The organism is Aeromonas sp. s2, from assembly GCF_040907935.1.
GTDB classification, from domain to species: Bacteria; Pseudomonadota; Gammaproteobacteria; order Enterobacterales; family Aeromonadaceae; genus Aeromonas; species Aeromonas dhakensis.
Window position 1 is genome coordinate 288,056 of sequence record NZ_JBFOCR010000005.1, and the last position, 110,859, is coordinate 398,914.

The following is a 110,859-nucleotide window of genomic DNA, read 5'->3' on the forward strand; positions in this document are numbered from 1 at the left end:
GGACTCCACCCGTTACTCTCTGGGCGGTACCTGGTACGTCAACCCGTCCTGGGAAGCGCGTATCGGCTTTGCCTACGACAACACCCCGATCGAGCCGGAATACCGCAGCCTGAGCATCCCGGACTCCGACCGCGTATGGTATAGCGCCGGTGCCACCTACCACATCGACAAGGACATGAGCGTCGATTTCGGCATGGCCTATCTGGACGGCAAGAAAGTGGACGTCAACGAGAAGCTGGTTGAAAGCAACGAAGCCCTGCGCTGGAAAGGCACCTCCCACGGCAACGCCTTCCTCGCTTCCGCTCAGTTCAACATGAAATTCTGATCATCAGCGAATTGACCAGAGCGCCTACGGGCGCTCTTTTTTTATGCTCAATGCCTGTTTCAGCGTACATCTGTAGTAAACAACTGTACGCTTTTCTTTTTTTATCAAGCTATTAGCTGCACATCCTCCAGCATTTAATCCCGTTTTCGTCCGCCAGCTTCCGCGCCCGTTGCCTTACTGGTCGTACCATATAAAATCCTGCATCCAATCAGAAAAACGTTCGAACCCAAGGTTCACTTTCAAGGACAATGCAATGCACTCCATCATGAAGCCGTCTCTCATCGCCCTGCTGGTGCTGTCGAGCCAGGCCCAGGCGGCAGGTTTCCAGCTGGCCGAGCAATCCGCCACCGGCATGGGCCGCGCCTTCGCGGGCGAAGCCGCCATCGCCGACAATGCCAGCGTGCTCTCCCGCAATGCCGCCGCCATGACCCGTTTCGATACCATGGCCTTCTCCGGTGGCTTCATCTATGTGCACCCCGATGTCAACATCGAGGGCACCACCCGGGTGCCGACCGCCAGAGGGCCGGTCGACCTGGATGCGGCGGCCCACGACATCGCCGATGATGCCTGGGTGCCCAACGCCTACCTGATAGTGCCGCTCAACGATCAGTGGCGCCTGGGGCTGGCCGCCACCTCCTATTACGGGCTCGGCGTCAAGATGCCGGACAACTACAATGCCGGCCACTTCGGCAACGTCTCCGACATCAAGACCGTGGATCTGGGCGCCTCGCTGGCCTATCGCGTCAACCGCGTCTGGTCCGTCGGGGCCGGCCTCTCCGCCATTCGGGGCGAAGGGGAAGTGGGCGGCACCTTCCCCTCCAACAACCAGATTGCCAAGCACCTCAAAGGTGATGGCTGGGCCATGGGCTGGAACCTGGGCACCCTGCTGGAGCTGTCGGACGCGACCCGCATCGGCCTCTCCTATCGCCACGACGTGACCCTGAAGCTCTCGGGCGATGCCATCGGCATCGATCAGAACGGTCAGCCCTTCACCGATACCGGCAGCCTGGATCTGCCGCTGCCCGCCACCGCCGAGCTGGCCCTGTTCCATCAGCTGACGCCGGCGCTGGCACTGCACTCGAGCATCAACTGGACCAACTGGAGCAAGTTCGTACAGCTGGAGTCCGAGCTCGACCACCACGGCGTCATGCACATCAAGGACGAACACTGGAATGACAGCTGGCGCTATGCGCTGGGTCTGACCTACCAGCTGGCGCCGCAATGGACACTGCGCTCGGGCCTTGCCTACGACCGCAGCCCGGTGCCGGCAGATCGCCGCACCATCTCCATCCCCGACTCGGATCGGGTCTGGTACAGCGCCGGGGTGGGTTATCAGTTCGATCGCAACCTCTCGCTGGATCTGGGGGTCACCCTGATCGACGGCAAGAAGGTGGACGTGAGCGAAACCATGCTGCTCAAACCCGGCATCCCGCAGACTACCTCCACTTTCCAGGGCACCTCGGAAGGGGACGCCTGGCTGGCCGGCCTGCAGCTCAACTACCTGTTCTGATCCGGCGGGCCTCCTGGGCCCGTCTATTCAAGCACTATGCCAGTTATTGACCGTTTCTGGCCTTCACGCGCTGGCATAGTGCTCTGCTTCACAATAAAATCAATCCAGTACACCCGCTGGAGAGATGCATGTATTCCTACGTAGCAAGGCAGCCCATCCTGGATCGGGAGTTGAAGACCCACGCCTATGAGCTGCTGTTTCGCGACAGTCTGGATAACGTGTTTCCTCCCATCTCCTCCCAGCAGGCCACGGCCAGGCTGGTGGCCGAACAGTTCCTGCAACAGAACATCGATCAGCTGCTCGGCGGCCGCCCCTGCTTCATCAACTTCCCCCACTCCCTGTTGCTGGAAGGGCTGGCCGAATGCCTGCCGCCGGAGAAGGTGGTGATCGAGATCCTGGAAGACGCCGCACCCGACGACGCCCTGCTGGCCAAGGTTAAGCAGCTGCACGAGCTGGGCTATCAGCTGGCACTCGATGACTTCACCCTGTCGCCGGACTGGGAGCGCTTCCTCCCCTATATCCACATCATCAAGTTCGATCTGCGCACCACCTCCCTGTTGCGGATCAAGGTGTTCATCCAGCAGCATCAGCAGCTCAAACTCACCTATCTGGCCGAAAAGGTGGAAGACAAGGCGGAGTTCGAACGGGCCAAGCGGCTCGGTATCGACCTGTTCCAGGGCTTCTTCTTCAGCCGCCCCGAAATGGTCAAGCAGGCCACCATGGAGCCGGCCCAGGTGGTGGTGATGCAGTTGCTCAACGTGGTCAACCAGGCCGAGCCGGATCTCAACCGCATCGAGCAGTTGCTGAGTCAGGACATCTCCCTGTCACTCAAGCTGCTGCGTTATGTCAACCACCTCAAGAGCCACGCCAACCCCATCTCCTCCTTTCGCCAGGCGGCGGTCTATCTCGGCCACACCCAGCTCAAGCGTTTCGTGACCCTGGTGGCCGCCACCAGCGCCGGCCAGGGCAAGAGCGCCGAGCTCTATCAGATGTCGATGATCCGGGCCCGTTTCTGCGAGCTGTTGGCCCATACCCATGCGCCGACCCAGGAGGCCCAGCAGGCCTTCATCACCGGCCTCTTCTCCCTGCTCGACGTCTTGATGGAGCAGCCGATGGACAAGCTGCTCGGCACCATTCCGCTGATCGAGGAGATCCGGGTCGCCCTGCTCGAGCGCAAGGGCAACCTGGGGTTCTACCTGTCGTTTTGCGAAGATTACGAGAATGCGAACTGGCAGCGGATCACCGCCAGAACGGCCCGGCTCGGGCTCAATGAAGAGAAGGTCAGCCAGCTCTATCTGACCGCCACCGCCTGGGTCAACCAGCAACTCCAGGCGATGGCGGAGACAGATTAACCCAGCTCGATGGCGACTGCGGTCGCCTCCCCGCCCCCGATGCACAGACTGGCGATCCCGCGCTTGAGGCCACGTTCGCGCAAGGCATGGATCAGGGTCACCAGGATCCTGGCGCCGCTCGCCCCCAGCGGATGACCGAGGGCACAGGCGCCGCCGTTCACGTTCACCTTGTCATGGGACAGCTTGCAACCCGCCATGGCCAGCATGCTCACCATGGCGAATGCCTCGTTGACCTCGAACAGGTCCACCTCGCCCACCTGCCAGCCCACCTTGGCCAACAAGCCCTCGATGGCCCCGATGGGCGCGCTGGTGAACTCGGCAGGCAGGGCCGCGTGGCTCTGATAGCCCACCAGCCGAGCCAGCACGGGCACGCCGAGCTGCGCGGCGGTGTCGGCCCGCATCAGGATCAGCGCCGCCGCCCCGTCCGAGATGGAGCTGGCATTGGCCGCCGTGATGGTGCCCGTCTTGCTGAAAGCCGGCTTGAGCTGGGGGATCTTCTCGGGGCGTGCCTTGCCAGGCTGCTCATCCTCGGCCAGCAGCAGGGTCTCTCCGGCCTTCACCGGCGCCAGCTCCGCCGCAAAGGCGCCGCTGCGCTGGGCCGCCAGTGCCCGCTCCAGCGAGGTGATGGCAAAGGCATCCATGTCGGAGCGGGTCAGCCCGGCGCGATCGGCGCTCAACTGGGCATAATGGCCCATCAGCTGACCCTCGTAGGCATCCTGCAGCCCGTCGAGGAACATGTGATCGAGCACGCTCTGGTGCCCCATCCGAAAACCGCTGCGCGCCTTGTCGAGCAGATAAGGGGCACGGCTCATGCTCTCCATCCCGCCGGCGATCACCACGTTCGTGTCACCGAGTCGCAACCCATCGGCCGCCAGCATCACCGCCTTCATGCCGGAACCGCACACCTTGTTGACCGTGGTGCAGGGGATGCTGTCCGGCAGGCCCGCCTTCAACACCGCCTGACGGGCGGGCGCCTGGCCGACCCCGGCACTCAGCACGTTGCCAAGATAAGCCTCATCGATCTGCTCCCCCTTGAGCCCGGCCTGCGCCATGGCCGCGGCGATGGCACAGGCACCCAGTTCGGGGGCGCTCAGGTTGGCCAGGGCCCCTTGAAAGGCCCCCATGGGGGTACGTTTGGCCGCAACAATCACGATATCCATCAATTGCACTCTCCTTGTTACATTGAGCTAACATATGCCGCCGCCGTCGCGGGAACAAGACTTGCGGGGCAGTTGACGTTTGGGTAAGGTGCCAGCCAGGATTGACAGTCAAGATAGCGCCATGAACCGAACCAAGGATGACAAACGGACCTACAGCATCAGCGAACTGGCCCGTGAATTTGATGTTACGACCCGAAGTATTCGTTTTTATGAAGATCAGGGACTTTTGAATCCTGCTCGTCAGGGGCAGACCCGGATCTACAGCCGTCAGGACAGAGTGCGGCTCAAGCTCACCCTGCGCGGCAAGCGACTGGGGTTCAGCCTGGCGGACATCCGCGATCTGTTCGATCTCTACGATGCGGACAAGAGCAGCCGTACCCAGCTGCAGACCATGCTGGGACTGGTGGCCGACAAGCGGGATACCCTGCAGCAGCAGCTGGAAGACATCAAGATGGTGCTGCTGGAGCTGGACGCCGCCGAGCAGCGCTGCCAGCAGGCGCTGGAGCAGCTCGGCTGAGGCAAACAGACAAACATAAAGAAAGGGGCCCGCGGGCCCCTTGTTCATTGCAACTGGATTATTTGTTCCAGCGGTCCGGATCGTAATCCGGGCTGTAGCGGTCGACGATGACGGCGCAGGCCGCATCACCGGTGATGTTGAGGGCGGTACGGATCATGTCGAACAGACGATCCAGCGCAAACAACAGCGGCAGTCCCTCGATGGGGATCCCGGCGGCCAGCAGCACGGCGACCACCAGGAAGCTCGGGCCAGGTACACCGGCCTGACCGATGGCCCCCAGGGTGGCGGTCACTATGATGGCAGCCCAGGCACCCATGGAGAGATCGATCTGATAGACCTGGGCGAAGAAGATGGCGACCAGACCGTAATAGATGGCGTTGCCGCTCATGTTGATGGTGGCACCCAGCGGCAGCACGAAGGAGGCCGTGGCATTGCTCACCTTCAGCTCTTTCTCGCAGGTCTCCATGTTGACCGGCAGGGTCGCCATGGAAGAGGCGGTGGAGAAGGCGACGATCTGCGGCTTCTTCATGGCAGACAGGTACTTGCGCACCGGGGTGTTGGAGAAGATCATGACCAGCAGCGGATAGACCACGAAGCCGAAGATCAGGATGGCGGCCAGATAGACCACGAACAGCTTGATCACCAGGGTCAGCACGTCGAAGCCGTAGGTGCCGATGGCGTCAGCCATCAGGCCGAACACGCCGAGCGGCGCAATCAGCATCACCTTGTTGATCATCCAGACGAAGGCATCCACCAGGGTGTTCAAACCATCGACCAGCGGCTTGGCCCGCTCGCGGGGCTGCTTGGCCAGCGCGATGCCGAGGAACATGCAGAACACCAGGATCTGCAGGATGTTGGCTTCGTTGAGCGATTGGAAGACGTTGGTCGGGATCATCCCGAGCAGGGTGGCAACCGCATCGGGCAGGGCACCCTTGTCGGAATAGTCACCGGAGAACATGGAGGCCATGGAGCCGAACTCGACCCCGATCCCGGGTTTGAAGATCTGCCCCATCACCAGTGCCAGCAGCACCGCCAGCGCCGAGGTGCCGAGGAAGAAGGCCAGCGTGGTGACACCAATCTTGCCTGCCGCCGGGCTGGCTCCCAGGTTGGCTGCCCCCGACAGGATGGCCACCGCCACCAGCGGGATCACCAGCATCTTGATGAGCTGGATAAAGAGCGTACCGAGCGGTGCGAACACGGTGGCTTGTTCACCCATGAACGCCCCCACCAGTGCCCCCAGCACCATGGCAACCACGACCTGGAAGCCAACGTTCTTAATGAGTCCTTTTGTTAACACAGAATGTTCCTTTATGTAGCAATTATTTACACTTTCCCAGTGCAATCAACCAAACAGGGGAAGAACAGCTGTCCATTCTCCTGAGCGCGCGCTTTATCTCATATTTATTGGCTGTTTGAAATCGCCAAATCGTTAACGGGAGTTATTGATAAGTTTGCAATAAAGTTAAGATTCAAAAGGAACACGGCGATTTTTCCCGCTTTCATCATGACAACTAACAAAACATTGTGCTATTTTGGCTTGGCAAACGTGCATACAGGGATGAAAACATGCTGAAAGTTAACGAATATTTTGACGGAAATGTAAAATCTATCGGTTTCGAGCAAAAAGGGGACAAAGCGACCGTCGGTGTGATGGAAGCGGGTCACTACCAGTTCAATACCGCCGCCCCCGAGCGGATGACGGTGGTCAAGGGTGCCCTTACCATCCAGCTGGCCGATGAAGATGAGTGGCACACCTATGAGCAGGGCCAATCCTTCGACGTGGCCGGCCACTCCTCCTTCAAGCTGGAAGTGAAGACCCCCACCGCCTATCTGTGCGAGTTCCTCGACTAAGCCGCAGACAAGCTGCAGCCCAAGTGGATAAGAGAGCGGACCTGGGTCCGCTCTTTTTCATCTGCTCCCCTACCCGTCTCGGCAACCCTTCGCCGTAACCACCCCCATTTGCGTGCCGCCATCACACCCCTCGGTTTTCCCGCTTTCCATCGACTACAAAAAATTTACAATATTTAGACGAAACCCATAATCGGAGTGGTGTCATGATCAGTGTCTTCGACCTGTTTTCCATCGGGATCGGTCCCTCTTCTTCTCATACCGTGGGGCCGATGCGCGCCTCTTACGCCTTTGTCATCGCACTCAAGCAACAGGGGCTGCTGCCCCGGACCGAACGGGTAGAAGTGGAGTGCTACGGCTCCCTCGGCCAGACCGGCAAGGGCCATGGCACCGGCAAGGCCATCATCCTGGGGCTGGCCGGTTTTGAACCCGAGTCGGTGGACATCGAGGCCATTCCCGCCTTCCTGGCCGAGGTGGAGCGTAGCCAGTCGCTGCGGCTGGCGGGGGAGCAGCCCAGCCAGTTCGCCCGCAGCGGCGCCATCATCTTCAACCGGCGCAAGACCCTGCCCGCCCACTCCAACGGCATGACCCTGCGCGCCTTCGCCGGTGAACAGCTGCTGTTCGAGCAGACCTACTACTCCATCGGTGGCGGCTTCATCATCGAGGAGAGCCACTTCGCCAACGCCAAGGAGGAGGCCGCCCGCTTCGATGCGGCCCACCCCGTTCCCTACCCGTTCGAGAGCGGCGCCCAGCTGCTGGCTCACTGCCAGGAGAGTGGCCTCTCCATCTCAGGCCTGATGCTGGCCAACGAGAAGGTGTTTCGCACTGAGGCCGAGATCAAGGCGGGCCTGCGCAAGATCTGGCAGGCGATGCAGGGCTGCGTCGAGCGTGGCTGTCGCAGCGAGGGGGTGTTACCCGGCGGGCTCAAGGTGAAACGGCGGGCGCCGGCCCTCTATCGCCAGCTCAGCTGCGAGACCAACTTCAACAAGGATCCGCTGATGGTGATGGAGTGGGTGGATCTGTTCGCGCTGGCCGTCAACGAGGAGAATGCCGCCGGCGGCCGGGTGGTGACCGCCCCCACCAACGGTGCCGCCGGCATCATTCCCGCCGTGCTGCACTATTACGATCGCTTCGTGCGCAAGGTGGATGACGAGCTGCTGCTGAGTTACTTCCTCACCGCCGCCGCCATCGGCATCCTCTACAAGAAGAACGCCTCCCTCTCGGGTGCGGAAGTGGGCTGCCAAGGGGAAGTGGGGGTGGCCTGCTCCATGGCGGCGGGGGCGCTGACCGAGATCCTGGGGGGCAGCCCGGCAATTGTCGAAAACGCCGCCGAAATAGGCATGGAGCACAACCTGGGGCTCACCTGTGATCCGGTGGGTGGCCAGGTGCAGGTACCCTGCATCGAGCGCAATGCCATGGGGGCGGTCAAGGCGATCAACGCCGCCCGCCTCGCCCTTCGCGGCACCGGCGAGCACAAGGTGTCGCTGGACAAGGTGATCAAAACCATGTGGGAAACCGGCAACGACATGAAGACCAAATACAAGGAAACCGCCCGCGGCGGCCTGGCGGTTAACATCACCGAGTGTTAAAAATCGGTAACTTGCTCCATTTGGTTCCTAAATACCCGGCAGTGTCGGGTATTTTTATGGGCAAACGCTTAACAAAATGGATAAGCATCAAAATAAATTTTATACTCGCCGCTCTGATTCAACAAAAATAGATCTATTTCAACTTTTTTTGGGCTTTGAGCCGTTACACTGTGGTTATCTGGTTCATTGACCTCGGCGACGACGCCCTCGTCCCATGGATCACCCCGTTTCTGCGAGTGGGCATGGCGCCCCCTTCTATCCTGAGGTAATTGTTACATGATCAGCGTTTTTGATATCTTCAAAATCGGTGTTGGCCCCTCCTCTTCCCACACTGTCGGCCCGATGAAGGCAGCCAAACAGTTCGTGGATGAACTGCGTGCAGGCGGCAAGATCCGTGACATCACCCGGATCCAGGTCGATGTCTACGGCTCACTCTCCTGGACCGGTAAAGGTCACCACACCGATACCGCTATCATCATGGGTCTGGCGGGCAACCTGCCGGAAAATGTCGATATCGACGGCATCCCCGAGTTCATCTCCCGCGTCGAACAGACCGGTCGTCTGCCCATCGGCCTGCACTGCCACACCGTCAGCTTCCCGCGCGACGCCATGGTGTTCCATGACGAAGCCCTGCCGCTGCACGAAAACGGCATGAAGCTGACCGCCTTCATCGAAGACGAAGCCGTCTACAGCAAGACCTACTACTCCATCGGCGGTGGTTTCATCGTTGACGAAGAGAACTTCGGCAAGGGCGACAGCGGCGACATGTCCGTCAGCTACCCGTTCAAGAGCGCGGCCGAGCTCATCGCCCACTGCAGCCAGACCGGCCTCTCCATCTCCGCCCTGATGATGGAGAACGAGAAGTGCTTCAACACCCCGGAAGAGATCTACAAGAAGCTCGGCAAGATCTGGACCACCATGCGTGAAGGGATCGAGCGCGGCTGCCGCACCGAGGGCGTCCTCTCCGGCCCGCTGCGCGTACCGCGCCGCGCTGCGCCGCTCTATCGCCAGCTGACCACCAACGAGAACCTCTCCAACGATCCGATGAACATCGTCGACTGGGTCAACATGTTTGCCCTGGCGGTCAGTGAAGAGAACGCGGCCGGTGGCCGTGTGGTGACCGCGCCGACCAACGGCGCCGCCGGCATCATCCCGGCCGTGCTGGCCTACTACGACAAGTTCATCCAGCCGGTTGGCCGTGACGACTACACCCGCTTCTATCTGGCTGCGGCTGCCGTCGGCATGCTCTACAAGATGAACGCCTCCATCTCCGGCGCCGAAGTGGGCTGCCAGGGTGAGGTGGGCGTCTCCTGCTCCATGGCCGCCGCCGGCCTGACCGAGCTGATGGGCGGCAGCCCGGAGCACGTCTGTGAAGCTGCCGAGATCGGCATGGAGCACAACCTGGGTCTGACCTGTGACCCGGTCGCCGGTCAGGTGCAGGTACCCTGCATCGAGCGCAACGCCATCGCCGCCATGAAGGCGGTCAACGCCTCCCGCATGGCGCTGCGTCGTACCTCCAAGCCGCGCGTCTCCCTGGACAAGGTGATCGAGACCATGTACATCACCGGCAAGGACATGGACTCCAAGTACCGTGAAACCTCCCGCGGTGGCCTGGCCATCAAGGTGATGCAGGTTGCCTGCGACTAAGCAGATAACGGCAAATGCAAAAGGCGGGAATTCCCGCCTTTTTTATTGCCCATTATTTCCCGCTCATCACCTTCTTCATGGCACCATTTCCCTGGGGCTGGCTCGTTAATTTCCGGGACCATCCTACTGCCCTGCCGAGATTGGTGGCCAGAGCGCCTCGGCCTTATTCCACCAGGCGATCGGCCAGGGTCCCCACCGCCACCACGAAATAGTGGGAGCGATTCCAGTCGCGCAGCACCCGATAATTGGGATAGGCGAGATAGGCAGCGCCCCCTGCCCCGTCGGGCTGCACCAGCGAGGCCTGCATCTTCACCGCGGGCAAGGCGCCGCCATCCGCTTTGCGTACCCCGAGGGCCTGCCAGGCCGACAGCGTTCGGGTATCTTCAAGCCCGACCAGCGCAGGATCCAGACCGGCGGGCACCCTCACCCGGCGCCCCCAGGTTTCATCCCCGTGCCAGCCGTTCTGGCGCAGATAATTGGCTGCCGAACCAAACACATCCGCCGGCGTCCCCCACAGATCCTTCTTGCTGTCACCGTCCTGGTCGACCGCGTATTGACGGTAGGAAGAGGGCATGAACTGCACCTGTCCCATGGCGCCGGCTCAGGAGCCCTTGAGCTCGGCCGGGGTGATCGGCTCCTCTTCCAGCATGCGCAGGGTATCGAACAGCTGCCCCTTGAAGAAGGCCTCACGGCGCCCCTCCCAGGCCAGGGTCGCCAGCGACGAGACCAGCGGATATTTGCCGGTCAATTTGCCGAAATTGGTTTCAATGCCCCACAGGGCGACAATAAAGCGGGGTTGCACATCATATTCCGCCCCTATTTTTGTGAGCAGCGGCAAATACTGACGATATAGCCGTTTGGCTTGATTGACTTTCCACTGCGGCACTGCGTTGGAAATATAAGTGGCGAGGGTCTGTTTAAATTCCGGCTGATTTTTATCGTGCCGAATGGCGACCTCGATCAGATGAATATCGGCGAAGGCGGCAGCAATGGTCGCGGGCTGGATCCCGGCGGCCAGGGCCTCCTGTTTGAGGCCCGTCACATAATGGTCAAAATCGGGGCTGGCCTGCAGCGGGTGGCTCGACAATCCCCCCATCAGCAGCAGTGCCAGCCGCCTCTTCATTTACGTTCGGCCTTCAATTGAGCCTTGTGCTGCTCCAGCAGGTTTTCCGGCGGCGGGGGCATCTGCAGATAGAAGCCCTGACTCTGCAGCGCCTCCATCACCCGGCTGGTGGAGGCGATCCCCAAGGGCTTGGCTGGGTCCAGTTTGGTCATCAATACCAGTTCGGGACGGCCGAATGTACTCATCAGCACCTCGGGTACGCGGGAAAAGTCCTCTCTTCTTTCAACAAAAAGATAGGTCTCGGCTTTTTTGCGACTTTTATAGACTGCACACAACATGGAAATTGATATAATCCAACCGGTTTATTGCCTCTGAGGATGGCAAACTATAACATCAGGAATTGAATAACAATAACGGATTACCGTCTCTGTCTCGGGGAAGATTCATGGTTGAGCGCGATAACGAATTGAAAGGGACCACCTTCACTATTTCTGTGTTGCATATCAGCGATGGCAAGCCTGAGCGGATCCGCCAGTTGCTGGCGGCCAAAGTGGCCCAGGCGCCCCAGTTCTTTAATTGTGCCCCCCTCGTCATCAATGTGGAACGGCTCACCGAGATCCCCGACTTCGAACAGCTCAAGGAGCTGGTGGAATCGGAAGACTTCGTGCTGGTCGGGATCACGGGGGCCCAGAACGAGGCGATGAAGACGGCCGCCAAGGCGGCAGGGCTGGCGGTGATGGCCTCCGGCAAGAGCCGCAAGGCCGAACCCCAGCCAGAACCGGCTCCGGCCCCCATCGTAGAAGCGAAACCCGTGCCGGCACCGGTGATAGCGAGCAAGGTGCATGTGGGCCCGGTTCGCTCCGGCCAGCAGCTCTATGCCGCCGGCACCTCGCTGGTGGTGCTGGGCTCGGTCAGCCCGGGCGCCGAAGTCATCGCCGACGACAGTATTCATATTTATGGCACTCTGCGCGGCAGGGCCATTGCCGGCGCCAAGGGCAACCCCCAGGCACGGATCTATTGCCAGCAACTGCAGGCCGAGCTGCTCTCCATCGCTGGCACCTTCCAGCTCAGCGATGCATTGCCGGCCGGCCTCATCCAGCAGCCGGTTCATGTCCGGCTGGATAACGAACAACTCCGTATAGACCGAATCAAATAGAGTTACAAGGAAGCGAGAATGGCGCGAATCATAGTCGTTACATCGGGTAAAGGTGGCGTTGGCAAGACCACAACCAGCGCGGCCCTGAGTACCGGTTTAGCCCAGCGTGGCCACAAGACAGTGGTCATCGATTTTGACATTGGCCTGCGAAACCTGGACCTCATCATGGGCTGCGAGCGGCGCGTGGTGTATGACTTCGTCAACGTCATCAATGGCGAGGCCAACCTCAACCAGGCCCTCATCAAGGACAAGCGCTGCGAGAACCTGTTCATCCTGCCCGCCTCCCAGACCCGGGACAAGGATGCCCTCACCCGCGAAGGGGTCGAGAAGATCCTGGATCAGCTGAGCGAGATGCAGTTCGACTACATCGTCTGCGACTCCCCGGCGGGGATCGAAGCCGGCGCCCTGATGGCGCTCTACTTCGCCGATGAAGCTATTGTCACCACCAACCCGGAAGTCTCCTCCGTGCGTGACTCGGATCGCATCCTCGGCATCCTGGCCTCCAAGTCCCGTCGCGCCGAGCGTGGCGAAGACCCGATCAAGGAGCACCTGCTGCTGACCCGCTACTGCCCGACCCGCGTCAACCGCGGCGACATGCTGAGCGTACAGGACGTACAGGAGATCCTGGCCATCAAACTGCTCGGGGTGATCCCGGAGTCCCAGGCGGTGCTGCGCGCATCCAACTCCGGCGAACCCGTCATCTTGGACAAGGAGTCCGATGCCGGTCAGGCCTATGAGGACGCCGTTGCCCGCCTGTTGGGTGACACCAAGGATTTTCGTTTTCTGGAAGAAGAGAAGAAGGGCTTCTTTAGCCGACTGTTCGGGAGTTAAGCATGTCATTATTGGATTATTTTCGTTCCAACAAGAAACAGAGCACCGCACAACTGGCCAAAGAGCGGTTGCAGATCATCGTGGCTCACGAGCGTTCATCCAGAGGGGGGCCGGATTACCTGCCCCAGCTCAAGCAGGATATCCTCGACGTGATCCGCAAATATGTGGAGATAGACCCTGACAAGATCACGGTCCAGCTCGACAAGAAGAGTGATGAGCTGTCGGTACTCGAGCTCAACATCACCTTCGCCGACGACAAGAAGGGATGAGCCTGACGCCCTATGCGTGACCCTTTCCCCCAATGAAGACCGGATCCTGCTGCCAGGATCCGGTTTTTTATTGCCGCAACCGGGTCAAGGGCGCTGCTGCACTCGCCAAGCCCGTAGGGGACGGCTAGAATACGGCGCGCCACCGTGCGGCCGAGCCGTCGGTGTTTTTCTTTATTTATCAGCTGGAACAGACCGCTTATGTCTTTGAATGACGAAATGCACAGCGTCGAGGAACTGCTCGACACCGCCCTCGAACTCTTCATGGAGCTGGCCTCCGACAACCTGCCGGAGCAGGAGATCGCCCGCTTCAATCAGGAGTTCAACGACCGCGGCCTGCTGGCGGAAACCGATCCGGCCGATGACTGGGAAGCGGACGTTGGCTTCGAGGTCAGCGACGCCGAGTACGCCGAGATCTGGATCGGCCTTGGCAACGAGCAGGAAGAGTACGAGCACCTGTTCGCCCGCATGCTGCTCTCCCGCCGTGTTGACGAGAAGTTCTGCCACATCGAATGGCTGCCCCAATAATTCCGGATCCCGATGATCCGAGTCACTACGTCTGGGAGTCGGAGCCAGAGCCCGTGCGGCCCAATCCGGCACGGCGCCTGCTGAACTGGCTCGGCAAGCTGCTGCTGGCGGCGCTGCTCAGCACCATCGTCTCGGTGGCGCTGCTGCGTTTCATCGATCCGCCCATGTGGACCTGGCGCATCGAGCGGGCGCTGTTTCCCCCTGCCAAGGTGGCCGAGGTGAAGCACGACTGGGTGCCGCTCGAGCAGATCTCCCGCGAGCTGCAGCTGGCGGTGATCGCCGCCGAAGATCAGCGCTTTGCCGAGCACAACGGCTTCGACATGGATGCCATCAGCTCGGCACTCAAGCACAATCAGCACAGTGAGCGGGTGCGCGGCGCCAGCACCCTCAGCCAGCAGACCGCCAAGAACCTCTTCATGTGGAGCGATCGCAGCTTCCTGCGCAAGGGGATCGAGGCCTGGTTCACCCTGCTGATGGAGCTGGGCTGGGACAAGTCCCGCATCCTCGAGGTGTACCTGAATATCGTGGAGTTCGGGCCCGGCATCTACGGCGCCGAGGCTGCTGCCAGACACTACTTTGGCAAGCCGGCGATACGTCTCACCCGCTACGAGGCGTCACTGCTGGCGGCGGCCCTGCCCAACCCCTGGCGCTACCGGGTCAAGCCCCCCTCGCCCTACGTCCAGCAGCGCTCGGCCTGGATCCGCCGCCAGATGGGCCAGCTGGGGCAGGTGACCCTCAACAAGGTGCATCAGGCAGACTGATGCCTGATGGGTGTCGGGCTTGTTCACGGTGCGAGCCCGATCTCGTCGGTGGAGGGCCCCAGGTGCCCGCCCACCGTGCCCCGATGCAGCGGCAGGTAGTGCCACCACCAGGTCTCCCGCCGCCGCTTGATCTGCTGCCGTCTCGTCCGCCGTTTCATGCCCGCTCTCCCTTGCCCTACCCCTCTTCAACCATACCCAACTCCGGCCTGCCTTGCCCGGCGCTGGCGCACCCTTCCCACTGGTCTGGCCGCCACCGCCAATAATTGTTACAGTAGCGAACCTCGATGTATCTGGAGTGATTTCATGGAACAGCGTACCCCGGATCAGCTGGTCGAATGGGCCTATGATCAGTTTCTTGAGCAGGCCGCAGACATGCTGGCCCCCGAACAAATCGTCGACATCACCCTGGAGTTCGAACAGCGTGGCGCCGTCGAGGCGACCCTGCCCAATGCCGACTGGTCAACCGAGCTCGGTGTGCCGGTGGACATGGAGCGCTGGGTCGAAGTGTGGGTGGGTCTGCTGGACCATCAGGAGGAGTTTGAGGTGATCTTTGCCACCTTCCTGCTGCCCCGTCATAGCAACGAGCACGATGTCTACGTGCGCTGGCACCGTCAGCAACAGGCATGAAAAAGGCGCCCTCGGCGCCTTTTTCTTTTGCGGTGATCATTGCTCAAGGTCGGGCCGCGATGGCCTTCGCCAGACAGCGCCGGCACCAGCAGCTATCGGCCTCCCCCATGGGCAGGGCCGGCAGCTGGCTACACCAGCACTCTGCGATGGTCGCGCCGGCCGACACGGCGCAAAAGGCCGGTTCACCGCAGCCGGGGCAGCGGTGGGTGCTGGTGGAACCATCCAGCTGCGCCATCACCGCCAGCTGGGCCTCGCTAGCCATGGCGGACCAGTGACCAATCTCGGTCAGGGTGCGGCCACAGCCAAGGCAGAGACCGTCTTTCGCCCGGCACGCACCGACGCAGGGGCTCGGCACTTACTCGCCGCCTTCGCGCTGATCGTCGCCCGTCAATGTGATGCTGTAGTCATCGATGACCAGCTTGCCCTGCTTGTAGAGGCCGCCGATGGCCTTCTTGAAGGTGCCCTTGCTCATGCCGAGCAGCTTGTAGATGAGCTCGGGTTCGCTCTTGTCGCCCACCGCCAGGCTGCCGCCCTGCTTCTTGAGGCGGACCAGGATCTGCTCGCCGGCATCGTCCAGCCGCGCCACACCCGGCTTTTGCAGGGTCAGATCCAGCTTGCCGTCATCACGCACCTGCTTGACCCAGGCGGTCAGCGGACGGCCCGTGGTCACCCGGCCGAACACCTCGTTCTTGAACAGCATGCCGGAGTACTCGCCATTGACGATGGCCTTGATGCCGAGCGGCGTGCGCTCGCCAGGCAGGGCAGTCACTTCGTCACCGGCCTTGAAGGGAGGTTTGTCGGTGCGCAGGAACCGCTCGAGGCGGCTGGTGCCTACCATGCGCCCCTCGTGATCGAGCATCAGCCGCACCAGATAGACATGGCCCACCTGCATCGGCTTGTTCTGCTCACGGCTTGGTACGAACAGATCCTTCTTCATGCCCCAGTCGAGGAAGGCGCCAATCTTGTTGGCATTGACCACCTTGAGGCCGACGATGTCGTCCACCATGGCAAACGGCTTGTCGGTGGTGATCACCGGCTCGCAGTCGGCATCCAGATAGAGGAAGACCTTGACGCCGTCCCCTTCCGCCACCCCTTCCGGCAGTTGACGCTTGGGCAGCAGCAGCTCGCCGTACTCTTCGCCAGCCGCCAGCCAGGCGCCCCGATCTTCGAGCTCGACTACGGTAAGGGTGTTCATCTTGCCAATCTGTAGCATGGTGTTCTCTTCTTTCATTGTCCGGATGGCCAATTTTTCATTGCCTGTATGGGCGCGCATGTTACCCCAAGAGCGGTAACAGGGCCTAGTCCCTTGCCCTGTTCGCGGGTGATTTTCAGGGCCTTTTGGCCGGGGCGTGTCCATATAATCGCCAGTCAGCCGCCCTTTTGCTGCAAATAACCCCACTTTTGGGTAGACTTCGCCGCTGTCAAAATCCAGAGGAACTGTCGATGAATCCATCCACTCGTACCCGTCATCTCAATCAATGGATCCAGACCCACAGTGGGCAGGACATGACCTACCCGGCGCTGCACGGCTTTTTGTGTGCTCGCCTGGTCGGGCCGGATGCCCCTGACTGGCAGGCCCCGCTGGCCGGTCTGTTGCCCCATGACGCCGAGCTGGATGAAAAAAGCGCCGAGGCGCTGCGCCACCTGATCGCCGAACTGGAAGCCCAGGCCGATGAGGCCCAGCTCGCCCTGCCGAGCCAGTGCCGCCTCTCCACCGAGAGCCCGGAGCAGGTGTTCGAGCAGAGCCACCCCCTCGGGCAATGGTGTTACGGCTTCAGCCAGGGCTTTGCCACCTGGCCCAAGCCCAGGGATCTGAACGACCCTACCACCCAGTACCGTTTCAGCCTGGCCGCCGAGCTGAGCCTGTTTCGCGACAAGCCCATGGCGCAGATGCTGCACGCGGCCGCCGGCAGTGACCTTCCCTTCATGGAGTTCTGCAAGCGTCAGCGCCAGAACATGAAGACCGCCCTCAACCAGCTGCTGCAATTAGATGAGTATCAGGCCGTGCCGAGCACGGAGCAGGCGCTGGACAGCCAGCAGGCCGAGCAGTGGCAGCAGTGGTTCGAACTGGCCGATGCCAGCCGCGATCCGCACAGCCGCCTCGGCTGGTTTGACAAGGTGATCGCCGACGCCGAACCGCTGTTTGACGCCGCCTTCTGGCAGCAGATTGCCGGCCATGGCTGGAGTGCCCACGAAGCGCGCCCTCTGCTGGCCGCCCGCGCCGGGCGGGCCGACTGCCTGCTGCGCCTCGGCCAGCTGGCACAGGCGCGCAGCGAATATCTGGCCCTGCTCGAGCTGTGCGTGGCCGATGAACTGGGTTGCCGTTATCCCCTCTCCAGCCTCTATACCCTGCAAGGGGACTGGTCGGCCCTGCAGGCTCTGCTGGTGCGCTTTGATGAAGCCTCCAGCTGGCTGCTCTACAACAAGGCGCTGATGACGTTCGTCTGCGCTGGCGCCGAGGCCGCGCAGCCGCTGCTGGCCGCCGCCATCAAGGCCAACGCCCATGTACCGGCCTGTCTGCTGGGCCAGCGCAAGCTGCCTAAACAGGAGCCCCACAGCTGGCAGGCGGGCAGCCGTGACGAAGCGGCGCTCTACACCCTGCAAAGCCGCGAGGCCTGGCTCAAGCACAACGCCCTTCTCTGGCTGCGCAAAGGCTGAGCCGGCGACAGTAAAACCAGCTTCGAATAGACCCGGTTGCGGCGGATGACGTGCGCAACCGCACATTTCTCTGGTACTTGTTCAGACAAACGGCCCTGTGTTACGTATCATCAAGGTCAAAGTATCAAGAGAAACTGCACCCGATGCAGCCGTCACAGCAGGATGTCATATGTCAAAGATCATAGAGCTGCTTGCCCACTATCCCCCCTATCAGCTGGTACACGCCGCCGAGATGGTGCGCGATACCTTCGAACAGTTTTACCAGCAACGCTATCAGCTGACGGTGCCTCAATGGCGCCTGATGATGGTGCTCGGCCCCCACTACCCCATCAGTCAGAAAGAGCTGGTGGAGGCGAGCGGGATGGACAAGGTGCGGATCTCCCGCGAAATTCACCGGCTGGTGGAAAAAGGGATCCTGTTCACCGAGAGCAGCGAGCACGACAAGCGGGTCAGCCTGGTCTCCTTCACCCAGGCGGGGCTCACCCTGTTCCAGCAGCTCAAGAGCGAAGCGGGCAGCTGGCAGCACACCCTCACCGACTACCTGCCGGCCGAGGCGCGCCAATCCATCCGTCTGCACCTGCAAAGCGTCAGCGATGCCATCGAACAACTTCACCTGCTGGATAACGAGCGACCCTCATGAACCTCAACAACTTTGCCACCATGGACGTCAACATGCTGCTGAGCCTGGTCAACATGCAGCTGCGTGATCGCTACGATGATCTCGATGATCTCTGCAAGGCGCAGGATCTCGACAAGCAGGCGCTGGTCGCCCGGCTCGCCAGCGGCGATTTCCACTATCAGGAAGATCAGAAGCAGTTCAGATAGGGATCCGGATCACAACCCGGCCCATGCCGCTGGCTCCGACGGCAAAAGCTGCTATGGTGATGGCTACCCCGGTCAACTGACCATCGGCAAGAGGTATGGATACATCTTGCTGTCACAGACCGCGGTTAGCCTTCTCTTCACCAGCCGTAGCCAAGGATGACCCATGATGTTTCTGACCCGTCCCGCCAGCCTGATCACCCTCTGTGCCTTGCTGATGATCAGCCTCCTCTCGCCCCGCCTGCCCGACAGCGCCGAGCAGTGGCTCACTACCCTGCTGCTGGGCTCCCTGGTGGTGGTCTGCCTGATGGTCGGCAGCGGCTGTCGCCGCTTTCTGCGGGATTGACCTGACGGGCCGCTTCATCAGGTCAGGCACCAAAAAAACAACGCAGCCCTCGGGCTGCGTTGTTGCTTTCTGGCGTATGGCTGGTTGCTCTCTTGATCAGAGGGCCAGGGTCTCCAGCTGGCCCTTGGCCTGCTCGATGCCCTTGGCCTGGGCATCCGGACCCATGCCCATGCCTTCGGCATAGATGAAGTCCACCTCCTTGATGCCGATGAAGCCCAGCACGGTGCGCATGTAGGGGGTCACCAGATCGGTGGCGCTGCCGACGTGCATACCGCCGCGGGGGCTGATCACCAGGGCGCGGGTGTTTTCCACCAGGCCGACCGGACCGGTTTCGGTGTAACGGAAGGTGACGCCGGCACGGGCCACCAGATCGATCCAGTTTTTCAGCTGGGTCGGGATGTTGAAGTTGTACATGGGGGCGGCAATCACCACCAGATCGCTCGCCTTGAGCTCTGCGATCAGCTCGTCGGACTGCGCCAGCACGGCCAGTTGACGCTCGTTGAGGTTTTCACCACCGCGCAGGCCAGACGCCAGCTCACCATCCAGTACCGGCAGGTTCAGGGCCGCCAGATCACGCACGGTGACGGTGTCGGACTGATGGTCGGCCAGAAAACCGTCGATCAGGGCGTTGGATTGGGAATATTGGCCCAGGATGCTGGACTTGAGTACGAGGATATTGGCCATGGTGAAACTCCATTAGGTTGTCGGTTGAACAGCAGTGCTGTCGATGGAGGTCACTCTAAACATTGGGCTTCTATACAGATAGCGAAAATAGATGCTCAACTTATTCAAAAATTTTGATGGTAGTGCATTCTCTCGCCAGCCGCCTCTCTCACGCCCCGCCAAGGCTTGGCAGAACAAACGATTGCCGTTATGATCCGCCGCACTTTTTTCAGCGACCCGGATCCCATGACACCCTCGCGCAGGCACTCCCCCTTTGCCGGTGCAGTCTGGATGATGGTAGCGGGCCTCTGCTTCGCCGCCGTCAACAGCCTGAGCCAATATGTCAGCTTCAAGCTCGGCCTCCCCTCGACCCAGGTCGCTTTCCATCAATATCTGATTGCCCTGGTCTGTCTGCTGCCCTGGCTCATTCGCCACGGCCTGCGCCAGTCGCTGATGACCAACCAGCTGCGGCTGCACCTGCTGCGGGTTGCCCTGGCGGTGGTCGGCATCCAGTTCTGGCTGTGGGCGCTGGCGGTCCCCGTTCCCATCTGGCAAGGGATAGCGCTGCTGATGACCTCGCCGCTGTTTGCCACTCTGGGGTCGGCCCTCTTTCTCAAGGAACAGGTGAGCCGAGCCCGCATTCTGGCAACCCTGGCCGGCTTTGTCGGCGCCATGCTGATCCTGGCCCCCTGGACCGACGATTTCAGCTGGGCTTCCCTGCTGCCGGTGGCGGCGGCCCTGTTCTGGGCCGGCTACTCCTTGCTGGTGCGCTATCAGGCGGCCAGCGAGTCGTCCCACACCATCGTCGTCTACCTGCTCATCTTCAGCACTCCGTTCAACGCCATGCTGGCGCTGCCGGAGTGGCAGTGGCCGAGCGAAGCCCAGTGGCTGCTGGTGGCCGCCTCCGGCGTGCTGTCGGCGCTGGCCCAGATGTCCATCGCCCGCGCCTACAGCGTGGCCGAGGCCTCGTTCGTGCAACCCTTTGATTTTGCCAAGCTGCCCATGAACGTGCTGGCCGGCTGGCTGGTGTTTGGCTGGGCGCCGCCTGGCCGACTGTGGCTCGGCGCCGCCATCATCATCGGCGCCATCACCCTGCTCACCCATCTGGAGCAGCGCGCCCACAAATCCGTTTCCTGAGGTACGCCATGCGTGCCTCTTTTTTTGCCCGCTATTCGTGCGATAGCGGCCCTCAATCACCACCCACGACATCAGGAGAGATCACATGTTTGGAACCGCTACCCGCCCCGGCGCCACCCGCGCCCTGCTGCTGGGCTCCGGCGAACTTGGCAAGGAGGTCGCCATCGAGCTGCAACGCTTCGGCATCGAGGTGATCGCCGCCGACCGCTATGCCGATGCCCCCGCCATGCAGGTGGCGCACAGAGCCCATGTGCTGGACATGCTGGACGGTGCCGCCCTGCGCGCCCTGGTCAACGAGGTCAAACCGGATCTGATCATCCCCGAGCTGGAAGCCATCGCCACCGATACCCTGGCCGCCCTGGAGCAGGAAGGGGTCAAGGTGGTGCCGAACGCCCGCGCCACCCAGCTCACCATGAACCGGGAGGGGATCCGCCGCCTCGCCGCCGAGACGCTGGGCTTGCCCACGTCCCCCTACCGCTTTGCCCAGAGCAAGGAGGAGTTCGTCGCCGCCGTAGAGACCATCGGCCTGCCCTGCGTGGTGAAGCCGGTGATGAGCTCATCCGGCAAGGGCCAAAGCCTGCTGCGCGATCTCGCCAAACTCGACGAGAGCTGGACCTATGCCCAGGAGGGCGGTCGCGCCGGTCGCGGCAAGGTGATCGTCGAGGGCTTCGTCCCCTTCGAGTACGAGATCACCCTGCTCACGGTACGCGCGGTAGACGGCATCCACTTCTGCGAGCCCATCGGCCATCGCCAGGAGGATGGCGACTACCGTGAATCCTGGCAGCCGCAAGCGATGAGCGAACTTGCTCTGGCCCGCTCCAAAGAGGTAGCGGCCAAGGTGGTCGAGGCGCTGGGCGGCTACGGCCTGTTCGGGGTCGAGCTCTTCATCAAGGGTGATGAGGTCTGGTTCAGCGAGGTCTCGCCGCGCCCCCACGACACCGGCATGGTGACCCTCATCTCCCAGGATCTCTCCGAGTTCGCCCTGCACGTGCGCGCCATTCTGGGGCTGCCCATCGGCACCATCACCCAGTACGGGCCGAGCGCCTCCGCCGTGGTGCTTCGCGAAGGTCACAGCCAGGACATCCGCTATCAGGGGATTGGCGAGGCGCTGGCTCTGGTGCCGGGTGCCCAGCTGCGGCTGTTTGGCAAGCCGGAGATCGCCGGTCGCCGCCGGCTCGGCGTGGCACTGACGCGAGCCAAGCAGTGCAGCGAAGCGGTAGAAAAAGCCAAAGCGGTTGCGGCCGGCGTCAAGGTGCTGTTCTAAGCCCACTTTTTGGCACACGAAATCAAACGTTTGCCAGCATGATCCAGCGCAAGGGGCATGGCAATGCCCCTTTTGCATTGAGGCACCTTGTTTATAATCCCCCCTTCACCTATGTCAGGAGTACAAGATGTTAACTGCTGTGATCTTCGATATGGATGGAGTTCTGATCGACTCGGAACCCTTTTGGCAACGGGCCCAGATGGCTGTCTTCTCCGAGCTGGGCCATCCCCACACGGTGGAAGACTGCGAATCGACCATAGGCGTGCGCATCGATCAGCTGGTCGCCCACTGGTATCGGTTGCGCCCCTGGAGCGGCCCCAGCCAGGAAGAGGTGGTGCAGCGCATCCTGGATCGGGTCAACGCCCTGATCCTCTCCGAAGGTCAGGCCAAGGCTGGCGTGCTGGAGGCACTCGACCTCATCGAGGCGCAAGGCCTTAAAATCGGTCTGGCCACCTCCTCCCCCTTTGCCATGGTGGAGGCCGTGCTCGGCAAGCTCGGCATTCGCGATCGCTTCCTGGCGGTGCACTCTGCCGAGGTGGAGCGCTTTGGCAAGCCGCACCCGGATGTCTATATCCACGCCGCCGAGAAGCTGGGAGTCGAGCCGGTGCATTGTCTCGCCATCGAGGACAGCTTTACCGGTCTGCTGGCGGCCAAGGCGGCCTCCATGACCGCGCTGATTGTGCCGGACCCGGCGCTGGTGGGTGACCCCCGTCTGGCCATCGCCAACCATCAGCTGCGCTCGCTCACCGAGCTGGATGCCCAGATGCTGACCAGCTGGGTCAAGTAAACGACAAGCAGGCGCTGATCGTTCCCATGTACCCGGCATTGGTGGGTGACCCACGCTTGGCCATTGCCAATCATCAGCTGCGCTCGCTCACCGAGCTGGATGCCCAGATGCTGGCCAGCTGGGTCAAATAAACCACGCTCTGGCGGACTGACCTCCTGCCTCCCTTGATCCCGGTCATGATCGTGCGCTTGCTCGCGGTCAGGCAGGTGCGATCCAGCTAGAATCTGGGGAGAGAGGCGGCCCACGGGCCCGAGGAGGTCATCATGATCGAGTACACCAGCAAGCGCATCGTCTGCCCCCATTGTGGCCATCATACCCGGGTCGAGCTGGATGCCAGCCAGGGGGATCAGGAGTTTTATGAGGATTGCATGGCCTGCTGCAACCCCATCCACCTGCGACTGCACCGGGATGAGGCGCGCGACTGCCTGCAACTCTTCGTGGATGCTGACGACGAACAGATGTTCTGAGTCGCCCTGACAGGGGATAGCGCAAAACAAAGCGGGGCCCACTGGGCCCCGCTTTCCTTTTCGCCTAAGCGGCCGCCTCTGCGCCTTATTGGCGGGCCGCCAGCACCCGCTCCACCGTGTCGACGATGGCCTGGGTCTGGGGGTCAATCTCGATGTTGGTCTGCCAGCCAGCCTTGACCCAGCCGAGGTTGGTGCGGGCCAACGTTTCGGGGATCAGGTTGACGCAAAATTCGCAGCCGCGCACCTCGCCCACGGTAAGGCTGATACCGTCGATGCCGATGTAGCCCTTGGTCAGCACGTATTTCATCAGCGTTGGGGCCAGGCGATACCACACCTGCCGGTTGTTGGGGGTATCGATGACCGAGATAACCTGCGCGGTGCCCATGATGTGGCCGGACATGGCGTGGCCGCCAATCTCGTCGCCAAAGCGGGCAGCACGCTCCACGTTGACCTTGTCCCCCAGCTGCAGCTGGCCGAGGTTGGTGAGGCGCAGGGTCTCCTGCATCAGATCGAAGCTGACCAGATCTCCTTCGACCCGGGTGACGGTCAGGCAGCAGCCGTTGTGGGCCACGGAGGCACCCAGCGCCAGCCCCTCGCCCCAGGCCGGGCTCGGCATGCGGATCACGTGGGTACGAAAGTTGGGCAGCTCCTCGATGGCCACCAGTTCGGCGGTCCCCTGCACTATGCCGGTGAACATGTCTCGTCTCCTGCTACGAAAAAAGGCAGGGTAACCTCGCCGCGCACCCCAGACAAGCGCAACCGCTGACAAGCAGGCGGCCGATCGCTATAGTGACGGCATTCAAACCAAGTGCTGACAAGGAAACAAAAATGCAGGTATATCAATGCTGTGAGGCCATTCGCATCGCCTACAACCAGATTGGCTCCGGTGAGCAGGGCTATGTGCCGCAGGCCATCGCCGCCACCATCAGGGCGCTCAACGCCGTGGCATCGGACGAGCGGGTGCCGGCGGATCTGCGCGAACAGGCCGCCTACGCCGCCGCCAACCTGCTGATCAGCGATCACGAAGACGCCTGATCCCGGGCTTGCACCAATCGTTTCGTCCCGGATGAATTTCAGGCTAGAATGACCCCCCCGCACTTTGCACTCCCGCTTCTGGAGTGCAAAGGCTCTTCCCGATACCCGCTCTTTTTACGCTTTATCTGATCCACTCGGAGGTGTCAGTGCAACGTTATTGGTCCGAGGCGAGGCAACTCGTTCGTCTAGCCAGCCCCATTCTGGTCGCCCAGGTGGCCCAGATCGCCATGAACTTTGTCGATACCGTGATGGCGGGACAGGTCAGCGCCGTCGATCTGGCCGCCGTGTCGGTGGCCTCCAGCTTCTGGTTGCCGGTGATCCTGCTGGTGCAGGGCATCATCATGGCGCTCACCCCCATCGTCTCCCAGCTCAATGGCGCCCGCAAACGGGACGAGGTGCGCCCGGCGGTGCACCAGGGCTTCTGGCTGGCGCTGATGGTCACCCCCATCGCCATGGTGGCGCTCTATTTCAGCCCGCTGGCGTTGCAGTTCATGGAGGTGGATCCCGTGATGGCCGCCAAGACCACCGGCTACCTGCACGCCATCCTGTGGGGCCTGCCCGCCTTCGTGCTGTTCCAGGTGCTGCGCAACTTCAGCGAGGGGCTCTCCCACACCATGCCGACCATGGTGATCGGCTTCGTGGGGCTGGCGGTCAACATCCCGGCCAACACCATCTTCATCCACGGCCTGTTCGGCATGCCGAAACTGGGTGGGGTCGGCTGCGGCGTGGCCACCGCCATCGTGCTGTGGGCCATGCTGCTGGCGATGATCGTCTATGTGAAGCTCTCCCGCCACTTCAAGGAGATCAACCTGTTCGCCCAGCTCGCGCGCCCCAATGGCAGCCGGATCTGGCGCCTGTTCCGGTTGGGTTTCCCCATCGCCATGGCCATCTTCTGCGAGGTGACCCTGTTTACCGTGGTGGCCCTGATGCTGGCCCCCTTTGGCGCGGAGACGGTGGCGAGCCACCAGATAGCGCTCAACTTCTCCAGCCTGGTGTTCATGCTGCCGCTCTCCATCGGGGTGGGCGTCACCATCCGGGTCGGTCACAGCATCGGCGAAGGACTGCCTGATCACGCCCGGGTCGCCGCCCGCACCGGCCTGATGCTGGGCATGACGGTGGCCGCCGCCACTGCCGCCCTCACCGTGCTGCTGCGCGAGCAGATCGCCACCATCTACACCGAAGACCTGCAGGTGATCACCCTCGCGGCCACCCTGCTCTTCTTCGCCGCCATCTACCAGATCTCCGACTCGGTACAGGTGGTGGCAGCCGCAGCCCTGCGCGGTTACAAGGATACCAAGGCGATCTTCTACGTCACCATCGTCGCCTACTGGGGACTGGGGCTGCCCACCGGCATGATCCTGGGCCTGACCGACTGGGTGGTACCGCAGATGGGACCCCAGGGCTTCTGGGTCGGCTTCATCGTCGGCCTCACCTCCGCCGCCCTGATGCTGGGTACCCGGCTGCGCTACATCTATGGTCGCTTTGCCAGCCCGGAGGCCTGCAGCGCCCTCTCCAAGGCGCAATAAGGGGAAACTCGCCTGCAAAATCAACAGGCTGCGCAAGAACTGGGCAAACAGTCTCCTTTGTGCGTGCGGCCTGTTGACAGCCTTGGGGGGCATGGGTAGTATGCCGACCACGCCAGCAGTGCTGGCGGGATAAAACGGGTTTTCAATCCGGTTTATGAAGTGGGTTTATAGCTCAGTTGGTTAGAGCACTACCTTGACATGGTAGGGGTCGTTGGTTCGAATCCAATTAAACCCACCACTTTTCCGCGATGCGTCCTTAGCTCAGCTGGTTAGAGCACCACCTTGACATGGTGGGGGTCGGTGGTTCGAATCCACTAGGACGCACCATCCGGAACACTGTTATGCGTCCTTAGCTCAGCTGGTTAGAGCATCACCTTGACATGGTGGGGGTCGGTGGTTCGAATCCACTAGGACGCACCATAACAGTTTGAATAAATTGCAGATATGAATTTGATGTGGGTTTATAGCTCAGTTGGTTAGAGCACTACCTTGACATGGTAGGGGTCGTTGGTTCGAATCCAATTAAACCCACCACTCCCCTGCAATCACACAAAGTCGCCTTGCGCACCCTGCGTCCTTAGCTCAGCTGGTTAGAGCATCACCTTGACATGGTGGGGGTCGGTGGTTCGAATCCACTAGGACGCACCAGATTTGAAAAGCCCGCTCCTCGAGCGGGCTTTTTGCATTTCTCTTCTCTGACGATCCATGCTTTCCCCTCTCATCAGCCCCTCTTGACCCGCTGCGGCCATTGTCGAGCCATGGCCGAAGCGTTCCCTTGCCCAATCAGAAGAGATCGAGCTGCTGGCCGCAGATCCGCTCGAACGACTCGCCGATAAAGGGGAGGATGGCATCGGCGATGGGTTTGAGCTGCTTGTCGATGTAGTGCTCGTAGTCGATGGCGCTGCGCCGGTATTCGAGCGGCTCGGGGCCATTCAGGGTCACCAGGTAGGCGATGGAGCCCCTGTGCTGGTAGCGCTGGGGCAGACCGCGGCGCAGGTTCTCCTCGTCCGCCAGGCGCGCCGCCCGCACGTGGGGCGGCACGTTCTTCTGGTACTCCTCGAGTTTCTGGCGCAGCCGTTTGCGATAGACCAGCAGCTCGTCGTGAAGGCCGGCGCGGGTCTCGTCCACCATGGTGCGCACATAGCCGCTGGGATCCTGGTCGTGAAACACCATCTCGTAGAGGCGGGTCTGGAACGCCTTGGCAAGGGGCGTCCAGTCGGTGCGCACCGACTCGAGCCCCTTGAACACCAGCTGCTCCTCTTCACCTGCCTGATGGCCTGCCACCAAGCCCGCATAACGCTTCTTGCTCCCCTTCTCCAGCCCGCGAATGGTGGGCATCAAGAAGCGGCGATAGTGGGTCTCGTACTGGATCTCCAGATAGCTCGGCAAATCGAACTCCCGCTTGATCAGCGCAGTCCAGTTGTCGTTGATCATACTGGCCAATCGCCGGCCGATCTCGTCCGCCTGGGCGGGGCTGGTCTCGCGCCCCAGGTGGACGAAGGTGGAGTCGGTGTCGCCATAGATCACCTCGAAACCCTCCCCTTCGATCCACTCCCGGGTCTGCTGCATGATGCCGTGACCGCGCAAGGTGATGGAGGAGGCAAGCCGCGGGTCGTAGAAGCGGCAGCCCCCCGAGCCCAGCACCCCGTAGAAGGAGTTCATGATGATCTTGATGGCCTGGGAGAGCGCCTTGTTGCTGGCCGCCTTGGCTCTATCCCGCGCCGCCCACAGGGTGGCGATGAGATCCGGCAGGAAGTGGCGCTCGCGGGAGAACAAGGCGCCGCGAAAACCCGGGATGGCATGGTCGGGATGCTGCAGCCCCTCGATGAGCCCCATGGGGTCGATGCAGAAGGTGCGGATGATGCTGGGATAGAGGCTCTTGAAATCGAGCACCAGCACGTGGCGATAGAGCCCAGGTTTGGAGTCCATCACATAGCCGCCTGGGCTCGCGAGCCCCCCATCGGCGGGCAGGTTGGGGGCCACGTAGCCGCCGCGGTGCAGCCGTGGCAGATAAAGATTGGTAAACGCTGCCACCGAGCCCCCTACCCGGTCGAGCTCCAAGCCAGTGAGGGAGGCGCGCTCGATGGCAAAGGGGATGAGGTGGCAGTAGTCGAAGATCTCCCACACCAGCTTGCAATCCTCCAGGTTGTAGCGGGCCAGCGCCTCCTTGTCGGAGTGGAACAGCTCGGTGATCTTCTCCCCCCGGTTGGCCACGTCCTCGATGTCCTTGCCGCGGCCGAGCAGCTCGCTCGCCACCGCATCCAGGCTGTAGCTGGGGAACTGCCAGGTGGCGCTTTTGAGGGTATCTATGCCGTCCAGCACCATGCGCCCGGGAATGATGACGCTGCCGCTCTGGGGGTCGTTGCGCGACGAGCGCCAGAAACAGAGCTCGTGACCACGGCCGAGTCGCAGCCGCCGCTTGTTGAGCTCGGCGCGGCGCAGCAGCAGGCGAAAGTCGAAGTTGACCACGTTCCAGCCGATCACCAGATCCGGGTCGTGCCGCACAAACCAGCGCTCCAGCGCACTCAGCAGGGCGCTCTCGTCCGCCACCCACTCGACCTGGGTACCCCAGCTGTCAGCATCGGCCTCAGGCGTACCGATCATGATGACCCGCGCATCCTCTTCGCTATAGAGCCCCACCGAGAAAAGCGCCCCGTCCATGGCGCACTCCACGTCCAGCGACACCCAGGAGAGGGTCGGCGTCACCGCCTGGGGCGCGCAGCGCGCCTCGTTCACCTCCCAGTAGCCCTGCTTGCCCCCCTTCTTGCGCGCCCGCCCCTCGAAGCGCACGCCGGCGGTGATGAAACGCTCCATCAGGAAGCGCTCCGGCAGCCGGATATCCGCCTCGAAGTGCTCCAGCCCGCGGATGAGCAACAGCTCGATGGCGCGGTGAAAGGCGCTCAGGGTGGCAAAATAGCAGCCCACCACGGCGCGACCGTCGAAGGTGTGCATGGGCAGGCGGCGAAACCGCCCGCTCACCCCGGCCCCCTTGAACAGCTCCGCCGCCTCCGCCATATGGCTCTGCGGCAGGAAGAAGACCGGCTCCTGCCCCGGCACCACCACCCGTACCGGCCCCTGCTCGCTCCAGAGCCACATCACGATCTCGGTGCGCTCCGGCTGTTCGCCGCGGCCGCGCACATCCCGCCCGTGACGGGTCAGGATAAAGCCGTCGCGCGGCGGGGTAACGGGAGGGATGGGGGGGTGGTCGGTCATGCCAGTCATCGGGATCAACATAGGTGTGGGACTATTGTACGTTCATACAGTGCTTTACTGCAATTGGCACGCCAGGCTGCCATTACCACGCAGGCTGCCAGGGGCGGCGCAAACTGGTATGCTCGGCCAGACGGACACGCGCTGCCGGTGGCAGTGGTGTTCGCCCATCGACTCACCCCGCTCGTCAGCCAACATCAGGAGGTCATGGTGGCGCTTTATTCTCTGCTGGATCAGCTGGCCATTCCCTATCAGCGCATCGATCACGCCCCCGTCTTCACCTGCGAGGAGGCCAGCCGGCTGCTGCCCAACCTGCCCGCCGCCAAGACCAAGAACCTCTTCCTGCGCGATCCCAAGAGCGAACGGCTGTTTCTGGTGGTGACCCCTGAGCAGAGCAGAGTCGATCTCAAGGCGCTGGCGAGTGCCCTTGGCGTCAAACGGCTGAGCTTCGGCTCGCCCGAGCGACTGGAGGCGGTGCTTGGCCTCACTCCGGGCTCGGTCACCCTGCTCGCCATGGTACGCGACAGAGAGAGCGCGGTGGAGCTGGTGGTGGATGAGACGATTTGGCAGGCCGAGCGGGTGCAGTGCCACCCGCTGGTCAATACCGCCACCCTGCTTATTCGCCTCGACGACGTGCGCCGTCTGCTGGCCCACCTCGGCCGGGAAGCCACCGTCATGCGGCTGCCGGTGGTGGTCGACTGAGGTCGACGTGTGCGGGGGATGGCCCTTCGTCACTCCCCGCCCCTGATTAATCGTGTCAGCCGCCGGCAACTGGTGGTGTTGGCACTATCCTGCCCAGACCATCCAAGCCATTGCTCAGCGGCACAATTCATGCTGTGATCCGCCCCAGTCACCCGGCCCTGAGACCACAGCGCCGTTACCGGCAGGAAGAGCCCACACCCTTGATGCAGAGTCTGTTTTCCTCGGCCCAGTTGCTGAGCCTGGTGCTGTTTGTCAGCCTGTCCCACGTCGGGGTCGCGGCCATTTTCGCCTACCTGTGGCATACCCAGCGACCGCTGCGCGCCCTGCTCTACTGGTCGGCCAGCGAGCTGGCCATCGCCGCCGCCTTTGGTTGCCTGCTGCTGCGCCCCCTCACGGGGGAGACATCCCTTGCCAATATCCTGCTCACCAACCTGCTGATCATCGCCACCCCGCTGCTCTATGAGCGGGGCCTGCGCCACTTTTTCCGGCGCGAGGCCGACCGCTTCGGCTGGCTCTGCCCGCTCCTCGCCCTCGCCGGCTTTCTGCTGTTTGCCCTGGTGGCCTCGCAGCAACCGCTGGCCGATGTGCACAGCCGGATCATAACCCTCTCCGGCGTGCTCTCGCTGCAGATTGGCCTGCTGCTGTGGCAGCTCTGGCGCTACCAGCGGCTGGCCCCCGCCTACCGGGTGCTGCGCTTCGCCATCCTGCTGCTCGCCTTGCAACTGGCCCTGCAGCTGCTCAGGATGGCCAAGCATCAGTGGTGGCCGGAGTCGGCCGCCTCCAGCCTGACCGACCCCCTGCTCGGCCCGGTGATCTTGCTCAGCCTGCTCTTTACCATTGCCCGCAGCTTCATCCTGCTGAGCCTGGTGCACACCCGCCAGCAGCAGGCCATGCTCGCCACCCAGCGCGAGCTGGAGCGGCGCGCCAACCAGGATGCCCTGACCGGACTGGACAGCCGCCACCATTTCGAACAGCAGCTGGCGGCGCGGGCCTGCCGCAGCGCTCGCCCCTGGCAGCTGCTGCTGATCGATCTGGACAACTTCAAGCAGATCAACGACAACCACGGCCATCCCGCCGGCGATGCCATGCTGCGGGCGGTGGGCCGGGTGATCCGGGAGAGCCTGCCGCCGGCGGCACTGGCCGGGCGCCTCGGTGGCGACGAGCTGGCGCTGCTGGTGATGGAGACGCCGCAGACGCTGCCTGGCTACTGCCACGCCCTGCAGCAGGGGGTCACCGAGGCCACCCGCCCGCTGGCGGGCGGCCCCATCGGCCTCAGCATGGGGCTGACCTCGCTGCAGACGGGAGAGAGCTTCGAGCAGGCCTATCTGCGGGCGGATCAGGCGCTCTATGCCGCCAAGCAGAGCGGGCGCATGCGCGCCTGCATCCGCGAGGCCCACCACAGCGAGCCACGCCTGCTGCAAGCGGCAGAGCTGCACCCGTGACAGCCGTCATCGAGTGTCGGGCCGCGCAACCTGCCGATGCCCCCGCCTACCGCCGCTACGTGGCCGAGTGTGGCGCCGCCGGCCTGCCCCTCTATCAGGTGGCGCAATTCGACCCGGATCAGTGGCTGCAGGACCTGCTCGCCCACGCCGCTGGCGAGCGCCTGCCGCCGGACTACCCGCCCACCACCACCTACTTTGCCCTCGAGGGGGAAGAGATCCTCGCCACCTTGCGCCTGCGCCACGGCGACAACCCGGCGACCCGCCAGTGGCTCGGCCACATCGGATACGAAACCCGCCCCTCCCGCCGCGGTGAAGGGGTGGCTCGCACCCTGCTCGGCTGGCTGCAACGCCATGTTCTGAGCGAACCCGTGCTCATCAGCTGTGACGAGGCAAATCCCGCCTCCCTCAAGGTCATTGCCGCCGCCGGCGGGCAATGGCTGGATCGTCGCTACCATGCCGGCGATCGCTGCTGGGTGAACTTTTACCAGATCCAGCCCCACCCCGCCCGCCAGCAAGGCGCCGCTGACTCGCAGCCATAAAAAGAGCGCCCGCAGGCGCTCAGTCGTCTCTTGGTTGCAAGGAGCCTGGGCGTCAGTAGCCCTCCTCCTGCTCAGCTCTCAGCCGCGCCTGGCGGGCCAGGGCCTCCTCCTCGGCGCTCTCGATTTCGTGCAGTACGGCGTCAAGATCCACCCGCTCGTTGCTCTCTTCGAACAACCCGGTCAGTTCGCTGTCGGGGGTGAGCTTGCCATCTTCATAGAGGGCCCACATCTCTTTGGCGTAACGGGTCTTGAGCAGCTCGGGGGCATACATGCCGTAGTAGTTGCGCATGTTGTCGACGTCCCGCTCCAGCATGGACTTCGCCTGGTTGTTGGCGGCGGCATCCACCACCTGGGGCAGGTCGATGATGACCGGGCCCTCTTCATCCACCAGCACGTTGAACTCCGACAGGTCGCCGTGAATGAGGCCGGCGCAGAGCATGCGCACCACGTAGCGGATCACCCTGGCGTGGTCGGCCAGCGCCTGTTCGCGGCTGAGGGCCACGTCGTTGAGGCGGGGCGCCACGTTGCCATCGGCATCGGTCACCAGCTCCATCAAGAGCACGCCGTCGAGGCAGACATAGGGCCGCGGCACCCGCACGCCGGCGGCGGCCAGCTTGAACAGGGCATCCACCTCGGTGTTCTGCCACACCTCTTCGTGCTGCTTGCGGCCGTACTTGGAGCCCTTCTCCATGGCGCGGGCATCGCGGCTGCTACGCACCCGGCGCCCTTCCTGATAGACCACCGCCTGCTTGAAGCTGCGCTTGGCGGCCTCCTTGTACACCTTGGCGCAGCGGATCTCGTCGCCGCAGCGCACCACGTAAACATCGGCCTCTTTGCCGCTCATCAGCCGGCTGATCACCTCGTCAACCAGGCCGTCGTCAACCAGAGGTTGGATTCGATTTGGAGTTTTCATGCCCGCCCTTTCACCCTGTGTGCGCCCCCGAAGATAGCCTCTTCCGGTGCGCTTGCCTATTCCAGATTGTGCCGTGTCACCGGCGCCCGGGCGCCGGTCCTTCCATTGCGTCAGTTTTCGGGGGGCAGGTCGCCGCGGATCCGCTTAATGCCCTCTTCGTAGAAGCCCTCGTGCCCCTGGGGATGCTCCATGGTCTCGAAGATCTTGAGGAACCACATGTACTGCTCCGGGTGCTGGCGCAGCTGCTGCTCCACCATGACGTTCATGGCGCGAACGTCGGCCTCCAGATCGGTGCCGGGATAGGGTTCGAAGGGGGCCTCGATCTCCAGCCGGTAGCAGCCCTCCTCCTCGTCATAGCAGGCGAGGATAGGCACCGCCTTGGCGCCGGTCAGCTTGACCAGCTTGGGCAGGGCCGGCAGGGTCGCCTTGGGGTGGCCGAAGAAGGGCACGAAAATGCTGGCCTCACGGCCGTGATCCTGATCCGGCAGGTAGAAGAAGCTGGCACCGCCGCGGATCGCCTTGATGGCCGGCTTGATGCCGGCACTGCGCTCATACACCTTGCCCCCCTTGGCCCGCTCGCGGTTGATGTACCAGTCGAAGACCTGATCCTTGGCGCTCTTCATCATGGTGCACATGGACATGCCCCGGATGGCGAAGTAGCGGCCTATCATGTCGACCGCCCAGGTGTGAGGCACCACCAGGATCACCGGCCTGCCGGCAGCCTGCTCTGCCTCGATGTGCTCCCAGCCGCGCACCTTGATGCGGCCGGCCAGGTGATCGGCGCTGCGCAGGGTCAGTTCGGCAAAGCCCATGAAGGTCTTGAGCCCCACCCGGATCGATTTCAGCAACAGGGCCTGGCGGCCCGCCTCGTCAAGTTCGGGAAAGCAGATCTTGAGGTTGGTGTCGGCGATATAGGCCTGCTTCCTGGACAGACGCAGCAGGGGGGGAGCCAGCCGGTCGGCCAGCCGGTCACGCAGGCCATGGGGCAGCAGCCCCAGCAGGCAGAGCAGGCCGAGCGCCAGCCAGCTGCCCCACCAGCGCGGATGGAGCAGACGGGGATGAAATGAGGTGTCGAAAACCGGATCGTGTGAGGACATGGCCGCCATCAAGTCATAGAAAATAAACGGTTATTTTAATTATCCTGACAAAATTTTCCACTTTGGGCTGGCGCGGGCCCGGTTGGGGCGGGCGCCGGCTCGACTGCTCGCCTTGCCAGCCGGCAGAGTGCCAATAAAAATGGCCCCGCAGGGCCATGGTACCAACAAGGAATTGCTCATCAGGAGAGCGGCTGCAACCCGCGGCGGATCCGCTGGATCCCCGCCTCGTAGCGGCCATCCAGCCCGACCTGATCCTCGCGGGTGTCGAAGATCTTGAGAAACCACATGTACTGGCCCGGATCCCGGCTGAGCTGCTGCTGCACCATGTCGTTCATCCGGCAGGTGTCGGCCATCACATCGTCGGTGGGATAGTTGTCAAAGGGGGCGTCTATCTCCAGCCGGTAGCAGTGATGCGCCTCGTCATAGCAGGCCAGCAGCGGCACCGCCTTGGCGCCGCTCACCTGTACCAGTCGCGGCAGGGCCGGCAGGGTTGCCTTGGGCTGACCGAAGAAGGGGGCGAAGATGCTCTTCTCGCGACCATGATCCTGATCCGGCAGATAGAAGAAGCTGTTCCCCTCCTTGATGGTGCGGATCACCGCCTTGATGCCGGCGCTGCGCTCATAGACGCGGCAGCCATTGCGGGCACGGGCACGGTTCAGATGCCAGTCGAACACAGGGTTGCGCGCCCGTTTCATCATGGTGCACATGGGCACCCCGCGTCGGGTGAAGTAGTAACCGGCCGCGTCCACCGGCCAGCTGTGGGGCACCACCAGGATCACCGGTCTGCCGGCCGCCTGCTCCGCCTCGATATGTTCCCAGCCAGTGACCCGCATCCGCTTCATCAGATAGGCGGGACTGCGCACCGAGAACTCGCCAAAGCCGAGCAGGCTCTTGAGGCCGACCCGGATAGAGGTCATCAGGATGGCGTCGCGCTCGGCCTCGCTCTTTTGCGGGAAACAGAGGGCCAGGTTGGTTCTGGCGATGTAGACCTGCTTTTTCGAGATGCGAAACACCAGCGGCGCCAGGGCGGCGGCCAGCCGATCGCGCAGCCTCACCGGCACGAAGGCCAGCAGCATCAGGACGCCAAGCGCCAGCCAGCTGAACCAGTAACGCGGATGCAGGAATCGGGTCTCGAAACGAGAGTCAAACACGGGATCATGGGAAGACATGGATGGGGTCAAGCATGGGAAAGGGAGCTGCATTGTATTCATCCTGACAGGTAATACCAGTTAAATTCATCATGGCTTTGGCGAAGGAGCCACCCCGGTCGGGACCAACAAAGCGGGCGGGTTTGCGCAGGCAAGCCCATAAAAAAAGCGCCCCACCCGAGGTGGAGCGCCTTGTCGTCATCTGTTCGGTGGCGTCCGTCTTGTGCGGACCTGCTCACCGGACCCTTTATCCCGGCCCTCTTGCGGCCATTTCCTAGCGACGAACCATGCCGGATGCCAGCTCGTCGCTGCCCAGCGGCAGGAAGAACATCAGGTAGCGCAGGGCCACGTAACCGACGATCAGGGTGGCGGCGCCCAGTTCGAAATGGGCCAGCAGCCGGATCTGCTCGACGTACTCGGCTGCCTGGGGCCACTGCTCGACCAGATGGCTCACCTTGAACAGGGCGGTGGCACCGATCACCAGCGGGAAGGTGAAGGCGGCGTAGCCCGGCGAGAACGGCAGACGCAGCAGCTTGATGAAGGCCAGATAGATGATGCCGGTCATCAGCACGGCGATCCCCAGCAGCACGGCTACCAGCAGCAGGGAAGGTTGCTCGCTCACGGTGAGGTAGCCGGCCAGTGACAGGCTGGCGGGCGCCGCGAGGATGGCGATGGTCGGTTTGGCGGCATCCGGCACTTCATGGCTGAAGATGAGGCGATAGAGCATCAGCGGCAGCATCAGGCCGTAGCAGAGCATGCCGAACCAGAGCAGGCCGTTGGCTAGCGCGGCGTATTGGCCGCCCGGAAAAGCGACGTCTGCGACTATGATCCCCACCGGCGGCACGAACCAGCTCGGCACCATGTGGTGGATTTCAAACTGTTTGGCCCGATGCCAGACGAAGGTGGCCAGGAACCCCAGGTGCAGCAGCACGGCAAACAGCCAGAGCCCCTCCCCCAGACCGGCGTTGAGCATGCCGACCGCCTTGGAGACCACCATGGTGCCCATGGCATAGGTGGGCACCACGCTGCCGACCACCGGGTGAGCCAGATCCTGCCACAGCAGGCGCGGGTGCAGCAGAAACTTGAAGGTCAGGATCACCAGCAGCACGGCGGCAACGGCGGCGCCCAGCAACTGCAGGCGGCCATCGAAGTGACCGGCATTTTCCCAGCACCAACCGAGACTGGCGATCCCGAGCGCCAGTCCTGCCATGGGGGTCGGAGCAGCGGCCAGGGATTGACGGGTTCTTGCGATCATGTCTGAAACCTCATGTGAGAGACGATGGGCATAGGATAATGAGCGGCCATCGTTTACGATATCTAAATGAATTAAATCAATCGTTCAGGATTTCCAAACATGAAGCTGACCCTGCAACAACTCAAGGTCTTTGCCACCATCGCCCGTTACGGCAATCTGGGGCTGGCCGCCAATGAACTGTGCCTGAGCAAGGGCGCCGTCTCCCAGTCGTTGCAGGAGCTGGAGCGTCAGCTCGCCACCCCGCTGTTCGATCGCATTCACCCCAGGCTGCAGCTCAACAACGAGGGACGCCTGCTGCAACCGGCGGCCGAAGAGCTGCTGACCCGGATGCAGGACATCGAAACCCTGTTCAGCCCGGATGCCGAACCGAGCGGCCAGCTGCGTCTGGGTGCCAGCCAGACCATAGGCAACTACCTGCTGCCGGCCCTGCTCGCCACCAGCAAGCAGGAGCTGGGACAGCCGCCCCGCGTCACCATCACCAACACCCATCAGCTCTGCCACCTGCTGGCCAACTTCGAGCTGGATCTGGCGCTGATCGAGGGGGAGAACCACCACCCGGATCTGGTCAGCGAGCCCTGGCTCCACGACGAGATGCTGATCGTGGCCCAGCCCGCTCACCCCCTCGCCGGCCGCCATCGCCTCTCCCTCGCCCAGCTGAGCGACGAGACCTGGGTGCTGCGCGAGCCCCAGTCCGGCAGCCGCGAGCAGTTCGAGCAGCAGATCCAGCCCGAACTGCCCCGCTGGCAGGCGGGGCTCGAGCTCAACACCCTGGAGGCGGTGATGCTGGCGGTCGAGAAGGGGCTCGGCATCTCCTTCATCTCCCACCTGGCGGTGACCGATCGGCTGCAGGCGGGCCGTCTGATGGCCCTGCCCCTCGCCCGCCGCTTTCCCCGCCAGCTCTCCCTCATCTGGCACCGGCAGAAGTATCACTCTGCCGCCCTGCGCCGCTTTCTGCAATTTTGCCGCGCCCAGGAGGATGTGTTGCCCAGCCAGATCAGCAGCACCTGAGCCAATGGGATGATCGGGCAGCCTATTGCCCGGCATGGCCCTTGCCGCCAGGTATCGGCAGCAATAGCAGCAATAGAAGAGGGAGAGCCCTGGCTCTCCCTCTTGGTCATTCGGCCTGGTGACTCAGCGTTTAGCGGGCTGCAATCCCCGCTCGACCCAGCCCAGCACCTGTCTGGTCAGTGCCTGCGGCACCCAGGGGGAGTCGGTCATGCCCGCCCTCACGCAGGCGGCAAAGTGATCCGCCTCGTGCTGCATGCCACCGCCCGCCACCGGCAGCGCGATGTCGTGGGGCCAGGCCGGCAGAGGGTCACCACCAAGCCAGACGATCTGCTGGGGGTTCCACCACTTGCCCACCAGCTCCAGCGCCCAGCCGGGCCCGGACAGCCAGGCCGACTTGTCGAGATCCTCGACGATGGAGGCCACCAGCTCGGCCTTGAGCGGGCCGGCAAAATCAAAGCGGGCGGCTTCATCCACCTCGCCCTCACGGCGAGACAGCGTGACCTCGGGCTCACCCGCCGCCAGCCCCAACTGGTGACAGAGGGCGGCATAGAGCCAGAGCGGGTAGACCCCCACATCCCAGGCGGCGCCGCCATCCAGCGCCGGATCGAACAGCTTGCCGTCCCGCGTCTGCACCGAGCCGAAGGCAGCCTTTAGCCTGTCGGGGGCTGGCAGGGCCGACAGGCGCCCCAGCAATGCGCGCATGGCGGGGAAGCACATCACCTTCATCGCCTCCATCAGCAGCAGGCCCCGCTCGGCGGCGAACCGCACCAGCCGGTCCCAATCTGCGACGCGAGTCACCGCCGGCTTTTCCACCAGCACGTGCTTGCCCGCCAGCAGCATGCGTTCGATCAGGGCGGCGTGCTCCGGGTGGATCACCGCCACGTAGACCGCCTCCACCAGGGGATCCGCCGCCAGCGCCTGATAGCTGCCATGGGCGTGGGGCAAGCCCTGCTCGTCGGCAAAGGCCTGCGCCCGCACCTGATCACGGGCGGCGATCGCCACCACCCGGCTGCCACTGGCGTGTCCGTTCACATCCTGACAAAAACGGCGGGCGATGGCCCCCGCGCCGGCAACGCCCCAGCGCAGCGGCTGTTCGCTTGTTCTCTCTTGCATCCCTGTCTCCTTATGCGCTCTGCCGGTCAATCATCATGCCTGCGCCAGGCTGCGCAACCAGCGGATCTCGTCGCCCCAGATGGACTCGTCGATGGTCTCCAGGATCAGCGGAATGTCGTCGAAACGCTGATCATTCATGATGTGATGGAACACCGCCTCCCCCAGGTTCCCCTCGCGCAGGCTGTGGTGGCGGTCGACCCGGCTGCCGAAGGTGCACTTGGCGCCGTTGATATGCATCCCCTTCAGATACTGGAAACCCACCGTCCGGTCGAACTCGGCAAAGACGGCGGCACAACTCTCCGCGGTGCGCAGATCGTAGCCGGCGGCAAAGGCGTGGCAGGTGTCAAAGCAGATGCCAACCCGGCTCTTGTCTTCCACCCCGTCGATGATGGTGGCCAGGTGCTCGAACGACCAGCCGAGGTTGGTGCCCTGACCGGCGGTGTTCTCGATCACCGCCGTCACTCCTTCGCTGCGCTCCAGCGCCCAGTTGATGGATTCGCTCACCAGCTTGAGGCTGGCCGCCTCCGGGATCTGCTTCAGGTGGCTGCCCGGATGAAAATTGAGGTAGCAAAGCCCCAATTGCTCGCAGCGCTTCATCTCGTCCAGAAAGGCATCGCGGGACTTGGCGAGGCCATCGGGGTCGGGATGACCCAGATTGATGAGGTAGCTGTCGTGGGGCAGGATCTGCTCGGGGCGAAAGCCCCCCTTCTCGCAGGCCAGCTTGAAGGCGCGAATGCTGGTCTCGGAGAGCGGCGCCGCCTGCCACTGGCGCTGGTTCTTGGTAAACAGGGCGAAGGCGTTGGCCCCGATGGCCTGGGCGCGGGCGATGGTGTTCTCCACCCCGCCGGCCGCACTGACGTGGGCTCCGATAAATTTCATCACATCTCCTCTGCACTGTTGCTGGGGCCGGCCACACCGCAAAGGGGCGGCCAACCCGTGTGGGGCGCCATTATGCCAAGCCACCCGGCCGGCGCCAAACCGGGATTGTCGATGGCAGCCATAGAGAGACCCGCCGCAGGTGGGGATTGGCGTCAAGCCATCAATCGGCTGCGTCCATCCCTGCCCGCGTCGCCAGGCCATCGCGCGGGCCGTCGGGGCCCAGCGCTGACGCCAGGATGCCGCTCAGCCACTGAATGAAGGCCTGCACCCTAGGGGCCAGCTGACGGCGATGGGCATAGAGGGCGTGAATGGGCAGCGGGGGCGCCTGCCACTTTGGCAGGATGGCCACCAGCTCGCCGCTGGCCAGCAGTGGCTCCACCCCGACTCGCGGCTGCTGGATGATGCCAAGCCCGGCCAGCGCCGCCGCCAGATAGGATTCGCTGTCGTTCACCGTGAGCGCCCCGCTCATCGCCAGCACGGCGCGCGAGCCATCCGCCTGCAGATACTCAAAACCGCTCTCTCTGGGCCCGCTGCTGCTGCCGTAGTGCACCAGCCGATGGCCGCTCAGCTCGCTCAGGCTGCGGGGCGTCCCATGGCGGGCCAGATAGGCGGCGCTGGCGCAATTGATCTGGCGGTAGTGGCCGAGGGGGCGCGCCACCAGGCTGGAGGGCTCAAGCGCCCCGACCCGGATCACGCAGTCAAACCCCTCCCGCACCAGGTCGACCCGCCGGTCCGTGCTGCTCAGCATCAACTGCAAGGCGGGATGCGCCGCCAGAAAAGTGGGTAGCGCCGGCATCACCAGATGGCGGGCCATCCGGCCCGGCATGTCCACCCGCAGCTGGCCGCTCAGCTGCCCCTGCTGGCGAAACAGCCCGTTGAACTCCTCCATGTCCGCCAGCAGATCCTGACAACGGGCATAACAGAGCCGGCCATCCGTGGTCAGCTGCACCCGCCGGGTGGTGCGCTGCAGCAAGCGGGTGCCCATCTGCTCCTCCAGCCGGCGGATGGCCGCCGAGAGCGTCGCCTTGGGGATCCCCAGCTGTTCGGCACTGCGGGTAAAGCTCTCCAGCTCCGCCACCCGTACAAACATCCTCATCGCATCCAGTTGATCCATGGCGCCATTGTCTCGCTAATCGGAACAGTGCATTCATTATCGCCTTATTTATCCAATCAACAACGGGCAATAGAGTGATCACACCGGCTCATCCCGAGCCCATGACCACAGACAGGAGTCCTCTCATGACCCATCCCATCGCACTCATCACCGGCGCCAGCCGCGGCCTTGGCAAACAGGCGGCGTTGGCCCTCGCCGCCCGCGGCGTCGACCTCATCATCACCTATCGCAGTCAGGCCGAAGAGGCGGCGGCCGTGGTGGCCGAGGCGACCGCCCTCGGCGTCAGAGCCCATGCCCTGCCCCTCGATGTGGCCGACAGCAGCAGCTTTGCCGCCTTCGCCAGCCAGGTGCGCGAGCAGCTGGGCGCGTGGCAGCGGGATCGGTTCGATTTTCTGGTCAACAACGCCGGCATCGGCATTCACGCCAGCATCGAGCAGACCAGCGAGCAGCAGTTCGACACCCTGTTCAACATTCACCTCAAGGGGGTCTTCTTTCTGACCCAGCAGCTGCTGCCGCTTCTGCGCGATGGCGGGCGCATCCTCAACCTGTCAAGCGGCTTGACCCGCTTCGCGCTGCCCGGTTATGCCGCCTATGCGGCCATGAAGGGAGGGGTCGAGGTGCTGACCCGCTATCTGGCCAAGGAGCTGGGGCCGCGCGGCATCGCCGTCAACGTGGTGGCGCCGGGAGCCATCGAGACCGATTTTGGCGGGGGTGTGGTACGGGACAATCAGGCGGTCAACGACTTCATCGCCAGCCAGACGGCGCTGGGTCGGGTGGGCCAGCCGGAGGACATCGGCGGCGTCATCGCCGCCCTGCTCTCCCCCGACAGCCGCTGGATCAATGCCCAGCGCATCGAGGCCTCCGGCGGCATGTTCCTCTAAGGCGTCCGCTCACCGACGCCGAGGACTCTCTGGGCCGCCTGCGTCTGACCGCTGGCGGCCTGGTGAGCCTCGGGCAGGTGCGCCGCCAGGGTAGCCACGGCGTCGACATCGACCCGCCCCTGGCTCGCCAGCTGTTGCAAGAAGCCGAGCGCCGCGTCGGCGCTCAGCCCCGCCCGATAGGGTCTGTGCTGCACCATGGCCTGGAAGATGTCGGCCACCCGCAGGATCCTCGCCTCCAGCGGCATCGCCTCGGCGGTCAGGTGGAAAGGATAGCCGCAGCCATTGGGCTCCTCGTGATGATAGGAGGCCCACAGGGCAATCTCCTCGAAGCCGTCGATGTGGCGCAAAATCTGATAGGTTTCAAAGCTGTGGGTGTTGATGATGGCCCGCTCCCGCTCATCGAGTTTTCCCGCCTTGTCGAGGATCTCGTCGGGTACCCGCAGCTTGCCGAGATCGTGCAGCAGCCCGGCGATCTCCAGCTGCTCGCAGCGTCCCTCCTCAATCCCCATCCATTGGGCCAGCCGCCGGGCCAGCCTGGCCACCCCGAGGGAGTGGGCCACGGTGAAGGGGCTCTTGGCATCGACGATGGCCGAAAAGATGCGCGCCAGCTGCTTGAGCTCGCCGTTGCTGGTGAGGCAGGGCTCCCGCTCGCTCAGCATGCCGCGCATGTAGTCGGTGATGGCGCGCCCCTCCAGCTGCAGCCAGAATGCCTCCGGCAGAGAGGCCCGCAAAAAGGCCGCCACCAGCTCGGGGTCGAAGAACTCGCCGGCGCACGCCTCGATCCGCTGCCGGATCTCCTGGGTGTGCATCAGCAGGGAGCCGTCCCCATAATGCGGGGCCGCCAGGGCATCGACCCGGTCGACCAGAAAGATGAGGTTGGCCTGGCGCCGCACCGTGGCTGTCACCCCCTGCTGCCGAACAAGTTGATGCCAGTGGGTGTGGTGATAGCGGATGGGCTCCGCCAGCGGGGCCAGCGGCGGGAAATCCTTGAGCAGATCGTAACCGACCTCGCAATGACGCTGGGAAGACTCCCAGTCGAATTCGCTGACCAGATGGCTGTGGATAAAGGTGGAGGAGACGCCGATGTCGTGCAGCACCCCCAGCTCGAACAGGCAGGCCTGCTCGCTCTCACCGGCCCCCAGAGCCTTGCCACACTCGGCGGCCATGATGCCGACCCGCTTGCCGTGTGCCACATCGCCGATGCCGACCAGATCCAGCGACGCCGACAGGGCATATACCAGCTGGCGCAGATCAACCTGCTGGGCAACCGGCCCGCCGCAGCGGGGATGAGAGCTGTTGTGGTGCATGATGCGCTTCCACCTCTGCCAAGGTGATAGATCCCTCTTCGGGGCCGCGTAAACATATTGAATCTAAACCAGATTGCCCCTCCCGCCGGTTTGCAGCCGCCATCCGCACACGCTAATTGACAAAAAGATGAGTTAGATCAATCCGGCAAGTGCCATGCCCGGATGCGGCGCGGGTCGGCCCGGCAGACGGACAAAAAAAACGGGCCCCGCCAGTTGGCGGGGCCCGTCGAGGGGATGGATTTGGTTACAGTGTCTTGCCGCCCGAGCTTATCACCGTCTGGTACCAGTAGAAGCTGTCCTTCTTGAGCCGGCGCAGGGAGCCCCCCTGCTCGTCCCGCTCAACATAGACGAAGCCGTAGCGCTTCTGGTAGCCGTTGAGCCAGCTCAGGATGTCGGTGAACGACCAGGCGCAATAGCCCAGGAGCTCCACCCCGTCCTGCAGCGCCTCCTGGCACGCCTTGACGTGGCTGCGCAGATAGTCGATGCGGTAGTCGTCGTGCACCCGATCTCCCTCTACCAGCTTGTCGAACTCGCCGAGGCCGTTCTCGGTGATCATCAGCGGCAGGCCGTAGCGGGAGGAGAGCCGGCGCAGGGCGATGCGCATCCCGGTCGGATCGATGGCCCAGTCCCAGTTGCTGGTCTCCAGGTGCGGGTTGGGCGCCGTCTTGTAGAGGCCGGGAATGCCGCTTGGCGGCGTAGTGCCCTTCTTGCCCGTGGTGTTGATGCGCTGCATCGTCTGGCCGCCGAGCGGGTTGTCGGTATAGGTCAGGGTGTAGTAGTAGTTGACGCCTATGTAGTCGGGGGTTCCTTCCCGCAACAGCTCGAGATCGCCCGGCAGGATCTGGGGCGCCTCGCCGTTCTCCCGCAAGTAGGCGAGCGCCGCCTGGGGGTAGCGGCCGAAGCAGTAGGCATCCAGCCACCAGAGGTTGGTGAACTCCTCGGCATTCTCGTAAGCCAGCATGTCTTTGGGATCGCACGAGGCCGGATAGGCGGGGGAGTACGCAAAGCTTGGGCCGATCAGTCCCCCCGGCACGTGCTGGCGAAACGCCTTGATGACCCGGGCGTTGGCCAGAAACGCGATGTGGTTGACGGCAAAGAAGCGCTTGCGGTCCTGCACTGCAGGCGGATGGGTGCCGAGCTGATAGGCGTTGGTCAGGTTGTAGTTCTGCTCGTTGAGCGACACCCAGTACTTCACCTTGCCGGCAAAGCGCTGATAGAGGGTCACGCAGTAGTGCTCGAAATCGGCGATGATCCGTCTGTCTTCCCAGCCGCCATATTCGTCCTGCAGCGCCTGGGGCAGGTCCCAGTGATAGAGGGTGAGCACCGGCTCAATCTGGTGGGCCAGCAGGGTGTCGATGAGTTTCTCATAGAAGGCGAGCCCCGCCTCGTTCACCTCGCCGCGACCGGTCGGGTAGATGCGCGGCCAGCTCACCGAGAAGCGGTAGGCCTTGAGCCCCATCTCGGCCATCAGCGCCACGTCCTCCTCCATGCGGTGGTAGTGATCCACCGCCACGTCGCCGTTGCTCCCCTCAAAGGTCTTGCCCGGCAGCTTGGTGAACAGATCCCACACCGAGGGCCCCTTGCCATCGGCGTCCCAGCCCCCTTCCACCTGATAGGCGGCGGAGGCGGCGCCCCACAGAAAATCTTTCGGGAAGTCATTGAACTTGTGGTGATGCATCTGGGGTTGCTCCTTCTGCGGCGGTGGGCTGGCCACCTTGATCGCACCGACTGGCGGTGCCCAATGGAATTGGCATTAGCATCGAACAGTTCTAAAATTCCGTCCAATGACAAATTTAACCATTCAACATTCCAAACAGGAATCAAAGGAGCCGACATGGAGCTGCGGGATCTGAAGGCCTTCGTCACCCTGGGGGAGGTACTGCACTTCGGTCAGGCGGCGGTGCGCCAGCACGTCACTCAGTCGGCGCTGAGCAAGCAGATCCGGCGGCTAGAAGAGGAGCTGGGCGGCGAGCTGTTCGAGCGCAATGCAAGCAGTACCCGTCTCACCGTGCTGGGGCGCGCCCTCTATGAGGATGCCCGCGCCCTGGTGGCGGCCAGCGAGCAGCTAGCACGCAGCGCCCGCGACGTGCTGGCCGGCAACAGCGGCACCCTGCGCATCGGCTTTGGCGTTGCCACCAAGCTGCTGGTGCCCGCCGCCATCGCGCAATTTCGGGCCGAACGCCCCCAGGTGACCATAGAGCTCAACGATCTCTCCACCCACCATCAGTTGCTGGCCCTGAGCGAGGGCAAGCTGGATCTCGGCTTCTGCCGCCTGCCCGCCCCCAAGGGGTGGCCGTGCCTGCCGGTGGTGCGGGCCCATTTTGTCGCCGTGCTGCCCGCCAGTTACGCCGGCGTGAGCAAGCTGGCTGATCTGGTGGACAAACCGCTGGCGATCCTGCGCCGGGACAAGGCCCCCTCGTTTTACGATCACCTGATGCACTACCTGGCCCAGAGCGGGCTGCGTTTTCGCGATATCCAGTACGTCAACGACTTCGCCGCCGGGGTCGCCACCGCCGCCGCTGATATCGCCTGGACCCTGGTGCCCTCCTCCACCACCATAGAGCACCCGGACGTGCTGACCCTGCCGCTGACCGAAGGAGAAGCCTGCTGGACCATAGGCCTTATTCGCCCGCCCCACAGCAAGGGGCCGCTGATCGAGGCCTTCTGGCAGACAGTCGCCAGCATGAGCGAGCCGGACCTGCCATAAGGTCAAAGCCCGGGCAAGGTCGCGATGCAGGGAGTGACGCGCCGCTACAGCGCCGGGCCAGGACGCTTCGCGGCGCACTCAGGCCCGGCCCGCTCTAGCAGTCGTGCCAGTCCCGCCACCATCTCTCTGCCTGTCTCGCTCGCCTTGTAATGTGCCGCCGCATGCAGCCTGGCATTGTCCCCTATGGCCATGGCCACCGCAGGGGCCTCCTGCAGCGCCGCCAGCACGCGCGCCAGTTCATCGGCGCTGTCCGGCTGATATTTGCGGCAGTTCACCCCGTCGGTCAGGTGGCGATCCCACCAGGCCCCATCGGCCGGAATGACCACGCACAGGCCGGCAGCCATGGCCTCCAGGATGGAGAGGCCGAAGGGCTCCTGATGGCTGGTGGAGACGAAGATGCCGCAGCCGGCCCTGATCTCGTCAAGGTTGCCGGGGTTTTCATGCCAGCGGGTATCGGGCAGATCTGGCCGGGGGTCGCTGCAAGGTTGCAGTATGTTGCGCGGTTGCAGATAGCAGACGGTCAGCGGTGCACGGGGCTCGGCAAGCTGCTGATGCGCCGCCAGCATGGTCTCCAGCCCTTTCCACTTGAGCAAGGAGGCGGCCCACAAGATGCCGGAGCCGCCGGTCGTGGCCGTGGGCCAGCTCGCCTCGCACAGCCCGTTGATGAAGGGCTGCCAGCGGGGCGGAAAGTCGCGCTCGCCAAGGCGGGCGATCAGGGCCGAGAGCGAAGGGCGGGCGGCCTCCAGATAGAAGACCTGGCTGGCGCGCCACAGGGCCCTTGCCGACATGCCGGAGCAGCCCACCGGGCCGTGAATAAGCTGCACCACCGGGATCCCCGCGATCCGGGCAGCCCAGTAGCAGCAGAGATCCACCCCGGGGCCGGAGGCCGCCAGCAGGCCGCGCACCTCCCCCAGCCGCCATATCAGCCAGAGGATCATCAGGCTCTGCCACCCCTGCTTGAGCAGATACCCCAGGCCCGACTCGCGCCCCCGCAGCAGGGCGGGCACCCAGAGCGAATGGTGCCGGCAACGGGGCCAGGAGTCCAAGTCCGGCGTCAAAACATGCAGTGCCAGGGCCGGCAGGCGGTCGGCCAGCCCCGCCAGGATCACCTCGGTGGCCACCTTGGAGCCGCCGCGAAAAGAGATGGGATCCACCACCAGCAGCGCCTCCCCCCGCCCGGCCTTGCCAACAGTCGACTCATGGTGCGGCTTCATGATGGTGCTCCTTCATCCGACCCGATCGCCGCCCTGCGCCCGCCAAGCAGCCCCCCTTCCCCCGCCAGACCCACCCTCGCCAGCAGCCGCTGGCCGAGCCAGCGCACCATGCGCCCGTAGGGGGGGAGCTCGGGATTGTCCCAGCGCCCCGAGAGTGCCGCCGACCAGAGCTCGCTCACCTTCTCCACATAGCGTTTGACCGTGAACAGCTGGCTGGCGCGCAGCTGCCCCGCCCGCCCCAGCCGATAGCGCAGTCCGGCATCGCCCAGCCGCTGCCAATGGGCAGCCATCTGGCGCCAATCACCAGGGTCGGCCAGAAGGCCCGTCACCGTGTGTTCCACCACCTCGGGGATCCCCCCCACCCGATAGGCGCTGACCGGCAGCCCCAGGGTGCCCGCCTCGGCCAGAGTCAGGCCGAACACCTCCTCGCGGGCGCCGGAGACCAGCAGATCCACCCCGCCGCGCAGGATGGCGGCGCTGTCAGGCCGCTCGCCGAGAAAGTGCACCCGCTCGGCCACTCCCAGTTCAGCGGCCAATGCCGTGAGCGCGGCCAGTTCGGGGCCGCTGCCAATCACCAGCAGCTGCGCCTTGCCCCCCTGAGCGCAGAGCTCGGCCAGGGAGCGGATCAGCAAGTCCACCCCCTTGCGCTTGATCAGCGACCCTATGGTGGCCAGGATCAGCTCTCCCTCAGGCAGCCCGGGCAGGCTGCTGACGGGCCAGGGTTCACCCCGATTGAGCCGCACCCCATCCACCCCGTTGGCGATGTGAACCAGCCGTCTGTGCTCGCAGCCATCCTCACGCCAGGGGGCCAGCACCGGCTGGCTCACCCCGATCAGCACGTTGGCCTGATGCACCCGCAGGGTAAACCTGTCTCTGGGCTGATAACGGGCGTGCAGATGGCACACCAGCGGCACCTTCATCTTGCGGCACACCCCGGCCAGCCACTGGCAGGGGGCGGCGCTGTTGGCATGCACCAGGGTGATGCCGTGCTCGCCTATCAGCGCCTGCGCCCGCTGGCACAGAGCCCGGTGGGCGGCCAGATCGAAGCGGGGAGCCTGCCAGCCCAGCAGCAGGGTAAAGGGCTCGACCACCGCCTTCACTCCGAGGCGCGCCGCCTCCTCCGCCAACAACTGACTGTTGCACCAGAGCAGGGGGGCAAAGCGGTTGCGATCCAGGTGGGCCAGCAGATCCAGCAGGCAGCGCTCGCTGCCACGGATCCAGTTCTCGCCGTAATGCACCAGCAAAATGGGGGTTGCGCTCATGATTCTGCTCCCTTTTCCTGTTTATCCCGCTCCGCCTCGGCCATGGCCATTTCCGTTTCTCTGGCCTGCCGGACATATTTGATGGCTGCCACCGTCAGCGACAGCTCCAGATAGATGGGCCAGGTAAAGCCCTGGGTCAGGAAGGACCCCGAGATAACGAACCCCACCATGCTCGCCATCACCCCCTGCATGGCTGTGACTACTGCAGGAGGCATGCCATCCAGGCGACAGTGCCACGCCCGGTAAAGGGTCACCGCCACCATGCCGACAAACAGGGTCAGCCCCACGAAGCCGGTCTCCGCCAGCACCCCGAACCAGGTGGAGTGCACCGCGTGGTTGAGGCCGTCCCAGTGGGGGCTGTAGAAGAAGTAGTTGTAGTAGAAGTTGGAGAGCCCCACCCCGATGAGCGGATGGGCCAGCGCCATGCCCCAGGCGGCCTGCCAGGCATAAAGCCGCCCCATGGCCGAGGCATCCACCCCGCTCTCCGCCGCCCCGCCGGAAGCCCTGTCGCTTATCCCGGCGGCGGCGAAGAGCACCAGCAGCGCCAGGGTGCCGCACAGGATCAGCACGGTTTTCGACTGCACCCGCTGCCAGGCAAAAATGCCGCTCACCGCGCAGATCCCGAGCAGGCCGCCGCGGCTCTGAGTGGCGATGATGGCGGCAGCCACCAGCACGAACCCCACCGCCCCCAGGATGCGCCCGGCCAGGCCGTTCTGGTTGAGCAGCAGGCTCAAGGAGAAGCCGGCGGGAAACAGCAGCACCAGCGCCAGATCGTTGGGATCCCCCAGCACAGAGCCAAGCTCGCGCCCTATGGTGACCCGGGTCCCCTCCACCAGCCCGATCCCGCTGCTCTTGTTGTAGAGCGCCACCAGCGCCACCATGCAGCCGGCCACCACGAAGGCCCGCACCGCCAGGGCGAAGTCCTCCGGCCTGCGCACCAGCCAGGCGGTGGCGAGCGTCATCAGGTAGATCTTGCTGTAGCTGCCGGTCCAGGTGGCGATCGCCTCCCCCCGGTTGCTGGCAAACAGCACCCCGATGGAGACGACGATGAAAAAGGCGGTCAACCAGCTGAGGGGCTGGCTCCAGTAGGGCCTGATGCGACCGGTGAGCAGGGTGTGCCAAACCAGGGCACCGATGGCCGCCAGCGAGAAGAGCAGCGGGATCTTGAGGGGATAGAGCTGGGGAAACACCTCGTGCAGCCGGAAAAACGAGAAGGTAACGAACCCCAGCACCATCAGAAACGGCCAGCGCAGGGCAAACCAGATGGCGGGGATGGCCAGCCCCAGCACCGGCAGCAGCAGCGGGTGCGGCAGCCGCCACCAGAGTCCGGCCACCAGCAGGGTGGCGGTCAGCCCCCAGAGGGCGTGGCTCAGGCGGCCCATTGCCCTGCCCACCACTGGCCGAGCCACATCATGGCAAGGGAACCGGCACCGCTCGCCCACAGCGCCGAGAGGCGATATGGCAAGGGCAGCAACCGCTGGCTCACCAGATAGAAGGCGAGCGCCCGCACCAGGTAGACCAGCAGCAGGGTCCAGATCACCCCGGCCACCCCGAAGTGCGGAATGGCGAGCAAAAAGCCAATGACGCCGAGCAAACTGCATCCCAGATTGATAACCATCTGGGCCTTGCTCTCCTCCCCGCTGAAGCAGCCGACGTTGAGCAGGTCAGAGACGTTGCGCACCGCCATCCCCAACACCAGCAGCGGGATATAGGCGATGGCCCCGTGGTAGCTCTCGGGGGTGAGCCAGCGAATGAGCAGGGGGGCGGTGAGCCCCACCACCCCGGCGGTGGCGAACCCCAGCACGGAGCCCAGCACGCTGTAGTGGGCGTTCAGGCGCAGGCCGTCCGGCTCCTTGAGCAGCATGAAGCGGCGCGGATACCACCAGAGGGCGAAGGGTTGCAGCAAGAGTCCCACCGCCAGCGCCAGCTTGCCCGCCACCGCGTAGTAGGCCAGCAGGGCCTCGCCGACGTGCTCGGCCAGCAGCCAGCGATCCAGCCCGCTCAGGGCAAAGCCCGCCAGCCCGCTCACCACCAGCGGCAGGCCGTAGCGCAGCAGGGGGCGATAGTGTTGCCAGTCAAAGCGAATGCCACCATCGCGCCACTGCCAGAGGCTCAGCAGCAGCGCCAGCGCGACACAGGTGAGGGTGCCGGAGGCGAGCACCCCGCTCACTCCCCAGCCGAGCCAGAGCCACCAGGCGGTCAGCAGGGACTGGATCACCGCCTTGCCAGCGGTTGCCACGAAGAAGAGGCGGGCCTGATTGCGCATCCGCAGCCAGGCCAGCGGCACCCCGATCACCCCCTCGAACGGCAGGGCGCTGAGCACCCAGCGCACATCGGCAAGGCGGGTTTCGGTTGGCAGCAGTCGCTGCACCAGGGGCGCCAGCCACCAGAGCAGCACCAGGCTGGCCAAGGCGATGATCCAGACCAGGCCGAACACCCGCGCCACCACCTGCTTGCGCTCGCCCTCATCTGCCGCCATCCCGGCGAAACGATAGAGGGCGTCCACCAGCCCGAACCCCAGGATGAGGGAGCCCAGGTTGATGATGGTCAAGAGCACCTCCAGTTGGCCATACTCCCGCGGCGCCAGCAGGTGGGTCAGCACCGGCAGCATCAGCAGGGAGATCCCCTTCATCAGCAAGAGGCCGGCGGCGTAATAGAGCATGGCTATCTGGTTTACTCCGAGTCTCATAGGGCCTCCCAGCCACCAGGCAACGGATCTTGGGTCATCTGTGATCAGCCAATGCAAGGGGCACGCCAGCCGGTGCAATTCCCCGCGAAGCCCTGCATGTCGCGCTCTCGACCCTCACAGCAACGCACATCAGGCCCAAAATGAATCTGATTTTTGCGTTTTGCAGCCCGGCCGGCGCAATTTGCACAGCGCCTTGCCATCCAACCCCCTGGCAGGCGGCCGGCGCGAGCCGGCAGCGTGCTGAGCGTCAGTTGGCCCGATCCCTGCTAGTGCCTGACTGGTCGGCCATGACGGCAACAGAGCCAAGGGAGAGCACACCATGAACAGCATCAGCCTGTACCGGATGAAAACCTGGGCCAAGCAGGGAGAGACGCCGCTGGCCCGCCTGTTGTGGCGCCTCGCCAAGGGGGCCCGTAGCTGGAGCTTCCCGCTCATCCCGCCCCTGCACGGCCTGCTCTATCGCCTCTATCGGCTGGCAAGCCAGACACTCGCCACCCTGGCCCGCACCCTCTGGTGGACGCCGCTGTTCCAGTCCCGCCTGCGCGCCCCCGCCCCCCGCCTCTATCTCTATGGCGGCATCCCCTTTATCAGCGGCCCCGTGTCGATCGAGGTGGGGGCGGATTGTCGCCTCAGCGCCGCCATGACCATCAGCGGGCGCCCCTCTAGCAAGGGGCCCGCTCTCAGGATTGGCAACAATGTCGGCATCGGCTGGCAGACCACCATAGCAGTGGGCAGCCAGGTGGTGCTCGGCGACAACGTGCGCATCGCCGGGCGCGCCTTTCTCGCGGGCTACCCTGGCCACCCGCTGGATGCGCAAGATCGGGCCCGGGGGCTGCCGGATCGGGACGAGCAGGTCGGCGACATCGTACTCGAACACGACGTCTGGCTCGGCACCGGTGCCATGGTGATGGCGGGGGTGACCATAGGCGCGGGGACCGTGGTCGCCGCCGGCAGTATCGTGACCCACAGCCTGCCCGCCGGGGTGCTGGCCGCCGGGGTGCCGGCCCGGGTGCTGCGCCCCCTGGATGCGCAAGATTGCCGCGACGCACTGGCAGAGAGTGCCGCCAGCCGCCTGAGTGAGGAGAAACAGCCATGAAACCGTCGAGCGCACAGCCCCAGCTGGTGGTGTTGGGGGAGGATTGGGGTCAGCACCCCTCCAGCACCCAGCATCTCATCAAGCGCCTGCTGCCGGACTATCGGGTGCTCTGGGTCAACTCCATCGGCCTGCGCCGCCCCCGCCTCAATGTGCGCGACCTCGGCCGCCTCGGCCGCAAGCTGGGGGCCGTGCTGCGCCGCCCAGCCAAGGGCCAGGCCCAGTCAGCCGCCATCCAGAGCGGGCCGACCCCCCAGGTGATGCCGCCGCTGGCGCTGCCCCTGCCCGGCAGCCCGCTGGCGGGGCGGATCAACGGCCACTGGCTGGCGGCCCAGATCCGCCGCCAGCAGCCCGAGCTCGACAAGCCGCTGCTCTGGATCTCCCTGCCAAGCGCCGTTGATCTGGTAGGCAAGCTCGGCGAACGGGCAGTGATCTACTATTGCGGCGATGACTTCTCGGCCCTGGCGGGGGTGGATCACGCCGCCATCGCCCGCTGCGAGGCCAGGCTGGTAGAAAAGGCAGACCTTATCCTGGCCGCCAGTCCGGCGCTGGCCAGCCGCTTTCCCCCCCACAAAACCCGGCTGCTGAGCCACGGGGTGGATCTCGGGCTCTTTATGCCACCCCAACCCAGGCCGGCTGATCTGCCGAGCGGACGCCCCATCGCCGGGTTTTACGGCAGCCTGAGCGACTGGATAGACGTCCCCCTGCTGGCGGAGACCGCCCGCGCCCTGCCCCACTGGGATCTGGTGCTGATAGGACCGCAGCAAACCGATTTGAGCCCGCTGGCAGGATTGCCGAACGTGTACCTGCTCGGCCCCAGACCACACCACACCCTGGCCGCCTACGCCCAGCACTGGCAGGTGAGCCTGCTGCCCTTTGTCGACAATGCCCAGATCAGGGCCTGCAATCCGCTTAAACTGCGCGAATACCTGGCGGTAGGGCGGCCCGTGGTCAGCACTGACTTTCCGGCGCTGGACGGCTATCGGGAGCTGGTGCATCTGCCCAGCCCGGGCGACAGCCTGGCCCAGGCCATCCAGCGCGCCGCCCTCGACGCCCCCGCCCAGGACTGGTTTCAGTACTACGAGTGGGAGGCGCTGACTCGCAGCGAAGGGCGCCAGAGTCGCCAGCAGGCGGTGGCACAGCAGAGCTGGGATCACAGGGCCGATGAGCTGAAAAACTGGCTGGCGGGGCTGCTCTGATGATCTGGCTGGCGGCGCGTTTACACAGAACATGCTGGCTACGGATACTCGGCCTGCTCACCCTCAGCCTGCCGGCCCTCTGTTTGACAATGGGAAGTTTGGCAATAGGAAGCACTGTTCTGGCGGCGAGCCGCCTTGATGGCCCCACCCCCTTGCCGCTGAGCGGCGAGCAGACGCCCCAGCGGCTCACCTTCGAGCGCCTGCCCTGGCCCGTCGAGGCGGATGACGAACTGGTGATCGAGGGTCACAATCCCGCGGCCGCCCCCCAGACCCTGATCCTGCGGGTCGACGACGCCGCCTCGGTCAACTACCGCAGCCGGGTCAATCTGGAGCGGATCATCCCCCCGGGTCCCTTCACCCTGCGCTTCTCCTTAAGCGACTGGCGCACCGCCCAGCCCAGGGCCCTGGCCTTCGACCAGCTCACCAGGCTCTATCTCTTTATGGCTGACGGGGCGACGCCGCTCACCCTGACACGCTGGTACTGGTCCCCCGGGCTGACCCTGCCCGCCGGCACCATAGCCCTCGATCTGGGGGCGAGCGATGCCCCCCGCTTCACCGGTTTCGAGTCCCTGGCGCCGGGGGATCCGCGTCTGCTTGGCCACCCCAGCCCCATCTTGCGCCCTTCCGGCGATGCGCTGATCCGCGACGGGCTGCGCAACCTCGACGGCGTCAGGCTGGAGGTTCCCAAGGGGCGCTACCAGCTCACCCTCTGGCTCGACGATCCGGGCGAGTGGGAGTACCTGCCCCACCCCCTCGAGCGCAGCGTGTTGATCGATGGCGAGCCGGTCTGGGCCGAGCGGTTGCAGCCGGGCGAGTGGCTGGCCCAGCGCTATCTCGCCGGCCAGCAGCAGGAGGCGTTGCCCAATCCCGATCCCTGGCTGCTGTTTGGTGCCCGCCAGGGGGGGCCGGTCAGCCTGGTGCTCGAGCACCCGGGCGGCCCGCTCACCCTCACCCTGGGGGGCAATTCGCCGGATGCGAAATTCCTCGCCGGCCTGCTGCTTGCCCCCTATCCGGCGGCGGACAAGCAGGCTGATACCAAGGCTAACCCTCACCCGCTGGCCGAAGCCACCCGGTTGGTGCTGGCCAAGCAGCGTCAGCTCTTTACGGAAAAGTGGGCCCTGGCCCCCTATTCGCTGCCAGAGCCCCTCGCTCGCCTCACCCTGACCCCCATCGCGCCGGGGCAACCGACCTTGAGTGCCAGGGCCAGCCCGGCAGCCCCAGCCACTCCCGTACTGGCCGCCCAAGGCAGCCAGCTGCTGCTGGAGTTTGTCATCGAGACGCCCGAGGATGACGCCGCCCCCCTGCTGGTGATCCAGCCGCCAGCGGCCAACGGCGTTACCCTGCCGCTGACCCCCTACCACAGCCAGTGGCATCTGGTGCGCCCCCAGGCGAGCGGCACCCTGCTGCTCCCCTCGGATCAGGAACTGGTGGAGGGGGTGACGGGGCTCACCCTCAAGCGCGGGGTGCCAAGGCGCCTGGTGCTGCATCTTCCCATCCCGAAGGATGCACCGGCTGGGCGCTATCAAGGCAATATCCAGCTGCTCAGCCACCAGCAGCTGGTGCAACTGCCATTGGACGTCGAGGTGCTGCCCCTGATCCTGCCCGCCGCCAGCAAGCCGGTCGGCATCTACCTCGACACGCCCCCCTACCTTGGCTGGTTCGGTCAGGGCCAGGAGCTGGCCAGCGCCCAGCTGGCCGCCAGTCGCTGCGATCTGGAGCGGCTCGCCGGGCTTGGGATAAGCGGCGTGGCCCCCGCCCTGCCCCAGGATGAAGCCGGGATGCGCACCACCCAGGAGGAGGCCATCGGCCTTGGTTTTCACACGCCGCTGCTGGCCTACGCTTCGCTTAAGCGCTGGGGCAGCGACACCAACAGCCGGCTCGATGCCTGGCAGCAGCGCCAGGCGGCCTTTCGCGCCCAGGGGCTGCCCCCCCTGGCCTGGAGCCTGTTTGACGAGCCCGATCTCGGCGCCCTGCCCGCCATTCAAGCCATGGCCCGCGAGATGAAACGGCGGGATCCCGCCGTGGTGCGAGCCGGTCACTTCAACCACCCCGCCCAGGCGCCTTTGCTTGCCGAGGTGGAGATAGCCCTGATCAACGCAGGCTTTGGCGCCGACAAGGCCGATGTGGAACGGGTCAGGGCCGCCGGGGCCACCCCCTGGTTTTACAACCTCGGCACCCCGCGCGCCGCCGGCTTCTACCTCTGGCAAAGCGGGGCCGAGGGCTATCTGCAGTGGCATGGGCGCATGCCCACCGCCCTGCCCTACAACCCCACCGACGGGCGCGAGAGCGACTTTCTGCTGCTGGGCCCGCAGGCCTGTGAGGCCCATCGCCTCTCCTACGATCTATTGCTGCTGCAACAGGGCATCGAAGATCTGCGCTGGCTCGCCTGGCTCGAGCAGGCGGCGCGCCAACAGGTGGAGGCGGCCCTGCTGCTGCAGCGGCTGCGCGATTCGGTGCCCACCCGCTGGCAGCAGGCCGAAGCACTCCCCGCCAGCCGCTGGGCCAGCTTTCGCGGCGAGATTGAACAACTGGCCAAGCGCTTGAAAACATTGCAAACTGGAGCCAATTCATCCCCCTGACTGGCCAGCTTATGCCGCATCAGAACGTCACCAACATAAAGGCTTTTGGGCGCCAGAGTGCCGGGCGTCGTCCCCACCACATCAAGCTTGCCGCAGGCTTGCTGCTCTCCTTGCTGCCCTCTTTGCTACCCTCTTTGCTACTCACTGGCTGTGCCCGCCAGACGCCCACCGAGGATCCCTTCCCCATGCTGGCGCAACTGCGCCAGCAGCAGCTGGCCGAGCAGGCCCAGCTGTCGCTGACTTATCAGGAGGAAGCGGTGATGTTGGCGGCGGATCAGGAGCAGCAGTTGCACCAGTTTCTCGGCCAGCGGGATCCGGCGAAGATAGCCCTTATCAGCGGTCCCGGGCCGCAGACCGACATGCTGGAGAGTGCGCGCCTTGCCAGCAGTCGCCTTGGCAAACTGGCCAGCCTGCTCAGTGCCCGCGCCATCGAGCTCGAACCGCGCTACGACCCCATGCTGGCCCCGAACAGCCTGCTGATCCGGGTGCTGCCGGCCGACGCGGCGAGCCCCCTCAGCGAGGCTGGTCAGGCGCAATAAGGGCAAGACAGGTCGCAGGCAGCGCCACCCGATAGAGGGGAGCCGGCGCGTCGCCCCACAGCTTGTGCCAACCCTGATTGAGCCGATAGACCAGCAGTGGCGGTTCCGGGTGCCACTGCCCCCGAAACATCACCCCCTGCAGCTGGCCAGCGCCTGCGAGTCTTACCGACATGGCCTCCCGATCCGGGGCCACCGCCATCGCCTGCAAGACCCCGTCACAATTTGGGTGGCGCAGCCGGTAGCCCACATAGGTGCCCCCCAGCAAGGGGCTGGCCCCCTGCCGCTGCCAGCCGAGCTGGCGGAGCTCCTGCAGCATCTGGCGCGCGCCCTCCACCGGCTGGCGGTGCTGGTAGCGCCACCCCATGGCGCCGGTAGAGGCCAGTGCCAGCAGCACCAGCCAGAGATAGCCCCTAATCGGTGGTGACATGGCGCCCCCTTCGAAACAGCAGTGTCATCAGCAACAACAGCACCAGCCACTGGTAGAGCTGGGCGAGCGTACCGGTATGCAGCCAGCCGTACCAGCGCAGATCCAGGCTCATCAGCACCAGCCGCAGCTGGTTGCTGCCGATGTAGAGCAGCAAGACCAGCCCCAGCAGGGGCAGCTGATGGTGCAGCGCCCGCCCCGGGGCGAGCCAGCAGGAGGAAACCAGCCAGGCCAGCGCCACCAGATAGAGTTGGGAAAACGAGGAGCAGCCCTTGAGCACGATCAAGGCATGGCCCCCCACCCGCTCAATGCGATTGCCGCTTTGTACCGTCTCCCACCCCAGCAGTTGCAACCACTGGCCCACTCCCCAGGCATCGAGCGCCAGCACGGGGCCGGAGCAGAGGGCAAAGAGCTGCTGCCCCCACAGCACGGCCAGGGTGAAGGCCACCACTATCTGCAGCGCGGCGCGCTCGTCCCAAGGCTGCTGGCGCCGCCACAGGCTCGCGGCCAGCAGCAGGCAGGCCAGCGCCTTGCAACTTGCGCTCGGGATCAACAGCAGCAGCGAGAAGAGCAGCAGAGCGGCGCGGCCAGGTTGCCACGTTGGCGCAACCCGCGATGCAATTTGCCACCAGATGGCAATCAGCAACACCACCAGCAGGTTGAAATGGCCCGTATTGAGCCACACCATGGCCCACTGATTGACCAGCCCCAACAGCAACCAGTTGGGCGCCCACTGCCAGGGACGGATCTCCATCGCCTCACCCCGCACTTGTTCGTTTTCATCCTGTGCAAAGACCGCAAATTTCATGCCTGCTGCTGACACCTGCAAAGTGGCACGCTTTATTCATTCTCCCCATCGGCACTGAGGATCAGGGCCAGGCCTCAAGGAGAAGGAGTGAGCAATGAGACTAAAACCGTTGGCAGGGCTGGTGGGGATGCTGCTGGTCAGCGCCCCCGCCTACGCCTTGACCGAAGTGGATACCGAGCTGCAACTGCTGATGGACGTGTCAGGCAGCGTCAGCGCATCCGAGTTCAACCTGCAGTTGCAGGGCTATGTGGACGCCTTTTACAGCCAGGCGGTGCAAGACGCCATCCTGGACACCAGCGACGGCAAGCTGGGCACCATCGCCGTGCAGATGGTGATGTGGAGCGGCTCGACCCAGCAGGCGGTGATGACCGACTGGTTCTACCTCTATGACATGACCTCCATCAACGAGTTTGCCGCCACCCTGGACGCCCTGACACGCCCCTACTCGGGGATGACGGCGCCGGGCTCGGCCATGCAATTCGGCGCCCTGCAGTTTGATACCAACGATTTCACCGCCACGCGCCAGGTGATGGATGTCTCAGGTGACGGGATCCAGAACGCAGGGCTGGATACCTCAACGGTACGGGATCAGCTGCTCGCCTCCGGCATCGACACCATCAACGGCATCACCATAGGCCAGGACTACCCCGATGGGGTGCTGCAGGATTGGTATCTGAACAATATCGCCGGCGGCGAGGATGCGTTCGTCATCAACGCCACCACCTTCGCCGATTTTGGCAGCGCCCTGGAGCTGAAACTCGCGGCCGAGATTGAGGGGGGGATCATTCCAGAGGGTGCGCTGGCGGCCCCCATCGAGGAGATCCCGCTGGCGGCCCAGCTGCTGCTGGGCATGCCCTTGCTGCTGGCCTGGCGTTATCAGCGTCGAACTCAAGGCCATAATCAGGGGAACCAGCAGCACGCCGGTTGGCAACCGATACCAGCCGTCGGCTAGTTTGTCACCCCTTGTGCAGCGATTAGGGAGCTATGGCTCCCTGATTTATTACCGCAACCATGACGCAGTGGATCATAGGTGCAGGGATCGAAGTCCCTTTTGAGGCGTTTTTTAGACCGGCGCTACCAGCGAAGCTGGTAGTCGGCATCATATGAAACCACCTTGAGTATAATTATAATTCCACATCGTAACTTCAATAGTTCTTCAGAGAATTTGACCCATACAGGGTCATTACAATTACAGCGTAAAGTTTTTAGATCTGTTTCAGGGCCGATTGTTCGCAGAAATTCGTCTATAGCCAATTGAATTTTGTTTAGTGCATAAAATAGGCTTGCATCTGGGTTTATTTTGGCTTTTGTTTGACTAACCCTCTCACGGATATTATTTAAAGATTCCAACACTCTTGGTGGAAACTCCATATCTAATCCCTCATGCAGGACTCTTCGACTTTCTATATATGACACAAGCTCTCTAGCTTCATCGTAGTATCGCTTGTGATTCCTCAAATTTAGTAAAGCAGACTCTAAATCTTTACCTACAATGCGGCGTAAAATATCTTCATGGTTTACTTTCCAAGCTCTGAGTCTTTTTTCATCATAATAGCATGCATCATTGTCAACTTTTGTATGACAGATGCTGCACAACCAAATTCCATTTTCAGCTTTCTTTAGCTCTTCTTCGTCCATTATTATTGCTCTAGGTCCCTGACCGCTAGCCGCATTAATATGAGCGGCTTCAGCAATGCTTCTTGTGTTTTCTTCTGTAGTTGAATAGACAGTAAATCTCAAACAGTCTGGATTTGAGCATATATGCATAGCTCTTCGAGCAATCTCTTTTTTAACTGAAGGTGTAAAGTTAATTCTCATGTTATTCCTAATTAATCGTATTGATAGTTTATTTATGGTAAGGAACCTAACGCTTCAATAACCGGCACGCGTTAGCGTCCGGTGCAGTAGGTTCGATTAGCGCATTGTAATCGGACGTTCTAGTCCTTTCTGTAAGATGTTTCCTGAACTCTCACATTGCCTCTTCTGCGCTCTGAGACTAACTCTCGAATAAGCTGTAAAAGTCACCGTTATGGATGTGCTTACAACATTATCGGAGAGTGTCACCGCGAGCGTCCGATTACGCCTACCGGATAATCGAACCTACGATCTATCCGAGACTTATAACATCTATGTGATGGGGTGATAATGACTCAATCTACTTGTTATTCGTTACTTACTTATTCAACATAGTTCTCTTCGGCTACCCCAATTGCCTCTAAATACAGCTCATATTTATCGCTATCATTTTCGAGCATAGTTTCGCACAATACTTATGAATAAAGTCAATGATTTCATTTGCTGGCACTTTATGTAAAACTTTACCTTCGTATAAGCCGTGATGTGCTTTAACTTAGCCCGCTCAATAAGTTCAACTTTATTTAAGTCGTTGTAATCAATCATAAGCGAGAAAAAAACAACCAATTCTACCACCATGCTCATATTCAGGCGAGACAAATATTTCTCTACTTCTGTTTCTTATACCGATTTAAATTAGGCCTACACCTATATTTTTAACTATTTTGCTGTGTTTAATAAAGCTAATACATAACGGCGCAAATAGGGACCCGCGTAGTGAGTCCCTGACTGCTTCGATTTGTTATAAAAGCGACATCAATTCTTGCATCCATTTTTATCGCAAGTAATACGTTCAGAGGATTGCACCCAGTGGTCAGAATTTTTCTTAGTATCGGTACCACACCCAGTAGTACCGCCCTTGTTCCCGGAATGTACAATGCCAGTTGGTGTATGCTTTACCGCCATGACTTTCTCCTTTTTTGATTAGGTAATAACGCCCTTTTCGCCAGAATTTCACCAGCTCATCAGCAGGCTAAGCCTGTAAGGTCAAACTTTACAATACTAATAAATTGCGCGCTTTATAACGCATCAAGAAGGGACGCCGTTTTTTAGCAACCATCTTACTTGAGTCATTATATTTAAATTCTTAGACTAGAGCGTCTAGGTGGCTCAGGTTCTTGCGGTAAAACCGTCTTGAGAAAATTTTGAGCCTCTTTCAACGAGTTGAACAGACCAATAACATACCCATCCGGATCTACGATCTCATAAGAAGTACGTATAATACTTCCATTTCCGTCTACCTCATCCACTTGAACCAAGCGAAATTCATATTTTGTTCCGAGTGTTTTTCTACTTTGCATTTCCTTTCCCTGTTGAAAACAAACTTTTAAATATAGCAACAGTTAGATGAAAGATACTACAAACATATTATTTTCGCTTTCCATCTAACCCCGCCTTTCCATTCGATAACGCAATCAATAAATCATTTTAAAATTATACATAACCAACCAGCTTCTGATTTATAAACGTATTATCAATAACCTAATGCGGTTCCAGTTGTATCACTGCGATAAATCACAGTCAAGAAACAGAATCAGAAACTGCCACCAGACTTGATCGCCGTAAACACATCCCAATTCGATGCAAACCATAGTCGTTGACCAAGGCGCTATTTGAACGACATAAAAAAGGCCTCATTACGAGGCCTTATCAGAAATATTCGGGTTCAGAGTGGTGGTCTGCCTTGACGGCGGCTGGCAAATATCAACCCGGCACCTCTACCAGTGACGGCTGGGCATGGGCTGCCTGGCCGCTGTGGGCATGCACAGGCTCGCAATAGGGAATGCGGCTTAGCACCGGCGCCTTGATAAGGGCTGCCAGCTGATCGGTGCGGCGCAGGCTGGTATCCGCCAGTTCAATCAGCAGCGCCAGCCCGCAGCCGAGCCCCAGGCCCCCCACCATGCCGGCAATAAGAAACAGCCAGAGCGGGTAGTTGCTGGGTTTGCTCGGGGCGAAGGGCCTGTCGATCACCTTGATCCGCTCGCCGGGCTCAAAACTGCCGAGCGCCCCGGTCACCTTGGCCTTCTCGTAGCGCAGCAGCAGATCCTGATAGAGGGAGCGCTTGACCTCGAGATCGCGCTCCAGCTCCGCCAGCTGGCTCTCCGTCTCGCCCTGGGAGGCCACCACCTTGTTCAGATCGTCGAGCTGGGCCTGCAGCGCGGCGGCATTCTGCTCGGCCTCGGCCAGCTGGGCCCTGGCCTGATCCCATTCTGGCCCGACCGCCACGCCGGGTTGGCTCTTCTGCTGTTCCAGCTCCTGCTGCAACTGTTCAATCTGGTAGCGCAGGCTCTGCACCTCGCTGTGCTGATCGCTGTAGCGCACCCGCAGCAGGGCCAGCTCGGTTTGCATCTGCTGCAACTTCTCCTCCAGGCTGCGGGTCGTGGCCCCCTCCTGGCCGTGGGAGAGCTGCTCGACCCGGGTCTTGGCCTGCTGCAACTGAAGCAGGCTCTCGGCGTGGCGATCTTTCAGGCCGTAGAGCCGGGCGGCGTTGGCATTTTGCTGATCCGGCAGGGCGCTGGCATGTTCGCGCTTGAAATCCGCCAGCAGCTGTTCGGCCCCCTGCAGCTCGCTGCGCCGGCTGTCGAGCTGGCTTTGCAGAAAGCGCTCGGAGGACTCGGCCGACTGGCGCCCCTTGTTCAAGAGGTTGAAGAAGAAGCGGCGCGAGACGGCCTCCAGCAGGCCGGCGCTGCTCTCTGCCGAGTCGGCTTTCACCTTCAGCTCGATCACCTCGTCCCCGATAAGACGGATGGAGACGGACGCCGAGAGCCAGTCCATGATGGCGTCGCGCTTGGCCGGCGGGGTGTTGTCATCCACCAGCTTGCGGTCCCGCGCCACCCCATCCATCACGTAGCGGCTGCGCAGCATGGCCTCCAGCACCGCGAAGCGATCCTTGAGGCTCTCCTGGGTGATCAGATCCTTGAGGGTCGGCGTCTGGTTGGAATCCTGCGGCACCATGAAGGTGGTGCGGCTCTCGTACACCTTGGGGCTGAGCACGCCTATCCCCACCCCCACCAGCGGCATGACCAGGGCCGGCATCAGGATGAGATAACGGCGCCGCCAAGCGGCGAAGAGGATGATGTAGAGGTTGTAGTAGAACTGGACCGGCATGGCGTCACTCCCCTCAAGGCAGGTATGGCATTCCACGAATGGAGGAGGAAATGCAAGGGTAATGCCAGCAAGCGGGCCAACATGGCAGACGTTGTGGTACAGGATTCGCATAGTCCCGCTCAGGGCCCGGGAAGGGCCGACAACTGTGAGGAGAGCGCCATGCCCACCACCACCCGGTCAGCCAGCACCGCCATCGTGCAAATCGTTCAGCACCTGCAGCCAGGGGGGCTGGAGACCATGGTGCTCAACCTCAGCCAGGCCAACGAGTGCCACCAACCCATGCACATCGTCTCGCTGGAGGGGAGCAAGGAGGCGCTGCTCGCCGCCTGGCCCGCCCTGGGGCCGTTCGCCTCGCGGATCCACTGTCTGGACAAGCCCGCCGGCTGGTCGCTGGCCACCCTCTATCGCCTCATCCGCCTGCTGCGCCAGCTGCGGCCGGCAGCGGTGCACACCCACCATCTGGGCCCGCTGATCTATGGCGGGCTGGCCGCCCGGCTGGCCCGGGTGGCGAGTCTTATCCACACCGAGCATGACGCCTGGTATCTCGACGATCCCCGCCAGCGCCAGCTGGCCGGGCTGGGGCTGCGCACCTTGCGGCCCACCCTGGTGGCAGACGCCACCCCGGTGGCGCACCAGCTGCAGGCGAGGCTCGGCGCCATCCAGGCCCAGGTGATCCCCAACGGCATCGACGAGGGGCGCTTCGTCCCGGGCCCCGCCGAGCTGGCGCGCCAGGCGCTGGGCTTGCCCCTCGGGGTCAGGCTCATCGGCTGCGCCGCCCGCCTTGAGACGGTCAAGGGTCACCACCTGCTGCTGGAGGCCGTGGCGCGGCTCTCCCCCGAGGTGCATCTTGCACTGGCCGGGGTGGGCAGTTTGCAAAATGCATTGCAGCAGCAGTGCCGACTGCTGGGGATTGCCCATCGGGTGCACTTTCTCGGTCTGGTGGAGCAGATGCCCCGCTTCTATCAGGGGCTGGATCTCTTCTGCCTGCCGTCGCTGGCGGAGGGGATGCCATTGTGCGTGCTGGAGGCCCAGGCCTGCGGCGTGCCAGTGGTGATGAGCGCGGTGGGGGCCGCCGCCGATATCGTCTGCCCGGCCAGCGGTCAGCTGCTGGAGGCGCGAGATCCGGCTCTGCTGGCGCAACTTCTGGCACAGGGGTTGCTCAACTCTCGTAGCCTGCGCACCGTCACCCGGGAATTTGTCTGTGAACAGGGCAGCCTGAGCCGGATGGCTCAAGCCTATCAGGCGCTGTACGCCCACTGAGGCGATGCCACCGACACGCGAAGAGACAGCAAAAGGAGCCTCCCATGGAATGGATCATGATCGTGTTCTGGCTGTGTGCAGCCCTGGTGGTGTACCACCATGTGGGTTACCCCCTGCTGCTCAAATGGGTCGGCAAACGGGCCTGCTCGCGCCAGCACCAACCGACCCCGCACCAACGGGGTTTTCGGGAAGAGGTCGGCGATGAGCAGCTCCCCGCCATCACCCTGGTAATGCCCATCTACAACGAGGCGACCACCCTGGCGGCCAAGCTGCAGAATCTGGCCAGCCTCGACTACCCGGCCGACAAGCTGGCGGTGCACCTGCATTTTGATGGCTGCACCGACGACAGCTATGCCATTGCCCTCTGCCAGCTCGGCGATCCCGCCTTGCTGCAGCTGCAGATCCGGCTGTTCGAGCACCCGCGCAATCGTGGCAAGGTGGCCGTGCTCAACGAGGCGATGACCCAGATTGACACCCCCCTGGTCGCCTTCAGCGATGTGTCGGCCCTGCTGCCCATCGACAGCCTGCTGCTGGCCGCCGCCCACTTTCAGGATCCCGCCGTCGGCGTGGTGGGCGAAGCCTATCGCTTCTGGCAGCCAGGCTCCCAGGGTGAGGCCAGCTACTGGCGCTATCAGAGCCAGATCAAGCTGTGCGAATCCGCCCTTGGCAGCATGCTGGGGGCCCACGGCGCCTTCTACGTGATGCGCAGTGACTGCCTGGCGCCGCTGGCGCCCGATACCATCAACGACGACTTCATCCTGCCGATGCAGGCCATCGCCAGGGGCTACAAGGCGGTCTATGACAATCGCTGCGCCGCCCTTGAGCTGGAGGTCTCCGATGCCCAACTGGAGTCCAAGCGCCGCAAGCGCATCGGTGCCGGCAACACCCAGCAGTTGCTGCGTCTGCTGCCGCTGCTGCACCCCAGATTCGGCTGGGTGGCGTTCAACTTCGCCAGCGGCAAGGGCTTGCGGGTGCTCATGCCCCTCTGCCTGACCCTGCTGTGGCTGTGCGCCATTCCGCTGGCCATTTACTCGCCCCTGTTCGTGGCGCTGCTGGCCGCTCAACTGCTGGGCTACGCCCTGGTGCTGCTGATCCAGCTCACCCCGCTGCACAACTGGCCCGGTCTGTTTCGCAAGATCCACTATCTGGTACTCGGACACTGGTACAACGGCATCGGCTCCCTGCGCTACGGCCTGCGGATGCTGACCCGCCCCACCACACAGGAGAGAGCAGCATGAAACACCCCATCCCCAAAGCGACCCAGGTGCTCAAGCGCATCATGGATCTGGCCGGTGCCAGCCTCGGCCTGCTGCTGACCCTGCCCCTGTGGCCACTCATCATGCTGGCCATACGGCTCGACAGCCCGGGCCCGGTGTTCTTTCGCCAGCTGCGCATTGGCCGCAGCCACGCCAGCCACACCGAGCTCTTCTTCATGATCAAGTTTCGCACCATGCGCGCCGATGCCGAGGCAGGCACCGGGCCGGTCTGGTGCGGCAAGGCCGACAGCCGGATCACCCGCAGCGGCAACTTCCTGCGCAAGACCCGGCTCGACGAGCTGCCCCAGTTCCTCAATGTGCTCAAGGGGGAGATGTCGCTCATCGGACCGCGGCCGGAGCGCCCCGGCATCGCCAACCGGCTGGAAGATGCGGTGCCCTTCTTCATCGAGCGCACCTATGAGATAGCGCCCGGCATCACAGGGCTGGCCCAGGTCAATCAGGGCTATGACGAGTCGCTTGACGATGTGCGCAGCAAGCTCGCCTTCGATCTCGCCTACTCGGTGACCCTGCTCCACCCCTGGCGCTGGCTGCTGCAGGACATGCAGATCATCGGCAAGACGGTCGCCATCATGTTGGGCAAGAAGGGGCGCTGAGCCTCACCCTGCTGCCGGATTTCGGGCCACTGCCTAGGCGGTGGCCCGATTCTTTTCACCTTCAACCACGCCAGCCTGTCGGGCCTGCATCCCCTTTTCATCTTCTTGCTGACAGCGAGCCGCGCCAACGCAGCCCTCACTCGCATCTCTTACCAGAACGACCCCCCTCGCCATCCCGGGGCGGTTTGCATCGCAACCTTCCCCCGGCGCCTGCTGTGGCTCCCAGCCAGGGGAGCCAGAGGTCGCGGCCTGCTTCTATAGCGAGGTGCTCGTGGGCAAGCGGCTTGGCAACGCCTGTGCTGTGCCACCTCGTCAGGCGTCTGACGGACTGAGGAGGCATCCAGCCGCACCATCTCCAGCGTCAGATAGGCAGAGCAGAGAGCGCGAGGCTGACAGGGAGAGGGGTTGACCGAAGGCGCAGCTCACAGCCATAAAAAAAGCGAGTGGCCTCACCACTCGCTGCACTTGCTGGCTGTGTGCCGGCGGCTCGGGATCAGCCGCCATAGACTGCCAGGATGTCGCTCACCCTGTGATTGACGCTGTAACCCCGGGCGATGGTCTGGCGGGCAGCCAGGCTCATGGCGCCCCGCGCCTGCTCGTCGCGACTCAGCCAGTAGTTGACGATGGCCGCCATGTCCTGCACCTGGCCCGGCTCCACCAGCCAGCCGTTGGACTTGTGGTCAATCAGCGACACCAGCCCCCCCACCGCAAAGGCGCAGACCGGAATGCCGTGGGCCATGGCCTCCAGCGCCACCAGCGGCAGCCCCTCGAAGCGGGAGGTGATGCAGAGCAGATCGATATGCTGCCACTCGTCGGCCATCCGGCGAAAACCGTGAAACTCGACGCGATCTCCATACTGCATGCTGAGATCCCCCATCAGCGGCCCCTCACCATAGAGGTGAAAGCTCCCCTCCGGGCAGAAGGCAGCCAGCTGGCAGAACGCCTGGGGCCCTTTCTCGGCGGAGAGGCGACCGACGAAGGCGATGCGATTGCCCGCCACCGCCACGGGCGCTGAGGGCATGGGGACAAAATTGCTGATGACGGTGCTCGGCACAGGCAATCTGCGGGCGATGGGCTCGCTCACTGCGATGCACTTCGCAAAGCGGGCCGTGAACCGGTCGAGCCAGCTGTAGAGTTTCAGCCAACCCTCCCCGTCATCCCCGCTGTGAAAGGTGGAGACCACCGGCTTGCCGCTGCACCAGGCGGTAAGGCGCCCCAGGATCCCGGCCTTGTAGCCGTGGGTGTGCAGCAGCACGAAGCCGGGCTGGCCTGCCAGCACCCGCACGAAGTCACGGCTGTTGCGACAGACCCGGTATGGCAGCCCCTGTTGCCTCAGCAGAGTGACAAAGGGGGTCATACCGTGATCCGCCACCAGCACTATGGTGGTGTTCAGACCCCGCGCCAGCAGATCGCGGGCAAGGTGGGTGATGTGGATCTCTATCCCGCCGACCTGGCGGGCATCGATGGCGAGCCAGACCTGATGTGTTGGCAACATGGGCAACCTCCTCTGGTGGCGTCGGGCCACCTGCAGCGGGGGTTTTGCATAGAGTGTGCCAGCGGTTTGGGGGCCTCAGTCGGCAGGAAATGCCACCAGCAGCAGGGTCATGTCATCCGGGGCCTTGTCGGCCCGTTCGTCAAACCAGGTGGCGATGGCCAGGGCCAGCTGCTCCAGGCCGGGTGCGGGGGTGAGACAGATCTGCTGCAGTTGCGCCTCCCACAACTGGCGCTCGGCGGGGTCCCGGCTCTCCAGCAGGCCATCGGTCCAGAACAGCAGGCGCTCGCCCGGCTGCAACTGATGCTCGCAGGTCTCGAAGTGGGGATCCGGCCGCAGACCGGGCAAGGGACCGGTCACGCCGAGCGGGTGCATTCCGTCCGCCCCGATGAGCCAGGGGGCCGGGTGCCCGGCACTGGCCCAGCGGACGCGGCCCACCTCCCCCAGCTCGATGCAGAGGGTGGTGAGCAGGGTCGCCCCCAGCAGGGGATCGCTGTGCACGGCGGTGGAGAGGGTGGTCAACAGGCTGGCAGGGGATCGCTGCTCGCTCTGGGCGGTCAGCAGACCGCGCAGATAGCCCGCGTAGGCATGGGCAAAGAACTTGGCCTCGGCATCGTGCCCCATCACGTCCCCGAGCCACAGCACCCGCTCCTTCACCAGCAGGAAATCCCCGCCCCCCACGGCGGCGGCACGGGTCTGCAGCGCCAGCTGATAGCCGTGCAGCTGGTTGGCCGGCAGCAGGGGGCGCAGGGCCGAGGTCATCCGCTGATCCAGCTGATCCCCCCACTGGGCCTTGAGCTGGGCCGACCGCTTGAGCACCCGGGCGACCGCCAGCTGCAGCGCCTGCTTGGTTATGGGCTTGATCAGGAAATCATCGATGCCAAGGGCGCCAGCCCGGCTCTGGGTCCATTGATCATGGTGGCCAGTCAGAAAGATGAAGGGGACCCCGCGCATCTTGGGATCCTTCATCAGCTGCTGGCGCAGGGCGAAGCCGTCGATCCCCTCCATCTCGATGTCGGAGAGCACCAGATCCGGCGGCTGGCGTCCCAGCGCCTGCAGGGCCGCCAGGGGATCGGCAAAGCTATCGACCTGATAGTTGTCGTGCAGATAGCCGGTGAGCAGGGTGCGCATCACCTTGTCATCGTCGATCACCGCCACCATGGGCATCCGCCGGGGAGCGTGCCGGGCCCGCAGGATCACCCGGTTGCGCCCCTGCTGGTGGCTGAAGCTCACTTCCTCAAACAGGCTGTGCACCAGCGCCAGACCATAGCCCCCCTCCTGCGGCTCTGCCGGCAGGGGGTTGGCCGCCAGCGCGGGCTGGGGCCCGCCGTCGTCATCCAGTTGCAGACTCAGGCCCGACTCATCCTGCAGCAGGCTGAGCCAGAGCTGGCTCGCCGGCGGCTCCCCATGACGCACGATATTGGTGGCGAGCTCGCTGAAGCAGAGCAGCCAGTTGGCCTGCTCCTCGGGGGCAACCTGAAACAGCGCCAACCCTTGCGCCAGACGGCCGCGCAGCTCGCGTACCGACTGCAGGGTGGCGGGGGCGGATCGCAACCACTCTTTCATATCGTCTCCCTCAGATCCGGAAGTTGAGCAGCATGCTGCGCCGGCACCAGCGTTTGAGCCACTCGGTCAGCCGGTTGCTCGGCAGCCGGTTGAGTTCACGCAGGATCTCGCTGGCCAGCCCCGGATTGACCCTGTCGTTGAACACGGCCCCCAGCAGATTGGCCTCGGCCCGGGTCAGCTTCTCCACCGCGCTCTGCACCATGGTAGTCGGCGTCACGCCGGCCAGCACCACCAGCAGGGCCCCCTCGCAGGCGGCGCACACCTGATCCGCCGGGATATTGCCCCGGTTGAGGGCATTGAGGGGGGAGGTATCGAACAGCACAACATCATAGTGCTCGAGCCAGCGCACCAGCAGGGCGCGCAGGGTCTCCTTGTTGCGAAAGGCCATCAGATCCTTGCCCGGCGCCGGCAGCACCGCCAGGGCGTGACCCTGGTGTTGGGGCTCGGGCACGTCGTTGGGCCCCCAGGCCTGGCCGGCGGGCCGGCCCGGGTGATAGAGGTTGAGATCCACCAGCAGGGTCTTGAGGCCGTCCGCCTCGGCGCGCCGGGCCAGCGCCTCGCAGATGGTGCTGACCCCCTCGCCCCCCTCGGCCGAGGTGACCGCCAGGGAACGGATCCCCCGCGCCAGGGTCGAGGCGTAGAGCGACTCCAGTTCCAGGTACTGGATCGGGATGCTCACGTTACAGGGTTCCCACCAGGGCGACCACCGAGATGGTGGTGAGAATGTCACGCATCCCGTCCATGAAGATGGCCCAGTTGCTGCTCTTGCTGTCGGGGATGAAGACAGTGTCCCCTGCCCTGAGCACCGGCAGCTGGCTGAAATCGGGCTCCTTGGCAAAGCCGTCCAGATCGAAGGTACGGGCCTGATCCCCCTGGCCGCTGACGGCCATGTTGATCACCACGATCTTCTTGATGTAGGCCGAGCTGGTGGGCCCGCCGGCTTCCGCCAGCAGATCCAGCAGGGTCATGGAGGAGTTGAAGCGATAGCGGCCCGGCCGGGCGATGGCCCCCAGCACCCTTATGGTGTTCTCCTTGGGCTCGTCGAGCCAGGGGCGATTCTTCTCCGGCAGGTAGATGGAATCCCCCGGCAACACCTTGGGCAACAGTGTTTCGTCGCCGGTCTCGAAGTAGAGGGAGAGATCCAGTTTGCTCACCCGCGCCGTGCTGCCGTTGCGATGGGCGATGCGCACGTTGCGCAGGTCTGCCGCCTGGGTCGGGCCGTCTGCCGCCGAGAGGATGTCGATAAAGCCCATCTCCTCGTTGAAGGCGTAGCGACCGGGGGCGCCGACCTGACCGAAGATGTAGATGGAGCTGTCCGGCGACTGGCGTACCCACTGGGATTTGTTGTCGCTGGGATCGGTGGGCAGCTCGGGGATCATGATGGTGAAGCCGGCGTGGATCCTGGGCAGGCTGCCAAGGGCCCCCCCCTGATGGAGAAACTTGTCGAGATCGAAGATGGTCGGGGTCGCCATCCCTCCCTCCGAGGTCAGGATCTGCACCTTGGCGATGTCGGCCCGCTCGTTGGGGCCGCCGGCATGGGCGATGAGATCGAGCAGCGACATCTCGTCAGACCATTCATAGCGGCCGGGAATGCGCACCGCCCCCATCACCATCACCGCCCGCCCCGGCGCCACTTTCAACCAGGACTTCTCGTTGATGTCGGTCTTTTCCGGCACGAAGATGGCGTCACCCGGCCTTATCTGCGGCAGGTTTTTCTGCATGCCCTCGGTATAGGCCTGCAGATCGATGGGTTCGACCGCGCCATTGGTGCGCAGCAAGCGGATCTGGCGGCTCTCGGCATAGCGGGTCGGCCCGCCGGCGTTGGCCAGGATGTCGAGGAAGGTATCCCCCTCCCGCCCCTCGTAGGCGCCGGGCTTGAACACCTCCCCCATAATGTAGATGGTGCGCGCCCCACGCTTGATCTGCTCCTCGTCCTTGGGCACGAAGATGGTGGCGCCGGGGGCCAGTGCCGGCAGCAGCTTGTTGTTGCCCGAATCGAGGTAGGCCTTGAGATCGAACAGCTCGGGAGCGTCCCCGTTGATCACCCGGATCCGCTCCACCCCGGCAAAGCGGGTCACCCCGCCGGCCCGCATCAGCAGATCGACGATGGAGTTGCCGCTCTTGAAGCTGAAGGCGCCCGGGCTGTTCACCTCGCCAAACACCTTGATCGCCTTGCCGGTGTCGCCATCCCCGCCGGCGGCCAGGGTGGCGGCATCGAAGTCAATCTGGACGTTGCCGATAAGGGGGGATGCGGGCACGAAGACCACGTCGAGGGATTGCAGCGGGGGCAAGAGACCGGCATCGCCGGTATCGAGATAGCGCTTGTAGTCGAAGCTGGAGACGGTGTCGCCGCGGCGCACCTGCATGTTGTTGAGCTGGGCCCCCGGCACCAGGCCGCCGGCCGCATCCAGCGCCATCTGCACATTGCCATCGGGCGCCAGATCATAGCTGCCGGGCTTTTTGACATAGCCCATGACGCTGATGAGCAACCGCTTTTCCAACAGGGTGATGGTCAGCTGGGAGAGGTTGTTGTAGACGGGCTTGAGGGCGGTGCGAATGATGGCGTCCGCCTCTGGGAGCGTCTTGCCGCCCACCACCACGGTCCCCACCTCGGGCAGTTTGATTTCACCCTGCTTGTCGATCTGGAAGGGCTTGTCGAAGGCGGCCTCCCCCGGCTGCACGATTGAGAGCCGATCCCCCGGCGCCAGCAGGGTGCTTGCCAGCAGCGGACAGGTAAACAACCACAAAACAACCGCGATAAATCCCTTGATAGCGCCCCGATCCATAGACATCCTTTTTATTGTTACGTTTGCCTCCACTGACGCAACGGAAGTCCAGACCAGCTCCGGCTACAACCCCCACTGGTGGTCTTTTCCAGCTGCAAACGCACCTGCTTCAACGACTCGGCCAGCATGGCCTGACGCCAGGCTACGTCGGCCCAGAGCCGGCCATGTACATCCCGTACTATATCAACTCGTTGAGATTGTAGCTGTTTTAGCCCAGCCGGCATGCAGTCGCGCAGACCCGCCTGCTGCAGGCTGACCAGTTGCTGATCGAGCTTCTGTTGACGCTCATCATAACCTGACAGCAGGCGTTGTTCATCCTCATTTAACGGTAACCAGGTGGGTCTCAGATCGGCCATTCCCCCCTTGCCCTCGGATGGCCATTGCGCGCAACCCGCCATCAGCAGCGAGATCCCGAGCACAAGCCAGCGCTTCATGATGCCACCACCATGCCGGATGACTGCATATAGGCTTTCACGTTCTCATGACAGGGAATGACCCGGTTGATGTGCAGCATGTCCAGCAGATCGCGGGGTTGCCCCGGACCACAGATGATCTCCAGATGATGCCCGTTCATCACCAGCCGCTTGTGGAGAAACACCAGGGCCCCGATCCCCGAGGAGTCGATGAAGTGCACGTCTCGCAGATCCGCCAGCACATCACCTGTGTACTCCGACAGCTTTTCAAATAAGGGGCGCAATTCACTGACGGCCATCGCATCAAACTCGCTTTCCAATGCCACAACCTGAGTGTCGTTAAGGGTGTAGGTCATGCTTTCCATGTTGAAGCTCCTTGTCTATGCCAGGACGGTTTAGTTCCATGCCATACCCAGTAAAGCAAGAGCCGTGCCTGGCAAGAAAAAGACCCAAAGAAACCCTGTTTTTCACCTTAACTAGAGAAGCACATCGGCCACGGCAAGGGGAGAATTCCTTGCCAATTTGCAACATGGCTCATCCTTCTCATTGCAAAATGCGATGAAAAGGCACTCTCACCCCCTCTTCACCCCCGTCTAAGCCACGCCAGTTGCCACTTTCCACTATCAGGCACGCTTATTGCCTTGCCTCTATGCCAGGCCCGCCGTTGCCCTGGCATCTGCTTCTCACGGTTCCATGGAGGAAGGTTATGAGACTCAATTTTTATGTTGCTCCCCTGCTGGCCATTCTTTGCGCTACCGCCCAGGCGACTCCCGATCCCGACAGCGCCCAGCTCAGGGTGGAAGGCGCCATTACCCAGCCCAATTACCAGCAGGACGCCCTGTGGGACACCGCCATGCTGGATCAACTGCCCGAATACGAGATCAAGACTCACACCCCCTGGTATGACGAAGAGAAGACCTTCCGCGGCCCCCGTCTGAGCGATCTGCTGGCCAAGGTGGGCGCCAGCGGCAAGCAGCTGACCATCACGGCGCTCAACGACTACTCGATCCAGGTGCCCACCAGCGATGCCGCCCAGTATCAGGTGATCCTGGCCCGCAGCATCGATGGCAAGCCGCTCTCGGTGCGTGACAAGGGGCCCCTGTTCCTGATCTACCCGTTTGATCAATACCCCGAGCTTCGCAACAAGCTCTATTACGGTCGTGCCATCTGGCAGATCAACAAGATCAAGGTGGAGTGAACCGCATCATGCAATCCATGGCAGCCAGTCAGCGCTCCCTGTTCGTCGTGCTCTGCGTGCTGTTGCTGGCGTTTGCCGGTATCGGTACCGTCCAGTACCGGCAGTTCGAAGAGCTGCAGCACAGCACCAGTCAGGGTGAAGACAACGTCATGTGGAACTATTTCCAGCTCTACAACGAGGCGCTGCGCTTTCAAAATGCCCTGAAAAATGAGCCGCAGGTCAAGTTCCAGCTCAGATACGACATTCTGGTCAGCCGGATTGAGCTGGTGCTGGAGAGCAAGGATCGCAACCTGCTGCAACATACCCAGATTTATCAGCAGGCCAGCAAGGAGATGCGCCGCTTCATCGCCCTGGCCGATCTCTGGCTCGGGCCGGTCCAGCACAAGCCGCTGGATCAGGCGGCCCATCAGCAACTTGATCAACAGCTGACCGCCCTGCTCCCCCAGCTCCACCAGCTGACCCTGGAGGTCAACGAGCAGGCGACCCTGCTTGACGTCGCCCGCCGCGAGGGGGTTCGCCAGCAGATCATCACCACCAGCCTGATCGCGGCCCTGCAGTTTGCCCTGCTGTTCGTGCTGGCCCTGCTCATCTGGCGGCAGATGAATATCTCGTTCCTGCAGCACAAGCTGATGCAGCAGCTCAACGAGAAGCTGGTGCGGGCCAACCGCGAGGCCGAAGCGGGTCAGCGGGCGAAAAGCAGTTTTCTGGCCAACATGAGCCACGAGATCCGCACCCCCATGAACGGCATACTCGGCATGTTGTCGCTGCTGGCGGATCGCACCATGGCCCCCAGAGAGCGGGAGTACCTGGAAACGGCCCGGGAGTCAGCCAACCATCTGCTGGGGCTGCTCAACGACATTCTGGATATCTCGAAACTGGAAGAGGGTCGCATCGAGCTGCAACTCGTGCCCCACCATCTGCCCAAGCTGCTGGAGGACATCCGGGCCCTGATGCAGAGCAATTGCGATGCGAAAGGGATCAAGCTCAGCCTGACCCTGGCCCCCAACACGCCGGAATGGCTGATGATGGATCCCCTGCGGGTGCGCCAGATCCTGTTCAACCTGCTGAGCAACGCCATCAAGTTTACCCACCAGGGCGAGGTGAACATCAGGGTGGACAGCCAGCCGCTGGACAAGGAGCGTCATTCGATTCGGATCGCGATTCAGGACACCGGCATCGGCATGAGCAAGTACCAGATGGGCAACCTGTTCCAGCGATTCTCCCAGGCCGACATCTCCATCACCCGCCAATATGGTGGCTCGGGGCTGGGCCTCGAGATCTCCCGCAACCTCGCCCGCCTGATGGGGGGCGACATCTCGGTCGAGAGCCACGAGGGGTTCGGCAGCACCTTTACCTATCTCTGGCCTGCCCAGGCGACCACCCCGTCGATGACCAGCCTGCCCAGCAAGCCGACCAGTCAGGAGAGCTATCGCATCTTGCTGGTGGACGACAACGCCACCAATCGCAAGGTCATCGGTACCATGCTCGCATCTGCCGGTCATCGGGTGACGCTGGCGCTGCAGGGGGAAGAGGCGCTGGCCAGACTGGCGCAAGAGACCTTCGACATCGTGCTGATGGATGTGCAGATGCCGGTGATGGACGGGCTGGCAGCCACCACCCATATCCGCGCCTCGCGCCAGAGCTGGGCCGACATTCCCATCATCGCCCTGACCGCGGATGCCATGCCCGAATCAAAGCAGTACTACCTGTCTCACGGCATGAACGGCTACATCACCAAGCCCATCAGCAAGGAGACGCTGCTGGGGGAGATCAACCGTCACCTGGTGCGTGAACAGCGCAAGCGCACCATGACCCTGGGCAATCAGGCTTGAAGCGGCGCCGCTGCGCCCGAACGCAGCGGCGTAAAGGTAGCAGGCGCTGGCTCGACGATGCGGGCGCCCGCCATGGGCGCCCGTTTTCACGCTTGAGCCAGACCCAGGTTCACTCCCGCCACCAGAGGCTGCCGCCATGGGGGGCCTGCAAGGTCAGTGACTCCCCCATCATGGGGGTGGTCAGCGGGATCTGCTGCTCGGCCGCCAGCCGGGTGATCTGCTCCAGCGGCTCATCCCATGGGTGCATGGCAAGATCGAAGGTGCCGTTGTGGATGGGATAGAGCCAGGTTGCGCGCAGATCATGAAACGCCTGTGCGGTCTGGGCCGGAAACATGTGCACATGGGCCCAGCGCTCGTTGTAGGCCCCCGTCTCGAGGAAGGCGATGTCAAACGGGCCATGGCGCTCACCTATCTCCTTGAAGCCGGCGAAATAGCCGCTGTCACCGCTGAAGAACAGCTTGCACTCATCGCTGCGAATGACCCAGGAGGCCCACAGAGTCTGGTTGCCATCGCTCAGGCCGCGGCCGGAGAAGTGCTGGGCCGGCGTGGCGATGAGTTCAATGCCATCGACCAGGGTCTGCTGCCACCAGTCCAGCTCCCTGATCTTGTGTGCCGGCACGCCCCAGGCGCGGAGCCTGGCCCCGACCCCGAGCGGGGTGATGAAGTGCGCCACCCTGCCCTGCAGCGCCACTATGGTGGCGTGATCCAGGTGGTCATAGTGATCGTGGGAGAGGATCACCCCGGCCAGGGGCGGCAGATCCTCAAGGGCCATGGGCGGGGCGTGCCAGCGCCTGGGGCCAAGCCATGAGAGCGGTGAGGCGCGCTCGCTGAAGACGGGATCGGTCAACCAGAACTGGCCGCGCAATTTGAGCAGCAGGCTGGAGTGACCCAGCCGCCAGACGCTGAAATCCGGAGCCGCCATGACATCCGCAAGGGTCATGGCCTGCACCGGGATGGCGCGATCCGGCAGGGTGCCGGCGGGCTTGCCAAACAGGAAGTCACGCCAGATCCCGACCTCTTTCCAGACACTGCGCGCGGGGGGCGCCACCAGATTGTGAAACCGGCCTGCCCGATACTGGGTTGAGTCCTGGTGTTCGGGCAGACCCGATTGCAATACAGACGAGATAATACCGGCCATCGCGGCTCCTGTGAGTCATAACAACATAAGGGCCCCGGCGAACCGGGGCGACGCGAGCGTTGCCAAGACACGCGGCAGTGGCCGGGTGCCTTGCACGACTCGCTTTCAAACAGGGCGCCTCAGCGCCCCACCAGTTTTCCCAGGTGCGCCGGGTAGCGCCCCCCTTCCAGCTCGATGCCTGCCACGGCGGCGTCAATGTCGGCCAGCTCGCGGCTGCCGAGCCTGATGGCGGCGGCCCCCAGGTTCTCTTCCAGCCGGTGCAGCTTGGTGGTGCCCGGAATGGGCACGATCCAGGGCCGCTGGGCCAGCAGCCAGGCAAGCGCAATCTGGGCCGGCGTCACCCCCTTGCTGGCGGCCAGATCCCCCAGCACCTCCACCAGGCGCAGGTTGGCGGCGCGGGCCTCCTCGGCAAAGCGCGGCACTATTCTGCGAAAATCGTTCGCCTCGAAGCGGGTATCGGCCTTGATGGCCCCGGTCAGAAAGCCCTTGCCGAGCGGGCTGAACGGCACGAAACCTATCCCCAGCTCGTCGAGCAGCGGCAGGATCGTCTGCTCGGGCTCACGCCACCAGAGGGAGTATTCGCTCTGCAGCGCCGCCACCGGCTGCACCTTGTGGGCACGGCGGATGGAATCGACGCCGGCCTCGGACAGACCGAAGTGGCGCACTTTCCCCTCGCGGATCAGATCCTGTACTGTGCCGGCCACCTCTTCCATCGGCACCTCGGGATCGACGCGGTGCTGATAGAAGAGATCGATGACATCGGTGTTGAGCCGGCGCAGGGATGCCTCGGCCACGGCGCGGATATTCTCCGGCCGGCTGTCCAGCCCATCGGGTACCTTGCCGTGCTTGAAGCCGAATTTGGTGGCGATCACCACCTTGTCGCGAAACGGGGCCAGCGCCTCCCCCAGCAGCAACTCGTTGTCGCTAGGGCCATAGGCTTCGGCGGTATCGAAGAAGGTGACCCCGAGCTCATGGGCGCGCCGGATCAGGGCGATCGCCTCCGCCTTGTCGGTGGCGGGGCCATAACCAAAGCTCAAGCCCATGCAGCCCAGACCGATGGCGGATACCGTCAGCCCGCTGTTACCCAATTGACGTGTTTGCATGCTTGCTCCTTTTCTCACAATGCAGCCGGAACTGCCCTGGTAACCATGGATGCACAGCCCCTTGTCTCAACCAACCCGAAGGGGAGTCAAGCGCTTAAGGCTGGCGCGGTCGATGGACGCACTATAGAGATGGGATAAACATCGAACTAGACGGTAAATGGCGGAATCAGTTACAACCAAATGATGTAAATCCATGAGCCAGACCATGATCAACGAATTGCGCTCCATCACCACCTTCGTACACACGGCCGAGCTGGGCAGCCTCAGCAAGGCGGCCGAGGCCCAGCAGATCTCTCCCCAGGCCGCCAGCAAGGCGCTCGGGCAGCTGGAAAGGTATCTGGGGGTGCGCCTGTTTCATCGCACCACCCGCAGCATGTCGCTGACCGAAGAGGGGCAACGATTTCTGGAGGCGGCGCAGCCTGCCCTGCTCGGCCTGCAGCAGGCCCTGACGGCGGCGCGCCAGACCCGTGAGGAGTTCGCCGGCCCGCTGCGAATAGTGGGCCCGCGCTCCGTGGTACAGACGGTCATAGGGCCGCTGCTGGAGGAGTACTGCCGCCGCTATCCCGATGTGCAGCCGGATATCCGGCTCGATGACAGGGTCGGCAACTGGGTGGAGGAGCGGGTCGATGTGGGGCTGCGCATCGGCATCTCGCCCCAGGAGGGGCTGATCGCGCGCCGCCTGTTCCCCATGCAGCTCATCATCTGCGCCGCCCCCGCGTATCTGCGCAAATTCGGCGTGCCCCTCACCCTGCACGACCTTGCCCTGCATCGCTGCAGTGCCTTTCGCCACGCCGGCAACGGGCGCCTGATCCCCTGGTACGTCAAGATGGGGGACGAACTGCAGGAGCATCCGGTGCGCCCGGCGCTCTCCACCAACGACGAGATGGTGGAGCTGGGGGCCGTGCTGGCTGGCGACGTCATCGGCCAGCTGGCCGGGCCTACGGCGGCGGCGCATATCCGCGCCGGCCGCCTGGTGCCCTTGCTGCTCGAGCACATGACCCAGAGGCTCGGCCTTTTTCTCTACTACGGCAGTCGCGCCGCCCAGCCCGCTCGGGTACGCCACTTCATCGATCTGGCGATAGCCAGCCTCGCGGACAACCGCGCCTATGTGCTCGACCTGGATGAGCTGGAGCAGGCCCATCGGGCCGGCATGGCGTCGCTGCAAGCAACATGACGCCAGCGCCCCCGTCCCGGCACCGCAGACCAGCGCCCTCGCCTCCCCTTACATGAAGTACGGCTTGTCACCCTCGCTGCCGGGTTGGTGGATGCCAAGGTTCTCCCTCACGTGCAGTTCGGGGGAGACCAGGATCCGGGTGATGAGATCCCCCACGCTCCTGCGCGACACCACAGTGCCCAAGAAGGGCTGACCCTTGGCGGTCAGCTCGTAATCCACGTCATCCTCATCGGTCAGCCAGGCCGGGCGCAAGATGGTGTAATCCAGACCCGATGCCTCGATGGCGTCTGCGGCACGTCGGTAGGGTTTAAGCTCCTCGCCGATGATGCCGCGATTCCACTGGCCGAACTTGCCGGGCACCTCGTCGTAGATCCCAAGGGACAGCACGAAGACCAGGCGCTTCACTCCGGCGGCCTGCATGGCGGTGATGATCGCCTGGGCCTGCTTGTCCAGGTTGTCGCCACTGAGGTTGGCGTAGACGATCTCTTGTCCTGCCATCGCCTCCTTGAGCAGCGGCTTGTCCAGCACGCTGCCGATCACCACCCTGGCGTTGGCCGGCTCACGGCCGCTCAACTTCTTTGGGTCGCGCAGCAGCAGGGTCTGGCGGATGTCGCCCTGCCCGGCGAGCCCCTTGACCACCCACCGAGCTATCTGGCCGCTGGCGCCGAGGATCAGTACGTTTCGCATATCGGTTGACCTTTCGTTTGTCTCATCAATGGGTGGGGGATGCCCCCACCGCGGGATCACAGGGTGCGCTGGAAGAAGGGCACGAGGCTTGCCATGGCGATGGCCACCGGCTCGGCTTTGTCGTAGAGGTCGTAATGGGACCAGCCTTCGGCCACGACAATGTGCTTGTCGGTGGAGGCGGCGCGGCCGTAGATCTCCCAGCCATCCCGATAGGCGCCAAAGCCCCCCGCCTTGTCGCCGATGACCACCATCAACGGCTGGGTCAGCAGCACCTCGGCATGGAGGAAGGCATCCCACCCCATGGCGGCGCCGGTGAAGGACATCAGCTGGCGGGTCGCGCCATGGGGCTGCTGGCCGCGCGCCGTCTTGTAGTACTCGGTGGCCTCCAGCACGTCGATGTCGGTGATGCCTGCCGCGGTGGCCGCCGCCACGGACGCTGGCAGCAGATCGGCGGGTTCCGTAGAGCTCCCTTGCGCCTGCGCCGTGCGCATCCGGGCGATGCCCTGGGCCAGCTCAAGAGGTTTGAACTGGGCGAAGCCTTCGCGGATCAGGCGGCCATAGTTGACCCCAGTGATGGAGGCCAGCGCCTTGAGGCGGTGATCCGTGATGCCCGCATGGATGGTGTAGGCGCCGCCGCCGCACACGCCGATGGCGCCGATGCGATCGCTGTCCACATAAGAGAGGGATTGCAGGTAGTCCACCGCAAAGCGGATGTCGGAGACCCGAATCGCCGGATCCTCGATAAAGCGCGGCTCACCGCCGCTGGCGCCCTGAAAGCTGGCGTCGGGCACCAGCACCACGAACCCTGCCGCGGCCAGCCCCTTGGCGTAGACATTGCCGGCGGTCTGCTCCTTGCAGCTGCCGATGGGGTGGGTGCTGACGATGGCCGGGTAGCGCTTTTGCTCGTCGAAATCGGGCGGCAGGTAGAGGTCGGCCGCCGTCTGCCAGCCCAGGTTCTGATAGGTCAGGTTCAATACATGGCTCATGATGATGCTCCTCGATAAGCGAGAGGGGTCTCCCCCTCTCGCGGGCCGATTAGTTCAGGGTTCGCAGGAAGAAGGGGGCCAGCTTGGCGACGGCCTCGTCGACATGGCGGGGCACATCGTAGAGGGACATGTGGTTGGCCCCCTCCACCACATGCAGGGTCTTGTCTGTGCTCGCGGCGCGCGCCAGCAGGTCATCGCTCATCCACTTGCTGCCGGCCACACTGCCAGCCACCGCCAGAATGGGCTGGGTCAGGAAGGCCTCCGCCTTGTGATAGGCGTCGTAGGTGATGATCTGGTTCAGGTTGCGGGTCAGGGCAAAGCCCGGCGCGTTGGGGTGCTCGCAGCGCGGGGTGTGGTAGTACTCCCAGGCTTCGCGCAGCTCCTCATTGGGGGCATCCTCTTCACGCAGGGGCGCCAAGGGGATGGTGGCGTAGGCGGTGCCGGTCGCATCTGCGGTGCGGGCCTGGGAGCCGAAGTCCAGATAGCCCATGGCATCGGCATCCTTGACGCTGTTGTCCCAGCCATTGCGGAACATCTGGCCGATGTTGACCGCGCTGACCATGCCGAGCGCCTTGATGCGGCGATCCTGGATGGCGGCATTGGCGCTGTAGCCGGCACCGGCGCAGATGCCCATGGCCCCGATCCGGTTCTCGTCGACATAGGGCAGCGTGGTCAGGTAGTCCACCACGGCGCTGACATCTTCGGTGCTGACGTGGGGATTCTCCAGCTGACGCGGCTCGCCCGAGCTCTCGCCCTGATAGGAGCGGTCAAAGGCGATGGCAACGAGGCCCTGCTCGGCCAGCTTGCTGGCGTACAGGCCCGCGGTCTGCTCCTTCACCCCGCCGCCGGGGTGGGAAACCACAACCGCCGGGTACTGCTTGCGCTCATCGAAGTGCGGCGGGAAGTGAACGATGGCGGCCATGGTGATGCCTTGGCCGTTGCGATTGGGGAAGGTGACATGGGACATGGTCGGGCTCTCCGTTAGGTTCAGGGGCGTCATGCTTGACGCGAGTTCGAGCTAATAGTAGTAAGTCTATTGAGCTAGATATACGCACCTATCCAGACATGACTGATTAGCCAGGCTAAACAAATGCCCATAGAACCTTCACTCGTCGCGTCACTGACGTGGTTTGCCCACATCGCCCGTCACCGCAGCTTCACCAAGGCCGCCACCGAGATGGGGGTGACCCGCGCCGCCCTCTCCCAGCACCTGAAGGGGCTGGAGCAGCAGCTGCAGGTGCGGCTGCTCAACCGTACCACCCGCGACATGTCGCTAACCGAGGAGGGGCAACGCCTGCTGGATGTGCTGCAACCCTCCCTCACGGCCATCGAGCGGGTGGTGAGCGAGCTCAATGACTCCCACCTTGAGCCCTCGGGCCTTATTCGCATCAACAGTTCGCGCATCGCCGCCAGGCTGCTGCTCGAGCCGCACATGGGGGAGTTTCTGGCGCGCCATCCCAAGCTGCGGCTGGAGCTGGTGATGGCGGACGGTTTTTCCAACATCATTGCCGACGGGATGGATGCCGGCATTCGCCTGGGGGAGAGCCTGGATGAACACGTGGTGGCGGTGCCCATCACCCCGCCTTTGACCATGGCCATCGTCGGCTCACCCGACTATTTCAGGCAGCATGGCACGCCACAGAGCCCGGGCGATCTCACCCGGCACAACTGCCTGGCCTACCGCTTCACCTCCAGCAACACCATAGACCGCTGGTCGTTTACCTCCCCCGATGAGGAGCAGCACACCCAGATCGTCGATCCCAAGGGCAACGCCGTATTCAACGACGACGACAGCATGCTGCAGGCGGCCCTGCAGGGGGTGGGGCTGGTCAAACACCTGGATCTGCGGGTGCGCCAGTACCTGAGTGATGGATCGCTGGTGCGGGTGCTCGCCCCCTGGTGCCCCCCCTTCCCTGGGTTTTATCTCTATGTGCCCTCGCGGGCCCAGATGCCGGCCAAGATCCGGGCGCTGATGGATTTCCTGATCGAGAAGCGAGCGCAGCTGGCCTGATGCCCCTGCGCCGGTCGTTGCCCGTCAGGTCAACAAGTGGTTCACGCGCCACCAGTCAAGTGCCCGGGATTGCCGACGGTCTGGCGCTTTCCAGCGCCTGGCCGTAGGCGCACGGTAGACCCTTTTCTTTCGAAAAGGGGTTGTAGCGTGGTGAGAACAAAGAGAATGCAAAGGCAATAGAGGCCACGGGCAGTGACTGAGGGAAACATGATCCCAAGGGAACTGCGTAGAAGATCAAGAGGACGTTTGCGCCAGACTCCAGAGCCACCTTGCGGTCGCACCTGAGAGCTTGCGGCAGAGAGCCGGAAATATGGGATGAAGACGCCAGACTCATCCACATCAAATGGATGACCAAGAGGCCTGAAGAGAGATTGATAGGTAACTTATTGAATGGCAGAAACAAGTGGTGGCCCTACCAGCCACATCCCGGCACTCGAGTCCCCCGCCTTGGCTGCTACCTTCCGGTCCTGACCAGGTCGACGGGTTATCAATGCGAGAGGACCAATAGGACCACCGGCGAGGAGAATAGGCAAACTGGTCCCTCAATGCAACGGCTTTCTGCCCTTGCTCGTGCCGTTCGCCTTATTTTTCAACAATCTGGCCAAGGGTTCAGCTAAACAGCATGAATTTGGCCCCCACCAGCAGCATCAACAGGGCGAACGCCTGCTTGAGCCGCTGGGGCGAGAGCCGGTGCGCCAGCTTGGCCCCCACCCGGGCAAACTGGGTACTGGTGAGCACTATGCCAAGCAGCGCCGGCAGATAGATATAACCCAGGCTCCACTCTGGCAGATCCGGGTTGCCCCAGCCGGCATAGAGGTAGCTGAGGCTGCCGGCCAGGGCGATGGGCATGCTGCAGGCGGCGGAGGCCGCCACGGCGTTGCGCATCGGCACGCTGTTCCAGCTCAGATAAGGCACGGTCAGCGAGCCGCCACCGATGCCAAACAGTGCAGACATCCAGCCGATGAGGGTGCCGGCGATGCCGGTGCCGAGCGCCCCCGGCAGATGACGCTCCGCCTTGGGCTTGAGATTGAGCCCCATCTGCAGCGCCATGGTCCAGGCGAAGCAACCAATGATGATGTTGAGGGTGCTGGCGCTGAGCAGATTGGCGGTCATGCCGCCGAGCCAGGCCCCGACCAGCATGCCGGCGCCAAGCCGGCGGATCATCACCCAGTCCACCGCCCCGGCCTCCTGGTGGGCACGCAGGGAGCTGAAGCCGGTGAAGATCATGGTGGGCAGCGAGGTGCCGAGCGCCAGATGGGTAATGATGTCGGGGGCGACCCCCTGGGCATGAAAACTCAATACCAGCACGGGCACTATGATGAGACCGCCGCCGATGCCGAACAATCCCGCCAGCATGCCGGCGAATGCCCCCAGCAGCAGATAACCCATAAACAGCATAAAAATTCCTTCCGAGGCTCTGCCGCGCACCGGAGCGTGTGCAGCACATAAAAAAAGAGATGGCCCTTGGGCCATCTCTTTATTGTGCCGGTTAACTCAAGGGAATGGTACCGTCCATCACCTTGTAGAAGGCCAGCACGGCGCAACCGAGCAGGGCCGCCGTCATCCCCTGCTCCAGCCGGTTGAGGCCGCGCAGCCCGTGATGCTGGCGCGCCTTCCAGTAGATGAAGATGCCGGGGCTGTAGAGCAGCGCCACCAGCAGCAGGTACTCGACCCCGGCGGCATAGACCAGCCAGCAGCCATAGACGGTCGCCACCAGCGCCAGGAAAAGGTCGCGCTTGCGCTGATGGGGCTGGCCTGCGTAGGTCTCCCCTTTCAGCGCCAGCTTCAGCCCGTAAGCACCCGAGAAGACGTAGGGCACCAGCGCCGCCGAGGTGGCGATGTTGACCAGCGCCAGATAGGTGCTGCTCTGAAAGTAGATGATGATGAGGAAGGTCTGTACCAGGCAGGTGGAGCACCAGAGCGACACCTGCGGCGAGCCGTTCTTGTTCTCTTTGGCGAACCAGCCGGGGAAGACGCCGGTCTTGCCCGCGATGTAGGGCACTTCCGCCGCCAGCACGGTCCAGCTCAGCAGGGCCCCCATCACCGAGATCACCAGGCCGATGTTGATGAGCCAGGCCCCCCAGGGGCCGACCACGGCTTCCAGGATCATGGCGGTGGAGGGGTTCTTGAGGGCCGCCAGTTGCGGCTGGTTCATGACCCCCAGCGAGAACAGGGTCACCATGACGTAGAGCGTCAGGGCCCCCAGCAGTGCCAGCACGGTGGCACGGCCTACGTCCTTGCGATGGCGGGCACGGGCGGAGACCACCACGGCCCCCTCGATGCCGATGAAGACCCAGAGCGTCACCTTCATGGTGGACTTGACCTGATCCATCACGGAGCCCAGCTCAGGGGTACCCTGACCCCAGATGTCCAGGGTGAAGGTATCCATGTTGAAGGCGAGCAGGATGGCCACGCAGAAGACGATGAGGGGCACCATCTTGGCGATGGTGGTGACTATGTTCACCAGCGCCGCCACCTGGATGCCGCGCAGCACCAGGGCGTGTACCGACCAGATGAGGATGGAGGCGAGCGTGATGGCCACCGGGGTGTTGCCGTCACCGAAGATGACGTTGTCAGGTGTATCGAAGAAGTAGCTCAGTGCGCTGAACACCACGATGGCGTAGGAGACGTTGGCCAGCAGCTGGCAGAGCCAGTAGCCCCAGGCGGCGTTGAAGCCGATGAAATCGCCGAAACCGGCCTTGGCATAGCTGAAGATGCCGCCATCGAGATCCGGGCGACGCATGGAGAGGTTCTGATACACAAGCGCGAGGCAGATCATGCCGATACCTGTGATGGCCCATCCCAAAGCGACGGCCCCGGCACTGGCATGAGCGGCGATGTTTTGCGGCAGACTGAAGACCCCGGCACCGACCATGGAGCCGATCACCAGCGAGATGAGGGCGCCAAGCCCCAGTTTCTTGTCCATCTCAATCCTGTTTAATTAGGCGGCGGCAGAGCGTCCGTATTCATACTGCGCGCAATATGGGAGGGGCTAGAAATCCGTACCCCGTGAAAAAGGCGGCAACTATATTGCATGACTATTCCGACCGCAATCCCTCGTACCGTCAATCATGCACCGCCTTGACCGCGCGCAATTTTACAGCACTGACCCCGGGGGCCTGTGAGCTGGTTCAAATTAAGAAAGACCCGTTGATATTTCACATTTTTCCATGACCTGAGCCCCCTTTTTGCGGATAAGACCTGCATGAGAATGCAGCTTGCAGCCGAGCTCGGCAAACCTGACTGCTGACAAACGTTTCAATAAAAATGCCCCTGCGCCGAGGGCCAGGGGCATCTGCAAAAGAGAGCCAGAATCTAGAGGCGCAAGCCGCCGTCCAGCTCGATCATCCGCCCCGACAGATAGTCATTGGCGAGAATAAAATGCACCGTCTGGGCCAGTTGCGCCGCCTGCCCTAGGCTCCCCACCGGGATGGCCTGCTGCATGCGGGCCATGGCTTCGGGCTTCATCGCCGCCGTCATGTCGGTGGCGAACACCCCGGGGGCGATGCCCATCACCCGGATGCCGTGGCGGGCCAGCTCCTTCCCCCAGGTGACCACCAGCGAGGCCACCCCCGCCTTGCTGGCGGCATAGTTGCTCTGACCCATGTTGCCGGCACGGGCGATGGAGGAGATGTTGATGATGACGCCCCCCTCCCCGCCGGTGGCCATCAGCGCCGCCCCCTCGCGCCCGCACAGGAAGGTGCCGGTGAGGTTGACGTCGATGACGCTCTGCCACTGGGCCAGGCTCATCTTCTCCGCAAGCAACCCCTCCTTCACCTTGATCAGCATGCCGTCGCGCAGTATGCCGGCGCAGTTGACGAGGCCGTGCAGGGCACCGAACTGATCCTTGATGGCGGCGAAGGTCGCCTCGACCTCCGGCTCGCTCGCCACGTTGCAGACGAACAGGGCGCAGCGGCCGTCACGGCTGCGCACCTCCGCCTCGGTCACCTCCAGATCGGTGCGGTTGACGTCGATGAGCGCAAGCTGCGCCCCCTGTTCCGCCAGACTCAGGGCGATGGCGCGGCCCAGCCCCCTGCCCGCCCCCGTGATGGCGATGACTTTCTGTGTGATATCCATAAATGCTCCTGGTGAGATGGCCGGTGACTATCGAGTCAAAGGCTATCGGGTAAAAAGGTAGATAGCGGCCCTTAACCCGGCTCTGTCTTGTCCAGATAGAGTTCGACGATGCTGGAAAAATCCCGGGCCCCCTGCCCCTTGGTGGCGTGCAGGTTGAACAGGTTGCGGGCCAGCGCCCCCATCGGCACGGCGCTGTGGGCATGCTCGGCCAGGGCCATGGCCAATCCTAAGTCTTTGACCATCAACCGGGTCATGAAGCCCCCTTGATAGTTGCGCGACGCCGGCACGTTCTCCATCACCCCGGGCCAGGGGTTGTAGCGCTCCAGGCTCCAGTTGTTGCCCGAGCTCTTGCCCATGATGGTGGAGAGCACGCCCGGATCCAGCCCCTCCTTGACCCCGAGCGCCAGCGCTTCCGCAGTGCCCGCCATGTGGATGGCAAGCAGCATGTTGTTGCACATCTTGGCGATCTGGCCCGCGCCGAGCGCCCCGGCGTGAAACAGGTTCTGCCCCATGCAGGCGAGCACGGGCTTGGCCGCTTCAAAATCCGCCTGTTCGCCGCCGACGATGAAGGTCAGCGTCCCCGCCGCCGCGCCGGCTACCCCTCCCGACACCGGAGCATCGAGAAAACGGATGCCGCGCGCCTGCGCCGCCGCCCCCACCTGGCGGGCCGAGGCCACGTCTATGGTGGAGCAGTCGATGACCAGGGCGCCGTGCGGCAGGGCCGCCAGCAGATCCTGCCCGCCCCGCTCACCGGCGCTCTCGCCAAGCCAGAGGCTGCGCACATGCTCGCCCGCCGGCAGCATGCTGATCACCAGCTCGCAGCCGCTCACCGCCTCGCGGGCATCGCCGGCGGCGATGCAGCCGGCCTCAATGGCGCGGGTCAGACTGTCGGCCACCAGATCAAACACCTGCACTGTGTGCCCCGCCCTGGCCAGGTTGGCGGCCATGGGGCCCCCCATGTTGCCAAGCCCGATAAATCCAATCCTTGTCATGGTCTGTTCCTTGTGTGTGATCCCGCGTCAGCGGGGGCGCAAGGGGTTGTCCCCCTCGGGCCAACGATAGAAGGCATCCAGCCAGGCCTCACCAGTCTGCGGGGCCTGCCAGCGGGGGGATTTGTCCTTGTCGATGAGCAGGGCCCGCACCCCTTCCACGAAGTCCCCTCTGAGCACGCAGTTGACCGAGAGGGTCAACTCGTCGGCAAACACCTCGGCCAGGGACTGGCGCCGAGCCTGCCAGAACTGGCGCCAGAGGATGGCGCGGCTGATGGGGCTGCCGCTCTGGCAAGTCGCCCGTGCCTGGGCCAGCGCCGGTTCGTCCAGCTCGGCCCCCTCGAGGCGTGCCAGCACCCCTTGCAGGGAGCGGCCGGCCAACAGCGCATCGATGCGGGCCTGGTGGGGCAACAGCACGGGGGCTGGCAGCGTCTGGCCAAGGGATCGCTGCAAACCGGCCAGCAGCCCCTCGATCTGCTCGCTGGCGTCGGCAACACCAGACCAGTCTAGGGCGGCGAGGCGCGCCGGCAGCTCCATCCGCTCGTGGCTCGCCATGGCGTGATCCGCCAGACCCAGACCGATGGCGTCCGCCCCGTTGAAGCGGGCCCCGGTGAGGCCGAGCCAGAGCCCGAGCCGGCCCGGCATGCGGCTCAGGAACCAGCTTGCCCCCACATCCGGATATAGGCCGATGGTCACCTCCGGCATGGCGAACAGGCTCTTCTCGGTCACCACCCGACAACCGGCCCCGGCAAAGAGGCCTATGCCGCCGCCCATGCAGATGCCGTCCGCCACGCAGATGAGGGGCTTGCTGTAGCAGTGGATGTGGTGATCAAGCCGGTACTCCTGCTCGAAGAAGTCGCGAGCATAGCCGAACAGTGCCGACTCGCTCGCCTCCTGCTTGCGGTAATAAAAAGAGCGGATGTCGCCGCCGGCGCAAAACGCCTTCTCGCCGGCCCCCTGCAGCAGCACGCAGACGATGGCCGGATCCTGCTCCCAACGGGTCAGCGCCGCCTGCAACAACTGGATCATCTCAAGGCTCAGGGCATTGAGGGAGGCGGGGCTGTCCAGGGTCAGCATGCCGATGTGGCGACCATCCGCGGTGGGGTGGGTCTCGATGCGCACAGGCTCACTCATGGCTAGCCTCCGCAGACCGGGTATCAGCCCCTGCGACATGGCGGGCCGCCATCATTACCTCATTCATCCTTCACTCCCTTTTCAACGGCGTGGGTTGGTCATAGTGCCAGCGCGGGGCCCGCTTCTCGAGGAAGGCGGCCACCCCTTCGCGCTGGTTGGCATCGTCAAACAGGGTGAGGAACAGGCTGCGCTCCAGCGGCAGCGCCGCGTCCCGATGGCCGCTGCGCCCCTGATTGATTAGGGTCTTGCAGGCGCGCAGGGCGCTCGGGCTCTGGCGCTCCACCAACTGGGCCATCTGGTGCGCCGCTTCCCAGGCGTGGCCCTCCTTCACCACCTCCTCCACCAGCCCCATTTCGTAGGCCAGGGTGGCGCTCACCTTCTCGCCGCAGAGGATCATCCGCTTGGCCCAGCCCGGCCCCACCAGTTCGGTGAGGCGCTGGGTACCGCCGGCGCAGGGCAGCAAGCCCACCGAGGCCTCCGGCAAGCCCAGCTTGGCCTGCTGCTCGGCGATGCGGATATCGCAGGCCAGCGCTACCTCAAGGCCGCCCCCCATGGCGTAGCCGTTGATGGCGGCGATGCTGACCCCGTGAAAGCGGGCCAGCGCCTCGAAGGCGCGGCCAAAGGCCTCGGCCACTTCGCGGGCGTGCTCGACGTTGCCGTCGGCAAACATGTTGAGATCGGCGCCGGCACAGAAGAACTTGTCTCCGGCCCCGCGGATCACCAGCGCCACCACGTCGGGGCGGCCGTCGAGCTCCACCATCATCTGCAAGAAGGCCTGCAGGCTGGCGAGGGTCCAGGTATTGGCGGGAGGATGGTCGAGGGTGATGTAGGCCACGTGACCGTGATATTCGAGCCTGATCCTTGTCATTGCGTTGTCCTTGTCAAAAAACCTGCCCCATGATGACAGGGTTGAATGGAGCCGACCTGCGGCTGGCTCACAAAGCCTGACGACGAGTCACGCCAACCGCGTCGTCAGGGCGGCCCCCTCTCGCTACTCCAGCGCCAGACCGGGCTCGGCCAGCAGACGGCGGGCGATGATGAGCCGCATCACTTCATTCGTCCCCTCCAGAATGCGGTGAACCCGGGTATCGCGCAGGTAGCGCTCGAGCGGGTACTCGCGGATATAACCATAGCCGCCAAAGAGTTGCAGGGCGTCGTCGCAGATGCGGTGGCCCACATCGGTGGCAAAGCGCTTGGCCATGGCGCACCAGGCGCTCTTGTCCGGCGCGCCGGCATCGAGTCTCGCGGCCGCCTGACGTACCAGCAGCCGGGCGGCCGCCAGTTCGGTGGCCATGTCGGCCAGGCGGAACTGCACGCTCTGGAATTCGCTGATCGGGTGGCCAAATTGCTGGCGCTGCTGCACATGGGCCAGGGCATCGTCGAGAGCCTGCTGGGCGGTGCCGACCGAACAGGTGGCGATGTTGATGCGCCCGCCATCGAGCGCCTGCATGGCAAACTTGAACCCCTCGCCCTCCTGTCCCAGCCTGTAACGGGCGGGAATGCGCACGGCGCTAAAGTTCACCTCCCGGGTCGGCTGGCTGTTCCAGCCCATCTTCTCCTCCGCCTTGCCGTAACTCACGCCAGGGATCTGGGCCGGTACCATGAAGGCGGAGATCCCCTTCGCCCCCTCGCCACCGGTGCGGGCCATCACCACCAGCACGTCGGTGCTGCCGGCGCCCGAGATGAACACCTTGCTGCCATCGATGAGGTAATCCTCGCCATCGCGCACGGCGCGGGTCTTGAGGGCCGCCGCATCGGAGCCAGCCCCCGGCTCGGTGAGGCAATAAGAACCCAGCAGCTCGCCGCTGGCCAGCCTGGGTACCCACTCCTCGGCCACCTCGGCAGGCAACCAGCTGCCCAGCATCCAGCTCACCATGTTGTGGATGGTCAGATAGGCGGTGGTGGAGGTGCAGCCCATGGCGAGGCGCTCGAAGATGAGGCTGGCATCGAGCCTCGGCAGGCCGAGGCCGCCATACTGCTCCGGGGTGTAGAGGCCGCAAAAGCCGAGCGCCGCCGCCTGCTTGATGGTCGGGACGGGAAATTCGTGCTCCTTGTCCCAGCGCGCGGCGTGGGGCTTGAGCGCCTCCTCGGCAAAGGCACTGGCAGCCTCCACATAGGCCTGCTGATCCGGGGTCAGGTTAAAATCCATCTTGTTCGCTTCCTTTTACTTGTTCGGTCGTTCCGTGTCTGTCAATTGGGCGCCCGGACAACCCGGGCGGCATCCTGCCGTCAGCGCAGCTGGATGGTCATGTTGGGGCCGGTCGGGATGTCTTCGTCGAACCAGCGTTCGGTGACCGTCTTGGTCTCGGTGTAAAAACGCACCGCCTGCTTGCCGTAGGCGTGCAGATCCCCGTAGAAGGAGCCACGCCAGCCGGTGAAGGAGAAGAACGGCAGCGGCACCGGGATGGGCACGTTGATCCCCACCTGGCCCACCGCCACCTCGTGACGGAACTTGCGGGCGGCGGCGCCGCAGCCGGTGAAGATGGAGGTGCCGTTGCCGTAGGGGTTGTCGTTGATGAGGGCGAGCGCCTCATCGAGACTCCCTACCTCGAGGCAGGCCAGCACGGGCCCGAAGATCTCCTCCTTATAGATACGCATCTCGGGGGTCACGCCGCGAAACAGGGTCGGCCCCACCCAGTTGCCCACCGGGTAGCCGGGCACGTCGCAGAAGCGGCCGTCCAGCAGGCACTCGGCCCCCTCGGCGATCCCCGCCTCGATAAGCCCCTCCACCCTGACTTTCGCCTCCGGGCTGATGAGCGGGCCATAAGCCGCTTCGGGATCGTGCCAGACACCGGGTTTCACCTTGGCGAACTCGGCGGCGAGCTCAGGGATCCACTCCCGGGCACTCCCCACGAACACCGCCACGCTGATGGCCATGCAGCGCTGACCGGCGGCGCCGACCCCGGCCCCCACCAAGTTGCTCAGCACCTGCGCCTTGTTGGCATCCGGCATGATCACCATGTGGTTCTTGGCACCGACAAAGCACTGGGCCCGCTTGAGCTGGGAAGTGGCGCTGCGATAGACGTGGCCGCCGACCCGGGCCGAGCCGACAAAGCTGACCGCCTTGATGTCGGGATGGGCCAGCAGGGCATCCACCTGCTCGGCGCCGCCGTGCACCACCGACAGAATGCCCCGGGGGGCCCCCGCCTCGGTAAACAGCTCGGCCAGGCGCATGGGGGTGAGCGGATCCTGCTCGGAGGGCTTGAGCACGAAACCGTTGCCGCAGGCTACCGCCAGCGGGAACATCCAGAGCGGGATCATGGCTGGAAAGTTGAAGGGTGTGATGCCAAGGCAGACCCCGAGCGGCTGCACCCAGGAGTGGCCGTCGACCCGGCGGGCCACGTTGCCCATGGTCTCCCCCAGGGTCTGGCTGGCGATGGCGCAGGCTTGCTCCACCACCTCGATACCGCGCCACACATCCCCCTTGGCATCCGCCAGATTCTTGCCGGTCTCCTGGGCCAGCAGGGCCGCCAGCTCGTCGTGATGCGTCTTCAAGAGATGCTGGTAGTTGAACATCACCCGGGCCCGCTCGGAGGCCGGCACCTCTCGCCACAGCAGATAAGCGTCGTGAGCGGTGCGCACCGCCAGCTCAATTTCTGCCGAGGTGGCCTTTGGCACTCGCGCCAGCAGGCTCTGATCCGCCGGGTCGGTCACCTCGATCCACTGCTCGCTCGCGGAAGGGTACGCCTCCCCGCCGATGTGCAGCGGTACGTCACCGAACCGGGTCTGATGGTTGTTCATGGGCACTCTCTCCTTGCTGGCACATCATGGGCCGTTTGCGGGCGGGCCATGGGCACTCCTGTGACGGGGACCATCACGACCGGGCAATCGCCCTTGCCGTCATGGCGCAACAAATTTACCTTAGACTAACAATCAATTTACGTTTACGCTAACGTAAACTTAAATCACAAATGGACTGACCAGTTTGGCCCCCTGTTTCAGCTCGGCCGCCAGGCTGTCACCCCTTCATATGAGGAGAGCAAGGATGCATGCAGTGATGGACGAGACCCTGTGCGCCCTGACCGAGCAGGTCGAGGCCTTCTGCCAGAAAGTGATCGCGCCGCGGGCCGGCGACATCGATCAGAGCAACGTCTTCCCCCGCGATCTCTGGCCCCAGATGGGTGAGCTGGGGCTGCACGGCATCACGGTGGCGGAGGAGTATGACGGGGTGAACCTCGGCTATCTGGCCCACGTGCTGGTGATGGAGCAGGTGAGCCGCGCCAGCGCCTCGGTCGGCCTCTCCTACGGCGCCCACTCCAACCTCTGCATCAACCAGATCCACCGCCACGGCACGGCGGCGCAGAAAGCGCGCTACCTGCCGCCGCTGGTGAGCGGCGAGCATGTGGGGGCCCTGGCCATGAGCGAGCCGGGCGCCGGCTCTGACGTGGTGAGCATGCGCCTCACCGCGGTGCGCGAGGGGGATCACTTCGTGCTCAACGGCAACAAGATGTGGATCACCAATGGGCCCGATGCCGACACCTTCGTCATCTATGCCAAGACCGATGCCGCCGCCGGGCCCAAAGGGATTTCCGCCTTTATCGTCGAGGCGGGGACCCCAGGTTTTTCCACCGCCCAGAAGCTCGACAAGCTCGGCATGCGCGGCTCCAGCACCTGCGAGCTGGTGTTCGACAACTGCCGGGTGCCGCAGGAAAACCTGCTGGGCCCCCTGCACGGCGGGGTCAAGGTATTGATGAGCGGGCTCGACTACGAGCGGGTGGTGCTGGCGGCCGGCCCGCTCGGCATCATGCAGGCCTGCATGGACGTGGTGCTGCCCTATGTGCGCGAGCGCAAGCAGTTCGGCCAGCCCATAGGTGAGTTCCAGCTGGTGCAGGGCAAACTTGCCGACATGTATACCCGCCTCGCCAGCAGCCGGGCGCTGGTCTACTCGGTGGCGAGCGCCTGCGATCAGGGCCGCACCAGCCGCAAGGATTGCGCCGCCGCCATCCTGTTTGCCGCCGAAAATGCCACCCAGATGGCGCTCGATGCCATCCAGCTGCTCGGCGGCAACGGCTACATCAACGAATACCCCACCGGCCGCCTGCTACGGGACGCCAAGCTCTACGAAATAGGCGCCGGTACCTCGGAGATCCGCCGCTGGCTCATCGGCCGCGAGCTGATAGGAGAGAATGCATGAGCAAGCTCCACTCCCGCCTCGACACCGCCAGCCCCGACTACGAGGCAAATCGGGCCGCCATGCAGGTTCTGGTCGACGATCTCAATGCCCGTCTGGAGGAGATAGCCTTGGGCGGCGGCGCGGCCAACAACGCCCGCCATCAGGCCCGTGGCAAGCTGCTGCCCCGCGAGCGCATCAACCAGTTGCTGGACCCGGGCTCCCCCTTTCTCGAACTGTCGGCGCTGGCCGGCTGGCAGGTCTATGACGAGCCGGTGCCCGCCGCCGGCATCCTCACCGGCATCGGCCGGGTCTCGGGGCGCCTGTGCATGCTGGTGGTGAACGATGCCACCGTGAAGGGCGGCACCTACTACCCGCTCACGGTGAAAAAGCACCTGCGCGCCCAGGCCATCGCCGAGCGGCTGCGCCTCCCCTGCCTCTATCTGGTGGATTCCGGCGGCGCCTTCTTGCCGATGCAGGATGAGGTGTTCCCCGACCGGGATCACTTTGGCCGCATCTTCTACAACCAGGCCCGCATGTCGGCCCAGAACATCCCCCAGCTGGCGGTGGTGATGGGGCTCTGCACCGCCGGTGGCGCCTATGTGCCCGCCATGGCGGACGAATCGATCATGGTCAAGGAACAGGCCACCATCTTTCTGGCGGGCCCGCCGCTGGTCAAGGCGGCCACCGGCGAGGAGATCAGCGCCGAGGCGCTGGGCGGGGCCGAGGTGCACTGCGCCCACTCTGGGGTGGCGGATCACATGGCCCGCGACGATGCCCATGCGCTGGCCATCGCCCGCACCCTGGTGACCCACCTGGGCAACGAGCCGGTAGAGACCAACCCCGGCTACGAGCCCCCCTGCTACCCCATCGAGGATCTCTACGGCCTGGTGGGCACCAGCCTCAAGCGCCCCTATGACGCGCGGGAGCTGATCGCCCGGCTGGTGGATGGCTCTGACTTTGACGAATTCAAGGCGCTGTTCGGCACCACCCTGGTCACCGGTTTTGCCCGGATCTGCGGCATGCCGGTGGGGATCCTCGCCAACAACGGGGTGCTGCACAGCGACAGCGCCCAGAAGGGAGCCCACTTCATCCAGCTCTGCAACCGGCGCGCCATCCCGTTGCTCTTTTTGCAGAACATCACCGGCTTTATGGTGGGCAGCTCGGCTGAGCACGAGGGGATCGCCAAGCACGGCGCCAAGCTGGTCACCGCCGTGGCCTGCAGCCGGGTGCCCAAGATCACCCTGGTCGTCGGCGGCAGCTTTGGCGCCGGCAACTACGGCATGTGCGGGCGCGCCTACGACCCCGATTTTCTGTTCAGCTGGCCCAACAGCCGCATCTCCGTCATGGGCGGCGAGCAGGCGGCCGGGGTGCTGGTGCAGGTGCGCCGGGACAAGCTGGCCGCCGAGGGCAAGCCGTTGAGCGAGCAGGAGGCGGCCGCCATCCGCGCCCCGGTGATCGAGCAGTATGAGCGTCAGGGTCACCCTTATTACGCCAGCGCTCGCCTGTGGGACGACGGCGTCATCGACCCGGCCCAGAGTCGCACCGTGCTGGCATTGGCGCTGGCGGCCTGTCAGGGGGCCGAGACCGGCCCGGAACAGTACGGCATCTTCCGGATGTAAGGAGTTCACATGTCCGATCCATTCAGTCACGACGTCCAGCCCGGTTTTCGGCTGGAGCGACACGGCCCGCTGGCCGAGCTGGTGCTGTCGCGCCCGGCCCGCCACAACGCCTTCGACGCCGACCTCATGCTGGGGCTGCTGGACTGCCTCGACGAGCTGGCCCACACCCACGGCCAGGCCCTCGCCGACCGCCCCCACGCCTTGCTGCTGCGCGCCGAAGGCAAGCATTTTTGCGCCGGCGCCGACCTCAACTGGATGCGCAACCAGGCCCACGCCGATTTCGAGCACAACCGGGAAGACGCCCGGGTGCTGGCCCGGTTGATGCAAACCCTGGACGAGCTTCCTTTCCCCACGGTGGCGCTGGTGCAGGGCGCCGCCTACGGCGGGGCACTCGGCCTCATCTGCGCCTGCGATCTGGTGCTGGCCGCCGATGACGCCCGCTTCTGCCTCTCCGAGGTGAGCCTCGGGCTGGTGCCCGCGGTGATCAGCCCCTACGTGGTGCGCGCCATGGGAATGCGCCAGGCCCGTGCCCTGATGCTCAGCGCCGAACCGTTCGATGCGGTCACTGCCTGCCGGCTCAACGTGGCGCACCGGCGCTGCCCGCCGGATCAGCTGCTGGCCGAAGGGCGCGCGCAGGCCCTGCGTCTGTGCCGCAACGGGCCGGAGGCGATGAAAGAGACCAAGCGGCTGCTGGCCGCCCTCGAGAGCCACAGCGCCAGCCTGCACGAAGAGAAAACCGTCGAGACCATCGCCCGGGTACGGGTCGGTCTCGAAGCCCAGGAGGGGATGCAAGCCTTCTTCGACAAACGCTCCCCCAACTGGCGTCCCCGTTTCAAGGACGAAACATGACTCAATATCACCCTATCCAGCGTCTGCTTATCGCCAACCGCGGTGAGAATGATCGCTGTGCGCATCACGACATCGGGCCACTGTGCAGCCTTATGAACGAGGAGCAACAATGACACATCAGGCTCCCATCCAGCGCCTGCTGATCGCCAACCGCGGCGAAATCGCCGTGCGGATCATCAAGACCGCCCGGCGCCTCGGCATTCACACCATCGCCCTCTACTCGGACGCCGACGCCCGCGCCATGCATGTGCGCGAAGCCGACGAAGCCTGGCATCTGGGGCCGGCCCCCGCCCGGGAGAGCTACCTCGACACCGGCAAGGTACTGCATATCGCCCAGCAGGCGAACGCCGATGCCATCCACCCGGGCTACGGTTTTCTCTCCGAGAACAGCGACTTTGCCGCCGCCTGCGAGCAGCGGGGCTTGCGCTTCATCGGCCCAAGCGGCGCCGCCATCCTCGCCATGGGCGACAAGTCCGGCGCCAAAGCGCTGATGCAGGCCGCCGGCGTGCCGGTGCTGCCCGGTTATCACGGCGCGGATCAGCACCCCGACTTTTTGCGCGATCAGGCGAGCCAGGTGGGCTTTCCGCTCCTTATCAAGGCGGCCAGTGGCGGCGGTGGCAAGGGGATGCGGCGGGTCGATCAGCTGGCCGACTTTGACGCGTCCCTGGCGGCGGTCAAGCGGGAGGCAAGTTCTGCCTTCGGTGACGACCATGTGCTGCTGGAGCGCTATCTCGCCTGCGCCCGCCACGTGGAGGTGCAGGTGTTTGCCGATACTCTCGGCAACGCCATCTATCTGGGGGACCGGGACTGCTCGTTGCAGCGCCGCCACCAGAAGGTGATCGAGGAGGCCCCCGCCCCCGACATTCCTCCGGCGCTGCGCCGTGCCATGGGCGAGGCGGCCGTCGCCGCCGCCCGCGCCATCAAGTATCGAGGAGCCGGCACCATCGAATTTCTGCTGTGCGGGGAGGAGTTCTTCTTCATGGAGATGAACACCCGGCTGCAGGTGGAGCACCCGGTCACCGAGGCCGTCACCGGCCAGGATCTGGTGGCCTGGCAGCTGGCAGTGGCCGAAGGCAAGCCGCTGCCGCTCACCCAGGATGAGGTGGTGCTGCGCGGCCACGCGGTGGAGGCGCGCCTCTACGCCGAGGACGTGGCGGCCGGTTTTCTGCCCGCCAGCGGCCCCATCCAGTGGCTCAGCTGGCCCAAGGGGGTGCGCATCGATACCGGGGTCAGCGCCGGCGATGCGGTGAGCCCCTATTACGACCCCATGATCGCCAAGCTGATCGCCCATGCACCGAGCCGCAGCGAGGCCTTTGCCAGCCTAGCCGACGCGCTGGCGGCACTGGATCTCGGCCCCCTGATACACAACGGCCCGCTCTTGCTGCACCTGTGCGAAGAGCCCGAGGTGCTGGCGATGCGCCATCACACCCAGTGGCCCATTCCCACCGACACCCTGCCCGTTCCGGCGCTCGCTTGGCCGCTGGCCGCGCTCTGGCTCGCCAGTCGCCAGCGCGATGCCTCCCCCTGGCAGCAGGCAACAGGCTTTCGGCTCGGCCCCAGCCGCAGCTTCAGCGCAGCGGTGCGCATCGACGAGGAGGCCCGGGTGTTGACCCTCACCGAGCGGGCAGGCGCCCTGCTCTGGCAGGGTGAACAGATCCCGTTCGAGCTTGGGCCGGATCATATTCGCCTGCAGCAGGACGGCAACTGGCTGCGCTACCCGCTGCAGTCCCTCGGCGAGGGCGACTATCTGCTGCAACTGGCGGGCAGACGCATCCGCTTCTCGGCCGATGATCAGCATCATCAGCTGCACCATGATCACGAGATGGGCGGCGGCGCCGGCATCCTGGCCCCCATGCACGGCATAGTGGTGGCGCTGCAGGTCGAGGCCGGCCAGCCGGTCAGCAAGGGGCAGCCCCTGCTGGTGCTGGAGGCGATGAAGATGGAGCACGTCCTCAAGGCCGACCGGGATGGGGTGATCGAAGCGCTGCAGTGCCGCCAGGGCGAACAGGTGAGTCAGGGCGCCGTGCTGGTGCGCTTTGCCGAAGAGCAGACCGAGCAGGAGGTGCGCTCATGAACCGAGCACAGGAGAACCGGGACGACAAGGTCAGCCTGGTGGAGATGGGGCCGCGGGACGGCCTGCAAAATGAAACTGCGACCCTCTCGCTGGTGCAGCGGCTGGAGCTCATCGCCCGGCTGGCCGAGAGCGGGCTGCAGCGCATCGAGGTGGGCGCCTTCGTCTCCCCCAAAAAGGTGCCGCAGATGGCGGATTCCGCCGCACTGTTCGACGCCCTGCCGCGCAAGGTTGCAACCCGTTACGGCGCCCTGGTGCCCAATCTGCAGGGGCTGCAGGCCGCCATCGCCGCCCGCGCCGACGAGATAGGCCTCTTCACTGCCTGCTCCGACGGCTTTACCCGGGCCAACATCGGCATCAGCGTGGAGGAGTCGCTGGTGCGCTTCGCCCCCCTGGTGCAGGAGGCGCGCAGCCTCGGCATCAAGGTGCGCGGCTACCTCTCCACCGTCATCGCCTGCCCGTTCGACGGCCCGACCCGGCCCAAGCGGGTCGCCGCCATGGCCGAGCGACTGCTGGATCTGGGCTGCCACGAGATATCCCTCGGCGACACCATCGGCGTCGGCACCCCGGGCACGGTGGCCCCCATGCTGGATGCGGTGCTGCACGAGATCCCGGCCGGCCGGCTGGCCGTCCATTTTCACGACACCTATGGCCAGGGGCTGGCCAACCTGCTGCCGGCGCTGGAGCGCGGCATCCGCACCATCGACAGCTCGGTGGCCGGGCTCGGCGGCTGCCCCTATGCCCCCGGCGCCTCCGGCAACGTCGCCTCGGAGGAGGTGGTCTATCTGCTGCACGGCCTTGGCATGAGCACAGGCGTCGATCTCGACAAGCTGGCCGCCACCGGCCAGTGGGTCAGCGAACAGCTCGGCCGCCCCAACGGCTCGCGGGTCGGCCGGGCCCTGCACGCCAACGCCGAGCGGCTGCGCACGCGGCTGTGCCAGCCATCCCCGCACTCATCCCCGCACTAAGGAGCCCCGCCATGCCCAATACCCTCGCCCACGGACTCGCCGGCAAGGAGGTGACCTACAGCATCTCCGAGCTGGCTCACGAGTTTGACATCACCCCGCGTACCATCCGCTACTACGAGGACGAGGGGCTCATCACCCCGACCCGGGAGGGACAGACCCGCATCTACAGCCACAAGGACAAGATCCGCCTCAAGCTGACCCTGCGCGGCAAACGCCTCGGCTTCAGCCTGGCGGAGATCCGCGAGCTGTTCGACATGTATGACACCGACCGCTCCAGCAAGACCCAGCTCAACTCCATGATCCAGCTCATCGAAACCAAGCGCCACTCCCTGCGCCAGCAGCTGGAAGATATCCAGATGGTGATGGCCGAGCTGGAGGCGGCCGAGCAGCGCTGCGTAAATTCCCTTAACGGCTTGAAAACTGGCGCAGATTAACCGAATCTGGGGTTATTTACCCCCTCCCGGGAGCCCCGATGAAACGCTGGTGCTGGTTGTTGCTGCTGCTCTGCTGCGGGGCATGGGGCCACCCTGTGATCCGGGTCGGCGGCTACCCCTATGCCCCCTTTGTGATCAAGGATGCCAACGACGGCTATCACGGCCTGACCCTGGATCTTATCGCCCAGCTCAACGACATCCAGCGGGACGTGCGTTTCGTCTTCGTGCCCACCTCCGCCACTCACCGCTACCAGGCGCTGGCCCTCGGTCGTTTCTCCCTGATCCTGTTTGAAGACATCCATTGGGACTGGCATGCCGATGAGGTGCTGATGACCCGTCCGCTGCTGCTGGGTGGGGAGATCTATGTTGCACTCAAGGCGCCGGGGCGGGATCAATCCTTCTTTGATCATCTGGAGCGACGCCAGCTGATCGGGGTCAGCGGCTATCACTACGGCATCGCCGACTTCGACGCGACACCGGGCAACATGAAGCGACGCTTCAACATCACCCTTGTCAAGGACAACGTCAGCGCCCTGCAGGGGCTGTTCAAGGGGCGCGGCGAGGTGGCCATCATCAACCTCTCCTACCTCAACCAGTTCGAGCAAGAACAGCCGGAACAGGCCGCACGCCTGCTGCGATCGGACAAATGGGATCAGCAATACGCGCTGCGAGCCCTGCTCAGCCCGGATGGCAGGGTCTCGGTGCAGCAGCTGGAGCTGTGGCTGGATGCGCTGGAAAAGAGCGGAAAACTGGCAAGCCTCTGGACAAGGTACGGCGTACAGAATCAAGTGGCACCATGATAATGACCTGAAAGTTTGTTACCCTATGCGCATCAATTGGAGACCCTCATGCCCAAGCCCCTGCGTGCCCGCCTGCTGCGCTACGCTCTCTACTTCTGCGCCGCCCTGCTCTGTTCTCTGCTCATTCTGTTATGGCAAGCCCCAGCCCTTACCCAGCGCCACCTGCCGGCCTGGCTGGCCAAACACTACGGTCTGCACCTGACCCTGGGGGAGATTGACGTCGGCCTGCGCCACCCCTCCCTCGCCATCGGCCCCACCACCCTGTTTGATGACCAGCAGCAGTCCCTCGTCGCCTTCGATCGCCTGCAGCTCACCCCCCTGATAGGGGAAAGCTGGCGCCAGCGCGCCCTGATCCTCGATGAGGCACTGCTGGTCAAGCCGACGGTCAATCTGGTACGACTGGCGGATCGCGGCCAAGACGTTCGCTTCAACCTGACCGAGGCGCTGGCCAGCCTGCTCGCGCCGGGTGACGCCGCGACCACCGACAGTGGCGCCCCCCTGCTGGTGCAGATCAACCGGCTGGCGGCCGAGCAGGGCCAAATCGCCTATCAGGACAGCCGCAAGCAGAGCAGCCCCGGCTGGGTGCCCACCCTGGCCCTGAGCGGGCTAGAGCTGCAATTGCCACGCTTTTCCACCGCCCCGGGCCGCACCAACCCTTTCGTGCTCGGAGCCACCCTCAATAAGCAGAGTCCGCTCAAGGCGAGCGGTGAGCTCGACATCATGAGCGGCGCCGGCAAGGGCAAGATCAGCCTGGGCAAACTGGCGCTCGCCCCCTTCGCCCCGCTCTGGGCCCCCTATCTCGACGTCAAGCTGGCCAGGGGCGAGGCCAACGCCGAGCTTGCCTACCAGATAGCCGAGGGCAAGCAGGGGCTGGGCTGGCAACTCTCCAAGGGCAAGCTGACCCTCAATGACTGGCAGCTTCAGCGCCGCAAGGGCGGCGAATTTGCCCGCTTCAAGCAGCTGGCGCTGACCGGCATCGCGCTCGACGGCAACAAGCAGGCGCTGCAGATCGACCGGGTGACGCTCCAAGCGCCGACCGTCAGTGCCGTGCTCGATGCTAACCAGCAGCTGGATCTGGCGACCCTGCTGATCCCGCAGCCGCCGGTCAAAACCAGTAAAGCCGCCAAACCGGCCGCCCCGGCCAAACCCTGGCGTTGGAGCCTCAAGCAGACCCGCATCGAACAGGGCCAGCTCAAGCTGACCGAATCGAGCAGCGGCAAGCCGCTGCTGCGCGAGCTCTCCGCCCTGACGCTGGCCCTGGGTCCGCTGGGCAGTCAGAGCGGACAGAGCAGCCCGCTCACCTTGAGCGGGGCGCTCAACAACCAGGCAAAACTGGGCTTTGACGGCGACCTCGCCCTCGCCCCCTTCAGCCTCAACGGCGAGATCAAACAACAGGGTCTGCCGCTCAGCTGGGCCCAGCCCTACCTGCAGGATCTGCTGCGCATCAGCGTACGCGACGGCCAGCTTGCCAGTCGCACCAAGCTGGCGCTGGCCACCGATGCCAGGGGGGCATTGAGCAAGCTGGAGCTGAGCGGCGGGCTCGACATCGATCGGCTCAACGTACTGGATCGGGCCGACAACCAGCGCCTGCTGCAAATTGAGCAACTGCAACTGAGCGGCCTGCACTACGACGGCATCAGCCAGCAGGTGAAGATCGACGACATCCTGCTGCGCAAACCCTTCGCCCGCATCGAGATCAACGAGGACAGGGTCACCAACGTGCAGCAACTGCTGCTGCCGCAACCGGCCACAGCCAAACCCGCCAGCAGCGGCACGCCCCCCCGCGTCAGCATCGCCCAGGTGCGCACCGAGCAGGGCAACCTGCGCTTTGCCGATCGCAGCCTGAGCCCGGAATTCGTGGTGGACATCGCCTCCCTCAGCGGCCAGAGCCGTCACATCAGCAACATCCCGGGCCAGCGCTCCGAGCTGGCCTTCAACGGCAAGGTGGACCGCTACGCCCCGGTAACTATTCGCGGCGGCACCAACCTGCTGATCGAGCAGCCGGTGCTGGACGTGGCCGTCACCTTCAACAACCTAGAGCTCACCACCTTCACCCCCTACTCCAGCACCTACGCCGGTTACGCCATCGACAAGGGCCAGCTCTCCATGAAGCTCAACTACCAGTTGCACGGCAACCGGCTGGAGGGGGACAACGACATCACCATCAAGAAGCTGCAGCTGGGGGAAAAGGTCAAGAGCGAGCAAGCCAAGGATCTGCCGCTGGGGCTTGCGGTTGCCCTGCTGAGCGATGCCAACGGCGTCATCCAGATGAACCTGAAAGTGAAGGGCAATCTGGATCAGCCTGACTTCAGCCTCGGCAACATCTTCTGGGACGTGCTTGGCAACACCCTGCGCAAGGCGGTCACCTCCCCCTTCTCGCTGCTCGCCTCCCTGGCGGGTGGCAGCGAGGATCTGGACGAGCTGCCCTTCCTGCCCGGTGAGCCGGATCTCACTCCCACTCAGCAGGAGAAGCTGACCAAGCTGGCACAAGCCCTCAAGGACAGACCCAAGCTCAGCATGAACATTCGCGGCAAGGTCAACTTCAACGAGGAGCGCCCCATACTGCAGCGCCAGAAGCTCGAACGGGTGCTGGCCAAGATCACCGGCAACCCGGTGGATCTCGATCTGCTGGAGCAGGACCCCGCCATGCAATCGGCACTGGCAGAGGCCTATGAGGCGCGCTTCAACGAAGATCTCGGGGATCTGGCCGATCGGCTGAAGCTCGATGAGGCGAGTCCGGCCCTGCGCGCCCAGGCGGTGCTCCTGCTGCGGGATCAGCAGCTCATCACCGCCAAGTCCCTGCGCAATCTGGCCATGCGCCGTGCCCAGAACACCAAGGAGTTTCTGGTGGACCGCCAGGGGATCGCGCCGGAGCGGCTGTTTGTGCTGGACAGCCAGGTCAGGGAGGCCGACAAGGAGGCCAAGGTGGTACTGACCCTGGACGATTGAGCCGGTGACATCAGCAGGATGAGGGGGATGCTATTCCCCCCCTCTTCTTTGGGATTGAGCCCTTCTTTCGAGGGCTGTTGCCGAGCACATGCCCGCGTTCCTTCTTTCCCCCTTCATCCGGCCAGCCCTCTCGGCTATCCAGCAACAATCTGCGTCACTGCATAAGGCCAACTGCAGAACCCAAGCTCGCGTTCAACACTTTATCACCCCCATCCTGACCCCTTGTTTCAGATATCCACCTCGTCAGCTCACTCGCCCGGCGCAATGCCCCTTGCTCAACCATGCCGAAGCCGCGGACAGGCAGTCAGGTCGTTTGTATTGAACCGGTCATTGACGCCTCTTGTCTGATGGCATATGAGCATATTTTTTGGCCTCAGGTGTGCTCAGGTTTGGCGATGAAAATATGGTAGACAGCGCGGCTCAACCATCGTCTCGAACTGTATGAAACTTTCAGAAACGTTCTGCTCAATACAATTTATCAACCTTGTCCGCACCATTCATTCACCAGCCGTCTACCTGGATCGCACGAATGGTCAGCCGGGTAAAAAATTCCGTTATTTTTTTACTGTTTCGTCCCTTCCGCCTCTTGCCCGAGGCCAATAGCCTGCCTAAAATCGCGCGTCTTTTATCAACCCCCACCTCTATTTTTGGAGAACGCCACGTGAGCGAAAAATTGGCCAACCCTGCCCCTCTGGGTCTGATGGGTTTCGGTATGACCACCATTCTGCTGAACATCCATAACGCAGGTTTCTTCCCCATCAGCGCCATGATCCTGGCCATGGGCCTGTGCTATGGCGGTCTGGCCCAGATCATCGCCGGTATCATGGAGTACAAGCGCGGCAACACCTTCGGTGTGACTGCCTTCATCTCCTACGGCACCTTCTGGTGGAGCCTGGTGTTCCTGCTGGTGATGCCGACCATGGGTCTGGCCGAAGCCACTCCGCACGCCTACATGGGCTGGTACCTGCTGATGTGGGGCATGTTCACCCTGTTCATGCTGATCGGGACCGTCAACTACCCGCGCGTGAAGCAGTTCGTGTTCGCCTCCCTGACCGTGCTGTTCTTCCTGCTGGCCGCCCGTGACTTCACCGGCAGCACCCTGATCGGCACCATCGCCGGTTTCGAAGGCATCATCTGCGGCGCCAGCGCCATCTACCTGGCCATGGCCACCGTGATCAACGAGCAGTTCGGCCGCACCGTGCTGCCGATCGGCGATCACAAAAAAGCCGCCGCCGTTCAGCTCAAAGCCGCTGCCTAAGCACCCGGCCGACACAGCTGTCACGAAAAGGGCACCCCGCGGGGTGCCTTTTTGTTGGGCGCGATTTGCCAGGTTCACCCGACTAGCCGTGATACTCGGGCTCACCCGCCAGCAGTCGGGTCGCCGGAAAACGCGTCGCCGGCTGCTGGCCGAAGAAGCGGGTGAACTGCTGGTACACCGCCGGATAGGTGTCGCGCAGGCGCAGCGGATCGGTAAAAAAGCTCTCGCTGCACACCGCAAAAAACTCGGCCGGGTGCGAGGCGGCGTAAGGGTCGATGGCGGTGGGCTCATGGCGATCCAGCTGCGCCTGCATGGCATCGAATGCCGACTGCAGCGCACTCGTCCACTGGCGCGGATCCATGCCTGCCGACAGCTGCGGCGCCCCGTCGGCCTCCCCTCCCAGCATGTCGAGCTTGTGGGTCAGCTCATGGATCACCAGATTGAAGCCGTCCCAGTCCCCGTCCTGCTGCAGCTCGCTCCAAGCCAGTACCAGCGGCCCCTGGGGCCAGGATTCGCCGGCGTTCTCCTCTTCCACCTCGCTCACCAGCCCGAACTCGTCCTGTACCTGCTGGCGGCGTACCACAGGTTCGGGGATCAGGATGATCTCGTGAAAGCCCCGATACCAGTCGAGCCCCAGATGCAGAATGGGCAGCACCGCCTGCAGGGCCAGCACCGCCTGCTGGCGGGGGGTAAGCGTGACCCCGATCTGGGTGAGGGTCTTGCGGGCCAGCAGCTGCTGCGCCAACCCGATCAGGGTCTGCTCCTCCTCCCGGGAAAAGCCCTGCAAAATTGGCACTGCGGCCAGGGCCTGCTGCCACTCCAGGGCATCCTGCCCCTGCTCATCTTGCCGGGACGCACCACCAAACACACTTCGTAAGCGAGACCAGAACACGCAGACTCCTCTTGCTGATCAGACTGTTTTCACAAACCGTTTCGGACGCTCGACATACCCCTGCGCCAGATAGAAGCGATGGGCCCCTTCCCGCTTGAGGCTGCTGGAGAGCTCCAGCTGGCTGCACTCCCGCGCCTGTGCATGACTCTCTGCCACGGCCAACAGGGCGGCCCCCACGCCGCTTCCCCTTGCACCCTCATCGACAACCAGCGCCGAGATCAGGCCCCACTCTGGTGCAACGTGCAGCGGGTTCAGCCAGTGCCACACCAAGACGCCTGCGATCCCCTCATCGAGGCAGGCCACCAGCACCTCGCGAGCCGGATCCGGCGTCAGCCAGCGGTCCTCCAGCTCCTGTGGGCTGACCGGGTAGCCCAGCTGGCCGAGCAAGTCGGCCATGGCGGCCACATCCCCGGCGCAGGCCGGGCGGATCACCGCCGTCTCTCTCTCTGTTTGCATCCTTGGCCTCGATTTTGCTCTGCTTCTCCCCCACGGGCATGCCGATGAAAGAGGAGATGATACCGGGTTGACACCGCATTTTGTCCAACCACATCACGATTTGTTAATGTCAATCCACAAATTAACAAGGTGACAACATATTTCGCTAGGAAGCCCCAGCACAAATCGATATGTTAAAACCCGCGGACTGGCCAGTGGAAACTTCCGCCACCGACTGGTCCCCAATCATAACGAGTGACCCCATGGTCACCTGAAATTTAAGGGAGCGGGGCAGAGACCCCGCCAACAAGACAGCACAACAAAGGAGTTGTTGTACATGAATGAGATCGTCAATGCCATCAATGGTGTGATTTGGAGCCCTGCGCTCATCTACCTGTGTCTGGGGGTAGGCCTCTACTTCTCCCTGCGCAGCCGCTTTTTGCAACTGCGTCACATCAAGGAGATGATCCGCTTGATGTTTGATGGCAAGAGCACGGATGCGGGGGTCTCCTCCTTCCAGGCGCTGGCCATGACCTTGGCCGGTCGCGTCGGTACCGGCAACATCGCCGGGGTCGCCACCGCCATCACCTTCGGTGGCCCGGGCGCCCTGTTCTGGATGTGGATGGTAGCCTTCCTCGGCGCCAGCTCCGCCTTCGTGGAGTCCACCCTGGGTCAGGTCTACAAGGAGAAGATCAACGGCGAATACCGCGGCGGCCCGGCCTTCTACATCGAGAAGGGACTTGGCATGAGCTGGTTCGCCTGGACCTTCGCCATCGCCACCATCTTCGCCTGCGGCGTGCTGCTGCCAGGGGTGCAGGCCAACTCCATCGGCGCCAGTCTGCAGACTGCATTTGATATCGATCCGAACGTCACCGCCGCCGGTCTGGCGCTGCTGCTCGGTTTCATCATCTTCGGCGGAGTCAAGCGCATCGCCAGCTTCGCCAGTACCGTGGTGCCCTTCATGGCGCTGGGCTACATCATCGTCGCCTGCGTCATCATCGCCCTCAACATCCATGCGCTGCCGGGCGTGATCCTGCTGATCTGGAAGAGCGCGTTCGGGATGGATGCCGGCTTCGGTGCCATTCTGGGTCTGGCCATCATGTGGGGGGTCAAACGCGGGGTCTACTCCAACGAAGCAGGCCAGGGTACCGGTCCGCACGCCTCCTCCGCCGCTGCGGTAAGCCACCCGGCCAAGCAGGGCCTGGTGCAGGCGTTCTCCGTCTACATCGACACCCTGTTCGTCTGCTCCGCCACCGGCTTCATGCTGCTCATCACCGGCCTCTACAACGTGCAGGGGCCGGATGGCGCGGCGCTCTACACCGGTATTGCCGGCGTGGCTGCGGGCCCAGGCTATGTGCAGACCGCCATGGAGAGCATGATGCCGGGCTTTGGCAGCATGTTCGTGGCCATCGCGCTGTTCTTCTTCGCGTTCACCACCATCGTCGCCTACTACTACATCGCCGAGACCAACATAGCGTTCGTCAACCGCAAGATTAACCGCCCCTGGCTCACCTTCCTGCTGAAGCTTGGTCTGATGGCAGCCATCGTCTACGGCACCGTCAAGACCGCCGATCTGGCCTGGGGCATGGGTGACATCGGGGTCGGCCTGATGGCCTGGCTCAACATCATCGCCATCCTGCTGCTGCAAAAGACCGCCTTCACCTGTCTGAAAGACTACGAGGCCCAGCAGGCCCAGGGGCTGGATCCGGTGTTCCACCCGGAGAAGCTCGGCATCAAGAACGCCGACTACTGGTCTGGTCACCGCTCCGAAGACAACCTGGAGCAGGAGCAAAGCGGTCACGCCTTCGAACCGGATCAGGATCGCAAGATCTCCTGATCGCTTAAGACTCACCCAACAAAAATGGCAGCCTCGGCTGCCATTTCTTTTGTTCATCCTTGTCTCTCAGAGCGCATTGCGGCGCGGTCCGAACGGCAGGCGCCAGCGAAACAGGCTGTTGAGGGTGGCGCGCCACTGGTTGGGGCGTCCCAGGATCTGCTTTTGCAACCGGGTCTCTTCTTTGAGCATCGCCTCGTCGCTGCGGGCCCAGGCCTGGTTGTAGAGCTGCTTGATCCCCGCCAGCGCGTCGGGGGACTTGGTGATGAGGGTCCTCGCAAACTCCCGCGCCTGGGCCAGCGGATCGTCGCAGACCCGGCTCACCAGCCCGAGGGACTTGGCCTCCGGCGCCGGCAGCTCGCGCCCGCTCATGGCCAGCTCCATGGCGGTATCCACCCCCATCAGGTTGCGCAGGGTGACGCTGCCGCTCATGTCGGGGATGATGCCCCACTTGATCTCCATCACCGAGAAGCGGCAATCGGGGGTGCTGAAGCGAAAGTCGGCGCCAAGGGCGATCTGCAACCCACCGCCAAAGCAGACCCCCTGGGTCACGGCGATCACCGGCACCGGCAGTTGATGCCAGCCATAGGCCACCCGCTGGGCCAGATTGGTGGCTTCGTCCGCCTCGCGTTTTAAAATCTCGAGCGCCGCCACCGGCTGCTTGAGCATGGATTTCACATCCAGCCCGGCGCAAAAGGCCCGCCCCTCCCCGTGCAGGATCACCGCCCGCAACCCCTTGTGCTGGCGCAACTGCTCGAGCACCTCGTCGATGGAGCTGAACATGGCCCTGTCCAGCGCATTGAGCTTGTCGCCCCGCGCCAGCATCACCTCGGCGATGCCGTCCCGGATCTCGCATTTGACCCTTGGTTTTTCCATTTTCCCCTGTCCTCTCCTGAGCTCACACTGGTCATACCACAACGTTATCAGAGTGTTATCATCAGGTACAGCGGCCCATGGGATCGGCTGGCCGTGCGACTAAAGTCGGCTGGCCGGCAGCACGCCGCTTTGTCAGACTGATTTGACGCCACCGGCCAAGGATTGCCATGACCACTCTGTTCAACTTTGCCCGTCCGCCGTTTGAGTGCCTGACCGAGCCTGAGCGCCAACAACTGGGGCAGGCCCTCTCCATCTGTTACTTTCGCGCCGGCCAGCCGGTGTTAAAGGCCGGCGACGCCCCGCCCGGCCTCTACCTCGTCATCAAGGGGGCGGTGGAGGAGTCGACCCCCCACCATCAGTTCGGCGACTACGGTGAGGGGGACATGTTCGACGTGCGCGCCCAGTTCGACGGCCACTGTCGCCACCGGTTCAACGCGCTGGAAGATCTGCTCTGCCAGCTGATCCCCCGCGATACCTTCCTGGCCTTGTGTGAAGGCAACGACGCCTTCGCCCGCTACTTCACCGCCAGCCTGGCACAGCGGCAGCAGCTGCAGGAGCAGCGCGCCCAGTTGGGTCAGAAGAATCTGGCGGAGTTCATCCTGACCCGCATCGAACCCGGCCATCTGCAGCCGCCGCTCATCGTCGACAGCCGCCTGTCGCTCCTGGCCGCCACCGAGGCCATGGTGGCCAGGGGCACCGACTGCCTGCTCTACCCCGCCACGGACGGCAGCCTGAGCCTGGCGACCCGCAAGACCCTGCTGCACGCCCTGACCCTCAAGGGCTTACCGCTGACGGCGCCGCTGGCGGTGCTGACCCCCACCCCGCTGATCGGCCTGCCACTTGACAGCTATCTGTTCGATGCCCTGTTGCTGATGACCCGCCACCGCATCAAGCGGCTGGTTGTCTGGCAGGGACAGGAGGTGGCGGGGATCCTACACCTGACCCAGGTGCTCGGCCTCTTCTCCACCCACTCCCACGTGCTGACCCTGCGCATCGCCCGTGCCGACACTCTGCCGGCGCTGGAGGCGGTGGCCCGTGAACAGCAGCAGCTGACCCGCTCCCTGTTCGCCCAGGGGATCCACACCGCCTTCTTGATGAAGCTCATCGCCACCATCAACGAGCAGCTGATCGCCAAGGCCTTCGCGCTGGTGATCCCGCCCGAGGTGCAGGAGCGGGTCTGCCTGCTGATGCTGGGCTCGGAGGGGCGCGGCGAGCAGATCCTCAAAACCGATCAGGACAATGCCCTGATCCTGCCCGCCGACCTGCACTGGCCAACCCAGCAGGCCGATCTGGCCGCCTTCAGCGAGCTGCTGGCCCGGCTCGGCTACCCGCCCTGCCCCGGCCGGGTGATGGTCAACAACCCCGCCTGGGTCAAACCCCTCGACGGCTGGCTGCAGGAGATCGAGCGGGCCTGCGTCGAAGCCAGGGAGGCGGATCTGCTCTGGCTGGCCACCCTGGCCGACGCCCACCCCATCGCCGGCGATCGCGCCCTCCTTCCCCCCGTTGCCCGCAAATTGCACGAGCAGCTGGCCGAGCGGGGAGATCTGCTGGCGGAGATGGTACGACCGGCGGTCGCCTTTCACACCCCCCTCACCCTGTTTGGCCGGCTGGAACGGGCACCGGAGGGGCTGGATCTGAAACGTGGCGGCCTCTTCCCGCTGGTGCACGGCATCCGCATGCTGGCGCTGGAAGCCGCCATCCTGGAGACCTCCACCCTGGGGCGGATCGAGGCGCTGGTGACGGCAGAGCGGCTCAGCGCCAGCTTTGGCGCCGATCTGGCGGAGGCGTTCAGACTGTTCGTGCGGCTCAGGTTGCGCAGCCAGCTCAAGGAGGGGGAGAGCCGGGTGCAGGTCAATGATCTCAGCCATGGCGAGCGGGACCTGCTGCGCCAGGCGCTGCATCAGGTGAAGAAATTCCAGCAGTGGCTCACCTTGCACTTTCGTCTGAGACAATAGCGTGTTGAGCCGCCTGCGTCGTCACTGGCTTGGCCGCCGCTTTCACGCCTCGGCGTTCGCCCCGCTCTTTGCCGCCCCCCCGGCCGACGAGTGGGTGGCCCTCGACTTCGAGACCACCAGCCTGGATCCGACCCAGGCCGAGATCGTCGCCATCGGGGCGGTACGCATTCGGGGCAACCGGCTGCTGACCGGCGAAGCGCTCTCCCTGCGGGTGTTGCCACCCGACAACCTCACCGCCGAGTCGGTGGTGATCCACGGTCTGCGCCATCAGGATCTGCAACAGGGCATGCCGCTGGAAGCCGCGCTGCATCAGCTGCTTGCCTTCATCGGCCCCCGTGAACTGGTGGGGTATCACATCGCCTATGATCTGCGCATCCTCAACCTGGCCTGCCACAAGTTGTGGGGGCTGACCCTGGCGCAGCGAGGCATAGAAGTGAGCCGGCTCTACCACGATCACCTCTATCGCCGCTATCCCGATGCCGCCATCGACCTGCATCTGGCCGCCATCAGCAGCCACATCGGTCTGCCGGCCCTGCCCGCCCACGACGCCCTGAGTGACGCCATCACCGCGGCCCTCATCTTCTTGCGCCTCACCCGGGGCGGCCCACTGGCTTATCCCAAAGTCTAATTGTCCACAAATAACATTTGATTCACATTCCGGTTACATGGGCGGCTTAGGCTGCCCGGTAGGGAACCCCCTCATCCACCGCTGACACTCAATGTCATGGAGCACTGCAATGGAACAGCAACCTTATCTTCGGATCCAGCAAGATCCCAACTTCCAGGCGCTGGTCGCCAAGCGCCAGCGCTTCGCCTGGACCCTCTCCATCCTGATGCTGGGGCTCTACCTGGCGTTCATCCTGCTCATCGCCTTTGCCCCCGGCTGGCTTGGCACCCCCTTGAGCGAAGGATCTTCCGTCACCCGCGGCATCCCGGTCGGAATAGGTCTCATCCTGTCCGCCTTCGTGCTGACCGGTGTCTACGTGTTTCGGGCCAACGGCGAGTTTGACGAACTGAACCAGAAGATCCTCAAGGGAGTGCAATCATGAAAGGCAAGTTTCTGCTGCTGCCGGCCCTGCTGGCATCGTTCCCCCTGCTGGCAGCCGATGCGCTGACCGGCG

Annotated in this window: 103 protein-coding genes, 5 tRNA genes, 1 other RNA gene and 2 pseudogenes (2 of these 111 only partly in view); 61 read left to right on the plus strand and 50 right to left on the minus strand. The window is 63.7% G+C overall.

The window, feature by feature from the left end:
- The 3 genes from AB5Y81_RS02720 to AB5Y81_RS02730 form a co-directional block, all read left to right on the plus strand.
- On the plus strand, positions 1-325 hold the 3' end of the coding sequence (locus AB5Y81_RS02720; RefSeq protein ID WP_005301224.1) for an outer membrane protein transport protein. The gene continues 974 nt to the left of window position 1, outside the view; 325 of the gene's 1,299 nt are visible here — the last part of the coding sequence; its start codon lies off the left edge, out of view; the stop codon is at positions 323-325.
- A gap of 253 nt (positions 326-578) precedes the next feature.
- Positions 579-1,835: an OmpP1/FadL family transporter gene (locus AB5Y81_RS02725; RefSeq protein ID WP_017779738.1), complete on the plus strand. Its 1,257-nt coding sequence runs from the start codon at positions 579-581 to the stop codon at positions 1,833-1,835.
- 128 nt (positions 1,836-1,963) lie between these two features.
- A complete protein-coding gene (locus AB5Y81_RS02730; protein WP_017779737.1) occupies positions 1,964-3,187 on the plus strand; it encodes an EAL and HDOD domain-containing protein in 1,224 nt (407 codons plus the stop codon).
- Here AB5Y81_RS02730 and AB5Y81_RS02735 read toward each other — a convergent pair.
- On the minus strand, positions 3,184-4,347 hold the full coding sequence (locus AB5Y81_RS02735; RefSeq protein WP_025201669.1) for an acetyl-CoA C-acyltransferase: 1,164 nt from the start codon (positions 4,345-4,347) through the stop codon (positions 3,184-3,186). The genes AB5Y81_RS02730 and AB5Y81_RS02735 overlap by 4 nt on opposite strands.
- A 121-nt stretch (positions 4,348-4,468) precedes the next feature.
- On the opposite strand from AB5Y81_RS02735, the gene AB5Y81_RS02740 reads away from it, so the two are divergent.
- Complete coding sequence (locus AB5Y81_RS02740; protein WP_005301228.1) at positions 4,469-4,864, plus strand: MerR family DNA-binding transcriptional regulator; 396 nt, start codon at positions 4,469-4,471, stop codon at positions 4,862-4,864.
- A 58-nt stretch (positions 4,865-4,922) separates the two neighbouring features.
- On the opposite strand, the gene AB5Y81_RS02745 is transcribed toward AB5Y81_RS02740, so the two are convergent.
- Entirely contained in the window at positions 4,923-6,161 is a 1,239-nt protein-coding gene (locus tag AB5Y81_RS02745) for a dicarboxylate/amino acid:cation symporter (RefSeq protein ID WP_005301229.1), read from the minus strand.
- A gap of 269 nt (positions 6,162-6,430) precedes the next feature.
- On the opposite strand from AB5Y81_RS02745, the gene AB5Y81_RS02750 reads away from it, so the two are divergent.
- From AB5Y81_RS02750 to AB5Y81_RS02760, 3 genes are all read left to right on the plus strand, one after another.
- On the plus strand, positions 6,431-6,715 hold the full coding sequence (locus AB5Y81_RS02750) for a pyrimidine/purine nucleoside phosphorylase (protein WP_010633884.1): 285 nt from the start codon (positions 6,431-6,433) through the stop codon (positions 6,713-6,715).
- 203 nt (positions 6,716-6,918) lie between these two features.
- Positions 6,919-8,301, plus strand: a complete 1,383-nt coding sequence (locus AB5Y81_RS02755; protein WP_005301231.1) for an L-serine ammonia-lyase — start codon at positions 6,919-6,921, stop codon at positions 8,299-8,301.
- A 276-nt stretch (positions 8,302-8,577) separates the two neighbouring features.
- Positions 8,578-9,948 (plus strand): L-serine ammonia-lyase, encoded by a 1,371-nt coding sequence (locus AB5Y81_RS02760; protein ID WP_005301233.1) that lies wholly within the window; start codon positions 8,578-8,580, stop codon positions 9,946-9,948.
- Positions 9,949-10,111: 163 nt separating this feature from the next.
- Here the strand turns inward: AB5Y81_RS02760 and AB5Y81_RS02765 are convergent.
- Both AB5Y81_RS02765 and AB5Y81_RS02770 read right to left on the minus strand, forming a co-directional pair.
- Positions 10,112-11,071: pseudogene (locus AB5Y81_RS02765) on the minus strand (lytic transglycosylase domain-containing protein).
- A complete protein-coding gene (locus AB5Y81_RS02770; protein ID WP_017764394.1) occupies positions 11,068-11,349 on the minus strand; it encodes a YcgL domain-containing protein in 282 nt (93 codons plus the stop codon). The pseudogene AB5Y81_RS02765 and the gene AB5Y81_RS02770 overlap by 4 nt, the downstream one beginning before the upstream one ends.
- A gap of 107 nt (positions 11,350-11,456) precedes the next feature.
- Here AB5Y81_RS02770 and minC point away from each other — a divergent pair, with 107 nt between their 5' ends.
- The 5 genes from minC to mtgA all read left to right on the plus strand — a co-directional run bounded on the left by minC (position 11,457) and on the right by mtgA (position 14,553).
- Positions 11,457-12,167 carry a septum site-determining protein MinC gene (gene minC, locus AB5Y81_RS02775; RefSeq protein WP_005301245.1) on the plus strand — a complete coding sequence of 237 codons (711 nt, stop codon included), beginning with the start codon at positions 11,457-11,459 and terminating at the stop codon, positions 12,165-12,167.
- Between the two features lie 18 nt (positions 12,168-12,185).
- Positions 12,186-12,998: a septum site-determining protein MinD gene (gene minD, locus AB5Y81_RS02780; protein ID WP_005301248.1), complete on the plus strand. Its 813-nt coding sequence runs from the start codon at positions 12,186-12,188 to the stop codon at positions 12,996-12,998.
- A 2-nt stretch (positions 12,999-13,000) separates the two neighbouring features.
- A complete protein-coding gene (minE, locus tag AB5Y81_RS02785; protein ID WP_005301252.1) occupies positions 13,001-13,267 on the plus strand; it encodes a cell division topological specificity factor MinE in 267 nt (88 codons plus the stop codon).
- A gap of 198 nt (positions 13,268-13,465) precedes the next feature.
- On the plus strand, positions 13,466-13,792 hold the full coding sequence (locus AB5Y81_RS02790) for an HI1450 family dsDNA-mimic protein (RefSeq protein WP_005301255.1): 327 nt from the start codon (positions 13,466-13,468) through the stop codon (positions 13,790-13,792).
- A 53-nt stretch (positions 13,793-13,845) separates the two neighbouring features.
- A complete protein-coding gene (gene mtgA, locus AB5Y81_RS02795) occupies positions 13,846-14,553 on the plus strand; it encodes a monofunctional biosynthetic peptidoglycan transglycosylase (RefSeq protein ID WP_017784788.1) in 708 nt (235 codons plus the stop codon).
- A gap of 23 nt (positions 14,554-14,576) precedes the next feature.
- Here mtgA and AB5Y81_RS02800 read toward each other — a convergent pair whose 3' ends face one another.
- Complete coding sequence (locus tag AB5Y81_RS02800) at positions 14,577-14,711, minus strand: hypothetical protein (RefSeq protein ID WP_268028616.1); 135 nt, start codon at positions 14,709-14,711, stop codon at positions 14,577-14,579.
- Between the two features lie 145 nt (positions 14,712-14,856).
- Between AB5Y81_RS02800 and AB5Y81_RS02805 the strand changes: the two genes are divergently transcribed.
- A complete protein-coding gene (locus AB5Y81_RS02805) occupies positions 14,857-15,180 on the plus strand; it encodes an HI1450 family dsDNA-mimic protein (RefSeq protein WP_021467256.1) in 324 nt (107 codons plus the stop codon).
- Between the two features lie 43 nt (positions 15,181-15,223).
- Here AB5Y81_RS02805 and AB5Y81_RS02810 read toward each other — a convergent pair whose 3' ends face one another.
- Both AB5Y81_RS02810 and AB5Y81_RS02815 read right to left on the minus strand, forming a co-directional pair.
- Positions 15,224-15,535 carry a DUF1289 domain-containing protein gene (locus tag AB5Y81_RS02810; protein ID WP_081588809.1) on the minus strand — a complete coding sequence of 104 codons (312 nt, stop codon included), beginning with the start codon at positions 15,533-15,535 and terminating at the stop codon, positions 15,224-15,226.
- Positions 15,536-16,633 carry a S1 RNA-binding domain-containing protein gene (locus AB5Y81_RS02815; protein WP_017779730.1) on the minus strand — a complete coding sequence of 366 codons (1,098 nt, stop codon included), beginning with the start codon at positions 16,631-16,633 and terminating at the stop codon, positions 15,536-15,538.
- Here AB5Y81_RS02815 and AB5Y81_RS02820 point away from each other — a divergent pair.
- From AB5Y81_RS02820 to AB5Y81_RS02835, 4 genes are all read left to right on the plus strand, one after another.
- Entirely contained in the window at positions 16,624-17,838 is a 1,215-nt protein-coding gene (locus AB5Y81_RS02820; protein WP_201899078.1) for a UPF0149 family protein, read from the plus strand. The genes AB5Y81_RS02815 and AB5Y81_RS02820 overlap by 10 nt on opposite strands.
- A 169-nt stretch (positions 17,839-18,007) precedes the next feature.
- The gene (locus AB5Y81_RS02825; RefSeq protein ID WP_005301279.1) at positions 18,008-18,478 is read left to right on the plus strand and encodes a MarR family winged helix-turn-helix transcriptional regulator; all 471 of its coding nucleotides are present in this window, start codon (positions 18,008-18,010) and stop codon (positions 18,476-18,478) included.
- A complete protein-coding gene (locus AB5Y81_RS02830; protein ID WP_005301282.1) occupies positions 18,475-18,663 on the plus strand; it encodes a DUF4250 domain-containing protein in 189 nt (62 codons plus the stop codon). Before AB5Y81_RS02825 ends, AB5Y81_RS02830 begins: the two co-directional genes overlap by 4 nt.
- 163 nt (positions 18,664-18,826) lie before the next feature.
- Positions 18,827-19,006: a hypothetical protein gene (locus AB5Y81_RS02835; protein ID WP_017779728.1), complete on the plus strand. Its 180-nt coding sequence runs from the start codon at positions 18,827-18,829 to the stop codon at positions 19,004-19,006.
- A gap of 96 nt (positions 19,007-19,102) precedes the next feature.
- On the opposite strand, the gene AB5Y81_RS02840 is transcribed toward AB5Y81_RS02835, so the two are convergent.
- On the minus strand, positions 19,103-19,690 hold the full coding sequence (locus tag AB5Y81_RS02840; protein ID WP_005301286.1) for an FMN-dependent NADH-azoreductase: 588 nt from the start codon (positions 19,688-19,690) through the stop codon (positions 19,103-19,105).
- Positions 19,691-19,915: 225 nt separating this feature from the next.
- Between AB5Y81_RS02840 and AB5Y81_RS02845 the strand changes: the two genes are divergently transcribed.
- From AB5Y81_RS02845 to AB5Y81_RS02865, 5 genes and pseudogenes are all read left to right on the plus strand, one after another.
- On the plus strand, positions 19,916-20,806 hold the full coding sequence (locus AB5Y81_RS02845) for a DMT family transporter (protein ID WP_048018400.1): 891 nt from the start codon (positions 19,916-19,918) through the stop codon (positions 20,804-20,806).
- Between the two features lie 85 nt (positions 20,807-20,891).
- Positions 20,892-22,070 (plus strand): formate-dependent phosphoribosylglycinamide formyltransferase, encoded by a 1,179-nt coding sequence (gene purT, locus AB5Y81_RS02850; RefSeq protein ID WP_279484312.1) that lies wholly within the window; start codon positions 20,892-20,894, stop codon positions 22,068-22,070.
- Between the two features lie 127 nt (positions 22,071-22,197).
- The gene (gene hxpB / locus AB5Y81_RS02855) at positions 22,198-22,857 is read left to right on the plus strand and encodes a hexitol phosphatase HxpB (RefSeq protein ID WP_017764382.1); all 660 of its coding nucleotides are present in this window, start codon (positions 22,198-22,200) and stop codon (positions 22,855-22,857) included.
- 8 nt (positions 22,858-22,865) lie between these two features.
- A pseudogene (locus AB5Y81_RS02860) lies at positions 22,866-22,988 on the plus strand (hexitol phosphatase HxpB); the annotation flags it as partial.
- A 132-nt stretch (positions 22,989-23,120) separates the two neighbouring features.
- Entirely contained in the window at positions 23,121-23,324 is a 204-nt protein-coding gene (locus AB5Y81_RS02865; RefSeq protein ID WP_005301298.1) for a CPXCG motif-containing cysteine-rich protein, read from the plus strand.
- 85 nt (positions 23,325-23,409) lie between these two features.
- Here AB5Y81_RS02865 and AB5Y81_RS02870 read toward each other — a convergent pair whose 3' ends face one another.
- Positions 23,410-24,021: a riboflavin synthase gene (locus tag AB5Y81_RS02870; protein WP_005301301.1), complete on the minus strand. Its 612-nt coding sequence runs from the start codon at positions 24,019-24,021 to the stop codon at positions 23,410-23,412.
- Positions 24,022-24,152: 131 nt separating this feature from the next.
- On the opposite strand from AB5Y81_RS02870, the gene AB5Y81_RS02875 reads away from it, so the two are divergent.
- The 7 genes from AB5Y81_RS02875 to AB5Y81_RS02905 all read left to right on the plus strand — a co-directional run bounded on the left by AB5Y81_RS02875 (position 24,153) and on the right by AB5Y81_RS02905 (position 26,533).
- On the plus strand, positions 24,153-24,359 hold the full coding sequence (locus AB5Y81_RS02875; RefSeq protein ID WP_005301307.1) for a YaeP family protein: 207 nt from the start codon (positions 24,153-24,155) through the stop codon (positions 24,357-24,359).
- Positions 24,360-24,505: 146 nt separating this feature from the next.
- A complete protein-coding gene (locus tag AB5Y81_RS02880; RefSeq protein WP_017764378.1) occupies positions 24,506-25,885 on the plus strand; it encodes an MATE family efflux transporter in 1,380 nt (459 codons plus the stop codon).
- Between the two features lie 161 nt (positions 25,886-26,046).
- A tRNA-Val gene (locus AB5Y81_RS02885) sits at positions 26,047-26,123 on the plus strand.
- A gap of 12 nt (positions 26,124-26,135) precedes the next feature.
- Positions 26,136-26,212 (plus strand) — tRNA-Val (locus AB5Y81_RS02890).
- 16 nt (positions 26,213-26,228) lie between these two features.
- Positions 26,229-26,305, plus strand: a tRNA-Val gene (locus AB5Y81_RS02895).
- A 37-nt stretch (positions 26,306-26,342) separates the two neighbouring features.
- Positions 26,343-26,419: transfer RNA gene (locus AB5Y81_RS02900), tRNA-Val, on the plus strand.
- A gap of 37 nt (positions 26,420-26,456) precedes the next feature.
- Positions 26,457-26,533, plus strand: a tRNA-Val gene (locus tag AB5Y81_RS02905).
- A gap of 135 nt (positions 26,534-26,668) precedes the next feature.
- Here the strand turns inward: AB5Y81_RS02905 and AB5Y81_RS02910 are convergent.
- On the minus strand, positions 26,669-29,107 hold the full coding sequence (locus AB5Y81_RS02910) for a DNA polymerase II (protein WP_279485539.1): 2,439 nt from the start codon (positions 29,105-29,107) through the stop codon (positions 26,669-26,671).
- A 195-nt stretch (positions 29,108-29,302) separates the two neighbouring features.
- On the opposite strand from AB5Y81_RS02910, the gene AB5Y81_RS02915 reads away from it, so the two are divergent.
- The 3 genes from AB5Y81_RS02915 to AB5Y81_RS02925 all read left to right on the plus strand — a co-directional run bounded on the left by AB5Y81_RS02915 (position 29,303) and on the right by AB5Y81_RS02925 (position 31,778).
- Positions 29,303-29,797, plus strand: a complete 495-nt coding sequence (locus AB5Y81_RS02915) for a prolyl-tRNA synthetase associated domain-containing protein (RefSeq protein ID WP_005301341.1) — start codon at positions 29,303-29,305, stop codon at positions 29,795-29,797.
- A gap of 203 nt (positions 29,798-30,000) precedes the next feature.
- Positions 30,001-31,239 carry a GGDEF domain-containing protein gene (locus AB5Y81_RS02920; RefSeq protein ID WP_167385357.1) on the plus strand — a complete coding sequence of 413 codons (1,239 nt, stop codon included), beginning with the start codon at positions 30,001-30,003 and terminating at the stop codon, positions 31,237-31,239.
- The gene (locus tag AB5Y81_RS02925) at positions 31,236-31,778 is read left to right on the plus strand and encodes a GNAT family N-acetyltransferase (RefSeq protein ID WP_252600415.1); all 543 of its coding nucleotides are present in this window, start codon (positions 31,236-31,238) and stop codon (positions 31,776-31,778) included. Before AB5Y81_RS02920 ends, AB5Y81_RS02925 begins: the two co-directional genes overlap by 4 nt.
- 52 nt (positions 31,779-31,830) lie before the next feature.
- On the opposite strand, the gene AB5Y81_RS02930 is transcribed toward AB5Y81_RS02925, so the two are convergent.
- The 4 genes from AB5Y81_RS02930 to AB5Y81_RS02945 form a co-directional block, all read right to left on the minus strand.
- Positions 31,831-32,691: a PA4780 family RIO1-like protein kinase gene (locus tag AB5Y81_RS02930; RefSeq protein ID WP_005301346.1), complete on the minus strand. Its 861-nt coding sequence runs from the start codon at positions 32,689-32,691 to the stop codon at positions 31,831-31,833.
- Positions 32,692-32,801: 110 nt separating this feature from the next.
- Positions 32,802-33,797: a lauroyl-Kdo(2)-lipid IV(A) myristoyltransferase gene (locus AB5Y81_RS02935; RefSeq protein ID WP_368146538.1), complete on the minus strand. Its 996-nt coding sequence runs from the start codon at positions 33,795-33,797 to the stop codon at positions 32,802-32,804.
- Positions 33,798-33,967: 170 nt separating this feature from the next.
- Entirely contained in the window at positions 33,968-34,957 is a 990-nt protein-coding gene (lpxM, locus tag AB5Y81_RS02940) for a lauroyl-Kdo(2)-lipid IV(A) myristoyltransferase (protein ID WP_017764371.1), read from the minus strand.
- Between the two features lie 253 nt (positions 34,958-35,210).
- Positions 35,211-36,191, minus strand: coding sequence for a TDT family transporter (locus AB5Y81_RS02945; RefSeq protein WP_019840565.1), 981 nt, complete (start codon positions 36,189-36,191; stop codon positions 35,211-35,213).
- Positions 36,192-36,290: 99 nt separating this feature from the next.
- Here AB5Y81_RS02945 and AB5Y81_RS02950 point away from each other — a divergent pair, with 99 nt between their 5' ends.
- Complete coding sequence (locus AB5Y81_RS02950) at positions 36,291-37,199, plus strand: LysR substrate-binding domain-containing protein (protein WP_279484311.1); 909 nt, start codon at positions 36,291-36,293, stop codon at positions 37,197-37,199.
- A gap of 123 nt (positions 37,200-37,322) precedes the next feature.
- Here the strand turns inward: AB5Y81_RS02950 and AB5Y81_RS02955 are convergent, their stop codons facing one another.
- The 3 genes from AB5Y81_RS02955 to AB5Y81_RS02965 all read right to left on the minus strand — a co-directional run bounded on the left by AB5Y81_RS02955 (position 37,323) and on the right by AB5Y81_RS02965 (position 40,305).
- Entirely contained in the window at positions 37,323-38,312 is a 990-nt protein-coding gene (locus AB5Y81_RS02955) for a Gfo/Idh/MocA family oxidoreductase (RefSeq protein WP_279484310.1), read from the minus strand.
- A 33-nt stretch (positions 38,313-38,345) separates the two neighbouring features.
- A complete protein-coding gene (gene nfo, locus AB5Y81_RS02960) occupies positions 38,346-39,191 on the minus strand; it encodes a deoxyribonuclease IV (RefSeq protein ID WP_211029716.1) in 846 nt (281 codons plus the stop codon).
- A gap of 160 nt (positions 39,192-39,351) precedes the next feature.
- Positions 39,352-40,305, minus strand: a complete 954-nt coding sequence (locus tag AB5Y81_RS02965; protein WP_279484309.1) for a LysR family transcriptional regulator — start codon at positions 40,303-40,305, stop codon at positions 39,352-39,354.
- 125 nt (positions 40,306-40,430) lie between these two features.
- Between AB5Y81_RS02965 and AB5Y81_RS02970 the strand changes: the two genes are divergently transcribed.
- Positions 40,431-41,186, plus strand: coding sequence for an SDR family NAD(P)-dependent oxidoreductase (locus tag AB5Y81_RS02970; RefSeq protein ID WP_010633855.1), 756 nt, complete (start codon positions 40,431-40,433; stop codon positions 41,184-41,186).
- Here the strand turns inward: AB5Y81_RS02970 and AB5Y81_RS02975 are convergent.
- Together AB5Y81_RS02975 and AB5Y81_RS02980 are read right to left on the minus strand one after the other, a co-directional pair.
- Positions 41,183-42,493 carry an HD-GYP domain-containing protein gene (locus tag AB5Y81_RS02975; RefSeq protein WP_279484308.1) on the minus strand — a complete coding sequence of 437 codons (1,311 nt, stop codon included), beginning with the start codon at positions 42,491-42,493 and terminating at the stop codon, positions 41,183-41,185. The two genes, AB5Y81_RS02970 and AB5Y81_RS02975, sit on opposite strands and share 4 nt — an antisense overlap.
- A gap of 244 nt (positions 42,494-42,737) precedes the next feature.
- Positions 42,738-44,171: a glycoside hydrolase family 1 protein gene (locus AB5Y81_RS02980; RefSeq protein WP_279484307.1), complete on the minus strand. Its 1,434-nt coding sequence runs from the start codon at positions 44,169-44,171 to the stop codon at positions 42,738-42,740.
- Positions 44,172-44,327: 156 nt separating this feature from the next.
- On the opposite strand from AB5Y81_RS02980, the gene AB5Y81_RS02985 reads away from it, so the two are divergent.
- Complete coding sequence (locus AB5Y81_RS02985; protein WP_279484306.1) at positions 44,328-45,200, plus strand: LysR family transcriptional regulator; 873 nt, start codon at positions 44,328-44,330, stop codon at positions 45,198-45,200.
- 44 nt (positions 45,201-45,244) lie between these two features.
- On the opposite strand, the gene AB5Y81_RS02990 is transcribed toward AB5Y81_RS02985, so the two are convergent.
- From AB5Y81_RS02990 to AB5Y81_RS03005, 4 genes are read right to left on the minus strand one after another with little or no spacing between them, the layout of a single operon-like run.
- Complete coding sequence (locus AB5Y81_RS02990; RefSeq protein ID WP_279484305.1) at positions 45,245-46,414, minus strand: glycosyltransferase family 4 protein; 1,170 nt, start codon at positions 46,412-46,414, stop codon at positions 45,245-45,247.
- A complete protein-coding gene (locus AB5Y81_RS02995; protein WP_279484304.1) occupies positions 46,411-47,676 on the minus strand; it encodes a glycosyltransferase family 4 protein in 1,266 nt (421 codons plus the stop codon). The genes AB5Y81_RS02990 and AB5Y81_RS02995 overlap by 4 nt, the downstream gene beginning before the upstream one ends.
- Positions 47,673-49,058, minus strand: coding sequence for an O-antigen ligase family protein (locus tag AB5Y81_RS03000; protein ID WP_252600433.1), 1,386 nt, complete (start codon positions 49,056-49,058; stop codon positions 47,673-47,675). The genes AB5Y81_RS02995 and AB5Y81_RS03000 overlap by 4 nt, the downstream gene beginning before the upstream one ends.
- Complete coding sequence (locus tag AB5Y81_RS03005; RefSeq protein WP_042889002.1) at positions 49,046-50,365, minus strand: lipopolysaccharide biosynthesis protein; 1,320 nt, start codon at positions 50,363-50,365, stop codon at positions 49,046-49,048. Before AB5Y81_RS03005 ends, AB5Y81_RS03000 begins: the two co-directional genes overlap by 13 nt.
- A 319-nt stretch (positions 50,366-50,684) precedes the next feature.
- On the opposite strand from AB5Y81_RS03005, the gene AB5Y81_RS03010 reads away from it, so the two are divergent.
- The 4 genes from AB5Y81_RS03010 to AB5Y81_RS03025 all read left to right on the plus strand — a co-directional run bounded on the left by AB5Y81_RS03010 (position 50,685) and on the right by AB5Y81_RS03025 (position 55,775).
- A complete protein-coding gene (locus AB5Y81_RS03010) occupies positions 50,685-51,461 on the plus strand; it encodes a DapH/DapD/GlmU-related protein (protein ID WP_201880742.1) in 777 nt (258 codons plus the stop codon).
- Positions 51,458-52,657, plus strand: a complete 1,200-nt coding sequence (locus AB5Y81_RS03015; RefSeq protein WP_279484303.1) for a glycosyltransferase — start codon at positions 51,458-51,460, stop codon at positions 52,655-52,657. The genes AB5Y81_RS03010 and AB5Y81_RS03015 overlap by 4 nt, the downstream gene beginning before the upstream one ends.
- 89 nt (positions 52,658-52,746) lie before the next feature.
- Positions 52,747-55,236 carry a hypothetical protein gene (locus AB5Y81_RS03020; RefSeq protein WP_279484302.1) on the plus strand — a complete coding sequence of 830 codons (2,490 nt, stop codon included), beginning with the start codon at positions 52,747-52,749 and terminating at the stop codon, positions 55,234-55,236.
- An 11-nt stretch (positions 55,237-55,247) separates the two neighbouring features.
- The gene (locus AB5Y81_RS03025) at positions 55,248-55,775 is read left to right on the plus strand and encodes a hypothetical protein (protein WP_279484301.1); all 528 of its coding nucleotides are present in this window, start codon (positions 55,248-55,250) and stop codon (positions 55,773-55,775) included.
- Here the strand turns inward: AB5Y81_RS03025 and AB5Y81_RS03030 are convergent.
- Complete coding sequence (locus tag AB5Y81_RS03030; protein ID WP_279484300.1) at positions 55,750-56,202, minus strand: hypothetical protein; 453 nt, start codon at positions 56,200-56,202, stop codon at positions 55,750-55,752. The genes AB5Y81_RS03025 and AB5Y81_RS03030 overlap by 26 nt on opposite strands.
- On the minus strand, positions 56,186-57,007 hold the full coding sequence (locus AB5Y81_RS03035; protein ID WP_279484299.1) for a hypothetical protein: 822 nt from the start codon (positions 57,005-57,007) through the stop codon (positions 56,186-56,188). The genes AB5Y81_RS03030 and AB5Y81_RS03035 overlap by 17 nt, the downstream gene beginning before the upstream one ends.
- 94 nt (positions 57,008-57,101) lie before the next feature.
- On the opposite strand from AB5Y81_RS03035, the gene AB5Y81_RS03040 reads away from it, so the two are divergent.
- Positions 57,102-57,959 (plus strand): DUF1194 domain-containing protein, encoded by an 858-nt coding sequence (locus AB5Y81_RS03040; protein WP_279484298.1) that lies wholly within the window; start codon positions 57,102-57,104, stop codon positions 57,957-57,959.
- A gap of 122 nt (positions 57,960-58,081) precedes the next feature.
- Here AB5Y81_RS03040 and AB5Y81_RS03045 read toward each other — a convergent pair whose 3' ends face one another.
- Positions 58,082-58,825 carry a hypothetical protein gene (locus tag AB5Y81_RS03045; RefSeq protein WP_368146540.1) on the minus strand — a complete coding sequence of 248 codons (744 nt, stop codon included), beginning with the start codon at positions 58,823-58,825 and terminating at the stop codon, positions 58,082-58,084.
- A 1,740-nt stretch (positions 58,826-60,565) separates the two neighbouring features.
- The gene (locus tag AB5Y81_RS03050; RefSeq protein WP_279484296.1) at positions 60,566-61,969 is read right to left on the minus strand and encodes a GNVR domain-containing protein; all 1,404 of its coding nucleotides are present in this window, start codon (positions 61,967-61,969) and stop codon (positions 60,566-60,568) included.
- Positions 61,970-62,128: 159 nt separating this feature from the next.
- On the opposite strand from AB5Y81_RS03050, the gene AB5Y81_RS03055 reads away from it, so the two are divergent.
- Genes AB5Y81_RS03055 through AB5Y81_RS03065 form a run of 3 tightly spaced genes read left to right on the plus strand, consistent with a single transcriptional unit; the run spans position 62,129 to position 65,099 of the window.
- A complete protein-coding gene (locus tag AB5Y81_RS03055; RefSeq protein ID WP_279484295.1) occupies positions 62,129-63,229 on the plus strand; it encodes a glycosyltransferase in 1,101 nt (366 codons plus the stop codon).
- 44 nt (positions 63,230-63,273) lie between these two features.
- On the plus strand, positions 63,274-64,467 hold the full coding sequence (locus tag AB5Y81_RS03060; RefSeq protein WP_279484294.1) for a glycosyltransferase family 2 protein: 1,194 nt from the start codon (positions 63,274-63,276) through the stop codon (positions 64,465-64,467).
- On the plus strand, positions 64,464-65,099 hold the full coding sequence (locus AB5Y81_RS03065) for a sugar transferase (RefSeq protein ID WP_279484293.1): 636 nt from the start codon (positions 64,464-64,466) through the stop codon (positions 65,097-65,099). Before AB5Y81_RS03060 ends, AB5Y81_RS03065 begins: the two co-directional genes overlap by 4 nt.
- A gap of 493 nt (positions 65,100-65,592) precedes the next feature.
- On the opposite strand, the gene AB5Y81_RS03070 is transcribed toward AB5Y81_RS03065, so the two are convergent.
- From AB5Y81_RS03070 to AB5Y81_RS03095, 6 genes are all read right to left on the minus strand, one after another.
- A complete protein-coding gene (locus tag AB5Y81_RS03070) occupies positions 65,593-66,594 on the minus strand; it encodes a glycosyltransferase family 4 protein (protein WP_095592670.1) in 1,002 nt (333 codons plus the stop codon).
- Positions 66,595-66,669: 75 nt separating this feature from the next.
- On the minus strand, positions 66,670-68,157 hold the full coding sequence (locus AB5Y81_RS03075) for a SpoIIE family protein phosphatase (RefSeq protein ID WP_279484292.1): 1,488 nt from the start codon (positions 68,155-68,157) through the stop codon (positions 66,670-66,672).
- Positions 68,158-68,167: 10 nt separating this feature from the next.
- Positions 68,168-68,836 (minus strand): CpsD/CapB family tyrosine-protein kinase, encoded by a 669-nt coding sequence (locus AB5Y81_RS03080; RefSeq protein WP_005301417.1) that lies wholly within the window; start codon positions 68,834-68,836, stop codon positions 68,168-68,170.
- 1 nt (position 68,837) lies between these two features.
- On the minus strand, positions 68,838-70,943 hold the full coding sequence (locus AB5Y81_RS03085; protein ID WP_042006405.1) for an SLBB domain-containing protein: 2,106 nt from the start codon (positions 70,941-70,943) through the stop codon (positions 68,838-68,840).
- A gap of 17 nt (positions 70,944-70,960) precedes the next feature.
- Positions 70,961-71,377, minus strand: a complete 417-nt coding sequence (locus tag AB5Y81_RS03090) for a hypothetical protein (RefSeq protein WP_279484291.1) — start codon at positions 71,375-71,377, stop codon at positions 70,961-70,963.
- On the minus strand, positions 71,374-71,721 hold the full coding sequence (locus AB5Y81_RS03095) for an STAS domain-containing protein (protein WP_005301420.1): 348 nt from the start codon (positions 71,719-71,721) through the stop codon (positions 71,374-71,376). The genes AB5Y81_RS03090 and AB5Y81_RS03095 overlap by 4 nt, the downstream gene beginning before the upstream one ends.
- A 341-nt stretch (positions 71,722-72,062) precedes the next feature.
- On the opposite strand from AB5Y81_RS03095, the gene AB5Y81_RS03100 reads away from it, so the two are divergent.
- Positions 72,063-72,554 carry a molybdopterin-dependent oxidoreductase gene (locus AB5Y81_RS03100; RefSeq protein ID WP_010633831.1) on the plus strand — a complete coding sequence of 164 codons (492 nt, stop codon included), beginning with the start codon at positions 72,063-72,065 and terminating at the stop codon, positions 72,552-72,554.
- An 8-nt stretch (positions 72,555-72,562) separates the two neighbouring features.
- The gene (locus AB5Y81_RS03105; RefSeq protein WP_279484290.1) at positions 72,563-74,386 is read left to right on the plus strand and encodes a response regulator; all 1,824 of its coding nucleotides are present in this window, start codon (positions 72,563-72,565) and stop codon (positions 74,384-74,386) included.
- Positions 74,387-74,495: 109 nt separating this feature from the next.
- Here the strand turns inward: AB5Y81_RS03105 and AB5Y81_RS03110 are convergent, their stop codons facing one another.
- Both AB5Y81_RS03110 and AB5Y81_RS03115 read right to left on the minus strand, forming a co-directional pair.
- Positions 74,496-75,524 (minus strand): MBL fold metallo-hydrolase, encoded by a 1,029-nt coding sequence (locus tag AB5Y81_RS03110; protein ID WP_279484289.1) that lies wholly within the window; start codon positions 75,522-75,524, stop codon positions 74,496-74,498.
- Between the two features lie 119 nt (positions 75,525-75,643).
- Positions 75,644-76,627: an aldo/keto reductase gene (locus tag AB5Y81_RS03115; protein WP_279484288.1), complete on the minus strand. Its 984-nt coding sequence runs from the start codon at positions 76,625-76,627 to the stop codon at positions 75,644-75,646.
- Positions 76,628-76,820: 193 nt separating this feature from the next.
- On the opposite strand from AB5Y81_RS03115, the gene AB5Y81_RS03120 reads away from it, so the two are divergent.
- Positions 76,821-77,801, plus strand: a complete 981-nt coding sequence (locus tag AB5Y81_RS03120) for a LysR family transcriptional regulator (RefSeq protein ID WP_279484287.1) — start codon at positions 76,821-76,823, stop codon at positions 77,799-77,801.
- A gap of 48 nt (positions 77,802-77,849) precedes the next feature.
- Here AB5Y81_RS03120 and AB5Y81_RS03125 read toward each other — a convergent pair whose 3' ends face one another.
- Genes AB5Y81_RS03125 through AB5Y81_RS03135 form a run of 3 tightly spaced genes read right to left on the minus strand, consistent with a single transcriptional unit; the run spans position 77,850 to position 80,441 of the window.
- Positions 77,850-78,488 carry an SDR family oxidoreductase gene (locus AB5Y81_RS03125; protein ID WP_279484286.1) on the minus strand — a complete coding sequence of 213 codons (639 nt, stop codon included), beginning with the start codon at positions 78,486-78,488 and terminating at the stop codon, positions 77,850-77,852.
- A gap of 56 nt (positions 78,489-78,544) precedes the next feature.
- Complete coding sequence (locus AB5Y81_RS03130; RefSeq protein ID WP_279484285.1) at positions 78,545-79,474, minus strand: alpha/beta hydrolase; 930 nt, start codon at positions 79,472-79,474, stop codon at positions 78,545-78,547.
- Positions 79,475-79,523: 49 nt separating this feature from the next.
- The gene (locus AB5Y81_RS03135) at positions 79,524-80,441 is read right to left on the minus strand and encodes an alpha/beta hydrolase (RefSeq protein WP_279484284.1); all 918 of its coding nucleotides are present in this window, start codon (positions 80,439-80,441) and stop codon (positions 79,524-79,526) included.
- A 123-nt stretch (positions 80,442-80,564) separates the two neighbouring features.
- Here AB5Y81_RS03135 and AB5Y81_RS03140 point away from each other — a divergent pair, with 123 nt between their 5' ends.
- Complete coding sequence (locus tag AB5Y81_RS03140; protein WP_279484283.1) at positions 80,565-81,485, plus strand: LysR family transcriptional regulator; 921 nt, start codon at positions 80,565-80,567, stop codon at positions 81,483-81,485.
- 410 nt (positions 81,486-81,895) lie between these two features.
- Here the strand turns inward: AB5Y81_RS03140 and ffs are convergent.
- The 9 genes from ffs to AB5Y81_RS03185 form a co-directional block, all read right to left on the minus strand.
- Positions 81,896-81,992, minus strand: an RNA gene (gene ffs, locus AB5Y81_RS03145) — signal recognition particle sRNA small type.
- Between the two features lie 102 nt (positions 81,993-82,094).
- Complete coding sequence (locus AB5Y81_RS03150; protein WP_017779682.1) at positions 82,095-82,883, minus strand: sulfite exporter TauE/SafE family protein; 789 nt, start codon at positions 82,881-82,883, stop codon at positions 82,095-82,097.
- 91 nt (positions 82,884-82,974) lie between these two features.
- Positions 82,975-84,411: an arginine-ornithine antiporter gene (gene arcD, locus AB5Y81_RS03155; protein WP_010633821.1), complete on the minus strand. Its 1,437-nt coding sequence runs from the start codon at positions 84,409-84,411 to the stop codon at positions 82,975-82,977.
- 389 nt (positions 84,412-84,800) lie between these two features.
- A complete protein-coding gene (locus tag AB5Y81_RS03160) occupies positions 84,801-85,562 on the minus strand; it encodes an SDR family oxidoreductase (protein WP_017786952.1) in 762 nt (253 codons plus the stop codon).
- Positions 85,563-85,633: 71 nt separating this feature from the next.
- Positions 85,634-86,554: a 3-hydroxyisobutyrate dehydrogenase gene (gene mmsB / locus AB5Y81_RS03165; RefSeq protein WP_274182590.1), complete on the minus strand. Its 921-nt coding sequence runs from the start codon at positions 86,552-86,554 to the stop codon at positions 85,634-85,636.
- A gap of 27 nt (positions 86,555-86,581) precedes the next feature.
- Positions 86,582-87,685 (minus strand): enoyl-CoA hydratase/isomerase family protein, encoded by a 1,104-nt coding sequence (locus AB5Y81_RS03170; RefSeq protein WP_279484282.1) that lies wholly within the window; start codon positions 87,683-87,685, stop codon positions 86,582-86,584.
- 70 nt (positions 87,686-87,755) lie between these two features.
- Positions 87,756-88,553, minus strand: a complete 798-nt coding sequence (locus AB5Y81_RS03175; RefSeq protein WP_279484281.1) for an enoyl-CoA hydratase — start codon at positions 88,551-88,553, stop codon at positions 87,756-87,758.
- Positions 88,554-88,676: 123 nt separating this feature from the next.
- The gene (locus tag AB5Y81_RS03180; protein WP_279484280.1) at positions 88,677-89,834 is read right to left on the minus strand and encodes an acyl-CoA dehydrogenase family protein; all 1,158 of its coding nucleotides are present in this window, start codon (positions 89,832-89,834) and stop codon (positions 88,677-88,679) included.
- An 80-nt stretch (positions 89,835-89,914) separates the two neighbouring features.
- Positions 89,915-91,426: a CoA-acylating methylmalonate-semialdehyde dehydrogenase gene (locus AB5Y81_RS03185; RefSeq protein ID WP_226008538.1), complete on the minus strand. Its 1,512-nt coding sequence runs from the start codon at positions 91,424-91,426 to the stop codon at positions 89,915-89,917.
- Positions 91,427-91,670: 244 nt separating this feature from the next.
- Here AB5Y81_RS03185 and AB5Y81_RS03190 point away from each other — a divergent pair, with 244 nt between their 5' ends.
- The 9 genes from AB5Y81_RS03190 (at position 91,671) to AB5Y81_RS03230 (ending at position 103,746) form a co-directional block, all read left to right on the plus strand.
- The gene (locus tag AB5Y81_RS03190; RefSeq protein ID WP_226008539.1) at positions 91,671-92,819 is read left to right on the plus strand and encodes an isovaleryl-CoA dehydrogenase; all 1,149 of its coding nucleotides are present in this window, start codon (positions 91,671-91,673) and stop codon (positions 92,817-92,819) included.
- Positions 92,816-94,417, plus strand: a complete 1,602-nt coding sequence (locus tag AB5Y81_RS03195) for a carboxyl transferase domain-containing protein (RefSeq protein ID WP_279484279.1) — start codon at positions 92,816-92,818, stop codon at positions 94,415-94,417. Before AB5Y81_RS03190 ends, AB5Y81_RS03195 begins: the two co-directional genes overlap by 4 nt.
- A 9-nt stretch (positions 94,418-94,426) precedes the next feature.
- The gene (locus tag AB5Y81_RS03200) at positions 94,427-95,266 is read left to right on the plus strand and encodes an enoyl-CoA hydratase-related protein (RefSeq protein ID WP_279484278.1); all 840 of its coding nucleotides are present in this window, start codon (positions 94,427-94,429) and stop codon (positions 95,264-95,266) included.
- 109 nt (positions 95,267-95,375) lie between these two features.
- On the plus strand, positions 95,376-97,340 hold the full coding sequence (locus AB5Y81_RS03205; RefSeq protein ID WP_279484277.1) for a biotin carboxylase N-terminal domain-containing protein: 1,965 nt from the start codon (positions 95,376-95,378) through the stop codon (positions 97,338-97,340).
- On the plus strand, positions 97,337-98,305 hold the full coding sequence (locus tag AB5Y81_RS03210) for a hydroxymethylglutaryl-CoA lyase (protein WP_017779672.1): 969 nt from the start codon (positions 97,337-97,339) through the stop codon (positions 98,303-98,305). The genes AB5Y81_RS03205 and AB5Y81_RS03210 overlap by 4 nt, the downstream gene beginning before the upstream one ends.
- 11 nt (positions 98,306-98,316) lie before the next feature.
- Positions 98,317-98,739: a MerR family DNA-binding transcriptional regulator gene (locus AB5Y81_RS03215; protein WP_005301493.1), complete on the plus strand. Its 423-nt coding sequence runs from the start codon at positions 98,317-98,319 to the stop codon at positions 98,737-98,739.
- A 38-nt stretch (positions 98,740-98,777) separates the two neighbouring features.
- Positions 98,778-99,539: an ABC transporter substrate-binding protein gene (locus tag AB5Y81_RS03220; protein ID WP_042006423.1), complete on the plus strand. Its 762-nt coding sequence runs from the start codon at positions 98,778-98,780 to the stop codon at positions 99,537-99,539.
- A 48-nt stretch (positions 99,540-99,587) separates the two neighbouring features.
- Positions 99,588-102,488: a DUF748 domain-containing protein gene (locus AB5Y81_RS03225; RefSeq protein ID WP_279484276.1), complete on the plus strand. Its 2,901-nt coding sequence runs from the start codon at positions 99,588-99,590 to the stop codon at positions 102,486-102,488.
- A gap of 661 nt (positions 102,489-103,149) precedes the next feature.
- Positions 103,150-103,746 carry a GPR1/FUN34/YaaH family transporter gene (locus AB5Y81_RS03230; RefSeq protein WP_017764320.1) on the plus strand — a complete coding sequence of 199 codons (597 nt, stop codon included), beginning with the start codon at positions 103,150-103,152 and terminating at the stop codon, positions 103,744-103,746.
- An 82-nt stretch (positions 103,747-103,828) separates the two neighbouring features.
- Here AB5Y81_RS03230 and AB5Y81_RS03235 read toward each other — a convergent pair whose 3' ends face one another.
- Both AB5Y81_RS03235 and AB5Y81_RS03240 read right to left on the minus strand, forming a co-directional pair.
- The gene (locus tag AB5Y81_RS03235; protein WP_279484275.1) at positions 103,829-104,638 is read right to left on the minus strand and encodes a zinc-dependent peptidase; all 810 of its coding nucleotides are present in this window, start codon (positions 104,636-104,638) and stop codon (positions 103,829-103,831) included.
- An 18-nt stretch (positions 104,639-104,656) separates the two neighbouring features.
- The gene (locus AB5Y81_RS03240; RefSeq protein ID WP_279484274.1) at positions 104,657-105,094 is read right to left on the minus strand and encodes a GNAT family N-acetyltransferase; all 438 of its coding nucleotides are present in this window, start codon (positions 105,092-105,094) and stop codon (positions 104,657-104,659) included.
- A 316-nt stretch (positions 105,095-105,410) separates the two neighbouring features.
- Here AB5Y81_RS03240 and AB5Y81_RS03245 point away from each other — a divergent pair, with 316 nt between their 5' ends.
- Positions 105,411-106,910, plus strand: a complete 1,500-nt coding sequence (locus AB5Y81_RS03245; RefSeq protein WP_279484273.1) for an alanine/glycine:cation symporter family protein — start codon at positions 105,411-105,413, stop codon at positions 106,908-106,910.
- A gap of 66 nt (positions 106,911-106,976) precedes the next feature.
- Here the strand turns inward: AB5Y81_RS03245 and AB5Y81_RS03250 are convergent, their stop codons facing one another.
- Positions 106,977-107,783 carry a crotonase/enoyl-CoA hydratase family protein gene (locus tag AB5Y81_RS03250; protein ID WP_279484272.1) on the minus strand — a complete coding sequence of 269 codons (807 nt, stop codon included), beginning with the start codon at positions 107,781-107,783 and terminating at the stop codon, positions 106,977-106,979.
- Positions 107,784-107,950: 167 nt separating this feature from the next.
- On the opposite strand from AB5Y81_RS03250, the gene AB5Y81_RS03255 reads away from it, so the two are divergent.
- The 4 genes from AB5Y81_RS03255 to AB5Y81_RS03270 form a co-directional block, all read left to right on the plus strand.
- Positions 107,951-109,738, plus strand: coding sequence for a putative nucleotidyltransferase substrate binding domain-containing protein (locus tag AB5Y81_RS03255; RefSeq protein ID WP_279484271.1), 1,788 nt, complete (start codon positions 107,951-107,953; stop codon positions 109,736-109,738).
- 1 nt (position 109,739) lies between these two features.
- On the plus strand, positions 109,740-110,366 hold the full coding sequence (locus AB5Y81_RS03260) for a 3'-5' exonuclease (protein WP_368146542.1): 627 nt from the start codon (positions 109,740-109,742) through the stop codon (positions 110,364-110,366).
- A gap of 109 nt (positions 110,367-110,475) precedes the next feature.
- Complete coding sequence (locus tag AB5Y81_RS03265; RefSeq protein ID WP_279484270.1) at positions 110,476-110,787, plus strand: DUF485 domain-containing protein; 312 nt, start codon at positions 110,476-110,478, stop codon at positions 110,785-110,787.
- Positions 110,784-110,859 carry the start of a cation acetate symporter gene (locus tag AB5Y81_RS03270; RefSeq protein WP_017779662.1) on the plus strand. 1,580 nt of this gene lie beyond the right edge of the window, so only the first 76 of its 1,656 coding nucleotides appear in the window; the start codon lies at positions 110,784-110,786; its stop codon lies beyond the right edge, outside the window. The genes AB5Y81_RS03265 and AB5Y81_RS03270 overlap by 4 nt, the downstream gene beginning before the upstream one ends.

What these genes read in the sequence shown, in the direction of transcription:
- AB5Y81_RS02725 (WP_017779738.1), top strand. Translation starts at nt 579, where the DNA reads ATGCACTCCATCATGAAGCCGTCTCTCATCGCCCTGCTGGTGCTGTCG.
- AB5Y81_RS02730 (WP_017779737.1), top strand. Translation starts at nt 1,964, where the DNA reads ATGTATTCCTACGTAGCAAGGCAGCCCATCCTGGATCGGGAGTTGAAG.
- AB5Y81_RS02735 (WP_025201669.1), bottom strand. Translation starts at nt 4,347, where the DNA reads ATGGATATCGTGATTGTTGCGGCCAAACGTACCCCCATGGGGGCCTTT.
- AB5Y81_RS02740 (WP_005301228.1), top strand. Translation starts at nt 4,469, where the DNA reads ATGAACCGAACCAAGGATGACAAACGGACCTACAGCATCAGCGAACTG.
- AB5Y81_RS02750 (WP_010633884.1), top strand. Translation starts at nt 6,431, where the DNA reads ATGCTGAAAGTTAACGAATATTTTGACGGAAATGTAAAATCTATCGGT.
- AB5Y81_RS02755 (WP_005301231.1), top strand. Translation starts at nt 6,919, where the DNA reads ATGATCAGTGTCTTCGACCTGTTTTCCATCGGGATCGGTCCCTCTTCT.
- AB5Y81_RS02760 (WP_005301233.1), top strand. Translation starts at nt 8,578, where the DNA reads ATGATCAGCGTTTTTGATATCTTCAAAATCGGTGTTGGCCCCTCCTCT.
- AB5Y81_RS02770 (WP_017764394.1), bottom strand. Translation starts at nt 11,349, where the DNA reads ATGTTGTGTGCAGTCTATAAAAGTCGCAAAAAAGCCGAGACCTATCTT.
- minC (WP_005301245.1), top strand. Translation starts at nt 11,457, where the DNA reads ATGGTTGAGCGCGATAACGAATTGAAAGGGACCACCTTCACTATTTCT.
- minD (WP_005301248.1), top strand. Translation starts at nt 12,186, where the DNA reads ATGGCGCGAATCATAGTCGTTACATCGGGTAAAGGTGGCGTTGGCAAG.
- minE (WP_005301252.1), top strand. Translation starts at nt 13,001, where the DNA reads ATGTCATTATTGGATTATTTTCGTTCCAACAAGAAACAGAGCACCGCA.
- AB5Y81_RS02790 (WP_005301255.1), top strand. Translation starts at nt 13,466, where the DNA reads ATGTCTTTGAATGACGAAATGCACAGCGTCGAGGAACTGCTCGACACC.
- AB5Y81_RS02800 (WP_268028616.1), bottom strand. Translation starts at nt 14,711, where the DNA reads ATGAAACGGCGGACGAGACGGCAGCAGATCAAGCGGCGGCGGGAGACC.
- AB5Y81_RS02805 (WP_021467256.1), top strand. Translation starts at nt 14,857, where the DNA reads ATGGAACAGCGTACCCCGGATCAGCTGGTCGAATGGGCCTATGATCAG.
- AB5Y81_RS02820 (WP_201899078.1), top strand. Translation starts at nt 16,624, where the DNA reads ATGAATCCATCCACTCGTACCCGTCATCTCAATCAATGGATCCAGACC.
- AB5Y81_RS02815 (WP_017779730.1), bottom strand. Translation starts at nt 16,633, where the DNA reads ATGGATTCATCGACAGTTCCTCTGGATTTTGACAGCGGCGAAGTCTAC.
- AB5Y81_RS02825 (WP_005301279.1), top strand. Translation starts at nt 18,008, where the DNA reads ATGTCAAAGATCATAGAGCTGCTTGCCCACTATCCCCCCTATCAGCTG.
- AB5Y81_RS02830 (WP_005301282.1), top strand. Translation starts at nt 18,475, where the DNA reads ATGAACCTCAACAACTTTGCCACCATGGACGTCAACATGCTGCTGAGC.
- AB5Y81_RS02835 (WP_017779728.1), top strand. Translation starts at nt 18,827, where the DNA reads ATGATGTTTCTGACCCGTCCCGCCAGCCTGATCACCCTCTGTGCCTTG.
- AB5Y81_RS02840 (WP_005301286.1), bottom strand. Translation starts at nt 19,690, where the DNA reads ATGGCCAATATCCTCGTACTCAAGTCCAGCATCCTGGGCCAATATTCC.
- AB5Y81_RS02845 (WP_048018400.1), top strand. Translation starts at nt 19,916, where the DNA reads ATGACACCCTCGCGCAGGCACTCCCCCTTTGCCGGTGCAGTCTGGATG.
- purT (WP_279484312.1), top strand. Translation starts at nt 20,892, where the DNA reads ATGTTTGGAACCGCTACCCGCCCCGGCGCCACCCGCGCCCTGCTGCTG.
- hxpB (WP_017764382.1), top strand. Translation starts at nt 22,198, where the DNA reads ATGTTAACTGCTGTGATCTTCGATATGGATGGAGTTCTGATCGACTCG.
- AB5Y81_RS02865 (WP_005301298.1), top strand. Translation starts at nt 23,121, where the DNA reads ATGATCGAGTACACCAGCAAGCGCATCGTCTGCCCCCATTGTGGCCAT.
- AB5Y81_RS02870 (WP_005301301.1), bottom strand. Translation starts at nt 24,021, where the DNA reads ATGTTCACCGGCATAGTGCAGGGGACCGCCGAACTGGTGGCCATCGAG.
- AB5Y81_RS02875 (WP_005301307.1), top strand. Translation starts at nt 24,153, where the DNA reads ATGCAGGTATATCAATGCTGTGAGGCCATTCGCATCGCCTACAACCAG.
- AB5Y81_RS02910 (WP_279485539.1), bottom strand. Translation starts at nt 29,107, where the DNA reads ATGACTGGCATGACCGACCACCCCCCCATCCCTCCCGTTACCCCGCCG.
- AB5Y81_RS02915 (WP_005301341.1), top strand. Translation starts at nt 29,303, where the DNA reads ATGGTGGCGCTTTATTCTCTGCTGGATCAGCTGGCCATTCCCTATCAG.
- AB5Y81_RS02920 (WP_167385357.1), top strand. Translation starts at nt 30,001, where the DNA reads ATGCAGAGTCTGTTTTCCTCGGCCCAGTTGCTGAGCCTGGTGCTGTTT.
- AB5Y81_RS02930 (WP_005301346.1), bottom strand. Translation starts at nt 32,691, where the DNA reads ATGAAAACTCCAAATCGAATCCAACCTCTGGTTGACGACGGCCTGGTT.
- AB5Y81_RS02935 (WP_368146538.1), bottom strand. Translation starts at nt 33,797, where the DNA reads ATGGCGGCCATGTCCTCACACGATCCGGTTTTCGACACCTCATTTCAT.
- lpxM (WP_017764371.1), bottom strand. Translation starts at nt 34,957, where the DNA reads ATGTCTTCCCATGATCCCGTGTTTGACTCTCGTTTCGAGACCCGATTC.
- AB5Y81_RS02945 (WP_019840565.1), bottom strand. Translation starts at nt 36,191, where the DNA reads ATGATCGCAAGAACCCGTCAATCCCTGGCCGCTGCTCCGACCCCCATG.
- AB5Y81_RS02950 (WP_279484311.1), top strand. Translation starts at nt 36,291, where the DNA reads ATGAAGCTGACCCTGCAACAACTCAAGGTCTTTGCCACCATCGCCCGT.
- AB5Y81_RS02955 (WP_279484310.1), bottom strand. Translation starts at nt 38,312, where the DNA reads ATGCAAGAGAGAACAAGCGAACAGCCGCTGCGCTGGGGCGTTGCCGGC.
- nfo (WP_211029716.1), bottom strand. Translation starts at nt 39,191, where the DNA reads ATGAAATTTATCGGAGCCCACGTCAGTGCGGCCGGCGGGGTGGAGAAC.
- AB5Y81_RS02965 (WP_279484309.1), bottom strand. Translation starts at nt 40,305, where the DNA reads ATGGATCAACTGGATGCGATGAGGATGTTTGTACGGGTGGCGGAGCTG.
- AB5Y81_RS02970 (WP_010633855.1), top strand. Translation starts at nt 40,431, where the DNA reads ATGACCCATCCCATCGCACTCATCACCGGCGCCAGCCGCGGCCTTGGC.
- AB5Y81_RS02975 (WP_279484308.1), bottom strand. Translation starts at nt 42,493, where the DNA reads ATGCACCACAACAGCTCTCATCCCCGCTGCGGCGGGCCGGTTGCCCAG.
- AB5Y81_RS02980 (WP_279484307.1), bottom strand. Translation starts at nt 44,171, where the DNA reads ATGCATCACCACAAGTTCAATGACTTCCCGAAAGATTTTCTGTGGGGC.
- AB5Y81_RS02985 (WP_279484306.1), top strand. Translation starts at nt 44,328, where the DNA reads ATGGAGCTGCGGGATCTGAAGGCCTTCGTCACCCTGGGGGAGGTACTG.
- AB5Y81_RS02990 (WP_279484305.1), bottom strand. Translation starts at nt 46,414, where the DNA reads ATGAAGCCGCACCATGAGTCGACTGTTGGCAAGGCCGGGCGGGGGGAG.
- AB5Y81_RS02995 (WP_279484304.1), bottom strand. Translation starts at nt 47,676, where the DNA reads ATGAGCGCAACCCCCATTTTGCTGGTGCATTACGGCGAGAACTGGATC.
- AB5Y81_RS03000 (WP_252600433.1), bottom strand. Translation starts at nt 49,058, where the DNA reads ATGGGCCGCCTGAGCCACGCCCTCTGGGGGCTGACCGCCACCCTGCTG.
- AB5Y81_RS03005 (WP_042889002.1), bottom strand. Translation starts at nt 50,365, where the DNA reads ATGAGACTCGGAGTAAACCAGATAGCCATGCTCTATTACGCCGCCGGC.
- AB5Y81_RS03010 (WP_201880742.1), top strand. Translation starts at nt 50,685, where the DNA reads ATGAACAGCATCAGCCTGTACCGGATGAAAACCTGGGCCAAGCAGGGA.
- AB5Y81_RS03015 (WP_279484303.1), top strand. Translation starts at nt 51,458, where the DNA reads ATGAAACCGTCGAGCGCACAGCCCCAGCTGGTGGTGTTGGGGGAGGAT.
- AB5Y81_RS03020 (WP_279484302.1), top strand. Translation starts at nt 52,747, where the DNA reads ATGGGAAGTTTGGCAATAGGAAGCACTGTTCTGGCGGCGAGCCGCCTT.
- AB5Y81_RS03025 (WP_279484301.1), top strand. Translation starts at nt 55,248, where the DNA reads ATGCCGCATCAGAACGTCACCAACATAAAGGCTTTTGGGCGCCAGAGT.
- AB5Y81_RS03030 (WP_279484300.1), bottom strand. Translation starts at nt 56,202, where the DNA reads ATGTCACCACCGATTAGGGGCTATCTCTGGCTGGTGCTGCTGGCACTG.
- AB5Y81_RS03035 (WP_279484299.1), bottom strand. Translation starts at nt 57,007, where the DNA reads ATGAAATTTGCGGTCTTTGCACAGGATGAAAACGAACAAGTGCGGGGT.
- AB5Y81_RS03040 (WP_279484298.1), top strand. Translation starts at nt 57,102, where the DNA reads ATGAGACTAAAACCGTTGGCAGGGCTGGTGGGGATGCTGCTGGTCAGC.
- AB5Y81_RS03045 (WP_368146540.1), bottom strand. Translation starts at nt 58,825, where the DNA reads ATGAGAATTAACTTTACACCTTCAGTTAAAAAAGAGATTGCTCGAAGA.
- AB5Y81_RS03050 (WP_279484296.1), bottom strand. Translation starts at nt 61,969, where the DNA reads ATGCCGGTCCAGTTCTACTACAACCTCTACATCATCCTCTTCGCCGCT.
- AB5Y81_RS03055 (WP_279484295.1), top strand. Translation starts at nt 62,129, where the DNA reads ATGCCCACCACCACCCGGTCAGCCAGCACCGCCATCGTGCAAATCGTT.
- AB5Y81_RS03060 (WP_279484294.1), top strand. Translation starts at nt 63,274, where the DNA reads ATGGAATGGATCATGATCGTGTTCTGGCTGTGTGCAGCCCTGGTGGTG.
- AB5Y81_RS03065 (WP_279484293.1), top strand. Translation starts at nt 64,464, where the DNA reads ATGAAACACCCCATCCCCAAAGCGACCCAGGTGCTCAAGCGCATCATG.
- AB5Y81_RS03070 (WP_095592670.1), bottom strand. Translation starts at nt 66,594, where the DNA reads ATGTTGCCAACACATCAGGTCTGGCTCGCCATCGATGCCCGCCAGGTC.
- AB5Y81_RS03075 (WP_279484292.1), bottom strand. Translation starts at nt 68,157, where the DNA reads ATGAAAGAGTGGTTGCGATCCGCCCCCGCCACCCTGCAGTCGGTACGC.
- AB5Y81_RS03085 (WP_042006405.1), bottom strand. Translation starts at nt 70,943, where the DNA reads ATGGATCGGGGCGCTATCAAGGGATTTATCGCGGTTGTTTTGTGGTTG.
- AB5Y81_RS03090 (WP_279484291.1), bottom strand. Translation starts at nt 71,377, where the DNA reads ATGAAGCGCTGGCTTGTGCTCGGGATCTCGCTGCTGATGGCGGGTTGC.
- AB5Y81_RS03095 (WP_005301420.1), bottom strand. Translation starts at nt 71,721, where the DNA reads ATGGAAAGCATGACCTACACCCTTAACGACACTCAGGTTGTGGCATTG.
- AB5Y81_RS03100 (WP_010633831.1), top strand. Translation starts at nt 72,063, where the DNA reads ATGAGACTCAATTTTTATGTTGCTCCCCTGCTGGCCATTCTTTGCGCT.
- AB5Y81_RS03105 (WP_279484290.1), top strand. Translation starts at nt 72,563, where the DNA reads ATGCAATCCATGGCAGCCAGTCAGCGCTCCCTGTTCGTCGTGCTCTGC.
- AB5Y81_RS03110 (WP_279484289.1), bottom strand. Translation starts at nt 75,524, where the DNA reads ATGGCCGGTATTATCTCGTCTGTATTGCAATCGGGTCTGCCCGAACAC.
- AB5Y81_RS03115 (WP_279484288.1), bottom strand. Translation starts at nt 76,627, where the DNA reads ATGCAAACACGTCAATTGGGTAACAGCGGGCTGACGGTATCCGCCATC.
- AB5Y81_RS03120 (WP_279484287.1), top strand. Translation starts at nt 76,821, where the DNA reads ATGAGCCAGACCATGATCAACGAATTGCGCTCCATCACCACCTTCGTA.
- AB5Y81_RS03125 (WP_279484286.1), bottom strand. Translation starts at nt 78,488, where the DNA reads ATGCGAAACGTACTGATCCTCGGCGCCAGCGGCCAGATAGCTCGGTGG.
- AB5Y81_RS03130 (WP_279484285.1), bottom strand. Translation starts at nt 79,474, where the DNA reads ATGAGCCATGTATTGAACCTGACCTATCAGAACCTGGGCTGGCAGACG.
- AB5Y81_RS03135 (WP_279484284.1), bottom strand. Translation starts at nt 80,441, where the DNA reads ATGTCCCATGTCACCTTCCCCAATCGCAACGGCCAAGGCATCACCATG.
- AB5Y81_RS03140 (WP_279484283.1), top strand. Translation starts at nt 80,565, where the DNA reads ATGCCCATAGAACCTTCACTCGTCGCGTCACTGACGTGGTTTGCCCAC.
- AB5Y81_RS03150 (WP_017779682.1), bottom strand. Translation starts at nt 82,883, where the DNA reads ATGCTGTTTATGGGTTATCTGCTGCTGGGGGCATTCGCCGGCATGCTG.
- arcD (WP_010633821.1), bottom strand. Translation starts at nt 84,411, where the DNA reads ATGGACAAGAAACTGGGGCTTGGCGCCCTCATCTCGCTGGTGATCGGC.
- AB5Y81_RS03160 (WP_017786952.1), bottom strand. Translation starts at nt 85,562, where the DNA reads ATGGATATCACACAGAAAGTCATCGCCATCACGGGGGCGGGCAGGGGG.
- mmsB (WP_274182590.1), bottom strand. Translation starts at nt 86,554, where the DNA reads ATGACAAGGATTGGATTTATCGGGCTTGGCAACATGGGGGGCCCCATG.
- AB5Y81_RS03170 (WP_279484282.1), bottom strand. Translation starts at nt 87,685, where the DNA reads ATGAGTGAGCCTGTGCGCATCGAGACCCACCCCACCGCGGATGGTCGC.
- AB5Y81_RS03175 (WP_279484281.1), bottom strand. Translation starts at nt 88,553, where the DNA reads ATGACAAGGATCAGGCTCGAATATCACGGTCACGTGGCCTACATCACC.
- AB5Y81_RS03180 (WP_279484280.1), bottom strand. Translation starts at nt 89,834, where the DNA reads ATGGATTTTAACCTGACCCCGGATCAGCAGGCCTATGTGGAGGCTGCC.
- AB5Y81_RS03185 (WP_226008538.1), bottom strand. Translation starts at nt 91,426, where the DNA reads ATGAACAACCATCAGACCCGGTTCGGTGACGTACCGCTGCACATCGGC.
- AB5Y81_RS03190 (WP_226008539.1), top strand. Translation starts at nt 91,671, where the DNA reads ATGCATGCAGTGATGGACGAGACCCTGTGCGCCCTGACCGAGCAGGTC.
- AB5Y81_RS03195 (WP_279484279.1), top strand. Translation starts at nt 92,816, where the DNA reads ATGAGCAAGCTCCACTCCCGCCTCGACACCGCCAGCCCCGACTACGAG.
- AB5Y81_RS03200 (WP_279484278.1), top strand. Translation starts at nt 94,427, where the DNA reads ATGTCCGATCCATTCAGTCACGACGTCCAGCCCGGTTTTCGGCTGGAG.
- AB5Y81_RS03205 (WP_279484277.1), top strand. Translation starts at nt 95,376, where the DNA reads ATGACACATCAGGCTCCCATCCAGCGCCTGCTGATCGCCAACCGCGGC.
- AB5Y81_RS03210 (WP_017779672.1), top strand. Translation starts at nt 97,337, where the DNA reads ATGAACCGAGCACAGGAGAACCGGGACGACAAGGTCAGCCTGGTGGAG.
- AB5Y81_RS03215 (WP_005301493.1), top strand. Translation starts at nt 98,317, where the DNA reads ATGCCCAATACCCTCGCCCACGGACTCGCCGGCAAGGAGGTGACCTAC.
- AB5Y81_RS03220 (WP_042006423.1), top strand. Translation starts at nt 98,778, where the DNA reads ATGAAACGCTGGTGCTGGTTGTTGCTGCTGCTCTGCTGCGGGGCATGG.
- AB5Y81_RS03225 (WP_279484276.1), top strand. Translation starts at nt 99,588, where the DNA reads ATGCCCAAGCCCCTGCGTGCCCGCCTGCTGCGCTACGCTCTCTACTTC.
- AB5Y81_RS03240 (WP_279484274.1), bottom strand. Translation starts at nt 105,094, where the DNA reads ATGCAAACAGAGAGAGAGACGGCGGTGATCCGCCCGGCCTGCGCCGGG.
- AB5Y81_RS03245 (WP_279484273.1), top strand. Translation starts at nt 105,411, where the DNA reads ATGAATGAGATCGTCAATGCCATCAATGGTGTGATTTGGAGCCCTGCG.
- AB5Y81_RS03250 (WP_279484272.1), bottom strand. Translation starts at nt 107,783, where the DNA reads ATGGAAAAACCAAGGGTCAAATGCGAGATCCGGGACGGCATCGCCGAG.
- AB5Y81_RS03255 (WP_279484271.1), top strand. Translation starts at nt 107,951, where the DNA reads ATGACCACTCTGTTCAACTTTGCCCGTCCGCCGTTTGAGTGCCTGACC.
- AB5Y81_RS03265 (WP_279484270.1), top strand. Translation starts at nt 110,476, where the DNA reads ATGGAACAGCAACCTTATCTTCGGATCCAGCAAGATCCCAACTTCCAG.